At 60.8% G+C, this 115343-nt stretch carries 92 protein-coding genes (2 of these 92 cut by a window edge); 42 read left to right on the forward strand and 50 right to left on the reverse strand.

The features are described from left to right. Window positions 1-769 carry the 3' portion of a glycosyltransferase family 2 protein gene (locus CHU95_RS20660; protein ID WP_094458240.1) on the forward strand. The gene continues 1463 nt to the left of window position 1, outside the view, so only the last 769 of its 2232 coding nucleotides appear in the window; its start codon lies beyond the left edge, outside the window; it ends in the stop codon at window positions 767-769. Further along, window positions 766-1938, forward strand: coding sequence for a glycosyltransferase family 2 protein (locus tag CHU95_RS20665; protein ID WP_094458241.1), 1173 nt, complete (start codon window positions 766-768; stop codon window positions 1936-1938). Before CHU95_RS20660 ends, CHU95_RS20665 begins: the two co-directional genes overlap by 4 nt. Before the next feature lie 145 nt (window positions 1939-2083). Here the strand turns inward: CHU95_RS20665 and CHU95_RS20670 are convergent, their stop codons facing one another. After that, entirely contained in the window at window positions 2084-4012 is a 1929-nt protein-coding gene (locus CHU95_RS20670; protein WP_094458242.1) for a glycosyltransferase, read from the reverse strand. Beyond that, complete coding sequence (locus CHU95_RS20675; RefSeq protein WP_094458243.1) at window positions 4009-5268, reverse strand: HAD-IIIA family hydrolase; 1260 nt, start codon at window positions 5266-5268, stop codon at window positions 4009-4011. Before CHU95_RS20675 ends, CHU95_RS20670 begins: the two co-directional genes overlap by 4 nt. A gap of 179 nt (window positions 5269-5447) precedes the next feature. Here CHU95_RS20675 and CHU95_RS20680 point away from each other — a divergent pair, with 179 nt between their 5' ends. From CHU95_RS20680 to CHU95_RS20715, 8 genes are all read left to right on the forward strand, one after another. Further along, window positions 5448-6389, forward strand: coding sequence for an NAD-dependent epimerase/dehydratase family protein (locus CHU95_RS20680; RefSeq protein WP_094458244.1), 942 nt, complete (start codon window positions 5448-5450; stop codon window positions 6387-6389). Beyond that, the gene (locus CHU95_RS20685) at window positions 6386-7153 is read left to right on the forward strand and encodes an NAD-dependent epimerase/dehydratase family protein (RefSeq protein WP_094458245.1); all 768 of its coding nucleotides are present in this window, start codon (window positions 6386-6388) and stop codon (window positions 7151-7153) included. Before CHU95_RS20680 ends, CHU95_RS20685 begins: the two co-directional genes overlap by 4 nt. Before the next feature lie 33 nt (window positions 7154-7186). Then, a complete protein-coding gene (gene wecB, locus CHU95_RS20690) occupies window positions 7187-8284 on the forward strand; it encodes a non-hydrolyzing UDP-N-acetylglucosamine 2-epimerase (protein ID WP_094458246.1) in 1098 nt (365 codons plus the stop codon). 21 nt (window positions 8285-8305) lie between these two features. After that, window positions 8306-10261 (forward strand): class I SAM-dependent methyltransferase, encoded by a 1956-nt coding sequence (locus CHU95_RS20695; protein WP_094458247.1) that lies wholly within the window; start codon window positions 8306-8308, stop codon window positions 10259-10261. A 37-nt stretch (window positions 10262-10298) separates the two neighbouring features. Then, entirely contained in the window at window positions 10299-10730 is a 432-nt protein-coding gene (locus CHU95_RS20700) for a hypothetical protein (RefSeq protein ID WP_133065608.1), read from the forward strand. Window positions 10731-10734: 4 nt separating this feature from the next. Further along, complete coding sequence (locus CHU95_RS22230) at window positions 10735-11547, forward strand: hypothetical protein (protein WP_094458249.1); 813 nt, start codon at window positions 10735-10737, stop codon at window positions 11545-11547. A gap of 565 nt (window positions 11548-12112) precedes the next feature. Then, complete coding sequence (locus tag CHU95_RS20710) at window positions 12113-12823, forward strand: TylF/MycF/NovP-related O-methyltransferase (RefSeq protein WP_165772290.1); 711 nt, start codon at window positions 12113-12115, stop codon at window positions 12821-12823. An 80-nt stretch (window positions 12824-12903) separates the two neighbouring features. Further along, window positions 12904-14130, forward strand: a complete 1227-nt coding sequence (locus CHU95_RS20715) for a tetratricopeptide repeat protein (protein WP_133065609.1) — start codon at window positions 12904-12906, stop codon at window positions 14128-14130. A 301-nt stretch (window positions 14131-14431) separates the two neighbouring features. On the opposite strand, the gene CHU95_RS20720 is transcribed toward CHU95_RS20715, so the two are convergent. The 7 genes from CHU95_RS20720 to CHU95_RS20750 form a co-directional block, all read right to left on the reverse strand. Continuing rightward, window positions 14432-15577 carry a glycosyltransferase gene (locus CHU95_RS20720; RefSeq protein ID WP_094458252.1) on the reverse strand — a complete coding sequence of 382 codons (1146 nt, stop codon included), beginning with the start codon at window positions 15575-15577 and terminating at the stop codon, window positions 14432-14434. A 5-nt stretch (window positions 15578-15582) separates the two neighbouring features. Further along, a complete protein-coding gene (locus CHU95_RS20725) occupies window positions 15583-18735 on the reverse strand; it encodes a hypothetical protein (RefSeq protein ID WP_094458253.1) in 3153 nt (1050 codons plus the stop codon). A gap of 90 nt (window positions 18736-18825) precedes the next feature. Then, entirely contained in the window at window positions 18826-19764 is a 939-nt protein-coding gene (locus tag CHU95_RS20730) for an NAD-dependent epimerase/dehydratase family protein (protein ID WP_094458254.1), read from the reverse strand. Between the two features lie 44 nt (window positions 19765-19808). Then, window positions 19809-20777 carry a GHMP family kinase ATP-binding protein gene (locus tag CHU95_RS20735; protein ID WP_207762567.1) on the reverse strand — a complete coding sequence of 323 codons (969 nt, stop codon included), beginning with the start codon at window positions 20775-20777 and terminating at the stop codon, window positions 19809-19811. 204 nt (window positions 20778-20981) lie between these two features. Next, window positions 20982-24887 carry a glycosyltransferase gene (locus CHU95_RS20740; protein WP_133065611.1) on the reverse strand — a complete coding sequence of 1302 codons (3906 nt, stop codon included), beginning with the start codon at window positions 24885-24887 and terminating at the stop codon, window positions 20982-20984. A gap of 5 nt (window positions 24888-24892) precedes the next feature. Next, complete coding sequence (locus tag CHU95_RS20745) at window positions 24893-25474, reverse strand: D-sedoheptulose-7-phosphate isomerase (protein WP_094458257.1); 582 nt, start codon at window positions 25472-25474, stop codon at window positions 24893-24895. Between the two features lie 47 nt (window positions 25475-25521). Beyond that, the gene (locus CHU95_RS20750) at window positions 25522-26631 is read right to left on the reverse strand and encodes an NAD(P)/FAD-dependent oxidoreductase (RefSeq protein WP_094458258.1); all 1110 of its coding nucleotides are present in this window, start codon (window positions 26629-26631) and stop codon (window positions 25522-25524) included. Window positions 26632-26913: 282 nt separating this feature from the next. Between CHU95_RS20750 and cysD the strand changes: the two genes are divergently transcribed. The 3 genes from cysD (at window position 26914) to CHU95_RS20765 (ending at window position 30999) form a co-directional block, all read left to right on the forward strand. Next, window positions 26914-27819, forward strand: coding sequence for a sulfate adenylyltransferase subunit CysD (cysD, locus tag CHU95_RS20755; RefSeq protein WP_094458259.1), 906 nt, complete (start codon window positions 26914-26916; stop codon window positions 27817-27819). After that, window positions 27819-29675 carry a sulfate adenylyltransferase subunit CysN gene (cysN, locus tag CHU95_RS20760; RefSeq protein ID WP_094458260.1) on the forward strand — a complete coding sequence of 619 codons (1857 nt, stop codon included), beginning with the start codon at window positions 27819-27821 and terminating at the stop codon, window positions 29673-29675. Before cysD ends, cysN begins: the two co-directional genes overlap by 1 nt. Before the next feature lie 343 nt (window positions 29676-30018). After that, on the forward strand, window positions 30019-30999 hold the full coding sequence (locus CHU95_RS20765) for an NAD-dependent epimerase/dehydratase family protein (protein ID WP_094458261.1): 981 nt from the start codon (window positions 30019-30021) through the stop codon (window positions 30997-30999). 26 nt (window positions 31000-31025) lie between these two features. Here the strand turns inward: CHU95_RS20765 and CHU95_RS20770 are convergent, their stop codons facing one another. The 3 genes from CHU95_RS20770 to CHU95_RS20780 all read right to left on the reverse strand — a co-directional run bounded on the left by CHU95_RS20770 (window position 31026) and on the right by CHU95_RS20780 (window position 36586). Continuing rightward, window positions 31026-32675 carry a hypothetical protein gene (locus tag CHU95_RS20770; protein WP_094458262.1) on the reverse strand — a complete coding sequence of 550 codons (1650 nt, stop codon included), beginning with the start codon at window positions 32673-32675 and terminating at the stop codon, window positions 31026-31028. 63 nt (window positions 32676-32738) lie between these two features. After that, window positions 32739-35342, reverse strand: coding sequence for a TonB-dependent receptor (locus tag CHU95_RS20775; RefSeq protein WP_094458263.1), 2604 nt, complete (start codon window positions 35340-35342; stop codon window positions 32739-32741). A 320-nt stretch (window positions 35343-35662) separates the two neighbouring features. Continuing rightward, window positions 35663-36586, reverse strand: coding sequence for a DUF4861 family protein (locus tag CHU95_RS20780; protein ID WP_094458264.1), 924 nt, complete (start codon window positions 36584-36586; stop codon window positions 35663-35665). 121 nt (window positions 36587-36707) lie between these two features. On the opposite strand from CHU95_RS20780, the gene CHU95_RS20785 reads away from it, so the two are divergent. Then, window positions 36708-37463, forward strand: coding sequence for a FadR/GntR family transcriptional regulator (locus CHU95_RS20785; RefSeq protein WP_094458265.1), 756 nt, complete (start codon window positions 36708-36710; stop codon window positions 37461-37463). A 102-nt stretch (window positions 37464-37565) separates the two neighbouring features. Beyond that, a complete protein-coding gene (locus CHU95_RS20790) occupies window positions 37566-38720 on the forward strand; it encodes a glycoside hydrolase family 88/105 protein (protein ID WP_207762569.1) in 1155 nt (384 codons plus the stop codon). Window positions 38721-38760: 40 nt separating this feature from the next. On the opposite strand, the gene CHU95_RS20795 is transcribed toward CHU95_RS20790, so the two are convergent. From CHU95_RS20795 to CHU95_RS20815, 5 genes are all read right to left on the reverse strand, one after another. Continuing rightward, window positions 38761-39477, reverse strand: a complete 717-nt coding sequence (locus CHU95_RS20795) for a cyclic nucleotide-binding domain-containing protein (protein ID WP_094458266.1) — start codon at window positions 39475-39477, stop codon at window positions 38761-38763. A 218-nt stretch (window positions 39478-39695) separates the two neighbouring features. Further along, complete coding sequence (locus tag CHU95_RS20800) at window positions 39696-40604, reverse strand: polysaccharide deacetylase family protein (RefSeq protein ID WP_094458267.1); 909 nt, start codon at window positions 40602-40604, stop codon at window positions 39696-39698. Between the two features lie 3 nt (window positions 40605-40607). Beyond that, window positions 40608-41366 carry a maleate cis-trans isomerase family protein gene (locus CHU95_RS20805; protein ID WP_094458268.1) on the reverse strand — a complete coding sequence of 253 codons (759 nt, stop codon included), beginning with the start codon at window positions 41364-41366 and terminating at the stop codon, window positions 40608-40610. A gap of 27 nt (window positions 41367-41393) precedes the next feature. Continuing rightward, on the reverse strand, window positions 41394-42587 hold the full coding sequence (locus tag CHU95_RS20810; protein WP_094458269.1) for an FAD-dependent oxidoreductase: 1194 nt from the start codon (window positions 42585-42587) through the stop codon (window positions 41394-41396). Window positions 42588-42621: 34 nt separating this feature from the next. Next, a complete protein-coding gene (locus CHU95_RS20815) occupies window positions 42622-43035 on the reverse strand; it encodes a c-type cytochrome (RefSeq protein ID WP_207762570.1) in 414 nt (137 codons plus the stop codon). 303 nt (window positions 43036-43338) lie between these two features. On the opposite strand from CHU95_RS20815, the gene CHU95_RS20820 reads away from it, so the two are divergent. Then, the gene (locus tag CHU95_RS20820) at window positions 43339-44559 is read left to right on the forward strand and encodes a serine hydrolase domain-containing protein (protein ID WP_094458270.1); all 1221 of its coding nucleotides are present in this window, start codon (window positions 43339-43341) and stop codon (window positions 44557-44559) included. Here the strand turns inward: CHU95_RS20820 and CHU95_RS20825 are convergent, their stop codons facing one another. From CHU95_RS20825 to leuC, 4 genes are all read right to left on the reverse strand, one after another. Beyond that, entirely contained in the window at window positions 44560-45357 is a 798-nt protein-coding gene (locus CHU95_RS20825) for a helix-turn-helix domain-containing protein (protein ID WP_094458271.1), read from the reverse strand. Between the two features lie 102 nt (window positions 45358-45459). Continuing rightward, the gene (locus CHU95_RS20830) at window positions 45460-46320 is read right to left on the reverse strand and encodes an isocitrate lyase/PEP mutase family protein (RefSeq protein ID WP_094458272.1); all 861 of its coding nucleotides are present in this window, start codon (window positions 46318-46320) and stop codon (window positions 45460-45462) included. A 28-nt stretch (window positions 46321-46348) separates the two neighbouring features. Beyond that, window positions 46349-46957 (reverse strand): 3-isopropylmalate dehydratase small subunit, encoded by a 609-nt coding sequence (gene leuD, locus CHU95_RS20835; protein ID WP_094458273.1) that lies wholly within the window; start codon window positions 46955-46957, stop codon window positions 46349-46351. A gap of 3 nt (window positions 46958-46960) precedes the next feature. Next, window positions 46961-48370 carry a 3-isopropylmalate dehydratase large subunit gene (leuC, locus tag CHU95_RS20840; protein ID WP_094458274.1) on the reverse strand — a complete coding sequence of 470 codons (1410 nt, stop codon included), beginning with the start codon at window positions 48368-48370 and terminating at the stop codon, window positions 46961-46963. Between the two features lie 207 nt (window positions 48371-48577). Here leuC and CHU95_RS20845 point away from each other — a divergent pair, with 207 nt between their 5' ends. From CHU95_RS20845 to CHU95_RS20865, 5 genes are all read left to right on the forward strand, one after another. Continuing rightward, a complete protein-coding gene (locus CHU95_RS20845; protein ID WP_207762571.1) occupies window positions 48578-50161 on the forward strand; it encodes an FAD-binding oxidoreductase in 1584 nt (527 codons plus the stop codon). Continuing rightward, window positions 50158-51165: a zinc-binding dehydrogenase gene (locus CHU95_RS20850; RefSeq protein ID WP_094458276.1), complete on the forward strand. Its 1008-nt coding sequence runs from the start codon at window positions 50158-50160 to the stop codon at window positions 51163-51165. Before CHU95_RS20845 ends, CHU95_RS20850 begins: the two co-directional genes overlap by 4 nt. Window positions 51166-51197: 32 nt before the next feature. Then, entirely contained in the window at window positions 51198-51713 is a 516-nt protein-coding gene (locus CHU95_RS20855) for a hypothetical protein (RefSeq protein WP_054166263.1), read from the forward strand. 11 nt (window positions 51714-51724) lie between these two features. Beyond that, a complete protein-coding gene (locus CHU95_RS20860; RefSeq protein ID WP_094458277.1) occupies window positions 51725-53110 on the forward strand; it encodes an FAD-dependent oxidoreductase in 1386 nt (461 codons plus the stop codon). Between the two features lie 91 nt (window positions 53111-53201). Continuing rightward, window positions 53202-54323, forward strand: coding sequence for a zinc-binding dehydrogenase (locus CHU95_RS20865; RefSeq protein ID WP_094458278.1), 1122 nt, complete (start codon window positions 53202-53204; stop codon window positions 54321-54323). Between the two features lie 37 nt (window positions 54324-54360). Here CHU95_RS20865 and CHU95_RS20870 read toward each other — a convergent pair whose 3' ends face one another. From CHU95_RS20870 to CHU95_RS20885, 4 genes are all read right to left on the reverse strand, one after another. Then, entirely contained in the window at window positions 54361-55941 is a 1581-nt protein-coding gene (locus CHU95_RS20870) for an FAD-binding oxidoreductase (protein WP_094458279.1), read from the reverse strand. 105 nt (window positions 55942-56046) lie between these two features. Then, window positions 56047-57261, reverse strand: a complete 1215-nt coding sequence (locus CHU95_RS20875; protein ID WP_165772291.1) for an MFS transporter — start codon at window positions 57259-57261, stop codon at window positions 56047-56049. 25 nt (window positions 57262-57286) lie between these two features. Continuing rightward, window positions 57287-58639: an MFS transporter gene (locus CHU95_RS20880; RefSeq protein ID WP_094458281.1), complete on the reverse strand. Its 1353-nt coding sequence runs from the start codon at window positions 58637-58639 to the stop codon at window positions 57287-57289. 83 nt (window positions 58640-58722) lie between these two features. Further along, entirely contained in the window at window positions 58723-59754 is a 1032-nt protein-coding gene (locus CHU95_RS20885) for a DUF1838 family protein (protein WP_094458282.1), read from the reverse strand. Window positions 59755-59968: 214 nt separating this feature from the next. On the opposite strand from CHU95_RS20885, the gene CHU95_RS20890 reads away from it, so the two are divergent. The 3 genes from CHU95_RS20890 (at window position 59969) to CHU95_RS20900 (ending at window position 61945) form a co-directional block, all read left to right on the forward strand. After that, the gene (locus tag CHU95_RS20890; protein ID WP_094458599.1) at window positions 59969-61207 is read left to right on the forward strand and encodes a class I SAM-dependent methyltransferase; all 1239 of its coding nucleotides are present in this window, start codon (window positions 59969-59971) and stop codon (window positions 61205-61207) included. Continuing rightward, the gene (locus CHU95_RS20895) at window positions 61207-61569 is read left to right on the forward strand and encodes a hypothetical protein (protein ID WP_094458283.1); all 363 of its coding nucleotides are present in this window, start codon (window positions 61207-61209) and stop codon (window positions 61567-61569) included. The genes CHU95_RS20890 and CHU95_RS20895 overlap by 1 nt, the downstream gene beginning before the upstream one ends. Before the next feature lie 94 nt (window positions 61570-61663). Beyond that, window positions 61664-61945, forward strand: coding sequence for a GntR family transcriptional regulator (locus CHU95_RS20900; protein WP_094458284.1), 282 nt, complete (start codon window positions 61664-61666; stop codon window positions 61943-61945). Here the strand turns inward: CHU95_RS20900 and CHU95_RS20905 are convergent. From CHU95_RS20905 to CHU95_RS20950, 10 genes are all read right to left on the reverse strand, one after another. Continuing rightward, the gene (locus CHU95_RS20905) at window positions 61931-62797 is read right to left on the reverse strand and encodes an alpha/beta hydrolase family protein (protein WP_165772292.1); all 867 of its coding nucleotides are present in this window, start codon (window positions 62795-62797) and stop codon (window positions 61931-61933) included. The genes CHU95_RS20900 and CHU95_RS20905 overlap by 15 nt on opposite strands. A 78-nt stretch (window positions 62798-62875) precedes the next feature. After that, window positions 62876-64747, reverse strand: coding sequence for a hydantoinase B/oxoprolinase family protein (locus tag CHU95_RS20910; protein ID WP_094458286.1), 1872 nt, complete (start codon window positions 64745-64747; stop codon window positions 62876-62878). A 15-nt stretch (window positions 64748-64762) separates the two neighbouring features. Continuing rightward, window positions 64763-66811, reverse strand: coding sequence for a hydantoinase/oxoprolinase family protein (locus CHU95_RS20915; RefSeq protein ID WP_094458287.1), 2049 nt, complete (start codon window positions 66809-66811; stop codon window positions 64763-64765). A gap of 177 nt (window positions 66812-66988) precedes the next feature. Further along, complete coding sequence (locus CHU95_RS20920) at window positions 66989-67957, reverse strand: alpha/beta fold hydrolase (protein ID WP_094458601.1); 969 nt, start codon at window positions 67955-67957, stop codon at window positions 66989-66991. A gap of 102 nt (window positions 67958-68059) precedes the next feature. Further along, window positions 68060-69883, reverse strand: a complete 1824-nt coding sequence (locus CHU95_RS20925; protein WP_094458288.1) for an alpha/beta fold hydrolase — start codon at window positions 69881-69883, stop codon at window positions 68060-68062. A gap of 26 nt (window positions 69884-69909) precedes the next feature. Then, window positions 69910-71136 carry a c-type cytochrome gene (locus CHU95_RS20930; RefSeq protein ID WP_094458289.1) on the reverse strand — a complete coding sequence of 409 codons (1227 nt, stop codon included), beginning with the start codon at window positions 71134-71136 and terminating at the stop codon, window positions 69910-69912. Between the two features lie 34 nt (window positions 71137-71170). Next, the gene (locus CHU95_RS20935; protein WP_165772293.1) at window positions 71171-72637 is read right to left on the reverse strand and encodes a flavin monoamine oxidase family protein; all 1467 of its coding nucleotides are present in this window, start codon (window positions 72635-72637) and stop codon (window positions 71171-71173) included. Between the two features lie 70 nt (window positions 72638-72707). Beyond that, on the reverse strand, window positions 72708-75152 hold the full coding sequence (locus CHU95_RS20940; protein WP_094458291.1) for a TonB-dependent receptor: 2445 nt from the start codon (window positions 75150-75152) through the stop codon (window positions 72708-72710). Between the two features lie 425 nt (window positions 75153-75577). Further along, window positions 75578-77092 carry an aldehyde dehydrogenase family protein gene (locus CHU95_RS20945; RefSeq protein WP_094458292.1) on the reverse strand — a complete coding sequence of 505 codons (1515 nt, stop codon included), beginning with the start codon at window positions 77090-77092 and terminating at the stop codon, window positions 75578-75580. Between the two features lie 18 nt (window positions 77093-77110). Then, complete coding sequence (locus CHU95_RS20950) at window positions 77111-78265, reverse strand: FAD-dependent monooxygenase (protein WP_207762572.1); 1155 nt, start codon at window positions 78263-78265, stop codon at window positions 77111-77113. A 351-nt stretch (window positions 78266-78616) separates the two neighbouring features. Here CHU95_RS20950 and CHU95_RS20955 point away from each other — a divergent pair, with 351 nt between their 5' ends. Then, window positions 78617-79462, forward strand: a complete 846-nt coding sequence (locus CHU95_RS20955; protein WP_094458294.1) for a helix-turn-helix domain-containing protein — start codon at window positions 78617-78619, stop codon at window positions 79460-79462. Between the two features lie 256 nt (window positions 79463-79718). Here CHU95_RS20955 and CHU95_RS20960 read toward each other — a convergent pair whose 3' ends face one another. Both CHU95_RS20960 and CHU95_RS20965 read right to left on the reverse strand, forming a co-directional pair. Next, on the reverse strand, window positions 79719-80120 hold the full coding sequence (locus CHU95_RS20960; RefSeq protein ID WP_094458295.1) for a YciI family protein: 402 nt from the start codon (window positions 80118-80120) through the stop codon (window positions 79719-79721). 101 nt (window positions 80121-80221) lie between these two features. Then, the gene (locus tag CHU95_RS20965; protein ID WP_094458296.1) at window positions 80222-81244 is read right to left on the reverse strand and encodes an NADP-dependent oxidoreductase; all 1023 of its coding nucleotides are present in this window, start codon (window positions 81242-81244) and stop codon (window positions 80222-80224) included. Window positions 81245-81353: 109 nt separating this feature from the next. On the opposite strand from CHU95_RS20965, the gene CHU95_RS20970 reads away from it, so the two are divergent. The 3 genes from CHU95_RS20970 to CHU95_RS20980 are packed head-to-tail and all read left to right on the forward strand — an operon-like array spanning window position 81354 to window position 83470. Further along, entirely contained in the window at window positions 81354-81665 is a 312-nt protein-coding gene (locus CHU95_RS20970; RefSeq protein ID WP_094458297.1) for an REDY-like protein HapK, read from the forward strand. 11 nt (window positions 81666-81676) lie between these two features. After that, window positions 81677-82522 carry an SDR family NAD(P)-dependent oxidoreductase gene (locus CHU95_RS20975; protein WP_094458298.1) on the forward strand — a complete coding sequence of 282 codons (846 nt, stop codon included), beginning with the start codon at window positions 81677-81679 and terminating at the stop codon, window positions 82520-82522. 45 nt (window positions 82523-82567) lie between these two features. Beyond that, window positions 82568-83470 carry a polysaccharide deacetylase family protein gene (locus tag CHU95_RS20980; RefSeq protein ID WP_094458603.1) on the forward strand — a complete coding sequence of 301 codons (903 nt, stop codon included), beginning with the start codon at window positions 82568-82570 and terminating at the stop codon, window positions 83468-83470. 72 nt (window positions 83471-83542) lie between these two features. On the opposite strand, the gene CHU95_RS20985 is transcribed toward CHU95_RS20980, so the two are convergent. Genes CHU95_RS20985 through CHU95_RS21000 form a run of 4 tightly spaced genes read right to left on the reverse strand, consistent with a single transcriptional unit; the run spans window position 83543 to window position 89007 of the window. Next, entirely contained in the window at window positions 83543-84847 is a 1305-nt protein-coding gene (locus CHU95_RS20985) for an amidase (RefSeq protein ID WP_094458299.1), read from the reverse strand. Next, on the reverse strand, window positions 84847-86253 hold the full coding sequence (locus tag CHU95_RS20990; RefSeq protein WP_094458300.1) for a phenylacetate--CoA ligase family protein: 1407 nt from the start codon (window positions 86251-86253) through the stop codon (window positions 84847-84849). The genes CHU95_RS20985 and CHU95_RS20990 overlap by 1 nt, the downstream gene beginning before the upstream one ends. 19 nt (window positions 86254-86272) lie before the next feature. Beyond that, the gene (locus CHU95_RS20995) at window positions 86273-87643 is read right to left on the reverse strand and encodes an MmgE/PrpD family protein (RefSeq protein ID WP_207762573.1); all 1371 of its coding nucleotides are present in this window, start codon (window positions 87641-87643) and stop codon (window positions 86273-86275) included. After that, on the reverse strand, window positions 87643-89007 hold the full coding sequence (locus tag CHU95_RS21000) for an MmgE/PrpD family protein (protein WP_094458302.1): 1365 nt from the start codon (window positions 89005-89007) through the stop codon (window positions 87643-87645). Before CHU95_RS21000 ends, CHU95_RS20995 begins: the two co-directional genes overlap by 1 nt. Window positions 89008-89082: 75 nt before the next feature. Here CHU95_RS21000 and CHU95_RS21005 point away from each other — a divergent pair, with 75 nt between their 5' ends. Together CHU95_RS21005 and CHU95_RS21010 are read left to right on the forward strand one after the other, a co-directional pair. Further along, window positions 89083-90342, forward strand: coding sequence for an acetyl-CoA hydrolase/transferase family protein (locus tag CHU95_RS21005; protein WP_094458303.1), 1260 nt, complete (start codon window positions 89083-89085; stop codon window positions 90340-90342). 19 nt (window positions 90343-90361) lie between these two features. After that, a complete protein-coding gene (locus tag CHU95_RS21010) occupies window positions 90362-91078 on the forward strand; it encodes a GntR family transcriptional regulator (protein WP_094458304.1) in 717 nt (238 codons plus the stop codon). A gap of 79 nt (window positions 91079-91157) precedes the next feature. Here the strand turns inward: CHU95_RS21010 and CHU95_RS21015 are convergent, their stop codons facing one another. The 6 genes from CHU95_RS21015 to CHU95_RS21040 all read right to left on the reverse strand — a co-directional run bounded on the left by CHU95_RS21015 (window position 91158) and on the right by CHU95_RS21040 (window position 99534). Further along, window positions 91158-94346 (reverse strand): efflux RND transporter permease subunit, encoded by a 3189-nt coding sequence (locus tag CHU95_RS21015; RefSeq protein WP_094458305.1) that lies wholly within the window; start codon window positions 94344-94346, stop codon window positions 91158-91160. After that, window positions 94343-95422 carry an efflux RND transporter periplasmic adaptor subunit gene (locus CHU95_RS21020; RefSeq protein ID WP_094458306.1) on the reverse strand — a complete coding sequence of 360 codons (1080 nt, stop codon included), beginning with the start codon at window positions 95420-95422 and terminating at the stop codon, window positions 94343-94345. Before CHU95_RS21020 ends, CHU95_RS21015 begins: the two co-directional genes overlap by 4 nt. Before the next feature lie 139 nt (window positions 95423-95561). Further along, window positions 95562-96482 carry a LysR family transcriptional regulator gene (locus CHU95_RS21025; RefSeq protein ID WP_094458307.1) on the reverse strand — a complete coding sequence of 307 codons (921 nt, stop codon included), beginning with the start codon at window positions 96480-96482 and terminating at the stop codon, window positions 95562-95564. A gap of 162 nt (window positions 96483-96644) precedes the next feature. Beyond that, window positions 96645-97412: a hypothetical protein gene (locus CHU95_RS21030; RefSeq protein WP_207762574.1), complete on the reverse strand. Its 768-nt coding sequence runs from the start codon at window positions 97410-97412 to the stop codon at window positions 96645-96647. 112 nt (window positions 97413-97524) lie between these two features. Beyond that, the gene (locus tag CHU95_RS21035) at window positions 97525-98070 is read right to left on the reverse strand and encodes a VOC family protein (protein ID WP_094458308.1); all 546 of its coding nucleotides are present in this window, start codon (window positions 98068-98070) and stop codon (window positions 97525-97527) included. A gap of 45 nt (window positions 98071-98115) precedes the next feature. Beyond that, complete coding sequence (locus CHU95_RS21040) at window positions 98116-99534, reverse strand: aldehyde dehydrogenase family protein (protein ID WP_094458309.1); 1419 nt, start codon at window positions 99532-99534, stop codon at window positions 98116-98118. 100 nt (window positions 99535-99634) lie between these two features. On the opposite strand from CHU95_RS21040, the gene CHU95_RS21045 reads away from it, so the two are divergent. The 5 genes from CHU95_RS21045 to CHU95_RS21065 all read left to right on the forward strand — a co-directional run bounded on the left by CHU95_RS21045 (window position 99635) and on the right by CHU95_RS21065 (window position 107204). Beyond that, on the forward strand, window positions 99635-100681 hold the full coding sequence (locus CHU95_RS21045; protein ID WP_094458310.1) for a nitrilase-related carbon-nitrogen hydrolase: 1047 nt from the start codon (window positions 99635-99637) through the stop codon (window positions 100679-100681). 107 nt (window positions 100682-100788) lie between these two features. Then, a complete protein-coding gene (locus CHU95_RS21050; protein ID WP_094458311.1) occupies window positions 100789-101700 on the forward strand; it encodes a DUF1838 family protein in 912 nt (303 codons plus the stop codon). Between the two features lie 122 nt (window positions 101701-101822). Further along, entirely contained in the window at window positions 101823-104156 is a 2334-nt protein-coding gene (locus tag CHU95_RS21055) for a TonB-dependent receptor (RefSeq protein ID WP_094458312.1), read from the forward strand. A gap of 128 nt (window positions 104157-104284) precedes the next feature. Continuing rightward, window positions 104285-104815: a VOC family protein gene (locus CHU95_RS21060; RefSeq protein WP_094458313.1), complete on the forward strand. Its 531-nt coding sequence runs from the start codon at window positions 104285-104287 to the stop codon at window positions 104813-104815. A gap of 220 nt (window positions 104816-105035) precedes the next feature. Next, on the forward strand, window positions 105036-107204 hold the full coding sequence (locus tag CHU95_RS21065; RefSeq protein WP_094458314.1) for a TonB-dependent receptor family protein: 2169 nt from the start codon (window positions 105036-105038) through the stop codon (window positions 107202-107204). Window positions 107205-107279: 75 nt separating this feature from the next. On the opposite strand, the gene CHU95_RS21070 is transcribed toward CHU95_RS21065, so the two are convergent. The 3 genes from CHU95_RS21070 to CHU95_RS21080 all read right to left on the reverse strand — a co-directional run bounded on the left by CHU95_RS21070 (window position 107280) and on the right by CHU95_RS21080 (window position 109382). Next, window positions 107280-107726 carry a DUF3598 domain-containing protein gene (locus CHU95_RS21070; protein WP_094458315.1) on the reverse strand — a complete coding sequence of 149 codons (447 nt, stop codon included), beginning with the start codon at window positions 107724-107726 and terminating at the stop codon, window positions 107280-107282. Window positions 107727-107841: 115 nt separating this feature from the next. After that, entirely contained in the window at window positions 107842-108147 is a 306-nt protein-coding gene (locus CHU95_RS21075) for a DUF1330 domain-containing protein (protein ID WP_207762575.1), read from the reverse strand. Further along, window positions 108144-109382 (reverse strand): MFS transporter, encoded by a 1239-nt coding sequence (locus tag CHU95_RS21080; protein ID WP_094458316.1) that lies wholly within the window; start codon window positions 109380-109382, stop codon window positions 108144-108146. The genes CHU95_RS21075 and CHU95_RS21080 overlap by 4 nt, the downstream gene beginning before the upstream one ends. A gap of 338 nt (window positions 109383-109720) precedes the next feature. On the opposite strand from CHU95_RS21080, the gene CHU95_RS21085 reads away from it, so the two are divergent. The 7 genes from CHU95_RS21085 to CHU95_RS21110 all read left to right on the forward strand — a co-directional run. Beyond that, window positions 109721-110515 (forward strand): GntR family transcriptional regulator, encoded by a 795-nt coding sequence (locus CHU95_RS21085; protein ID WP_094458317.1) that lies wholly within the window; start codon window positions 109721-109723, stop codon window positions 110513-110515. A gap of 88 nt (window positions 110516-110603) precedes the next feature. Next, window positions 110604-111692: a hypothetical protein gene (locus tag CHU95_RS22235; protein ID WP_133065613.1), complete on the forward strand. Its 1089-nt coding sequence runs from the start codon at window positions 110604-110606 to the stop codon at window positions 111690-111692. Continuing rightward, on the forward strand, window positions 111641-112423 hold the full coding sequence (locus tag CHU95_RS21090; RefSeq protein ID WP_094458318.1) for an enoyl-CoA hydratase-related protein: 783 nt from the start codon (window positions 111641-111643) through the stop codon (window positions 112421-112423). Before CHU95_RS22235 ends, CHU95_RS21090 begins: the two co-directional genes overlap by 52 nt. A gap of 175 nt (window positions 112424-112598) precedes the next feature. Further along, complete coding sequence (locus tag CHU95_RS21095) at window positions 112599-113414, forward strand: HpcH/HpaI aldolase/citrate lyase family protein (RefSeq protein WP_094458319.1); 816 nt, start codon at window positions 112599-112601, stop codon at window positions 113412-113414. A gap of 11 nt (window positions 113415-113425) precedes the next feature. Then, window positions 113426-113947 carry a MaoC family dehydratase gene (locus CHU95_RS21100; RefSeq protein ID WP_094458320.1) on the forward strand — a complete coding sequence of 174 codons (522 nt, stop codon included), beginning with the start codon at window positions 113426-113428 and terminating at the stop codon, window positions 113945-113947. 22 nt (window positions 113948-113969) lie between these two features. Then, entirely contained in the window at window positions 113970-115169 is a 1200-nt protein-coding gene (locus CHU95_RS21105; protein ID WP_094458321.1) for an acyl-CoA dehydrogenase family protein, read from the forward strand. 97 nt (window positions 115170-115266) lie between these two features. Next, a protein-coding gene (locus CHU95_RS21110) for a CaiB/BaiF CoA transferase family protein (RefSeq protein WP_094458322.1) crosses the window boundary here: on the forward strand, window positions 115267-115343 show its 5' portion. 1054 nt of this gene lie beyond the right edge of the window; 77 of the gene's 1131 nt are visible here — the first part of the coding sequence; its start codon is at window positions 115267-115269; its stop codon lies off the right edge, out of view.

Below are 115343 nucleotides of genomic sequence, written 5' to 3' on the forward strand. Positions count from 1 at the left end.
ACGGTACGAAATCATTATCATCGACAATCAAAGCCAGCAGGAAGAGACCTTGGATTGGCTGAACGAAGGACAGCGGCGCGGACGCTTTCGGGTCATTCCTTATGACGCCCCCTTCAATTTTGCCGACATGAACAATCGCGCAGCGGAACAGGCCCGGGGAACGATTCTGGGTTTCATTAACAATGATGTGGAATTGATCAGTGGCAATTGGCTGACCGTTGCCGCCAGCCACTTGGAACGCCCGGAAGTTGGTGCCGTCGGTGCGCGGCTGCGCTTTTCAAATGGCATGATCCAGCATGCCGGTGTTGTGGTCGGCACAGGGGGTCTGGCCGAGAATGCTTTTCAGACCGTACATGTCGATGATACCGGCTATTTCCACCGGACAAGGGTTACCGGCAATTACAGTGCCGTCACCGCCGCCTGCCTGTTCTGCAGGCGGTCTGATTTTACAATCCTGGGGGGGTTCGACGCCGACAACCTGCCTGTCGCTTTCAATGATGTCGATTTCTGCCTGCGCTTGCGAGAGACGGGAGCGCTGATCGTCTGGACACCCGACATCGAACTCTACCATCATGAGAGCGTCAGCCGCGGCCGGGACAACACGCCGGAGAGGGTGGCGCGAGCCATGAAAGAGGAAAATTTTATGCGGCGGCGTTGGAAAAATCTCTCCATGTCTGACCCCCATTATAATCCCAATCTGAATCTTGATGGGGTGCCCTTCACCGGATTGGCACTGCCTCCACGCCACCCCTGGAGGATTGGTCGGTGATCCAAGGCAATTTTGACTGTATCGCCGGGCGCGATGTCTGCGGTTGGGCGTGGTCTCCGGGTAAACCCTTGGAGGCCCAGCCGGTTACCGTCCTTCTGGACGGCATGGTCGTGTGCCAGGGTCTGGCCAACCACCATCGCCCCGACCTTCATGCCGCCGGGATCGGTCTGGGCAACCACGCTTTCTATCTGCCGCTTCCTGAAGCCTTGACCGATGGCCGCACCGGCACCTTGACCGTGATCGCAGGCAATCCTGGCCAGGCGTTGGGCGGGACGCCGGTGCGGATCACGCTGCCGAACAATCGTTTCAAACCCGTGGCTCCGCCACAGGTACCACCTCCGCTGACATTATCCATTTGCGCCATCGTCAAGGATGAAGGCCCCTATCTGCTCGAATGGATCGCCCATCATCGGATGGTCGGTGTTGAACATTTTGTAATCTTCGATAATGCCAGTACGGACAATACAACCAGCCTGCTGTCGGCTTTGGCGCGCGCCGGTATTGTGGATCACGTCCCCTGGCCCGATATTCCCCATGTCGCCGCCCAGCGGCCTGCCTATGTCGCCGGATTGGCCCGGCTTTCGGATCGCTGCCGCTGGGTCGCTTTTATCGATACCGACGAATTCCTCAATCCGATCGACGGCCGCGACGTGCCGGCCATCCTGGCCGATTACGATCTTGCGGCGGGTCTTGTCATCCCCTGGCGGATCTTTGGATCAAATGGCCTGCTGGAGCAACAAGACGATCTGGTCATCCGTCGCTTCACCCGTCGTGCGGCTGCGGACCATCCCTTGAACAGATCCGTCAAAACGATTGTCCAGGCACGGCTGGTGGCAAGGCCTGATATTCATACGCCAAGCATTACCGACGGATCGCTGATCGACGAATTTGGGCGCGTGGCAGGCACGCAAGGCCACCCCTCCCACCACGCGGTTCCCGACGCCCGGAAACTAGTGATCAACCATTACTTCACAAAATCCAAGGCAGAGTGGGCACGCAAACGCAGCCGGGGGCAGGCAACAGAAACCGTCGATAGCAGCGCGCGTCTGCGACCGGACGAGCATTTCGCGACACACGACATCAATGATGTCGAAGATCTGAGCCTTGCCAACCGCGACCAACTGGTGCGGGAGGAGATGGAACGGCTGAAGCACCTCATTTCACTGTAAAGCTGGCTGGCAACAGCCACTGCCAAGCGGCTTCCCAGTGACAACGCCCCACTGAGGATCGGCATTATAGGGCCTCAATTCTGGCTGGAACCGGATCAGGCTGTGACAGACCCTGATCCGATCCAGCCGTCAGCGGCAGCAAGGATCATCGCCGCAGGCCAAGACTGTCGGCATAAATTCTGCCCACAATGTCGGCAGCATAAGTCTGTTGAATCAGTGCCTGCCCTGCCAGTGCCAGCCGGCTACGGTTGCCATGTTCCAACAATACATGTCGCATCCACCACGTTGCATGGGCGATGTCCGGTTCTGCCCATATCATGCCCTCTGCGTAAGGATATTCGCCCGCCTCAACTGGTCGGCAGTCATGGTCGACCAGCGCAGCAGTACCCGGCAAGGTGAAATCCATATTGCCGGAATATCCGGTAACAATGACTGGTTTGCCAAGCAGCATGGCTTCGGCGATGCAGCGACCAAAGCCCTCGGCCCGGTGCAGCGACACAAAACAGTCGGCCGCCAACAGGAGACCCAGCATGTCGGACCGCGACAAAGTCCCGTCGATCAGCCGGATTCGCGGGTCTTGGCGGCAGGCCTGCTCCAATTGCCGATAGGCTTCCTCACCCGCCGCGGCCGCGCGCATCCCCTTGACAACCATGGCCACCGGTTCATCGCCCGCAGGAAAAGCTCCTCGGAACGCCGCAACGGCCGCCTGAGGGTTCTTTCTGGACATGCCAGAAAGCCCGTCAAAGGCGCATGCGAACATGAAAACCCCTTCCCGTATGCCCAACCGGGACCGGATATCACCGGCAGCGCCAGCGACAGTGACGGTCATGGGCATGTGGCGAACCTTCCGCCCAACAACAGATCGGAACGCGCCATAGGTAAAGCGACTGGAGGCCCAAACCTCGTCCACCAGATCAAAGCAATGACGCCACCCGTCCGGCCATTGGGGCAGTTCCCAAGGCCAGAAGCCGATGGTGCGCCGGCCCTGGAAGATCCGGTCACCCCGGTCAGCCTGAAGCCGGGCCGTCTCCATGGCGGTCATGCACAAAAGGCTGGTGTCGAAGGGCAACCGATCACCGATCTGTTGTTCAAGCAGCCGGTCGCCTTGGCCAATAGCGGAACCGGGCGGAATGTCGACAACGGCGAAGGGAATGCCCGCCGCCGTCAGCGCACGCGCCGCTTCCCGTACATCTTCGCCAACACCAAATTCACTCCGGGCATGGCCGATAAGGTTCACCCCATCAGAACGCAGCGGCATCGGCCGCGGAGCCTGAACGGCCGGCGCTTCGATCGCGGCTTCAACGGGGTGCCCTGCCACGCGGTACAGCATCTCGATGATGGGATAACGCTTCAGCCCTTCTCCTTGGAGCCAGGCTTGCACGGCACCGGGTGCTGGTTCCTGGGCCCATCCAGTCTCGTGTTCATACAGGAAACGGGGCGCCTGCGCCGCCAGATGCCGTGCGGTGTCCAGGTCAAGAACGTCGATCAGACCGGTTTCGACCAAACCGTGAACCAGATACCAGCGGATGAATTCGCTGGCACCGGCTGGCTGAGTTATGTCGATCGCCGCTTTGAGGTCCGCCCGCGCCAGCCAGACGACCTCCATCAGCTTTGACAGGGCGATGGCCCCGCCCTGCCGCCCGTCAGCCGGTTGGTGCAGCAGCGCCAAATCTTCCTGGCCAACAAACTCCAACAAGCCTAGTTCACGCAGGCCGCAACCATAGAACCACACCAGCAGTGCCGCTGCCCCCTCCGGCCGGTTCACATCGAATATTCCGGAAAGGTCTGACCGCGACCGCCAGATCAACAACGCCAGTGGCGGTACCGACAGCGATCCGGCAGTGAGGGGCGGGGTAGGATGGGCGGACAACTCCCTGTACAGTTCCCGGATGATCTCCGGCTCAGCAAGGGGCGGGTATTCCTTGGAGCCCTGGGTCAGCATCCAAAGGTCGAAACGGGAACGATCATTAGCGCAAACACTGCGGACATCCGGCCGCAACATCCACAATGTCTGTCGCGTTTGCGCCAGCCGCTGTTTGGTCTGGTGGTCGGTGTCAGCCGGATTGGAAGTCATACCGCAATTTCCGATTTAAGTTTATGCTTGGCAACCAGGGCGCGCACCTGATCTTGAAGATTATTGGCCTCGATGATGTATCCGGGGATACCGGCCGCCAAAGCAGCCTGCACATCACCGTCACGATCACCGATCAGGAAGCTACCTTCCCGCACCACGGGCCAGCTTTCCAGCAGATCCAGAATCATCCCAGGCGCCGGTTTGCGCCAGTGATGGACCTGACGATATGCGTCGATCGACCCTTCAGGGCTATAGGGACAATAGCGCCAATCGTCGATATGGGCGCCGTCACGGCCCAGTTCACCCTGCATCCAGGCATGCAGCGCATGGACTGTGGCCTCATCATAGAAGCCACGGGCCACACCAGCCTGGTTGGTGACCACAAACACAAAATAGCCCTGCTCGTTCAAATAGCGCACAGCCTGACGCGCGCCCGGCAGCCATTCAATCTGATCCGGGCGGTGGGCGTAACCGATATCGGTATTGAGCACCCCATCACGGTCCAGAAAAACCGCGGGTCGACGCCACCAAGCCGGTATCTCCGTCTGTGCCCGCTGGAAATCGTCTGGCACGCCGATATCAATAAAATAGCCCTCGCACAGCTCGCCCCCCAACCGGCCGGTTCGGGCAAGGACCGGCAGGATCTCCTGCTCCAGCGAACAGGGCAGCGCTCCGATCATGTCGAGAACACCGATATCCAGCCAGTAAATGCCACCATTGATCACAGCGGGGCCAGGCCGGCCCGACTTCTCGGCAAAGTGGGTGATGCGGCCATCGGTATGCTCGACCGTTCCATAGCGGCTACCATCCGCTACGGCGCGGAGTGCAACCCTCCCCATATCTGCCTCACGCCAGTCCGCATCAGCGCGCAGCGACAGATAATTCATGTCCAGAAGCGAATCACCGTTCAGCAGCAGGAAGCGTCGGTCGAGGAGGGAACGGGCATACAACAGGGCACCGCCGGTACCAGCCGGTTCCGGCTCGATCACACAGGTGATTTCCACACCCAGTTCAGGTGCCTTGTCGATCACGCTCTGCATCTGATCGCCCAAATAGCCTGCCAGCAGGATGATGCGGCGGAACCCGTGCCGGGCCAGATTGGCAATGAGATGCTCCAGGAAGGGCACGTCCCCGACCGGCAGCAACGGTTTCGGGGTATTATCTGTCAGCCGGCCAAGGCGGGTGCCGCGTCCCCCGACCAGGATAACCGCCTGCGGTCCCGACACAATCTGCGCTTGGACCTGGGCTTTGGACATTTCCCCTGCAATCCTGGCAAACAACACGCACACTCCTCGTCGACCGTCCTGGACATACGAAACAGCGTTCAAGCTAGAAATCAACCTCACCAATTGATCTAGCACGATGGGTTGTTCTTTTGCGACGACGCATGTACCTCTGTGGGCGCTATGCCTTATGGTCGGGACAGGAACTAAGAATGATTCTCGTTACAGGAGCCAGCGGCTTCCTGGGTCGCCACACAATGGCTGTGCTGCGCGCCCGTTATGGGGCCGAGACGGTGGTCGGTGTTTCATCCGCCGATTCAGATTTGATGCAGTTCGATCAGGCCCTGGCCCTTCTGGACCGGGTCAAGCCAGAGGTGGTTCTGCACTTCGCCGCTTATTCCGGTGGGATTGGTGCCAACCGTACCTACCCGGCGGATTTTTATTTTCGGAATACCATCCTTACCGCCAACATGTTCGAGGCCTGTGCCCGCCGTGGGGTTGGAAAGCTGATTTATCCCATGGGGGGCTGCTCCTACCCCGCCAAGGCGACCAGCCCGATCAGCGAAGACCAGCTCTGGTGTGGCTATCCGCAACCGGAGAGCGCCCCCTACTCCACCGCGAAAATGATGGGCACGGTCGCCGCTCGATCCTATCGGTTCCAGCATGGGGTGAAGGCCACCGTCGTCATTCCTGGCAACATGTATGGCGAGTACGACAACTTCCATCCCTTGGACAGCCATGTCGTCCCGGCCATGGTCCGCCGCTATTACGAGGCACAGCTCAACGGCCTGGATGAAGTGGTGATGTGGGGCACCGGCACACCACAACGCGATTTTGTCTATGCCGCCGATGTCGCGGCGCTGATGCCCTTCTTCATCGACAATGATATTGGCGAAGGACCGGTCAATCTGTCGTCGGGGACCCGCACTCCAATTAAGGAACTGGCCGAGACCATTGCTAAGCTGGTGAAATTCGAGGGGCGCATCACCTGGGATACCGAGAAGCCGGACGGGCAGATGGTGAAGATCTTCGCGACCGACCGTATGGCACAGATGGGCCTCTCCTGCCCCACGCCGCTGGAAGCCGGCCTTCGCAATACCATCGACTGGTTCGCTGCGAACTATGCGACCCGTGGTGATGGGCTGCGCCTATGATTTACGTTATTGGTGGCGACGGTTTTGTTGGTTCGGCCTATATTCGGCTGCTGGAACGACTGGGCTTGCCTCACACCAAGGTAACCCGCGCAAATTTTGATGAATTGCGCGGGTCATCATGTGATGTGCTGATCAATGCCAACGGCAACAGCAAAAAATTCATGTCGGTGCGCGATCCGGTCTGGGACTTCGATGCGTCCGTGACCAGTGTTGTGCGCAGTCTGGAATTTTTCAAACCTGGGCGATACGTGTTCCTGTCATCAGGCGATGTCTACCCAGAAACGGACACGCCCTGCAAAAGCCTGGAAAGCCAGACCATCGACCTTTCCCGGATCAGCCGCTACGGTTTGCATAAATATCTGGCGGAACAGGCCGTCCAGGGTGTTCATCGTGACTGGCTGATCATGCGTATGGGCGGATTTGTCGGCCAAGGGCTTCGCAAAAACGCCATCTATGACATGATGCAGGGTGACCCGGTCTGGCTGTCACCCGAAAGCACTTTGCAGTTCATCAATACCGACAGCGCCGCCGCGCTGGTCTGGTCATTGGTTCAGGCAGGTGTAACCAAGGAAATCATCAATCTTGGTGCTACCGGCATGGTTCGGTTGGCCGATGTGCATGCGCATCTGGGATCGACGTCCACGTTCAAACCAGATGCCCCGACCATTCGCTACGAACTGTCTCTGGAAAAGCTGGCGCAGTTGCATGGGCAGGTGCTGCCCGACAGCCAAAGCGAAGTCTTCCAGTTCCTTGATAAACAGTGAGACTGGGGCACGCCTGGAACGGGGTGATCGTCAATGAAGGTAATGTGTGTTGTCGGGACCCGGCCCGAAGCCATCAAGATGGCACCCGTCATCCTGGCACTGCGGGAAAGCCCGTGGTGTGCGTTGACGGTTGTTGCCACCGCCCAGCATCGTCAGATGCTGGATCAGGTTTTTGGCCTGTTCGGCATAACGGCCGATATCGACCTGAACCTGATGCGGGACAACCAGACATTGGCGGACGTGACGGCGCGTGCGCTGACGGGGTTGGATCAGGTACTGGCCGAACTCAAGCCTGACGCCGTGGTCGCACAGGGCGACACGACGACAGTGCTGGCGACAGCCATGGCCTGCTTCTATCGCCGCATCCCGTTCTGTCACGTGGAAGCCGGCCTGCGGACCCATAATCTGGAGCAGCCATTTCCGGAGGAATTCAACCGTATGGTCGCCAGCGTGGTCACGCGGCTGCATTTTGCACCCACGGAGGGCGCGCGTGACCATTTGCTGAATGAACATGTGCCGCCGGCCAACATCCATGTTACCGGCAATACCGTCATTGATGCATTGTTGTGGATGGCGGCGAAACAGCCGACCCTGCCGGTTCAGGTGACGCCTGGTCGGCGCCTTATCCTTCTGACCGTTCACCGGCGGGAGAATTTCGGCGAACCGTTGGCCAACATCTGTCGCGCGGCCCTGTCCCTGGTTCGCAACAACCCGGATGTTGAACTGCTTCTGCCTGTCCACCCCAACCCGCATGTGAAGGAAACCGTGGCGCGCATGTTCGGCGGGCAAGATCGCATTCACCTGACCGCGCCGCTGGAATATGACCAGTTCGTCGCCGCCATGCAGCGCAGCTACCTGATCATGACTGACAGCGGCGGCGTGCAGGAAGAAGCGCCGTCACTGCGCAAGCCCGTGCTGGTGATGCGGGAGGCCACAGAACGGCCCGAGGCCATCACCGCGGGCGTTGCCCTGCTGGTTGGTACCCACGAAAACAATATCCGGGAACAGGCACAGCGTTTGTTGGACGATGACAGGCATTACGCCACCATGGCCTCGGGTGCATCCCCGTATGGCGATGGCGCCGCCACACAACGCATTATCGGATTGCTGCGCGGATTGGCGCCAGCGTAACAGGCCTTGAGAGAGTGGGGCATGACAACAGCGACGCCTCAGAAGATCCGCCAGCTCGTTGACAAACTGGAACTTGAGGCGGCCCTGGCCATCATGGCCACGGTGGAACACCCCACCGCAGAGATTGACTACCTGCATGGTTTCAGCCTGCTTCAGGTGAAACGCGACCTGCCTCGCGCGCTGGAGCTTCTGCGGCGATCCGAAAAGGCGGGCTTCGCCCCTTTCTGGGTGAAGTATATGCAGGCCATGTGCCTGAGCAATCTTGGCAGGCGTCAAGAGGCGTTGGTGGCTCTGTCGTCGGCGTTGGGTATTGATGGTCAGCATGTCGGCGCCCTTAATCTGGCGCGCCTCTGGTCGCTTGAACTTTTGCGCGAACACTTACCGGCGGAAACCACAAACATCCTCAAAACGCTCGAACGCCTGATCCCGATACAGACGGCGACAGCACCAGCAGCAAAGGCCACAGGTGCGGCCGTCCGTGCCGACACAAATTCCGACGCGATAACAACCGACGACGCGTTGATGATGGCCCTGCTCGGCAATCCACGCCTATTCGCAGCACCGTTGGTGCCATCATCCGGCGTTTCGGGGGCGGGGATTGGCGGAACCATAAGTGCCGGTCACGCGCAGCCCGCCCGGCATCCCGGCCTTGTTGCCGTGAGCGAGCGACTGATGGGGCGGCGTCTCACCGTTCTGGATCTGGCATGTGGAAAGGGGGGGGTGGTCCTGGATTTTCTGCTGCGCGGCCATCGCGCGGCCGGCCTGGAGGGAAATCCGACCTATCAGCAGCGTCCGGAGGGCCATTGGCTGGCCCTGGCCGATCATCTGCATCTGGTTGATCTGGGTGCGATGACAACCGGGTTCGGGGAGGATCGCTTCGACCTCGTCATCGCTTGGGACCTCCTCAACAAAGCGCCGGCTGCAACCGCCGACCGCCTGCTTCGGCTGGTCTCTGAGCAACTTCTGGCCCCCGATGGGCTTCTGCTGGCCTGGGCACCGCCTGGCGCCGATGATGATGGGGACCCGGACGGCTGGATCAGGCTGGTGCCACCCACCGGCCTGTGTCGTCGCCGACCGCCGGTCACCCCGGCTGAACTGCCGGTTCTTCCCGGCCTCGTCCCGGTCTTCCACTCCCGACCGGAGGCAATCCCGCTGGTTCAGCATCCCCATAGGCCGGTGCGTGTTGTACGGGGCCGGAACGGCCTGCCCGCGCTGCGGGAGGAGCATCGGGACGATCTGCCTCGGGTGGCCGTCATCTCCGTGCCCAAGGCCGGGACCTATCTGGTGGGGCATCTGCTGAAAACGCTGGGTTATATCGATAGCGGTGCCCATGCCGGCATGGGCGGATTTGATGATTATCGGGACCTGTCGCCGGCCGAGGCCAAGCAAGGTGGCCCACATCTGGCCCGACATATCGGGCTGTCGGAGTTGACAAGGCTGTTGCATGGCGGACAGTTCCTTGTTGGCCATATCCCCTGCACATTTGCCAATCGTCGTGATCTGGACGGGTTCCAGAAGCTGCTGCTGCTGCGTGACCTGCGCGATGCGGTGGTTTCGCATATGCGGTTCATGGCGGATGCCGGACGCGCCGCGGGGCAGGACTGGGTGGACATTCCCCATGGCCCGGATCGGCTGCTACGGTATCTGCAATCAACGGGTCGCATTTATATGCAGATGGTGGCCGGCGTCCGCCCGTGGCTGGACGTACCTGACATGCTCACGGTCCGTTTCGAGACCTTGATGGGCGACCAGGGGGAACGACAGGCAGCGGCGACCATCCGCGCCCTGTCCACGCATATTGGCCTGCAAAAACCGCCAGCATGGAACAGGATCCGTCACCAGGTGCTGGGGCAACCGACCAAAACCTGGTCAGGCCAGCGTAGCCGTCGGGACGGCCTATGGACAGCGGAAGTGGAAAACGCCTTCGCGGCACTGGGCGGTGTGGAGCTGAATGTCGCGATGGGATACTCCGCCTAAATAGGACTTTTTTCTTGCACATTCCGGCCACTGTGTCATGATGGGCTTGCATGGTGCCGATCCAGGTGATCGCCCACCGCACCGCACCCACCTTGAACGGCCCGTCAGCCCTGCTGACGGGCCGTTTGCGTTTGGAAAGGCCGACATCGTGAATGCATTTCAACTTGCCACTGACAATATGGGACGGGCCCTGCCCGTTGCGCCGCCATGCTCGGTGGGTCTTGCTGTCTTCCTGACAGCCGGCACGCCAAGGCTGATCACCGTGCCCGCCAATGCCCGGCTGGTACTGTTCAATGCGACACAGGCTTTCTGGGCCCGCTTTGGCCTGGCCGTGACCCTGCCCACGGTCGACATCCTGGATGGCACGGCACCGGAGTTGAACCCCGCCGGCCGACGATTGGATGGCATTTCCCAGATCGGTCTGGTTGCCGCAACCGACAGCATCGTCAATCTCCTGTTTTATCGGTGATCCCATGCAGGCGCTCTTTCATCTGCCGACCATTCCGGCCGCGATCCCGACCCGCAACCCCGCATTCACCGGACAGGTCACCCTGGCCGGGGGCAGCAGCACAGCCCCGGCGATCGGGTTCAGCAGCGACCCTGACACGGGCGTCTATCAGCCCTCGGCCGGTGTTCTCGGCCTGACTGCCGACGGCACGGAAATCACCCGCGCCACAGCCAGCGCCATCAGTCTTGGCGGTGTCCCCGGCGCCGAGTCCCTGCGCGCCACCCTGGTGCCCAACGCCGTCAATCGTGTCGATATCCGCGGCAGCGTTACCGGCGCCTCCCCCACCATCCAGGCCCAGGGCAATGATGCCGACATCAACCTGACCCTCATGCCCAAGGGCAACGGCGTGGTAACCGGAACGGGTGGGGTGTTGAAGCTCGCCGCCGTCACCGAGGGCCAGGGCATTGCCGGATATGCCGGCGGAATTATGGTGTGGGGTATCACGCGGCTAGTTAACGGACCAAAAATTGCGGCCTTCGGAGATGCCTATGTCGCGACGGGCGCATCCAGTGGTGCCGCGTCCGGGACCGTGCAATTGACCATCGCGCATACCGCGATGGCCAGCCAATCCGTCAGCATAACTGGTGCGGTGACTGGGGCTGCGCCGCGCATTGGAACGACTGGGGGCGCTCTTGCCTTCGCACCCGCCGTTCCCGCCGTCTTGTTTCCAGCCTCGGGCAGCGCCCCCGCCGTAACAACAGACGGCGCCGTTTACTTCGACACCACAATGGCAAAGCTACGCATCCGTGCTGCCGGCACTTGGGTGGATTTGCACTGACCTAAAAAATCAAACAAATTCATAGATCTCGGAGCGGAACCTATGTGAAGGGGAGGTAGGGAGCAATGCAGCCCCCTACCCGCACCGAAACTCCAGGGCCAGCCGGCACTGTGGAGCACTAAACCGTCGTGAACAAACAGCTAAAACTGACAGGCTCAAACCTTAGAAGCTCGCTTGCGTGATAGATACCTGTAAGAAATCTCAGCCTCACCCGAGGCAGGACGCACCCGCCCGTTCTGGAACAGGCGAGGGGGTCTAACCATCGCCGAATGTTGATGAGAAAGTTGGCAACGAACCCCCGCTCTTCCAAAAACTTTTGCTTTGCGATACGCTCCGACCGTCGGAGACGTGGTTGTTGTTAACGTGTGACTGGCCCACTCGTTGGGTCAGAAGTGTTGGGGAAACATTGTGGCTTGATTTCGAAATTATGGGCGGCGGCAAGGGATATCGTCACATCCAACGCAGCTTTTAGGTAACATACCCTTCCAACAAGCTATGCACCTTCTGAAAGGTGCTGTCGCCCAATGCTCTTGCGAAGGCGGCCGATTTTATGGAGAAAGAAAGCATGAATTACGATATGTGGTTTCAGAATACATTTAAAACTTACAGGCCACGGCCAAATACTTTCCCAGCCATGTCATGGACTTTACAAGATCCGTGGGGTCAAATTGTAAATAATGCTATGGTTGATGCTGAAAAGAAGTTCACATCCACACTCCTAAAGGAATTAAATGAAAAGGAAATAATTGGCGATATTATCGAGTTCGGTGTATTCAGCGGTGGCTGGATGGAATTTTTGATTAATGAGAGCGAAGCGCTAAGTTCTAGGAGACTTATTCACGGACTAGACAGCTTCATGGGGCTACCGGAACCAGATGCAGACGTTGACCTAAACTGCTGGAAGAAGGGCGACTATGCTGCGGATTTTGCAACGGTGTCTGCTCGCCTCCGGGTCAGTGAACGGCCGCATGTACGCCTTTATCGTGGATGGTTTAGTGACACTCTACCCACACCACCACTTCAGTCCATTACAAAAATTGCTTTTGCCAGGATTGATTGTGATTTGTATGGCCCTACCGTGGAGTGTCTAGACTATCTTAAATCGCGTCTCGTTGATGGCGCTATTCTCGTATTTGACGATTGGACCTTCGATCTCGCTAAAGGGGAAACAAAGGCCCTTTATGAAGGCCTTCAGAATTGGCCTGGCGTCAGGTTGGAATTTCTTTGCTTCACCTCAATTGGGCACATTTATTTCAGGGTGCATCGGGAGAGCTAATACACAGCCCCATTCGGATTAGCACCACAGCATAAATCGAGAGACAACTTAGCGATTACTCACGCGATTAAAGGCTGATCATGTCAAGGGACAAAAGAATTTTTATTTACGGTACCGCACGGTCTGGAACAACAACGGTATTGTCTGCGCTTAACTCGCACCGGGATTGCCTGATTCTTTCAGAGGCCGATATACATCTGCACTGGGACAGGAAAGGATTCTCAAAGACTTTTAATCTCCGGAAATGGGAAGAGGGTACACTGTTTTCAGGGAAGGGTAATATTTTACTCAGTAATATCGATGAGAGCTTGACAGGCGCAGAGGCACTAACGCGTCTACAAAGGACCTATGGTTATGTTGGCGATAAGTTTGCTGTCGGCCCTGGGCGTGTAGAGAATACACAAATTCTAGGCTTTCTTGCCACGCACTGCTTTGATGCCACCCATATCGTTAGCGTCCGACATCCAGACAGCAATGTCGAATCTCTCAAGAAAATGTTTCCGGAGTTCAGCTACCTCAATCTCTACCAACATTGGATAAACTCCTTCATTATTGGGTACATCATCGCTACATCCTTCCCCTACTCATATGTGGTGTTTCATGACGATTTGAATGAACTGACCATGCAACGCATGGCAAGCCACATTGGCTTGGAACTGGCCCTACCCGTCGGTTGTATAGGGGCAAAATTTTGGAAGACCGCCACTGCTCCGATTAACCTGACTGAAGAGGAAGAAGAGAAGCGCGCGGAAGCCATCTCCTATTTTGATTTGATCCAAGTTAACTATGACCCGGAAACTTTTTCGATCCCCGTCATTAACAGAAACACTACTCCAGGCGGGTTAATATCTGAGCACTTTACGGCTGCGGTAAAGCGAAGCAATACAGACTACGTTATGACATCACTGAATCCAAACTCTAACACAGAAAGCAACTTTGTTACCTCGCTTCACAAGTTAGAACTTGACCAACGTCTCGGGAGTGAAGAGGCTTTTGATTTGGCGCGGGTTGCTGTGGAGCAATTTCCACAAAGTGATCGTTTGAATTATCTTTACGGTGTGATTTTATTGCTCCGTAATTCTACACCCAGCGTCGCCATTACACATTTCAATACATCTTTGGCATTGGGTGGAGATCGTTTCTGGAACCTCATTCACAGAGCCCAAGCGTACTTGCAAATCGGTGACGCTCAGAGTGCTAAGCTAGACATCGATGAAGCAACTTCCATTAATCCGACCAGTCCTCAGGTCAATCGGATCAAAAACCTTATCGAAGAAAGCGTTGACAGCAACACACCGTCGAAGTGACCTGATCGGCCTCTGTAGTTTTATCGCCAACACCGTCATCCGGCGGCTGCGCTGAATCCCATCCCGATGAGTTACAATCACTGGGATGGGATTTATAGGGTCTCAGATAGCCCTACCTTAGACCGGCATAATGCCTCCCTCAGCGGGAAACCGACGATATGATTGATACCTTGTTATGCCTCAGCAGCCTGGGCAACCATTAGGTCTCACAACAACGCGTTCATTATTGGACGCTTCATCAACAGCCCAATACAAGCGCTATCCCATTGCACCTCGTCCCGACTGCACACCTAGACAATACTTACACAAACGCTTCAAGAGCCATTTCAACCTTTTTGAACTGCTCCGGGATATTGAGCTTCTCTTCGACTGCAATTTTGCAGTTGGCTACAAGTTGTTCATATCGAGAAGTGCCAACAATTGAAGATGCTTCTTTCATAGCCTCGATGAAGGCCCCCAACGACCAATCCTCCATGAGCAAACCACAGCCGAACTCGTCAATCACCTCCGCACATTGGGGATGTGGTGCACAAATCGGCGGCACGCCGGAAGCAATCGCCTCGAAGAACTTATTCGGTGAAGCATAGAGTTGATTGATGTCGGTGGGAGCCCACATCACGATACTGTACGCATATTGTTGCCTAACAGCATCAAGCTCCAGCGAGCTTAGAACGCCAAGATAGCGGATATTATTACGCTCTTGAACAGATTTGAGTATCTGGTTGGCATCTTCACTATAGGCTGGCCCGGCCAAGTCTATTCTGTAGCCGGACAAGGCGGAATCCAGCAGATAGTGGCATTGCGTCTGCCTGCCGATGGTGCCAGCATACATGAATGAAGGCTCCGTCTTGACGGCGGGCGGCGTAAATCCCTGGTGCGTCAAGTTCAAGACCTCAACAACACGCGCATCATTCCACCCCAGTGTTGTGAGGTCATGATCGGCGCGGCGCCGTTCGGGCACGATCACCAGATCCACGAGATGTTTTGCCATCTCGTTCAGACGGATAAAGTTCTCCCCGCCCGCCTGCCGCTGATGGTGCAGGCTTTCCAACATGTAATAGATGCAAAGCGGGGGCCGGCGTTTTTGCAGAAGCAGAGCTGGCAGAACAGCCGCATTCACGAACACAACAATGTCCGGTTCAACCTCTTTCAGGAACCGTTCGATCTGGATGTTGTACTCAATATGGAACGTCTCATCATGCGGCGGCATCCGCGAGCCGAAACGGACAATCCGTAGCCCCTCCCGTTCGTGCATCTGTCGCCGGAACTTCATATCCGGTTCAACGATATAGGCCTCTGCAGCCCCATATTTCTGGGCCAGAGCGGTGACCATCAGTTCCAGTTGCTGATAGCCATAACCAAGTGCAACATCGGCCAGCCCGACAACCTTGACGCCGGTGCCACGCATTTTCGGGCGCTCCAGCAGGGGAACCATATCCGTCATCATAGGGATCACCATTCGCGAGCGGAGAAGCGGGAGACAGTGGAACCGTCGATCGTTGCCGGGGCGTTTTCGGGCGCCAGCATTTCTTCGACAAGTCTTCCCGGTGTGAAATAGTCACCCAATTTCCGGTGCAGCCAATCGGCAGAGTGGGCGTAAGCTGTGTAATTGTCCGCCAGCAGGCTCAACCCCTTGGTCAGTTCCTCGCATATCTTTCCGTCCGACCCATCATCGACATACACGATGGCGCCTGGCTGTATGGCGATCGGGTCTTTTCGCATCAGCCAATGGATCTTGACCTTGCTGATATAGAAGTCGATATCACTGTAGGCGTTACAAAAGCCCAGCCAGATGCTGCGCCCTTCGGATGCGACAGGCAGCACGACCGAGAAGACCGTATCTGCGGCGCCATTTACAATCACATCCGTTCGGGAAATCTCGTTGCTGAAACCTTCCTTGTCCTGGAACGCAAAAACGATACGGGCGGTCAGGTCGTTAATGGCCACCTGCATGTGGTTAAAGGTCAACCAGATATGGGTGGCGCCGGCGGGGACCGGAATGTGGGTATAACTGGTGCAGCCCCGGCGTACCTTCACCTGACGGGGAATATGGGTCATTTCCTGGTTGGTCAGCGGCTGACCGTTACTGGCATATTCGGCCCACCGCGCCGGGGGGACGACATTCCAGGCCAGGATCTCTTCCTCCGCGACAGCGGCATTATGGAATTCATGCGCATGTTCATTGATGATCTGCGACATCCAGGTCCCGGCCGGGATGATGGACGGTTTGCGCGCCGCGATGGCCTCTGTGAAGATACCCGAACTGCGCGCGACATAGTTTGTGCGCAGGTAGGGAACGATGACGGCATCGACAGTCTTCAGAATGGCATTATAGGACGGCACATCCAGGGCGCCCTTGGCGATTGAAACCATGCCGGCCGGCAGGCTGCGCAGCCTGCGGTCCAGCAACTGAATGCTTGTCAGCATATTGACGTCGATATGCGCGGATTTTGGCGCATAGACCTGCAGAAGAAACTCGATCTGCGTGGCCTCGGCAGACCGGCTGGCCAGCAGACGTCCCATGACGGCAGGAAGGTGATGGAACCCCTTTTCTTTGCGCGCATCGCCTAAGAACCCGATCTTGATGGCGCTCTTTGGCTGTTCCTGGTCGGCATCCACGGCGCCGGCATCCTGCAGGATCTGTGTGAAACTCTCCAGTTCCCCCTGCAAGCGCATGACCGCGCGCGTTACAACCTCTGTGGTTTCATCCATCCTTTGCCCCGGCAGGAAGCGAATCCCGCCATAGGTCGCCGGCACCCACCGCGCAACAGCCATTTCACGGCAGCTTAACTTGGCAATGTGGAAGCCGTTATGGAACAGACTGCTGAAGCCAAGCCAGACGGCACCAGCCTTGGGCGGGACGGAAATGACCACCGAATGTTTGTCACGCCGCCCGGCCTTCACCGTGAGAAGCTGAACATCCTCAGAATGTTTGGCGCCACCATGATCGGTGAAGCCGGCGACGACACGCACACCCATGCGTTCGCCCGGCAAGCCCATTCCATCCGTCTCAAACGTGATCCACAGATGGGTACAGCCGGGGGACAGCAACAATGATACGTATGCATCCATATGCAGGCGAAGCAACAGGCGATCGTCGCTCAGGCACTCCGGTGCATCACGGTCCACACCAGAATATTCATAGGCGCGCCAAACAATATCCCGGGCATGTTGAATGGACAGTTCACGGCCGCTGGAGAAGCTACGTTGATGGTAGCTGAAATTCTTCAAATCCAGTTCTGCGGCCAATGAATTGCCGGCAGGGACGATGGAGGGCGTGGCTGTTTCCTCCAGCGCTTTCACCCGCCCATTCACCGCACGCTCGTCGCAGGCGCTGTAGCTGTCAGCAAAGACAGCGATTTCGTTCCTGGCGAGGATCGTCTGCAGCGACTTAGGGTCCTGCATGGTCTGTGTGGAGGGCTTCAGCAGGACCTTGCTGCTGACTTGTACCCGTTCCTGAACCACCGACCGATCACCAACGACAGACAACAGCCATGGCAGGTCTGACATCCTGGCGAGGTTGGTTGCGACCTGGTTACCGAAAGCAGCGCTATTCAGTGATCCCGTCTCATGAATGACAGCAACATTAATCCCTTGCTCAGTGGAACGTTCCTGCCACACAGGCGCGGCGGCCAGCGCATCGGGATCAACCGGGACCGGCAAGGTCTTGAACGGCACAGTGCCGAACCGGTTGTACTGATCGGTAAGCGGGTCTGTGTCGGTGTAGAAGTTCAGCCGTGTGGTCCGACGGATATCATCCATCATGGCAAAGGCGGTACGGTGCGAATGGACCGGCCATTCCTGCCCATTGTGAAAAGTCGAATAGCCATCATAGACGTTGCGGCGGAACAAAAGATGATAGCGGGGCCGCCGCAATGCGCGATGTCTGCGAAGCGCCGACGACAAAGCCGTTATCTCGAAAAACGCCATGGTCGGGAAGAAGATGTGATCCTCTTCGCCCAGCGCCAACCCCTCAACGACGCGGATCAACGCCTTTTTGAAGGACTCCGCTGCGATGCCCATGTTGGTCAGGTTGGAGAAATACTGCTGATCCCGCTCAGGCAACTGCTGCGCAGCCGTACCGTTCTGGGCCAGCGCCTGACGGAACAGACGACGCTGGCGACCGATCTCCCAGCGGCGACGCTGCGGCCCCTTTGGCGGCGGGGGATCGAACGTCTCCGCCGCTTCGGACTGTTCCAAGCCCGTCAGCAAACGGCGTGCGATCACCGCCCGTTTAAAACGCAGGGTATCCAGGGCGCTAAGCGGGAATTGGGTATTGTAATGCTGGAAGCTGTTCAGATTGTTTGCGGCAGCAAAGATCAAGCCGCTTTTTGAATAGCGGCGACGCAGCCAACGGCGATCATCAACGGTAAAGCCACTCTCAGCGGGCTTTTGCTCGCTCGGCCGTTGTCCCCAGATGTCATATTCAAATGCCTTGATGATCCTGAATTGACGGTTGCCGTCATCGTTGAAAGCCGAATTTACGACCAGAATACATTCAAACCCATGCTTCTCAGCAGCACGCAGCACTTGCTCTGCGTAGACCAGATAGTGGCCACCAACATCGTGTATCGAAGGATCGCACAGAACAAACCGCTGCCGCATTTTTGGCTCCCCGAAACCTGTAATCGGCACATCACAAATTAGGACACCGGCCCGCCTTCCCCGTGCGGGCCGGTTCGTGCAATTGCATTGTCACACGTTCGAATAAATCTCGTTCCGGATCATCCGGTAGCCCTTGATCAACTCCTGGATTCCCATCTCCAAAGAATGGGCGGGCCGCCAGCCAGTGGCCTCCAGCTTGGCGTTGGAGACGATATAGTCGCGCTTATCCGGGTCCTCGCCCACCGGGGCCTCCAGATAGGCGAAAGCGGGCACCTGTTCCTTGATCTTGGCACAGAGTTCCAGCTTGGAGAGGTTCGCGTCCGACAAGCCCATATTGTAGACTTCGCCATTCATCGCTTCGAACTGGTTCATGCCATGCATGAAACCCTTGGCCACATCGCGGATATGGATGTAGTTGCGTTTGAAATGCCCTTCAAAAATTACCACAGCCCGATCGCGGACCGCACGATAGGTAAAATCATTGACCAGCAGGTCAATACGCATGCGGGGCGCAAAACCGAAAACAGTGGCCAAACGGAACGAGATTGCGTTGCCGCGATCCATGACGGCCTTTTCGGCATCCACCTTTGTCTGGCCATAGATGCTGATCGGGCGCAGCGGCGACTGCTCGTCACAGAAAATACCAGCTTCACCAACACCATACCCACTGTTGGTAACCGGGAAGATAACGCGCTGGTCGGATGACAGCATGCCGAGCAACATGCGCACCGCATCCAGATTGATCGAGGTCGCGGCCAGCGGGTCCTGCGCACAGGCGGGCGCACCAACCACGGCCGCCAGCGGGATCACCCAATCGGCGTCCTTAGCATATCGAGCCACCAACGAGCGGTCACGGCAGTCACCCCGGACGGCATCGAAGGCAGGATGCGCCGCGTGCAGCCCCAGCGAGTTGAAGCCATGCTGGAAGTTGTCGATGACCGTAACGGCATAGCCATCTTCCAGCAACAGCGGAACCAGGATACTGCCGATATAGCCACCGCCGCCGGTGATCAGAACCTTGCCCTTCATTTTTTCCTCACATTTCGCCCGAAAACCAGAACCCAAAGGGGCGACTATCGCATGATGATGGTGGACCCTAGTGTGTCTAGGCCGACAGGAACCACCCGTGCCGGCGACACAGCCTCAATGACAGACTTTTGATAAGCTGGCGGAACAACCATCAACAAGAAGCCGCCACCACCAGCGCCGCACAGTTTACCACCAAGTGCCCCATGGCGCCGTGCAACATCGTAAAGGGTGTTAATGTCGCTGGAGCTGATCTTGCTGGACAAGGACAGTTTGATCTTCCAGCCCTCATGCATCATGGCGCCAAAATCACGCAGCATCGTCTCGGGATCATTCCCCTGGAGAAGATCCATGCCCTGATCCACCAAGGCCAGAAGATCGGACAACTCCCGGTCAACCTTGTTTTCGGTCGTTTTCTGAATCTGTTCGTCCAGGGTTGCCGAGGCATGCCGCGTCTGGCCGGTATAAATCAGCAGCAAGGACGAGCAGAGCGCCTCCAGACAGTCCGAACTCATGGCGACAGGGCGGATGCTGAAACCGTTTGCATCGAAGTCGAAACGATTGATTCCACCAAAGGCCGCATGCAGTTGATCCTGCACGCCCACCCGCTCCTGCAAAAGATCACGCTCGATATGGATGGCCTCCTTGGCCAAGTCCAACTTCGTCCGGGGTCGGTTTTGCAGGGCACTGAGAAGATTGACAAAACCAACGGTGAATGCCGAGGACGACCCAAGCCCCGTAGAGGCCGGCATGTCCGACATAATCGAAATATCGAGATCTTCGTTACAACCATACACAGACAAGCCAACGCGAACCACATTGTGCTGAATGTCCGAAGCCTGCGTGACTGTTTCCAGACGGGAATAACTTAACCGATATCGATAAGGCTGAATACCGCTCAATCGGAGTGCGGATATGTAAATGTATTTATCTATCGCCATCCCAATAACGGCACCGCGGCGACCAGCCCTCTTGAAATACTCGGGGTAATCAGTACCGCCCCCGAAAAAACTCACCCTCAACGGCGTCCTGCACGTTATTATCATAATGAATTCCCCACAACGCACAAAGTACCCATAGAGCCAAGCTCAGCCAGCTCGCAAGAGAAAACTTTACTTTCCTTTTGAACGGTCATTTAGCAAGCGAACGAACATTCGTTTCCAACATAACGCATTCAAGGTAAATTTTCCAATAAATTTATGGGCTTGGCATTTTTTGCTTCAGGGCCAAACAAGGTCTTCCGCAAGGCACACCGGGGCACCGGCGATCTCTACGCGGAACGGCTTCCCACGCGCTGAGACAGGCAGGCTCAGGGAGAAGCCACAATAGCCCTCCCCGAACCCGGCTTTCCGGACATCCGGCCGTTCGCCCCATGCCGAAGTGGAAACCAATAGCCCGTCATCGTTAACGATTTCGACAGTCAGACGGCGCCGCGGTGCCGCAGTGTCATAGGCCCAGCCGGTGACCCGGCCGTCAGCCGAAACCGAATCCACATGGCCGGCGACGACCGGAGCCTGCTCACCAGGAGAGGGGGGGGGCAGCAGCGAGACCGTCTGCGAAAGCGATGCCAGTGCCAATCCCCGTTCCGCACCGACCGACATAAGCCGAACCGTCCCCGTTTCGATAAACTGCGCTTCCATTGGATCGTGAAACCGGACGCGGATACCGCCCGCTACTGGTTCGGCATGTGCGGCTGCCAGGTGCAGGGACTGACCCAGATTTATCTGGATGGAAGGCCAGTCTCGTCCCCCAAGATCCAACAGTGTCATCTCCACACTTGGCCGCCAACCGCATAGCTGGGCGACCGCCAAGCTAGCCGGACCCGTGAGCGGCCCCCGAGCATAAGGAATGCCATTGCTGCTCTTTGCCACCCCTTGCCACCCCTGTCGGGTTTCTAAGAGGATCGCCGTCTGTTCCTGCCCAGGCTGAGGCCACGGGACATGACACATAGAAAGCTGGCAATCTTCTATGGTGATGGGTTGATCGTTGCCCCTGAGTTCAATCCCGACCAGCACCAAAGCCAGTGGCGAAGACTGGGTGCGACATAAAAAGGTCGTGTGGCCGGAATCACTTCCGACTTGGTGTGCATGTTGAATACCGGAGAGATGCAGATTGGGCGCCGACGGCAACGATGCGCTCGCCTGTCCGTTGCTGCACCACAATGTCAGTTGGAAAGGCGCATCGGCCGGCAACACAACCCAGTAGCGGACCACGCTGCCGGCGGACAAAGAGATCCTGCCACCTATGACGGGCACGGGCCGACCATCCGGGAAGCTCCAGACAACGTGACCTGACAACACTTTCAGCATCGCCAGCAGTAACGGCTCCAGTCTGGCGGCATTCTCATTTGTGGACAGCAGGGAAAGCCGCTGTGCAGTATCCATGCCTTCCAGCAGCAGCAGACCCCGACGCAGCAGAGGCAGACTTGTCGGTTCCCCGGCAGTGAGCAAGGAAACACAGGCATTAATGGCGCGCCAGTCGGCACTCCATTCGTGGTAATCGGGGATAGACAACGGCGTCAGGGCCAGCGCGGCGCCCCCCGACAAGCCCAGCACCTGAGCCGCCAACTGCGCAAACCTGCGGTCTCTGCCCTCGCCGGCCTGTTGTGTCCTGGCGATTGCTAAACCGGCCAGTGCCACCTCTCGTCGGGCATCCGGGCTGATAGAAAGTCGGCAGATCTCCTGGCCAAACCGATCCGGTGTATCTGCGATGGGCAAGCGGATGCCGGTGGCATCCATCAACTCCCGCAAAGCGTATGACGTACCCACCACGGCCCGGCCCAGGGACAGCGCCTCCAAGACCTTGATAGGACTGCCGGCACCGCTGAAAATCGGCAGAACCACTATCTGCGCCGCAGCATAGAAAGGTCGAAGATTGGATACACGTCCGACAAGAGCGATATTCGGATGGACTGGCCAATCCTGCTGATCGGCGATATCGCCTACGACGGCCAGGGTCATATCCATCGGCGCCAGCAACGGCAGGTACACTTTTTCGATGAACCAACGGAGCGCGTCAATATTCGGCTTGTGCGCGGAACTGACGAACAGGAGATCAACCTGTCGCCAGCCAGCCAATTGCTGGACCAAAGCCTCAAGACGTTGCTGATCCTCAATCCAGCTTCCCGCCAGAAGCGGCAGGGCATCCAGCCCGGCAATGGCAGCCAAATCGGCGGGACCGATCGGATGGTCGGGGACCGGTGCCGGCAAATGTCGGACCGCGAGCGATGGCAAATGTCGACGCAGCAGATCTGCTTCGAAGGTGGAGAGCGATACCGCCATCGCAGATCGGGCGAGCATGGCCAGTTCCCGCTTCAGATCCTGTTCCGACAGGTCCCGATGCCCATAGATGGCCGTCTGGAAACTTTGGATATCATGAATTTCGCAAAGCACGGGAACCGGCCGGGGTTCGTCCAGCAGCCCCAACTTCTCTATCAAGGGTAGGTTGGTGATATAGTTCAAAACCACAAGTTCAGGGCGCTGCCGTGCGATAGACCGCCACAACGCAGCCGGGATCTGAAGACACGCGCGGTAGTGGATATCCCGCTCTATGGAGTATTCCCCCTTATCCTCGGCTGCCCTGAACAGGTCTTGCGCCGCCTGGGATGTAGCATCCGGTGCATAGGAGCACACATGCACCGCAGCAAACGGGAACGCCGACAATGTCTCGTCCAGCGCGCGGGAGAAGTCGAACAGCGCATCTGCGCTGGCAGGCCGGTTCATCTGAACGAACAGTCCCGTGACTTGGCACCCCAGGTCAAATAGGCCCTGTAACTGCGACCGGGCAACGCTGCTGGCCCCATTACGCAGGACCATCGCATTGCCATCCATCACAAACAGCACTGGCGGCCCCGGGACAGCGGGGGCGGCTGGAACGGTCCAGTCGTGAGCCTGCTCCAACACCGCCATGAAATGGTCGGCCGATGCTTCGGAACGCCACGCTTGTGCAGCCGCCGCCGCTTGCTGCTGAAGACCAGCAAATCCGTCAGCGGCACGGCGAACCGCAGCGACAAAGTTTGCGGGCTCATCAAATGTAACAGTCCCGGTCGCGCCGCGGGTCTCCATCCACGACCCGCTGCTGGTCACCACCACTTTGCCGGCGCATTGGGCCTGAACCATGATACCGGAGCTGCGGGCTTGATACCGCTCACAATCGTAGGGGATCAGAACAATGTCGGCAGCGGCCAGCAGCCCATAGTAAGCCTGCGTATCGAGGGCCGAGGTCAAAAGCTGAACCTCCGGCGACGGGAACTGCCGCAAGCGCTGCCGCGCCTCCGGCACGGACGGCTCACCGCCTGCGACATTGAAGTTCGACTGCGCTAAAAGCCGGACCCGGCCGGTTCTGAAATGGCTGTCCCACATTTGCCGGACCATTTCCGGCAGGAGGGGGTAGCCCTTTTCCTCTCTGGCATCGCCGATATAGGCAAGGGTCAGGGGGGCTTGCGGGCCAAAGCCGTTTGCATCCTTGTTTGCCACCTGCTCCAACGCACGCACCATGGCGGCTTGATCAAATGGAATGGGCAGGGTGGAAGCCACGGCACGCAACAGCCGCCCACACAGTGCGGTCAACCGATCTGTGTCCGTATGGAAGCGAACGCGGCCTGACATCAATTTGTTGGCGGCCAACCGCCCGAACAGCCCTGCCAGTTTCGAGCTGTAAGCCGGGTTCAGGTCACGCGGATCATAACGCAGGACAATGCTGAACCGGGGCAGGCCCGCCGCTCGCCATGGCGGTATTGCCGATAAGGACCATAGCAGTTGGGCCAATTGCGACCAGCCGAGCGTATGGATCAGGACCAGATCGTCCGAACCCGCCCCCGCCGCCGCCAGTTCCTGCAAAACATCATGACCGAAATGTCCCGAAGCCGGACGATGCGGCGGGATGTCGGACCAATGGTTCCAACCATATGAAAAGACGGGCCGGACCGCCTGCACACCCAAAGCCTGCTCCAAAGGGACATCATTATCCAAACGGAGCTGGCAATTAGCCAGAATTTGAACCTGCCATCCGCGCTGGACCGCCCCCTGCGCCACGGCGCGGGAATACTCAAAGTAATGCCCGCCCTGCGACGACAAGGAGTGATCGACAATGACCAACTGGCGCATAGCGTCCAACCCGGCAGTCACGAGACTCACTCCACAGGCGCCATCGCGTTTTCCACTAGCTCGCAAATGGTGTGGCCGACAGCGATATGCATTTCCTGGATACGGGCCGTCATCGTGGACGGAACCGGCAGCCACAGGTCAGCCAGCGGTGTCATTGCGCCCTCCTTCGCCCCAGTCAAACCAATTGTGCGAATACCCATCTGGCGGGCCACATGCATGGCATCGACAACATTGGCGCTGTTGCCGCTTGTGGACAGACCGACCAGCACGTCACCGGCCCGGCCGACACCTCGCAGTTGGCGCGAAAACACATCGCGGAATCCGTAATCATTGCCGATGGCGGTCAGGGCGGACGTATCGACCGTGAGGGCAAGCGCCGCCAGCGGCGCGCGGTCGCGCATGAAACGTCCCATCAACTCTGCCGCCAGATGCTGGCTGTCGGCAGCCGACCCACCATTGCCACAGAACATGACCTTGCCGCCGTTGCGCAGCGACGCGACCATGATGTCGGCAGCTTCGACGACCTCTCCCGACAAATCCTGAAGTTTCTTGAAGTTTTCGGAGATCGTGGCAAAGGTCTCGATGACAGCGTTCAAATTGTTAGACATAGTGCCTCTGTATAATAGCGCCCCGATAGGAGGGGCATTTACACTACTCAAGCCTGATAGCGCAGAGTATCGACCACCCGCTGTGCGATAGCAAGGGAGGAGGTCAAGCCGGGGGACTCTATACCGAATAGATGGACCAAGCCTGGGACATGATGGTCAGCCTCCGTTTGGAGCAAAAAGTCCGCCTGTTTTTCACCCGGCCCCGACAGTTTGGGGCGGATGCCGCAATAGGCCGGCACCAGAGCCCCATCTGGCAATCCAGGCCAATAGAGTCGGATGCGCTGATAGAAGGCGTCAGCGCGCCGTGGGTCCACCTGATAGTTCAGCGGACCTGACGGAAGCCATTCGACATCCGGGCCAAACCGTCCCTGCCCTGCCAGGTCCAGCGTCAGATGAACTCCCAGACCACCATCCTCGGGGATCGGATAAATGAGACGACTGAATGGGGGCGACACGCCCTGCAGGGCATAATAGTTGCCTTTGGCATAATGGCGCGGTGGTATGTGGGCCGGATCATAGCCCAACAGGCTCCGGGCCACACTCCAGGCCTCAAGCCCCGCAGCATTGATCAACTCCCGGCAACAAATGGTCGTCGGCTCCCGACCACCAGTGTGAACCGTGAAGCCGGAACCAGTCCATTCCGCCCCAACAACCGGTGTCTCCCGCACAAGGATCGCACCGTGATCCTCCGCGTCACCCAATAGAGAGACCATCAATGCATGGCTGTCGACAATACCAGTGCTGGGCGACAACAACCCGGCCACACATCGCAACGCCGGTTCCAATTCCTGCACCCCAGCAGCATCCAACAGGCGCAGATCGTCAACGCCATTGGCACGTCCCTGGGCTAGCAGATCGTGAAGCTTTGATACCTGGGCGGTGTCGGTTGCCACCACCAGTTTTCCCAGGCGTCGATGCCCAATGCCGCGTTCCTGACAATACCGATAAAGCCGCTCCCGGCCATCGAGACATAATGCGGCGCGGACCGATCCTGTGGGATAATAGAGCCCGGCATGGATAACTTCAGAGTTGCGCGAACTGATACCCTGGCCGAAATGCCTTTCCGCTTCCAGAATAAGCACCTCACGGCCAGCGATGGCCAACGCCCGGGCAACCGCAAGCCCGACTACCCCGCCACCAATAACCACTGAGCTCATCTGGTCCACGCCTGCCGCTCCGGCCGTTCATCCCCCAGCCTGGAGGCCACAATGTCTTGTTTGGCATACACAAACGGCCAGGGCAACAACAGCAAGGTTACGCCGCGATCCATCCAAAGGTGGCATCTCTTGGTTCGGGCTCTGCCATGGGGTACGGTGGCAGAGCCGTATTGACGGAAGCAACGTCCAACCTTTGGCAAGAACAACACGCGGGAGTTTGTCCTTGGCGACGCGAACGGAGAGGATTTTGGCCGAAGGGCAGCAGTTTCAGGATCATCTGACATGAAAGCCGACCTGACCCATTTGGACCGGCTGGAAGCAGAGGGCATCTACATCATTCGCGAGGTTGCCGCTCAATTCCAGAAACCCGTCATGCTCTATTCCATCGGCAAGGACAGCGCCGTCATGCTGCATCTTGCCATGAAGGCCTTCTATCCCGCAAAGCCCCCCTTCCCCCTGCTTCATGTTGATACGGGATGGAAATTCAAGGAGATGATCACATTCCGGGACGAAACGTCGGCGCGGCTGGGCCTGGACTTGCTGGTGCATACCAATCCAGATGGGTTGGCACGCGGAGTCGGACCGTTCAGCCATGGTTCTGCGGTTCACACCGATGTGATGAAGACACAGGCGTTGAAGCAGGCGCTCGATCAATACGGCTTCGATGCCGCGTTCGGCGGCGCCAGGCGCGATGAAGAACGATCGCGGGCAAAGGAGAGGGTCTTCTCGTTCCGTGACCGCAGCCATGGCTGGGATCCCCGCAACCAACGACCGGAACTCTGGAACCTTTACAATGGCCGTATCGGCCCGGGAGAGAGTATCCGGGCCTTCCCCCTGTCCAACTGGACCGAACAGGATGTGTGGGCCTATATCGCGCGGGAGAATATTCCCATCGTACCGCTTTACTTTGCTAAACCGCGCCCTGTCGTGGAACGGGACGGCACCTTGATCATGGTCGATGATGATCGCTTGCCGCTCCACCCCGGAGAGGTACCGCAGAACCGCTGGGTGCGGTTCCGCACACTGGGCTGCTACCCCCTTACCGGGGCCATCGATAGTCAGGCGGACACTTTGGAGGCGATCCTGGCGGAACTGGCCGCAGCACGGCAATCCGAACGGCTGGGACGGCTGATCGACATCGACGCCGGCGCTTCGATGGAACAGAAAAAGCGCGAGGGCTATTTCTAATGGCCGGACTGCTGCACTTTATCACCTGTGGTTCCGTCGATGATGGCAAATCCAGCCTGATCGGCCGGCTGTTGCATGATTGCGGCGCTCTGGCTGAGGATCAGTTGGAGGCGTTGCGCCGGGACAGCGCACGCCACGGCACAACCGGTGCCGGCAATCTCGACATGGCCCTGCTCGTCGACGGCCTGGCTGCCGAACGGGAGCAAGGCATCACCATCGATGTTGCTTACCGCTATTTTGGCACGACCCGGCGGCGTTTCATCGTCGCTGATACGCCAGGGCATGAGCAATATACCCGTAACATGGCCACCGGGGCCTCAACCGCCGAACTGGCGGTGCTGCTGGTCGATGCGCGCAAGGGATTGCTGGCCCAGACGCGGCGGCACAGCCTGATCTTGTCTTTGATGGGCGTTCGCCATGTCGTGCTGGCCGTCAACAAGATGGACGCTGTTGGATGGGATGAAGCGGTGTTCACCACCCTTGTCGACAGCTACCGGGCCTATGCGGCCCCGTTAGGCTTCAGGACAGTTCAGGCCGTCCCCCTGTCCGCGCTGACCGGCGACAATGTGACAATCGCGTCCGATCACATGCCCTGGTACCAGGGCCCGCCGCTGTTGGAACTGCTGGAAACCGCTGACACGGCGGACGGCATTACCGAAAAGCCCTGGCGTATGCCGGTGCAATGGGTGATCCGGCCTGATGGCGATTTCCGGGGGCTTGCGGGCACGATCACCAGCGGGGTGGTACGCGTTGGTGATCCGGTGCGCGTCTTGCCCACGGGACGCGAAAGCCGGGTGGCCCGGATCGTCACCGCTGACACCGACCTGTCCGAGGCGCAGGTCGGTCAGGCTGTAACCCTGGTTCTGGCCGACGCCGTGGATGTGGCGCGCGGGGATACCCTGTGTGACCCCGCACAGCCACCGGCAGTGACAGACCAGTTCACGGCCCATGTCATCTGGATGCACGAACAGCCTTTGCTGCCCGGGCGGGCCTATTTGCTGCGGCTTGGAACCCGGCAGATCGGTGCCCGGATCACGTCGCTTAAACACCGTATCGATATCTTTACCGGCGATCATCTGGCGGCCGAGACGCTGGGGCTGAACGATATCGGCCTGTGCAATCTGGCATTGGACGGTCCCATGCCGGTGGAGGCCTACCAGGATAATCGGGCCGGCGGGGCCTTCATCCTGATTGATCAGCACAGCAATGCTACGCTGGGCTGTGGTATGGTGGTGCATACATTGCGCCGGGCGGACAATATCCGCTGGCAGCCCTTGAAGGTGGATAAGGCCGCGCGCACCGCCCAGGCGGGCCATCGACCCGTTGTGCTGTGGTTCACAGGCCTGTCAGGGGCTGGCAAGTCGACCATCGCCGACAAGTTAGAACAGAAACTCTATGCGGCCGGTTGTCGAACCATGACGCTGGACGGCGATAACATTCGTCACGGATTATGCCGCGACCTTGGTTTCACGGCGGCGGACCGGGTGGAAAATATCCGCCGTGTTGGTCATGTGGCTCAGTTGATGGTTGATGCCGGACTGGTGGTGCTGGTCAGCATGATCAGCCCTTACCGGGAAGATCGGGACATGGCCCGCGCCATGGTCGGCGACGGCGAATTTGTAGAGATTTTCATCGACACGCCGCTGGCCATTTGTGAAGCCCGTGACCCCAAGGGCCTGTACGCCAAAGCGCGTGCCGGCCGGTTGCCGAATTTCACGGGTCTCGACAGTCCGTATGAGCGGCCCGTTACGCCGGATATCCATCTGACACCGGCAGATGGCGATGAGGAAACGCAGGCCTCGAAAATCATCGAATGGCTGCGGTACCGAGGCTTCTTCACGTTGGATAGCAACTGATCATGATTAGGGGTGCGGCTGGTTTTGGAGAATGGGGACATGAACAGCTCATCTTAACGGAGTGTCGGGTAGATCGCCCCTGCCACCGTTCACCAAAGTCGCCGCCCGTGGCGCGGCGTCCAGGTCACGCATGACGCAACCCTGCGTGTGGTCAATCGCTTCAACAAAACCATGGCAGCAAAAACCAATCAGGAACCATCCGCCCAGTGCTCCCAACGCCAACATCTACGCAGCGCTGGAAATAGAGGCCATGGCCGCGTACCTATTGCAGCCAAGCATTCAGCAAACGCGGCATGGTCACTATCGTTTGCTGCATGGGACACGGTGAGAATGTGGTGCGGTAATGGTCAAACTGGTGACGGGCGTGGCGGGGTTTATCGGCTTTTCGGTTGCCCAGGCTCTGCTGGATGCGGGTGAAACCGTTGTTGGCATTGATAACGTCAATGACTACTACGATGTACGGCTGAAGGAGGCGCGCCTTGCGATCCTCTCCCGGCATCCAGGCTTCATCTTCTATCGCCGGGACATTGCCGACATCGCCCTTGTCGATTTCATCCGGCAACAGCACCCGGATATCACAGAAATCATTCACCTGGCGGCCCAGGCTGGTGTGCGCTATTCGCTGATCAACCCCTACGCCTATGTGCAATCCAACCTGCAAGGACAGGTGGTGATGTTGGAACTGGCACGAGCGCTGCCGGGCTTGCGTAATTTTGTCTATGCCAGTTCATCGTCGGTGTATGGGGCTAACAAAGAGACGCCATTCTCTGTGGATCACGCTGTCAACCGGCCGATTTCGCTCTACGCCGCGACCAAACGTGCCGACGAGCTGATGACCTATACCTATAGCCATCTGTTTAAAATCCCGGCCATCGGCCTTCGCTTCTTCACCGTTTATGGTCCCTGGGGACGCCCGGACATGGCGGTCTATCTGTTTACCGACGCGATCCTGGCGGGTCGAGCCATCGACGTGTTCAATGAAGGACAGATGTGGCGAGATTTCACCTATATCGACGACATTGTCGCGGGTGTCCGCGCTGCGCACCTGAACCCGCCGGCCCCTGACGGCGATGGTGTACCGCATGCAGTCTATAATCTGGGCAACCATCGACCGGAGCGGCTGACCGACATGATCACCCTGATCGAAGCGGCGCTGGGTCAGAAGGCAGCAATCAATTACCGCCCCCTGCAGCCCGGTGATGTCATTCGCACCTGCGCCGACATAACCAGCAGTCAACGCGACCTGGGTTATGAACCAACCGTCAGCCTGGCTGACGGGATACCTCGTTTCGTGGCCTGGTTCCGTGAGTTCTACGATCGCTGATCGGGTGTTTTACCGGCCGCCTGTCGTCACTGGCGTTGGGCCCGCTGGTATTCATAAAGCGATGGAACCGCGTCTAGCGCTTTGCCGGTGCCTTCGATATAGGGCTGCGGGGTGTAGCGCACATCAAGGGGCCGGTTGGCGTGAAGGCCGATGATGCGCTCCCCTGGCCCCTCCAGTCCGCTGGTGATGGTCACCGCCGCATCTGGCGGTACGCTGTCGGGTATGATCAGTCTGGCGTTCCACACCGTGTTGTAAAGACCGTGACCCGGCTTCCAGTAAGAAGCCCCGCCCCCAACCCACAGGCGATAACGCCATTCCCCCTGCTTTTCAGCAGGGTCGATCCACATGCTGATCTGGTCGAACAGGTTCTGATGATTTGACCCGCTATGCTGATCAATCACCGCATCCCGTTTCACCTGCGCGCGCAGGAAAACAGCGCGGGTAGACCGTGTATTGACCGACAACGGATGAATGACCGGATTTTCGACGGTCAGGTTCTCGACCAGAACATTATGCGTTGCCCCGACATGGACCGAATAGTGGGCCCGCCGATCACCGGAGGTCACAATGTCCTTGATTGTGAGGCTGGCAGCATTGTCGGTCAGGATGCCGCTATCCGATTTGTCGATCGTCAGGTTCTGTATCCAACCGTCAAATACGCCGGTCATATAGATGCCGTTATACCCTTGTTCCAGGTGATGCCCGAAAGACGGGCTTTCCGGAAACTGCAGGCGGAGATTCTGGATGCCGACCCGGGTCAGATGGTCCCACCGGCTAAGGACTGCCGGCTGGTCAGCGCGGACATCATGCAGCAGCGGGTCGCCCAGCGTCACCCGCTTGCCGCGGATCGCGACAATTCTTGTCGACTGCGCCACGACGGCACGGTCGGGCGAGGTCCAGTGATGCGAGCCGATGGGCAGGTCTGTATCACCATAAAGTGACTTCAGGATGGGGCTGTCCTTGCCGGCCGTGGCGAACCATTCTACCCGCAGAACACCGCCTACCGTAAGGCGCGAAGTATCATCCACGGTCACTATACGGTCGAATTGCTTGCCAGCGATCCCTTTCGCCAGCGTCTGGTCCCGTCGGTCTAAGGCCGGGTCATACGAGGCGGGACGTGTCCGGTCCGGCCCCACAAAGATCATACCGCCGGCCCAGCTATATTCTGAAAACAGGTAGTTGATATTGTGTTCGGGCTGTACCTCGTACTTTTTCTCACGAACCAGATATTGGCGTAACTCATGGAAATCCTGGCTGTCGTCGATCATCTTCAATGGGCGGGGAAAGTATAGTTCGCTTCCCCCCGGCCCGTCACCCGCACCATCCATCACAAAATCGGACCGCGTGATGCGGAGGACCTCTGTGATCTGGGTGCGCCCTTTAGGAAAACGCAGGGTAACCTTACCGTTGACGGCATTGGCAGCCTGCTGCGCTCGCAGGACCGCCTTGGTATCGTCCAGGCCATCATCGGGCACTGCCCCATAGGTGGTCACGTCAATGATGGTTCCAGGATCCGACGGGATGACCCCCAGACCGAACTCGTAACCGGCATAGGAAAAATCAGGCAGCGGATGGGCCGCCCGCACTGCCTTGTCCGACAGGATCTTCGGCAGGTCTGCGGCCTGGGCGGTCAGGGTCGTCGCTGACAGCACAAGGGATAGCCAGAGGCGCATCATGTCTTGGTTCCCCAAAAGATGAACAATGCGGGCCCGGTCTGACAAAGGCCGGGCCCGCACGGATCAGAATTTCGCCCGAACCCCTGCGGAGAAGCGGCGTTCCGAAAGGGCATAGCTGTTCAGGGCCGTTTCGTTGAAATTGCTGTATTCTGATGTCGCCGACTTCTTGGGCAGCAGGTTCTGCGCCTGCAGGGAAACCGAGATCTCTTTGGTCAACTGGTACCCGACCTGCGCATCCAGTTGCGAGCGCGCGCCGATAAAGCTGGGCCGACCTTCGGAGAACTCAAAGACAGCCTCATCACGGTAATTATACGCAAGCCGGGCGGAGAATTCGCCCTTTTCGTAAAGGCCGATCAGGTTGTAGCTGTTCTTGGAAACCGCGACGAGCGGAAACCCGGCATTATCTTCGCTGTCCGAATAGGTATAGTTGGCGATAAGGCCCAGACCATCGAATGGCGACGGTAGAAAATCCATGAACTGCTGGATACCGATCTCAAACCCTTTGATCTTGGCACTCGCCAGATTCTCTGGGCGAGAGAAGACCAGTTCACGGCCTTGCGGATCAAGGTTGGTATCCACACCGGTGGTCACAAAACTGGCGATAAAATCATCGACATCCTTGTAGAAAACCGCACCGGAAATCAGCGAACTCTTGCCGCGGTAATACTCAAAGCTTACATCCCCCTGCGTGGACACTGGAGGCTTCAACTGTGCATTGCCACCGGTGACCGACAGGTTTGTCGCATTGAAGAAGCTCGATGGCGCCAGATCTGCGATCGATGCACGTTGCATCGTCTGTGACGCGCCAACACGGACCAGGAAGTCATCGGTAACATTAAACGCAATGTTGGCACTGGGAAGAACATTCGTATAGCTGTTTTTGTCAGTGACCAGGGTGCTGGTGGTTCCGACATTCAGGAAGGTATCCATTGACAGTCGCGTTCGCGCTACCCGCACGCCAGCATTGGCCCGGAAGGGAATATCCCCGACTTCTCCCTCACCCGACACCATCAGATAGCCGCCCAGCGTTCTTTCGGAAAAATCGTAATCGCGCTGGCTGTTCGGCAGCAGGGTAGAGCGGTCATTCGGATTTGGGTTTGGCTGTGCCGCCTGCGCGCGGGTGAACACATAATCGAATGTTGGCGCCGTAGAGAGGAAGGTCCGCGGGAAAGATCCCGGAATGTCCGGTAGGAACTTCCTGGCATCGATCACGGTCAGATAAGGTTCGATCTCCGCCCGTGTGGGCGTCACTTGGCTGCGATAGGCATTGGACCGTGCCCCCAGATCAGTATAGCGGAAGCCACCGGCAAGGGTCAGGCCGCTCTCCAATTCGTAGCTGACATCCAGTTTACCGGTCCATTCGTCCAACACACCGAGGAGCCGGTTCGACCGGACACCATTGCCAGCAGGATTGTAGGAGGCATAGTTGGCGGGATTGAAGGTCCCGCCCAAGGTCAGCGATGGCACAGTCTGATCGCGGAAATCAAACGCTCCCGGTACGGCGGCAGTGGCCTGCAAAGTGATGATCTGGATGGTCTGATCTATGGTGCCGCGACTATAATAGCCGTCAGCTTCGACATTCAGGCCGTCATCCGCATATTTTGCGTTCAGCCCGTAGAGGTAGCTTTCCGTCGGTTCGTTGCGGATTTGTCCGGCCGTGGTGACCGTGCCGTTGGCATTCCCAGCCACTACCATGTTGTTTTCCGTCACGCGGTTCGTGACAGGATTACTGCCGGTGGGTAAACGGAAACTGAAAAAGTCCTGATGTCGGCCGGTCACCAGTTTTGAATACAGGGCGTCAGCCGTCAGGGTCAGTTCCGGCGTCGCTTCGAACTGGATGGCGCCATTCACACCCGTGCGTGAACGGTCGACGACAAAACTTTCGTACTGCAGCAATGCCGGTGTTTGATTCACACCAGCATTCGTGCCGGTATAGGTCCTGTTCAGGAAATTGTTGCGCTCAAAAGCCTGGGTGGTGGAGGTACGCTTCTGATACTCCCCAGCCAACATCACACCAATACGGCCGTCGGCGAACTTGGTGGTACCAAAGCCAGTGAAGGCCGGCTCCACCTTGTCCGTGACCTGGGAATAAACACCCTGTGTCTGGAAGGTGAAGGTAGGTTCCTTGAAGCTGAGAGGCTTGGGTGTGGTCAGGTTGACGGTGCCGCCCAGGCCGCCTTCAACCTGTGACGCCAGTGGCGTTTTGTAGACGGCCAGCTTGCCAAACAGGCTGGAGGGCACACTGTCCAGGCCCGACGACCGCCCCAGTTGGTCATTTTCCGGCGGTGACAGGCGGGCAGACCAGCCCAGCAACGTACGTCCATCGACTTCCACGCGTACCTGCTGAAGGCCTCGAACCGAGACAGACTGGCCTTCACCAAAGACACGGGTGATCTGCACCCCCGTAACCCGTTGCAGCGCCTCTGCGACATTGATGTCCGGCAACTTGCCCACGTCACTGGCCGTGATGACATCCATCACCTGCGGGGCATCCCGCTTGATATCGACCGCCTGTTCCAATGACGCGCGCAGACCGGTGACGATGATTTCATCAAGAACCGGTTGTTCCGACGCCTCACTCTGTGCCAATGCCGGTGACATGGTCAGCACGGCTAGCGATACGCCGCCGGCAAAAATGCTTGCACCCCGAACAGCCCAACTGGCCATAACCTATCCCTCCCACATGCGCGGCACCCTCCCGCTTTGGCGTGAAGCGGTGCCGTCTTTTCTTGGCTGATCTTTCCCCCAGGGCCGACGGGTTCGGAATGAACCCGGACAGGACAGGGTCTGACGGTACCGGTCCGGCCAATGGGGAAGCGATGGGGATATGATGCGTCCGGCCAGGCCGGCTGTCAACAAATTCGTATGACAACTTTGGCATGACCAGAAACTTACATCTTCAGGCGATCGGTGGGTTTGTGGGAAGGTAATCTGGGCGCATCGCGCCCACTTGTCTGATAAATACGGCGAGTGGTGATCCTCGGGGCCTATTGCGCTGACACTGTAAAATCCACCGGCTCGGCGGCAGCATGGCTGTCCCATGCGACGCGGTCCGTAAAGCCGCCCCTCCCACGGCTCCACGCGGAACCGGAATAGTAGACAAAGGCCTGGCCCGGTGTGACCCGCAACAGGACGAGGTGATTGTCGGCATCCTGCCGGACATCCACAATCATCGCCGGGTCCACCCGCACCGCCACCGCCATGCGTCCGCGCAGCGGATCATCCGGACCCCACCAGGAGATCAGGCCCTTGTCCCGCATAACCGTCAACTCCCCCCCATTGCCTGTTGTCTTCTTGCCAATGCCGATGCCAACGATCAGCGGTTCTGGACGGTCGGATGACAAGGTCGAAACCATGCGGGTGAAATGGCTGCCCAAAGGCAGGGTGAAACGCCGCGTTTCCCAGACTTTGCGATCGAGATCAACTGGCCAGGGGGCATAGTCCACCTCAAATTCGGCGCGGTCCGGGCCATTTTTTAAGATGCGATGAGCCCGAAAATTCCGCGATGTCCATAGCTTGTTATCCTGCCAAATGCCCAGTCCACCGGCGCCCCGCCCCTGACCAACATTGTAGAAATCCAACCCTTCACCCAGGTCGTTATGATAGTCGCGGGTGCGCAACTGACGATCCATAAAGGGCCAGACCACTTTTTTGCCCCAGCTATCGATCCCGGACCCGGAAGGGGGCTCTGCGGCCTCCAGCGCGTGGCCATAGATACGGTGGGCGGTCCGGTCGTTCTCCCACATCAGGTCGTCATACCGGTAATCCGCCAGGGTCACCCGGGCCTGCGGGCTGCGGTCCGCCTGAACAGGCAATTGCGCCTTCGGCACCGGTTCCTGCGAAACCGCCGGCGCGGTTACGAAACAACAAATGGTCAGGACAGTCAGGGCGATAATGTAGGGATGATACATATGACAACCTCCCGAAAATCGGTTGCGGACTGGTCGACCATTGACATGATTGATGTTACGATAGGGGTAGCGGACAATGATTGATATGACAAGCAGGGGCGCTGTGGCGCATGTGATAACGATGGGCACAAACAGTGACGAACTGGCACGCACAACGTCCCTGACGGATGACCTTTTCATCAAACTGGAGGCCAGGATCCGGTCGGGTGACTGGGCACCGGGTACACGCCTGCCTACACAGAAGGAAATTGCCGAGACTGAAAATGTCAGCCGCACGGTCGTGCGTGAGGCGGTCGCCCGCTTGATGGCCCAGGGCCTTGCCACGTCCCGTCAGGGATCGGGGATGTTTGTAGCGGATACCGCCGAATACCGGGCCTTTCAGATTACCCGGGACGAGGTGAATGAGTTGGCCGACATTGTAAAGTTGCTGGAGATGCGCCTGGGTGTGGAGACAGAAATGGCCGGTCTGGCAGCGGCGCGACGCACCACCGCTGATATCGGCGCCATCCAGGACGCGCTTCAGGCCATGCATGATCTGCAAAACGATCCGGTGGCCGCAGCCAAGGCGGACACCGCCTTTCATATGTGCATCGCCCGCGCCACCCAGAATGATTATTACGCTCGCTTTGTGGAGTTCCTGGGCCTGCGCCTTGTCCCGCCGCGCAATCTTTATCTGCGCGATCAGCCCGCGGAAGCTCACCGCGCCTATGCCGCGAAGGTTCATGGGGAACATGAGGCCATCCTGGAGGCCATTGTGCGTATGGACCCTCAGCGCGCCCGGGACGCTGCCCGCCACCATATGCAGGAAAGCCTGACCCGTCATTCAATGTTGAGCGCCGGTGCGCGCGGCAAGGGACGCGGGGAGGCCAAACCGTGAGTGCCGCAATGACTGGCACCAGCCCCGGATGATGGCGGCGGTGCTGCTGGCGTCCGTTCCATTCACCTTCATCTTGATTGATCGATCGCCCAAGGATCTCGCATGAAGAAGCCGACAGCCCTTGCCATCATGTTGCTGGCCCTGCCCTTGTTGCTCCCGCCTGTCACAGCGGTGGCAGCAGAAGCGGCCCAGGCGCCTGCCGCCAAGGCCGCGATTGATACAGGTGTGGCGCTCGCCCGCTGGCAGTTGGCGCGGATGAACGATACCAGCCTTATACCCCGTGCGACAGCCGGCACCCGTAACCCGCGCGGGTGGGAACAGGCGGTTTTCTGGATCGGGATGACAGAACTGGCGGAGGCGGGGGCACCGGTGGACATCAAGAAAGCCATCCTGGACCTTGGTGCTGCCAATGCCTGGAAACCGGCTGACCGTCCCTATCATGCCGATGATCATGCTATCGCCCAGGCCTATCTCTGGGCCGCAAAGCACGGGGCTGGACCCGGTGCCATCGAACCCACAAGAAGGGTTTTCGATCATGTCCTGGCCAATCCAGCACGGGTGAACTTGGCCTTCTATGTGCCGCCAACAGGATACAATGATGCCGAATGTCTGACCCGCTGGTGCTGGTGTGATGCCCTTTTTATGTCGCCACCGGCTTTCTTGGAAATGGCACGCCAGACCGGGGATGATCGCTATCGCGCATTTGCGCTACGGGAATTCTGGGCGACAACGGACTTCCTTTATGACCCGGCAGAAAGCCTTTACTACCGCGACAGTCGTTTCTTTGAACGCCGTGACGAAAAGCAGCGCAAAATGTTCTGGAGCCGGGGGAATGGTTGGGTCCTGGCTGGTCTCGCCCGAATCATCCCGCTTCTGGAACCGGGCAGTGACGACCGGTTACGTATTGAGGCCCTGTTCAAGGAAATGGCCCGCAAGATCAAGGTCACACAGAAACCGGACGGCTATTGGCCCCCGTCTTTGCTGGCACCGGAAAATTCGCCTCCCGAGTCCAGCGGTACGGCGTTCTACACTTACGCCATTGCCTGGGGGGTGCAGCAGGGGTTGCTGGAACGGCGAGAATATGAACCGGTTGCACGGCGCGGCTGGGCCGCATTGACCCTGTCGCTGCAGCCGGATGGCCGGCTGGGCTGGGTACAGCAGGTCAGCGACCGGCCGGAGCAGGTGGAGCCTCAGGACACGCAATATTATGGTGTAGGGGCATTTCTTCTGGCCGCTGCCGCAATGTCACGGCTCTGACGCGGTCCCGCACTGCCTGACGGAAACAGAAAGGGTCCAATTACTCCCCGGTCAGGGACAAGGGCCCTTCCTGCGCATCAATCAGTGGGTCCGGTCGCGAGAACAGGGTCAGTTTGTCACGATCCAGGATCAGCAGCCGGCTGCCCTGGACCAAAAGACCATGGTCACGCAACGTGGAAAAAGCGCGGGAGAGGTTTTCCGCTGTCATGCCCAACCGTGATGCCAGAGTGCGCTTGTCAAAAGGTAGCTGCACCTCATCAGCAGGCCCCGCCATGCCGAGGACGTAGCATCCTAAACGCTGCACACCCGTACGTAGCTTCAAATCCTTGATCTGCCGGACAAGGCGCCGAAAATACTGGGCCAGTTCCGCCATCACCGGGGCAGACAGGTCAGGATCGGCCGCCACCGTCGCCCGGAATGTTGCAGCATCCAGCAGCAGCACCCGCGACGGCAGCAGCGTCCGCGCTGACATCAGATAGGGCGCACCGGTCAAGGCTGCGGCCAGGATGAAACTGTCGACCGGGAACAGGGTTTCGACCACAGCCTCAGTACCGGCCTGATCGCGCGCAAACAGCTCAACGCCGCCTTCCAGCAGCACCATCAGGAAATCCGCCCGTTCCCCTTCCTGAAATAACAGGGTGCCACGCGGGTAACGCTGCAAGGACCCATGCCGTGTCAGAGAGTCTAATTGTGCCGGCGTCACCCTGGCAAACATGGGCAAACTGCGCACAAGGGTCAGGTCGTCTTGCTTGATCATGGAAGCTGGCCTGCGCACAAACCAAGGATAGCCCCTGTCAACAGGCGACAGCGATAGCTTGGCATATCGCTTGGTAAGTGATCAGGCCGGACCCCGTCAACACCTGCCGCACCCAACGGCAAGATGCAGAGGGTTGCAGACGGTGAAGGCGGGACCGCACTGATGAAAACAGGGCCTTGGCACAAGCCGGTACCAGGGCCGCTCATCGACGAACATGGTCAGGCCGGCATGTGGCCTTCACTGTTGGCCAAGTACCAGCGGGCCAATTCCTCGCGGGTCGGCCACCAGACATCGTCCAGGCTCTTTGCATATTCCAAAAACTCCCGCAGCCCCCGGATGCGATAGGCACGCCCCGTGACATGCGGGTGCAGGCCGACATTCATCAACCGCGCCGTCTTCGCCCCTTCCTGACGAAGGACCGACAATTCCTCAATCAACGTGTCACGGAAGGCATCCGTCGTCAGGTTACGCCGGGTCAACAACGTGAAATCGTTGATTTCGTTGGAATAGGGTACTGACACCAGCGGCCCGTTTTCCGTGCGCAACGGAAAGGGCTGATCATCATTCATGATGTCGCAATAGAACAGGAAACCCTGTTCGGCCAGGATGCCCGCTGTATTCAAGGTGCCGCGCAGGGACGAGGATAGCCAGCCCAGAGGCCGGCGGCCCACATGCCGCTCATACATCTCAATCGAGCGCAGGATGATGTCGCGCTCCTTGGCCGGTTCCTTGGCGAAATTGGTCAGCAGCTCGCCCTGTTCGTAATTATGGGCCAGCAGTTCCCAACCGCGCTCCAGGCAAGCATCAACCATGGCCTTGCGCCGTTCAAAGGTGACGGCGTTGGTGGTGCAGCTTGCCTTGACGCCCATTTCATCGAACAGGTCGTACAGCCGCCAGATGCCCACCCGCTGCCCGTATTCACGCCACGTAAAATTGGGAAAGTCGGGCGTATCGCCAGGCAGAACATCCGGCAGGATAGCCGGGCCGCCGGCATAGTACGGCTTGTCCGTATCCTTGGTCAGGTCCCAGGTTTCCAGGTTGAAGGTCAGGATCAGCGCGACCTTCTTGCCATCGGGCCAGCGCAGGGGACCACGGTGGGGCAGCGGCACGTAATCATAGGAGAGCATGGCTCAGAATTCCTCCAGCAGGCGGCCGAAGCCGTAGACCTTGTCCTGGATGCCGTTGGCGCGCAGCGCGTGCCAGTAGGTGGCGGTATTGATGGCGATCACCGGCTTGCCAAGCCACATTTCGGCGGCCGCCGCAAGCCTGACCATCGACAAGTTGGTGCCGACCTGCAGGATCGCGTCGACATCATCGCCATCCAGTTGCTTGAGAACCTCACGCAAACGGCTGGTACCGACCCGCGCGATAGAAGTCCAGGACGGGCATTGCAGCGGTACGTCGCGCACCGTCTCATACCCGTAATCTGAAAGGAAATTGCGGACCTGCTCATTGGCGACCGGAAAATAGGGCGACACAAAGGCCACCTTTTTCACCCCGCCATAGGCGGCGATGGCGGCGGCCAGCGATTCTGAGCCGGTTGAGAGATAAAGTCCGCTAATCTCCCGGATCTGTCGACGGAACCTGGCCGCTCCTTCTGCACCGCCATAGAAGGTGATGGCTGACATGCCCATCACCAGATAGTCCGGATCGCAGGTCATCACCGCCTTCACGGCATCGACCGTGTTGTCGGCAATGGCTTGCGTTCCCGCCAGAAACGTCTCGTTGCTGATGGCCTGGGCGTTGGAAACAATGATCCGGCTGTAATGGTTGGTCACACCGGCGGGGCGCATATCATCATAGTCGGGCTGAACCGTGGTGTTGGTGCTGGGCCCCAGCACGCCGAACACTTTACGCCAGCCGCGGCTGTCCTTGCCGTCACTCTGCATGGTCTATCCCCTGTCTGCGGATAAGCATCAGTCAATGGCGGCTGCGTCGGCCAGGCTCTGGAACATCGCCTGACGCAGCAGAAACTGCCGTCGCTTCTCCGGATCGTTGCGGATGGCCAGCATCTCGTCACGGCGCTTTTCCTGCGCCGAGACATGGCCTTCCTTCATCATTTCCATGGTCTGGATGGTCTGCGCCTGGACAAAGCTGCGGGCCGCACCCCGGCGCTGACGGCTAAACTGATCCAGCGTGCCCTGATCCTCGCCATCCTTGATGACGGCGGTCAGGCGCTGACACAGGTTGAAGGCATCATGGATACCGCTGTTCATGCCGAACCCCCCCAACGGATTGTTCAAATGGGCGCTGTCACCAACCAGGAAAGCCCGGCCTTTCCGGAAACTGTCCGCCACCCGCTGATGCATGCGATAGATGGTGCGGTGATGGGTTTTGACCCCGGTTTTGCCGATCAGCCGTTGGAACACGCGGTCGCGGTTCTCATCCGACACCAGATCAGCATCCGAACTTTCCGCCGTGGCGGGCAACAGGATGCGCCAAACCGACGGCACACGCAGCAGGACCAGCCACTCTTCGGGGTCGGCGACATAATTCACATGCGCCAGATTCGGAAAATAATCTTCCAGCGGCTCTGCCGTGGACAGGCACAGGAACTTCTCGGGGTAGGTAAATCCCTCGAACCCGATACCCAGCCACTTACGAACTGCGGAATTGGCGCCATCGGCCCCAATCAACCAGTCGGCCCGCACCTTTTCAATGGCAAAGGGCGTCTCATAGGCCAGATCCACGCCCGTCTCGTCCTGATTGACATAGACAAGGCGGCTTCCGAATTTGACGGTAGCCTTGGGATGGCCCTCCAGTTTCTCTGCCAGGGCACGGGCCAGATGATACTGTTCGCATTGCAGACGGTAAGGATAACGCGTCGTGCCAACCAATTCGCCCAGGTCGAATTCGACGATCTGACCCGTGCGGCGGTCACGGTAATGATAGATCGGTGCCTTAAGGCCTTTCTCCAGCAGGAAGGGCGTGATCTCCAAACTGTCCAGCATTTCCAGGGTCGGCGGATGGAAGGTCGAAGCACGCAGGTCCTGGGCACAGTCGGCACCGGCTTCCAGCACCAGAACATCAATACCCTGGCGGGCCAGATAATAGGCCGCAACCGTGCCAACCGGGCCGGCGCCGGCGATCACCACCTGCGTTCGGATCATGGGAAATGCCTTTCTGTTTATGCGGGTGGGGATGTTACTTGGTGGCTTTTTGCAGATAGGCGATCAAAGCATCCCGGTCGGCCTTCTCCGGCAGACCGATAAAGGCCATGGTTGTGCCGCTGATCAGCGTGGTCGGGTGCTTCAGCCAGACATCCAGCGTCTTCTCATCCCAGACGACGCCGCTGTTGCGCAGGGCGTCGGAATACTTAAACCCTTCGATATGACCGGCCGGCTTACCCCAGAACCCATGCAGGTTGGGGCCAACTTTGTGGGGCTTGCCTGCTGCCACCTCATGACAGGTGCGGCACCGCAGGAACAGACGCTCACCCTTATCCGGCGCAGCCTGGGCGAGAGCCGTCGGAGCATGCAACGTCACAACCAGGGCCATGATGGCAGGAATCAGGGTGCGCGCCGAAAGGCGGCTATAGTTCTTTCCGACAAATGCCATGACTGTTCATGCCTCCATACCGCACCATTATTTGGAACCCCACCAATCAAAGCGGGCGATCCGCATGTTGGTATTTGGGCGCATGGCGCATGGCGCGTCGATACGGGCGGACCATTCTGGCCACAGGGTGGATAAAACAACCGCTCATCCTGTCAGGGGCGCGGGGAATACCCCTATGATCAATCTGCGACCGGCGGTTCACCGCATCGCGAGCACTGAGTTCCCGAACACTGACCGCGGCGCCGATCCTTCGACACCGCGGTCTTTTTCGTTGGCGACCGACCGAAAAAGGGAAGGTTTGGCATGCGGCGCGCGTCTTTCTGGTTGACCACCCTTCTGACCCTGGCCACCTCTGGCGTTGTATTGGCGAAGACGGAAGCCGATGCGATCTATGCCCAACGCTTGGCCATCCTGACGGCCGGTGGCCCGATGGAGAACCTGTACCAGCCACGTGAACCGGTCCACGGTGCCGTCATGGCTGCGCTTCCCATGGCGGAACCGGGCAGACAGAGCATCAGGGCCGAAGCACTTTCCGCTGCCCGTTCTTATGCCGCTGCCAGTGGCGCCCAAGCCTTGATTATCTGGCATGACGGTAAGCTGCAGGAAGAGACCTATTTTGGCAGCAGCAATGCTGACACGCCGCTAACATCGAAATCCCTGTCCAAACCGATGACGGCCATGGTGGTGGGGCGCGCCATCGAAATGGGGAAAATCAAATCCCTGGACCAGAGCGTTTCCGATTTCATCACCGAGTGGAAAGGCACGCCAAAGGAAGCGATGCTGATCCGCCACCTGCTGGATATGCGCACCGGCTTTCTGGAACAGGGGTTCAATGCCGACCCCAACCATCCCTGGAACCGGGCCTATTTGTCGGTTGATCACGGCACTTACATCGTAAACGATTATCCTCTGACCGATGCTCCGGGCACACGGTACGGCTATTCCAACGCCACGTCAGAGTTGGTAGCGCTGGTGATTGAGCGCGCGACGGGCCGACGCTATGCGGAGTTTGTCGGCACGGAACTGCTGGTCCCAACCGGGGCACCAGGTGGCGAGGTCTGGGTGAACCGACCGGGCGGGCTTGCCCATTCCGGCTGCTGCATGATGCTCCCAGCCCGCACTTGGTTGCACATGGCCAAGCTGCTGCTGGATGATGGTATGGTTGGCGGCAAACGGCTGCTGCCTCGGGGATACGTGCAGGAAATGGCCACCGCTACGGCGCAGAACCGGCATTATGGCCTGGGGCTTTGGGTCGCCGGTCCTTATGTCGAGCGCCGCGGTTTCGGTGCGCCAGGCGCGCCCGGTCCGAAGGTGCTGCATTCCGAACCCTACCTGGACAAGGACCTGTTCCTGTTCGACGGCAATAGCAACCAGACGGTTTTTGTCTCGCGCAGAACGGGCCTGATCGCGTTGCGCATGGGGCCGACCCCACCGAAAACGATGGACTGGGACAATGCCTACCTGCCGAACACCCTGCTGCGGGGGCTGGTGACCCCGGTGACGCTGGTCGCGCAGGAGAGGTAATCACCCTTTATGATTTTGCACCGCCGCCTGGGTCAGTTCCGCACTGATCATGTCGGCGGTGCCTTTCAGATCGTCCAGATAGCGGTCAAGCGCGGCCTCCGGCTTCATGGCCGAGGCGAAGAAGATCATGGTCATCGCCGCCTTGAAATACTCGCCCAGGAAAATGGGCACGGCGATCGAGGCCGTCTTGCCCGGCGTCAGATTGTGGTGGTTGCGACCCTGGACGGCATAACCTTGTGACCGGATACGCTCCACATTCAGGGCGGCACGGGCGGCTTTCAGATATTCCGGGTCCACCTCCTGCGACACCTTCATCCAGCGCAGCAGGGTCTCGCGCTCTTCATCCGGCGTATAGGCCATGGAGAGTTTGCCCGACGCACTGTCCAGCACGGGCAGGGTGAAGCCCGGATAATAGCGTTCGAAGGTCAGGGCCGTGTTGGCGTGCGTGCTGTCACGCAGCATCATGTTGCGGCCGACGCGCGCTGCGATCGAGATGGGCCAGCCAATGCGCCGGGTCAGCGACACGATATGTGGTCGTGCAATTTCCACCAACCGGTCGTCATCTTGAAACCCATAGGCCAGCGATTGAACCATGGCCGTGGGGCGATAGCGCTTTCGATCCGGTTCCTGCTCCACCAGCCCTTCATAGACCAGGGTCTGAACAAGCCGGCAGGCGGTGGGATAGGGCACCTCCGCCGACCGGGCGATCTCCATCATGGTCAGCGACCCCTGCCGGTTGATCGCCTTCAAGGCCGCAATGGCACGACTGATGGCGCGGATCGGCACCCCCTTTTCCATTCACCCCTCCCCCCGACAAATATGACGGTTGGATGGTGCCAAGCTTAGAGGGTACCGGTCGCACAGGGCGTTATCAACTATCCGCCTGTTGGACAGTGTGGGTCAGCGCGCCCACTTCTTATCAAACGCCCAGACATGCTCGAACCCGATCAGGGAACAGAACTCCTTGAAATTGAACAGCGGTATATCGGGTGACAGGCTGGTGCCCGTCTGCTTCAGGTTCAGCAATGCCGTCTCCATGGCCGCGGCCGCCGCCAGGCTGGTCATGGCCGGGAAGATGGCCATGGAGTAGCCCAGGCTTTCCAGTGTCTTGGCATCGCGAATGGGGGTTAGGCCGCCATCGGCCATATTGGCCATCATCGGCTTATCGATCGAGCCGGTGACGATGCGTGCCTCCTCATCACTGGTCAGGGCTTCGGGGAACAGGATATCGGCTCCGGCTTGGGCATACAGCTTCATGCGGTGCAGAACCCCTTCCAGTCCCTCACTCTGCCGTGCATCGGTGCGGGCGATGATCAAGAAATTCTCATCTCGACGCGCTTCCACCGCGACACGGATCTTGTCGGCCATTTCTTCGGCGGGGACGACGCGCTTGCCCGGCGTATGGCCGCACTTTTTCGGGAATTCCTGGTCTTCGATCTGGATGGCAGTGATGCCGGCCTGTTCATAGGCCTGGACCGTGTGATGTACGTTCAGCAGGCCACCGAAACCCGTATCGGCATCGGCCACGACGGCAGCGTTACAGGTGCGGACCAGGGTCGCCATACGGTCGACCATCTGTGTCACCGACGCGATACCGGCATCGGGCAGACCGTAGGCCGACGCCACGGTCCAGTACCCGCTGCCATAGACAATGTCGAAACCGACCTTGTTGGCGACGACGGCGGCGATCATGTCCTGAATGCCGGGGGCGGTGATGAACTGCCGGGACGCCAGTTTCTGGCGAAGGATGGGATTGGCCATGATGTTCTCTGTGTGAAAATGGAGATAGTCAGCGGGTGAGCCAGGGCAGGCGGCGGCGGCGCTCCTGCTCGTACCGATCGATGGCACCGGCATAAAGGTTGAGGATGCCCATCACCTCGTCCCAGCCATTCAGCAGCGCATCCCGCTTACCGTCATCAATGAGGATGGTAATTTCAGAACCATCGGGCCTTGTGATGGTGCGCGCAGTCAGGTCAACCTGAAGGCTGGCACCAGCGCTGGCATCAGACAGCAGGGCCGCGTGATCCGCCTCCCCCACCGTGACCGGCAGCATGCCGTTGCGATAGCAGTTTCCGCGGAAAATCTCGCCAAAGCTGGGGGCAATGATGCAGCGGATGCCTAAGTCCAGAATGGCCCAGGGTGCCTGTTCACGCGAGGACCCGCAGCCGAAATTGGGGCCGGCGACCAGGATGCCAGCATGGCGCCAGGGATCGCGGTTCAGGATAAAATCCGCCACCTCCCGCCCCTGCCCGTCATAGCGGCGGTCATGAAAGGCGTAACGGCCTAACCCCTTCTTCTCCGTGATGGTCAGAAAGCGGGCGGGATAGATGATGTCCGTATCGATATCGGCTTCGTCCAGCGGCGCAGCGATGGCGGTCAGGGTCGTAAAGGGCTGCATGGATCAAGCCTCCCCTAGAAAATCACGCGGGTCGGTGATTTGGCCGGCGATGGCAGAGGCCGCCGCCATGGCCGGGCCCATCAGGTGGGTGCGCGCCCCTTGACCTTGCCGACCCTCGAAATTCCGGTTCGACGTGCTGGCGCAACGCGCACCGGGCGGCAGCCGGTCGTCATTCATCGCCACACATAACGAACATCCGGGTTCCCGCCAGTCAAAACCGGCCGCACGGAAGATGGCATCCAATCCTTCTCCCTCTGCCTGCTGTTTTACCGCCTTCGATCCCGGAACGACCAAGGCCTGCACCCCGTCAGCCACATGGCGATCTTTGAGGATGCGCGCGGCGATACGCAAATCCTCGATCCTTCCATTGGTGCAGGAGCCAATGAAGACATGGTCGATGGCAATATCGCGGACCGGCATGCCTGGCGTCAGGCCCATGTAGGACAGGGCTTTGACCATCTTGGCTGCCGTCTCGGTGTCGACAGCATGGGCCGGGTCGGGCACGCGGCCCGTGACATCGACCACTTGATCCGGGCTGGTGCCCCAACTGACCTGCGGCACCAGTTTGGTGACATCAATATCGATCTCCCTGTCGAAGACCGCACCATCGTCGCTGGGCAAGGTTCGCCAATAGGTGACGGCAGCGTCCCAATCCGCGTCCTTGGGCGCCAGCGGCCGGCCCTTCAGCCAGGCGAAGGTCGTGTCATCGGGCGCCACCAGGCCGGTGCGGGACCCCGCCTCGATGCTCATGTTGCACAAGGTCATGCGCCCTTCCATGGACAGGGCACGGATGGCGGGACCGCAATATTCGATGGCATGGCCAATGGCGCCGTTGCTGCCCAGCTTTCCCACCACGGCCAGGATGATATCCTTCGCCTCAACCCCAGGCGGAAGGTCGCCATGGACATTCACCCGCAAGGTCTTGGCCTTGGTCAGGCGCAGAACTTGCGTTGCCAGCACACTTTCACATTCACCCGACCCGATGCCGAAAGCCAACGTGCCAAAGGCGCCATGGGTGGCCGTATGACTGTCACCACAAACCAGGGTCAAACCCGGCAAGGTAAAGCCTTGTTCCGGTCCCGTAACATGGACGATCCCCTGCCGCCGATCATCCAGGCCAATCATGTCGATACCGAAATCAGTGGCATTTTTCTGCAATAGTTCGACCTGGGCGCGGGCTTGTGGATCGGCGATGGGACGGTCGCGACCACGGGTCGGCACCGAATGGTCGGCGACGGCCAGAAAGGCTGCGGGATGGCGGACCTGCAACCCTTTTTCTCGTAAAGCGGCGAAGGCCTGCGGACTGCTGACCTCATGCAGCATGGCGCGGTCGATATAGACAAGACTGACCCCACCAGCCTCTTCGACCACCACATGGCTGCGCCAGAGCTTGTCATAAAGGGTTGACGGCATCGTCCGATCCCCGGAACCTGAGTATCATCTGCGCGGAACACACCATGCCGTGCCGTCCGCGCCAAGCCCACACGGACTTGTGACCGCCTTGCGGACAATCTTACGCCCCGACCGCGCTGGGCACCGCGCTGCCAGATAGTCTGCGCCGCGGAATTGTCGAGGATTGGGGACAGGGTTATGCCGGACAGCGTTTCGCACGGGGACAATATGGATAACGGCCTGAAGGCTGCCTTGCTTGCCATCACCGGCCCCGGTGGCGTGACCGATGACGCGACGACCCGCCGCCTGCATAGCGGCGATATCTGGTCAGAAAGTGCCGAACCCGTTGCTCTCGTGGTTGCACCCGACAATCTGGAGCAGTTATCGGCGATCATCACCCTGCTCCACCGTCACAAGGTGCCCCTGGCACCGCGCGGTGGCGGGATGAGCTATACCGGCGGGTACATTCCCACCGTGTCGGGCACCGTTTCGCTGGACATGCGGCGGATGAACCGCGTCATTGATCTGCGCCCCGACGATATGGTGGTGACGGTCGAGGCCGGCTGCACCTGGATAGACCTGAACAAGGCCCTGGCACCGCACGGGCTGCGCACCCCGTTCTTCGGGCCGATGTCCGGCCTGATCAGCACCATCGGCGGGGGCGTGTCACAGCAGAACGCGATGTTGGGGGCCGGCCATTACGGGACGACCAGCGAAAGTGTGGTGGCCTTGACCATGGTACTGGCCGACGGGTCGATCCTGCGGACCGGCGCACGCGGGGAGGATGGCGACACGCCGTTCTACCGGCATTTCGGCCCTGACCTGACGGGCCTGTTCTGCGGTGATTGCGGGGCCTTCGGCACAAAGGCCCATATTACCCTGCGCCTGATCCAGGCCCCAAAACACGAGGACTACGCCAGCTTTGAATTCCCCACCGGCGGCGACCTGATGCGGGCCATGGCGGCCCTGGCACGGGCCGGTGTCGCGGCCGAAATGTGCGCCTTCGACCCCGGCCTGACACGCGTGCGCATGCAGCGCGCGTCGATGACCAGCGACGTCAAGGCGCTGGGTGCCGTCGTCACGCGTCAGAAATCCCTGCTGCGCGGGTTATGGGAAGCGGTGCGGGTCGCCGGGGCTGGCCGCAGTTTCGTCTCCGAGGACAGTTTTCCCCTGCATCTGAACGCTGAGGGCCGGTCGGCGGAAGGCGTGGCACATGATATGGCCACCGCCCGGCGCATCGCGGCGGAACATCATGGCCGTGAAGTGGCGAACACCATCGCCAAAGTCATCCGCGCCATGCCCTTTCCCCCGCTGAACAGCGCGCTGGGACCGGGTGGCGAACGCTGGATTCCCATTCATGGTCAGATCTCCCTGTCCAAGGCCCCTGCCCTGTATGAGGCGCTTGAGCAGGTCTTCGGCGATATGGCCAACGACTTCGCCGAGCACGGCATCAAGACGGGATACCTGTTCACCTCCCTCTCGACCAACGCCCTGATCGTGGAACCCGTGATCTATTGGCCGGAAAAGCGTCTGCCGGTTCATTATCAGGCGCTGGAACCCGCGCATATGGCCCGGCTGCCCGAACATGCGGATAATCCCCAAGCGACGACCGTAGTGGCGGAGGCACGCAAGCGCCTGATCGCCACCTTCCGGCGTTTTGGCTGCGGTCATTTTCAGGTTGGCCGCTCCTACCCCTATCGTGAAAGCCGTGACGAGGCCAGCCGCGCCCTGCTCGACGCCCTCAAGGTTGCGGTGGACCCCGACCGACAGCTTAATCCCGGTGTGCTGGGGTTCGCTAAGGACCCGACATGAGCCAGTCCTATAGAGCCCTGCAACAGGTTCGCTTCGCCCGCAGCTTCCGTGAAGCAGTGGAACTCGTGGATCAGCCACTGCGCGATCCGGGTCCCGGTGAGATCCAAGTGCGTAACCATTGGTGTGGCGTCAACGGCATCTTCGATACCCAGATCGCGCGCAACGCCGTCGATTACATCCGCATCCCCCTGCCTACCTGGACCGGGGTGGAAGCCATCGGCGTGGTGGAGGCGGTGGGCGAAGGGGTCACGGGCTTCAAGCCGGGTGATGCCGCCGCCACCAACCGCTTCACCGGCGGTTACCGTCAAGCGAACATTGCACCGGCGGCACAGTTCATACCAGTACCATCGGCCCATCGCGACTATCTGGCGCTCGCCTCCACCGGTGTGTCGGCCCTATTGGCGCTGGACCATGTCGGCGGGCTACGTGCGGGTGAGACGGTTGCCATTTCGGCAGCGGCGGGCGGTCTTGGCCATCTGCTGGTGCAACTGGCAAAGCTGGCCGGTGCGCGGGTGGTCGCCGTCTGTGGCGGGGAACGGAAATCGGCCTTTGTCCGGTCGCTGGGCGCCGACCGGGTGATCGATTACAAGCGCGAGGATGTGGCTGAGGTCCTGTCCACGGAGTTTTGTGATGCCCTGGATCTGGCCGTCGACACCGTCAGTGGCACGATCTTCGATGCTTTCCTGGACAATGTCGCCCCGCTGGGGCGCGTGGTCGTGGCGGGGGCCGCCCAGGACCTGGACGGCAAGCCGGAAATCGTCACGGCACCACGCGTTGGCAACAAGCTCTACTATAAGGGCGCATCGGTGCGCGGCTTCATGAATGGCCGTTTAACCGACCTGTGGCCAGCCGCGCGCGAAAGACTGTTCAGCCTGCACGCCGCTGGCAAAATTGCCGTCACCTTCGATGACGCGCCATTCACGGGTCTGGCCCAGGTGCCAGACGCCGTGGAGCACCTGCTTTCCGGGCGGTCAATGGGCAAGGTCACCGTCGATCTTCGTTGATCCGACACTCACAAGCATAAGGATTTCTGGATATGAGCAACAATGTCGCCGAACTGCGCCGTGACATGCCCCTGCTGGCCCGCAACGAAGGCGTCTGGGAAGGCTGGTACCGCTATTACAGCGCGGAAACGGGCAAGCTTGTCGATGAACACCGCTCGCGCCTGATCTGCCGCCTGAAGGAAGATGGCGAGTTCCCGTACCATCAGACCAACCATTATTTCTGGGAAGATGGCCGCACCGATGTGCGCGACTTCCCCGCCTCTTATGCCGATGGCCGCATCTGGTGGGACAATGACCTGATCAAGGGTTGGGCCGCCGCCATGAAGCCCGACGATTTCAACCGCTCCACCTGCCTGCACTGGACCCGCAAGGGCGACGACGATCTGTATCTCTACGAGATGATCCAGATTTCCGATTGCGGCAAGTTCCGGTCGCGCACCTGGCATTGGTACAAGGGCGGCAAGTGCTTCCAGCGCACGCTGATCGACGAAGTGTTCGTCACCAGCGACTGGAAGAACTTCACCAACACCAGCGCCCCGAACACCTGATCCGCACGGCCATGCAGTTCGACTATTCCATACCGGTGATCGTCGCGGGTGGTGGGGCGGCAGGTGCTGTCGCCGCCCTTGCCGCCCGTGAAGCCGGGGCGGATGTGCTGCTGATTGAGCAGGATGCCGTGCCGTTTGGCACGACCTCCATGTCCCAGGGCCTGCTCTGTGCTGCCGGCACGGCGGCGCAGAAGCGCCTCGGCATTCATGATGACGCTGACATTCTGTTTGCCGACATCCTGGCCAAGACGCGGGGACAAACCGACCCCGTGCTGGCCCGCGCCATCGCCGACCATGCCGGCCCGACGCTGGACTGGCTGGTGGAACAGCATGGCCTTCCCTATGAACTGGATGTCCGCTTCAAGGCGGCGTTCGGCCATTCGCGGCTGCGCGTCCATGGCTGGCCGGGGCGCAGCGGCAACGATACCCTGATGTATTTCCACCGCCGCCTGGAAGAGATCGGGGTGGACGTGATCCATCAGGCACGGCTGGTTGAAATTGCCGATGACGGTGCGGGCGGGGTTGCAGGCGTCGTAATTGAACGGCCCGACGGCAGCCACGAAGCCATCGGCTGCGACAGCCTGATCCTTGCGACAGGCGGTTTTGCCGGCAACCGCGATATGGTGCGGACCCATATCCCTGATGCCGGTGACGCCCATTATCATGGACATGAAGGCAGTGATGGCCTGGGTATCCGCTTAGGCGCGGCCCTGGGTGCCGATCTGGCCGATATGGGCGCCTATCAGGGGTATGGCATGCTGACCGACCCACAGGGGGTGACATTGCCGCCGGGCTTCATCCTGGAAGGCGGTTTCCTGGTCAATCAACATGGCGACCGTTTCGTTGATGAAACCGACGATATTTCAGCGGTCGTGCATCCGGTATTGGCGCAACCCGATGGCCGAGCCTGGGTCATCTTCGACCAGCGGATCGAGCAGGCCTGCGCTCATATCCCCGAAAGCATCCAGTTGCACGACCTGAACGCCGCCCGCACCGCCGACAGCCTTGACGAGCTTGCCCAACGCATTGGCGCCGACCCGGTGCGTCTGACCGCCAGCCTGCAGGATATCCGCAACGCAAAGGCGGCCGGCCACCCCGACAGCCAGGGCCGTCATTGGGGTGAGCCGCCACCGGCGGCACCGTTCAGGGCGCTGCGGCTGCGCGGTGCCATCTACCATACCCAAGGCGGGCTCAGGACCGACGGCACGGGCCGCGTCCTGGATAAGAACGGCCAGCCGCTGCGCAACCTTTTCGCCTGTGGCGGGGCCGCGCGCTCGGTTTCCGGGCCTTCCTGTTGGGGTTATCTGCCGGCGATGGGCATCTGTGCGGCGGTCACGCTGGGCCGTCTGGCCGGGGCCGAAGCCGCCCGGCTGGTCGTTGCCAAGCAACCGACGTGACTTACCATCAGGCTACGATCCGGGGCATGATCGGCACTGTCCGCCATGCCCCAGTGTGAGGGCCACCGTCCAAGCAACAAGGATTCGCCAAATGCGCATCACCGCCGCCATCCTGGACCAGATCGGCCTGCCCGGCCCCTATGCCGACAGCCGGCCGCTGCGCCTGGCCGAGGTGGAACTGGCCCCGCCGCGCGCCGGTGAATTGCTGGTCCGCATCGATGCCGCCGGCCTGTGCCATTCTGATCTGTCGGTGATCAATGGCGACCGACCGCGGCCCATGCCCATGGCCCTGGGGCACGAAGCAGCGGCGACGGTGATGGAGACGGGTGATCCCGACAGCCCCTTCACGCCGGGCGACCGTGTGGTTCTGGCCTTTCTGCCGGCCTGCGGACACTGCGCCTGCTGCGGGGCTGGCGAAGGCTATCTCTGCCAACCGGGGGCGACGGCCAATGGCGAAGGACGGCTGTTGCGCGGCGGACGGCGGATCATGGAACTGCCGGGCAAAGAGGTGAACCACCATCTGGGCGTCTCGGCGTTTGCCACGCATGCCGTGGTGGATCAGCGTTCCGCCGTGAAAGTCCCGTCGGACATCGCGCCGGAGATTGCGGCCTTGTTCGGCTGTGCCGTGCTGACCGGTGTTGGCGCTGTGATGAATACCGCCGCCGTAAAACCGGGCGAAAGCGTTGTGGTCTATGGGCTGGGCGGGGTCGGCCTTTCGTCGCTGCTGGGGGCCGTGGCCGCCGGCGCCAACCCGGTCATCGCCGTCGATCCCATCGAGGATAAGCGCAAGCTGGCACTGGAGCTGGGCGCTGCTGCCGCCGTGGCGCCTGCCGATGCGGCCCAGGCCATCGCCGACCTGACGGGCGGGGGAGCCGATGTGGCAATTGAGACAGCGGGCAAGGCCGCCGTGCTGGCCGCCGCCTATAAATCCACCCGCCGGGGCGGGCGCACCGTCACGGTCGGCCTGCCCAATCCGGCGGAAATGTTGAGCTTCCCGGCCGTGTCGTTGGTGGCGGAAGGCAAGACATTGATGGGCAGCTATATGGGCTCCTCCATCCCGTCGCGCGACGTGCCGCGCTATATCGGCCTGTGGCGGGCGGGGCGGCTGCCCGTGCATCGGCTGTTGAGCGGGACAGCCCCCTTGTCGGAGATCAACCGGCTGATGGATGAGCTGGCGGCAGGCCGCGTCATCCGGCAGGTGGTTCTGCCTTAAATCAATCGGGGCAGGGTGTTCCCCGCCCCATGGTTGATTACAGCCCCAACGCACCCGGATTCATCAAACCGGTGCCGTCCACCTTTGCCTTCACGGCGCCCAGAACCTCGCGCGTCATCGGGTTCATGGCGTCGGTCACCGGGTACAGCCGCCCGACCTGCAGATGGGCGGCACCATGCTTGGCGTAAAGCGCCACGCATTCCTGCTTCAATTGCCGCATCAGGGCCGCGCCATCGGGATTGGCAGGATAGCGCGGCAGGTTCTTGGCCGCATCCGGTTCCAGGATGCGGTCATGCAGCGCCGCGCGCTCATCCTCCCAATAAAATGCCAGTTCATAGAGGAAGCCATTGGTTGCGATCGTGGAGAACATGGCGGCGGCAAGGATCTTGTGCCGCGTCATCTCTGCCGCGTGGCGCGCGTAGAGCGCATCCAGATCGGCGCGGAAGGCGGCCACGCGGCTGAAAGGCAGGATGCCATGCACAGGGACCCAGCGCTCCCCCTTGGGGCCCAGAATATGGTTCAACGGTGGGAACGGATAGGCGCGGACCAGCGTCGGCATGGAGTTCTCGATCTCCCTGCCGAACGGCTCTGCCGCTGCACGGATACGGCGCAGCATGGACCGTTCCTCATCCCGATCCGACGCATCAACCGTGTAATGGGCAGAATAGTTGATCCCGTCCAGGAAACCACGACCGGCAATGACGATCTTCGCCATCTGCCAAAGCGATTCAATCGGACCGCGCCCCGCCCGCCCGACGGCAAGCAGCATCTTCAAATCGGACTTCAGATCGCCCATGCCCAGGCGCTGCTTTTGCAGGAACGGGTCCAGGCCGAACGCCTCCGACGCCACGCCCTCGCGCGCGACGGCAGCCATGGCGCCCAACAACTGATCAAAGGTCTGAAAACCGAAGGAGATGCCGGTATTGATGGGCCGACGGCGGATCAGGCGCAGGGCGACAGCCATCTTGATGCCCATCGCACCGGCATCGCCACTGAACAGCCCTGTCAGGTCAGGCCCGTAATGCCGGAAGAAAGGTACGCTGTTGGCCTGTGCCCAGGACCCGGTGCGCAGAACCGACCCGTCGGCCAACGCCACCTCCAGCCCCAGCAAACTGTCCACCGCCGTACCGAAGGTGCCGGTGCCATAGGTGACGGCGTTTTGCGACATGGTGCCGCCCAGTGTGGCGCGGATGCCGGAGAACGGACCCCAGAAGGGGGTGCGCAGACCCAACGGGGCCAGGGCCGCATCCAATGCCGCCCAGGTCGTGCCAGCTTCCGCGACCACATACATGTCGTCGGCATTGATTTCGATGATCCGGTCCAGACCGCCCGTATCCACCAGGACAGCACCGGGGCTATCCGCCAGATAGCCGTTTGAGTAAGACATGCCGCCACCACGCGGCACCACAGCGACACCCAGTTGATGCAGCAGTTTCAGCGCGCCAACTAATGTCTCCCGCGAAACCGGGCGAATGACGGCCAGCAGGGGCGCACCGATGGAATGCACGTCCTGCCCAAAAAATGTCAGGCTGTCAGGATCACTCAGGACGGCGCCTTCCCCCAGCACGGCGCGCAGACGCGGCAGAAGGTCCGAAGTGGGGGTAACGGTATCCGGCATGGTACTGGCTTCCCTGGGAAATGCGTCTGTGGACGACACAGTGCCAGGAACCGGCCAGGTTGGTTGCAGCGGCGATACGCGTTGTCCGGACAGCGGACAAGCGTGTCAGTCTTCAAACCGGTCTGGGTAGCGGCCCAGCAAACCGATCAGCACCGCCCCCACAGCGAAGCCGATGGCACAGGCGATCAGGCCAACTGTGTAAGAACCCGTCGCATCATAAAGGCGCCCCACGCCCATTGGTCCCAGCCCCGCACCCAGTGCGAAGAAGCCCAACTGCCAACCGTAAATCTCGCCATAGGCGCGCAGCCCGAAATAGCGGCTGGCCAGATAGGCAACCAGATCGACCTCCGCCCCGGCCGCCAAACCGATCAGCACGACCGCCGCCAGCGCCAGTGGCAGGCTGCCCCCCGCGAGCATCAGCAGGAAACAGGCACCCGCCGCGATGGCCAGGATACCGAAGGCCACGGCAGGTGCATAGAAACGGTCAACCAGCACCCCGACGCCCAGCCGGCCCGCAATGATGGCAAAACCCAACAGGCTGGCCGCCCAGACCGCACTGGCCCGCTCCATTCCACCGCCTGACAGAATGGACACAAGATGGACAATCAGCGCTGAGACGGCGAAGGAAGCGAACAGAAAACCCACACCCAGCATCCAGAACTGCCGCGACCGGCGGGCGACGGCGGCACTCATGCCTGAACGGACGACCGGGATGGCGGTGGCCTGTTTCACCCCACCCACCTCATGAAACAGCAGCCAGACCAGGGGCAGGCCGATGACCAGCACCAGGGCCGCCTGCCCCAGATAGGCAATGCGCCAACCATGGTCGGCAATCAGCCATTGCGTATAGGGCGGCGCCAGGATGGCGACCACACCAGTTCCCGTCAGAGTCAGGCCCAGTGCCAAACCACGTGCATTGTCAAACCCGGCATTGACAGCGCGGGTCCAGACAATGGGCAAGGTGCCAGCCCCCAGAACCATGGCGACACCGAACGCCAGATAAAAGCTCCATAGGTCGGCACCAATCAGGCTCAACCCGCCCAGGCCGGCGGCCAGACCGACCAGTGACACCAACCCGACTGTCCGCCCGCCGAACCGGTCGGCCAACCGGCCCACAACGGGCCCCAGGAACAGGGTAGTCAGCGTGGTCAGGATGGTGGCAGAGGCCAGCGAGGTGCGGGACCAGCCGAATTCCTGGGTCAGCGGACCGATGAAAATGCCAAGCGTATAGAAGGTCAGGCCCGTGATGCCCAAACCGACACCCGTCGCCGCCGCCAGGATCAGCGACCAGCCGCGCCGGAATTCCTCTGTCTTGCTCATGGATTTCCGCTTTCCCGCGTTGCTGTCAGTGGCGACCATAGCGGCCATAAAGCGCCGCCGCAGCCAGATTGAATAGACCGGGAAGCACACCAAATGCCAGCATGACACCGGTCAGGGCGCGCGGGTCCTGCGGCAGGCCGGCCATGGACCGCGCAGCATCAAAGCCGAAGCCCGACAGAACAAGCCCCACCAGCAAGGTGCCGCCCAGCGCGAAGCCGATCTTATCCACCGCCACCCAGGCCGCAGAATAAAGTCCGGCATTGGCCCGGTCCTCTCCCGCAATGTCGGACATCATGGAGAAACTGAGCAAGGCCCAGCCGGAATTGAACAGGGCGGCCAAGACGCAAAACATGTAAGCAATCGGAACGCCAGAGCCAGCATTCTGCGACCAGGCGATATAGGTGACGCCGTAGCCGATGGCCGAGAACACATAGACCGGCTTTTTGCCTACCCGTTTGGCCGCTGCCACCCACAGGGGTTGGGCTACGATGATGCCCGCGCACACAGCCACGATCAGCCCGCCGATGAGTTGCAAGGCCGCTGCGCCCTGCCCCATATTGTAGGTCAGGAAATAAAGCATCGACGCATAGGCCATGCCCGATCCGGTCAGTTGCAGCAGGTTGGAGGCCAACAGAACTGAGAAACGCGGGGCTGCCAGCACGGCGATGGCCGCGACAACGGTCATGTGTTCCCCGGTCGCCAGGGTTGGCGCCCGGCCCGCCTGGCGCGCGGCGCGCCCTGCACCAAAAAAGGCGATCAGCAGAGACAGGGGGCAAATCACGGCCAGGATACGGGCCATACCCTCATATCCCGGTTGTCCGCCACCCAGATACTGCACCACACCCGGCGCCACCGCCCCGCCGATCAAGACACCAGCGGCGGTGAAGACCAGACGCCAGGCCATCAGCACAGTGCGCTGATGCGGGTCGTCAGACAGCTCGCCGGCAATCGCCAGATAGGGAACCGAAAAGCTGGCGAAGACCGCCATGTAGAGGCTGAAGGCGCCTGCCACATAGACGACACGCCCCATCTCCGACAGGCCAGCCGGAACATGGAACAGCAGCAGGAAGGCCATGGGCGAGCCCACAACCCCGGCCAACAACCACCAGCGGCGATGAAACCGGTGTTTCCAGCGGTCGGACAGCACACCGACCAGCAGGTCGCAGCCCACACCCCAGACTAGTTTCGGCACAAAGATCGCCACACCGGCCAGGGCCGGCTCGATGCCGAGAACCGTGGTCATGAAGAACAGCAGCAACAATGACGGTACGTCGCGAAACACCTGTCCGGCCACCTGCCCTGCACCATAGCCAACCTGGGATAGAAGGCCCAGACGACCGGCGGCGGGTGGGGGCGCATCGCTAAGGGCGGCGGTCATTATTGATCCTTAAGTCGGTCGCTCTGCTGATGAAACGAAAAGGGCGGGCGGGCACCCAAGCGCCCGCCCGCCCCGATATCCGCTTACTTTGGCGGCATCGGTGGCAGCGTCCGGGGCGGTGGCGGCTGCGGTGGGGTCCATCCGGCCGGCACCGGGGCCGGGGTCTGGAACCGGGCATAGTTCTCGATACTGGACAAGGACGGGCCATAATCCTCCATCGGCGCCGCCAGCCATTTCGGGTCCATGGCGCGGGCCGCTTCCCGAATATCAGCCGGGATGTCGTTCACGCTGTCATAGGCGCCAAAGGAGCAGAAGTACGAGATATGACCCGGCGCCTGACCCATCAGCATCCAGGGCAGCCAGGGCGTGATACGCGACCAGGAGCCGACCGACTTCACATGGGTGAGCTTCGGGTTTTCCAAATCCTTGCGCTTAATCACATAGGTGAACAGCTCTGAAACCCGGTTGAAAGCACCCGCGGACTCACGTACCCATTTTTCGGGTTGCAGGGCGTTGGGATAGAACAGGTGGATATCCGTGGTCAGGATCACGGTGTCATCCGGGCCATAACGCCAATCCAGAAGGAACGGCTCCGGCGGCGGCTTATCCTTGTTCAACCCGCCGTAAGAAGGTGGCTGCGGTCGGAACTCCCCAATCGTGTAGTTATAGGGATCATTCGCGATGGGAACGACGCGCACATCTTCATTTGTGTACGGGTTGCGCCAAGTCTTCAGGATTTCGCCGGTCTTGGCATCGCGATAGAAGCCGATTTCGCGCAGCATGCGGCGATAGGAACCGTCTTCCAGCCGCTTGGTCCGCACAAAACTGAACCCGTCCAACACGAACAACGTGCGTACCGGCTCGTTATCGCGCACGCCATAGACATTGCCCCGGAACCAGCCGATTTTCTCCTTGCTTGGATCAATATCGGCATCCAGGCGTACATAGCTGTCCCGGTTCCATTTCGGGTCTTTGAAATCAATTTTCGTCAGGAAGGACGGCGTGGCAGAGGACGCTGCCGAAGCCGCCGACGCGCCGGCACCGACCGCACCAGCGGCGGCAGCCATGGCCGCCAGGCCCAGGCTTTGACGGCGCGTCAATTCAGGTCCGCTCATGATCCCGGAACTCCCTTGTTCTGGATGGCGGACATGGGGCCGCCGTCCTTGTCAGGGACAAATCTGACGCGGAAGAGTTCAGCCTGGAAACGATCATACCCGGCCATATCCACCTGATGGACATTGATGGGCTGCGCTCTTTGCCTTGCCGCCTATCAGACCGTTCAATGCTGGCAGCGTTTTCCAGGCAACCATCACCGATCCGGGAGCGGTCATGCTTAACACATTCCAGCAACAGGCACACCCCGCGCTGCCCACTGCCACGCATGACGAAGCGTCGCGCCAGGAATTCACCAAAAGCTTCAAGAACTTCATTCAACAGAAGCTTCTGCCGGGCCTCACACCGATCTACAAGAACCGCGTCGCCCCCGCCTTTGAGGCGCAGCACGGTCGGGCGCCTGCCGACCGGCGTGACATCCGCGCAGGCATGGTCCGCGACCTGTATTTCCAGCATTACGCCGCTGCCAACCGCATCGGCCAGGAACTCCTGTGGGAAGCCACTAATATCAGCATCGACCGGCAGTTGCCGGAACTGATCGACAAGGCGGTGGAACTGTCGGCCAAGTCGGGAGCGGTACTGGACATTCCAGAAGGATTTGTCGTGCCGCGCTATATTACGGCGCTGGATATCCACTGTATGCCCGGCGGCTATGCCACGGAGGTGGCCAAGAACGACATCTCCGTCGGCGCGCTGTACGACCGTGGGGTCTATCTTTACGCCATGGGCTATATGGGCCCGCTGAACGACGATATGGGCCGGTCGGTCTGCAACTACCTGAAGCGTCGGATGCCCGGCTTCAAGCCCAAGCGTATCCTGGACATGGGCTGCACCGTGGGGCACGCGACCCTTCCCTACAAAGAGCTGTTTCCGGATGCCGAGGTCTGGGGCATCGATGTTGGCGGTCCTTGCGTGCGTTATGCCCACGCCCGTGCTGCGGGCCTGGGCCTAGAGGTCAATTTCGCGCAGATGAACGCCGAAGAAACCCGCTTCCCCGACGGTCATTTCGACCTAGTGGTCAGCCATATCCTGCTGCATGAGACATCAGCCAAGGCCATGCCGCGCATTTTTAAGGAATGTTACCGGCTGCTGTCGCCGGGCGGACTGATGATCCATGCCGATCTGCCGCCCTTTGACCTGATGGACCCATTCACCCAGTTCATCCTGGATAACGAGACCTGGTACAATAACGAACCATTCTGGGGGGCAATGCGCGAGATGGACCAGTTCGATCTCGCGGAGAAGGCCGGGTTTGACCGTGCGGACTCCCGGTTCGATACCGCCCCCATGGCCGTGATGGAGTTCGCCGCCAGCGAGGCCGCTGGCTATAGCCAGGATGCTGCCAGCGCCGTGGCCGAACGGGAGTTCACCGCCGGTGAATATGCGCCAGGTGGTGGTTGGGAAGTGTTCATCGCCCAGAAACAGACGACCATTGCCGTCAAGGATGCCGCCTGATGACCAGCACAGCCAACCGCCCGCACGTCGTCAAGGACGCCAAAGGCAAACGCCCCCAATTCTATGAAGCGCCTGGCATGGATCAGGCCATGTCCATGATCCTGGTGCTTGCAAACGAGATTTCCGTTCTGCATGACCGCCTGGATAGCGTTGAGCGCTATGCCAAGATCAAGGGCCTGGACCTCGCCGCCGGGGTCGAGACCCTGGTTCTGGATCAGGAGGCGCTGGAGGCCCGCGAAGCCTGGCGTCAGGATTTCCTTGATCGGATTTTCTATCTGATGCGTAAGGAAGCCCGCGAGGCCGCCGAAGCCGATACGAAGGAACGCTATAACCGCACCATCGCTGAGATCGCGGAGGCGTAAGCCACGCGGTCCGCGCTTTCTGTTCTCTCCCCAAACTGCCGCCACCCACGGCTTCTGCGTGGGTGGCGGCCTTGTCTTTGAAGCAGAGCCACACATGCAGCTCTCCCTCGACAGCCAGCTTCTGCGCCGCAGTCTGGACGCCACCACCGGCATACCGGAGGTTGTGTTGATGATCCCGGCCTATTACCGGCTCTATATGCTGCTACGGGCAGAGTTGCTGGCCAATCTGGCATCCAGCGTGCCCACCACACAGAAGGGGCTGGCTGCCCATTACGGCGTCTGTCGCGGCACGGCAAGCGCCGCCCTGGCACTGCTCAGCCGGGACGGGCTGATCAAGCCCGCCCGGCGCGGACGTCCGCGTCTACTTGCGCGTTAAACGGGCCGGCCCCGTCTCCGTCAGCCGGGCATTCAGGCTCACAAGCGCCGCTTTGTCTGCTCCGGCATGGGCACGCATGAACAGCACCGACAGATCGGCCGCGATGGCCAACTGTGTCGCCTGAACCGGCCCCGGCAGTTCCGGTCGACAGATGCCGCCGCCGAAATAATGATCGACCCCCTCCAGCACCAGGGCATAACGGTTGCCGCCGGGAGTCGCCTCGTCATACGGTAGCAGATGGCTTCGCCAGTCGCCGCCGGGACCGGGGGGAACGTCCTTGTCGCCGGTCTGGATGAAGGCGGGCACCGCCAAAGGTGCATAATCCCCTGGATTGATGAAGCCCATACCGGCACCGGGCGGGGAGAAGGCCAGCGCGACGACCGCCCGTGGATCGCGTAGTGGCGTCTTCACCTCTGCCGGCACGGCGATGGCTGCCCCTCCCAGGCATAGTGCTACAAGCGCGCCGTAGGAATGGCCCGCAGCGATATAGGGGCTGTTGAGATGATCTGCCAGCGCCCGAACATCCTCAATCCGTGCAGGCCAACTGGCCATGCCCTTGAAATCTGCGTGGTCGGGGTGGTCGGTGCTGTCGACATGAAGCGGGGCATAGACACTGTAGCCGGCCTTCGTCCAGGCATCGACCAGCGGTTGATACTTCCACGGCGCCGACAGGGCCCCATGGGAAAACAGGATGCGTCCCCGCTCCCTGCCCAGCGCGTTCCAGACATGCACCGCTACCGCCCGACCAGAAGCGGATTTGACCGTGAGCGCCGGTGGCGTCACCGCCAAAACCGGTAAGGCGGTCAGCGCGGTCGCCGACAACAGGAAAAGACGACGGGACAGCACGCTCATGAGACACATCCTCTACTGCCCTGAAAGGGGGGCTAGAGCAGGTGAAGCCCCCTCATCACACCCTTACGCTGCAAAATGCTACGCTGCAAAATGGGCCAGTGCCACCGGGGCCTTTGGGGCGGGAAGGCCGGTTTCTGCGACGCTGTTGGCGCGCAGCGTTTCGATGTCAGGGCCATAGTTGAAAACAGAAGTGATGGGGCCACGTTCGGCGCGCATCGCATCGCGTAATGACGTCGTTGCAGCCACATCAACCTTGCCATCCACCAGCACGACGCCGTAGCGCTTTGCACCTGTAACCGTGACCAGTCCGCGCTCCAGCTCCAACTCGAGCAGTGACGGATCGCGTAACAGCGGATCGCCCCAGCCACCACCGCCCCAGGTGATGAAGTGCAACTGGTCACCCGCCTCGATCGCCAGGTTCTCCAGCTTGTTGCCAACAACGATCTGGGTGCCATCCGGCTTCTCCAGGATCTTGCGGGCGCGGGCACCGGGTTCGCCACCATTCACCCCCCAAGGCATGGTGAACCAGCGGTCATCATGGATGGCGATGGTACCGGGTGCCAGGAAGCGGTAGGTCATGATGATGCCATTACCGCCGCGATGCAGGCCCGCCCCACCACTGTCGGCCACCGTCTCATACCGTTCAATAACCAGCGGGAAATAGCGTTCCAGAAACTCGTTGGGCACATTGGTGAAGCCGGGCCACAGCGAATGGCCGTCCGGCCCGTCGCCCAGCGGACGACCGGGAATGCCACCAAACCCGATCTGGAAAAGCTGGAACCAGCGTCCCTTGGCGTCATAGCCCGAATAGAACAGGTGCGGGGAGGAGGAGAAGCCGGCAGCGTTCAGGAATTCCGGCGTCTTCTGTCCCAGCAGCCCGCCCATGATGTCGAACAGACGCCCCAGCGCATGGGTGCGGCCCGAGAGGGCTGCCGGAAATTTTGGCTTTAGCAGGGAGCCTTCGGGGATCTTCACCCGGATCAGGTCGTAATAGCCGTCATTGAACAGCACCTGCGGGTCGAAAACCATGATCATGTAGATACCGAAGAACATCTTCAGCATGTTTTCGTTCAGGAAGAAATTGATCGAGGCCTGGCTTTGCGGGTCGGTCCCGTCAAAATCCAGCACCACGATATCGCCCTCGCGGTGCATGGTGCAGCGGATCTTGTAGGGGCCATAGCCCATACCGTCATCGCAGACATAATCCTCGAAACTGACCTTCTCCTCGCTGATGGAGCTGGCGATCAGCTTCTTCATGGCGCGATAGTTGCGGGCCAGCAGTTCATCGGTGGCAGCAGCAAACACGTCATCGCCAAAACGCTCGCACATCTCCACCACGCGCCGGGCCGCGACACGGCAGGACGCGATCAGGGCGTTCAGGTCGGCAGTGCACCAATCGGGCTTGCGGGTCTGGGCCATGATCAGCTTGATCAGGTCCGCGTTATAGACGCCCTTGCTATAGATCTTGATCGGGGGAATGCGCACACCTTCTTCAAAGATTGAGGTGGCGTCGATGGGCATGGAGCCGACCACCTTGCCGCCAATATCGGACTGATGCCCGAACATGGAGGTATAGGCGATTAGGCGGCCATCCTTGAACACCGGCAACAGCACCAGCCAGTCATTCAGGTGGCTGATGGCCCCGCCTACGGAATAGGGATCGGACAACATGATCATGTCGCCTTCCTCTACCGTGCCATCAAACCCGTCCAGGAACGGGCCGATATAGGAGCCGAACTGTCCAACGATCATTTGACCGGTACGATCGGCGATCAGGGGGAAGGCGTCGCCCTGTTCGCGGATGCCGGGCGACATGGCCGTGCGGACCAGCGTGGCGTCCATCTCGATACGGGCATTGCGCAGGGCATTCTCGATGACTTCCAGGGTCACCGGGTCGATGCTGACCTTGTTGAAGGGGGTGTTGTTGGTCTGGATGATAGTCGCGGCCATGGATCAAACTCCCCTTCAGCGCGGGTTGATCAGGATATTGCCGACGCGGTCAACCAGGCCGTCACAACCGGCCTCGATCAGCGTCGTGCTGTCCATTTCGATAACAATGGCGGGGCCTTGGATCAGGTCGCCAGCCTTCAACCGTGACCGGTCATAAATGACGGCCGGCACCATCTTTCCATCCATCCACAGCTCATGATCGCGGATCTTCGCCGCAATCGGGTCGCCATTGCCCTTGGGCAGTTCAGCGGCGGGCAGGTCCAGCACCGGGCCCAGGGCCACCGCGCGCAGATTTACCAACTCATGCGGGGTGGGCATGTTGAAGGTGAACAGGCGGTGATGCTCCTCGTCAAACCGCTTGACCACAGCGACCAATCCGTCCCGGCGCAGGGTTTCCGGGTCGATGGACAGCGGCACTTCAAAGGCTTGCCCCTCGTAACGGACATCAATTTCGAACAGGCTGGTAATATCGGCATCCAGGATGCCTTCGGCCTTCAGTTCGTCGCGCGTCTGGGTGGCCATCGCCTCCAGCAGGGCGATCACTTCCGCCTCGTCCGTCTCATCAAACCGGCGGGAGAAGGAACGCGCGGTTTCCGTGCGCATACGAGTGGTCGCATCACCGAGCGCGCACAGCACGCCGGGAGACACGGGCGACACCGCCGGCCATGATCCCATCAGACGGGCCACAGCATTGACATGCAGAGGGCCAGCGCCACCAAAGCCCATCAGGGCAAAATCGCGCGGATCATAGCCCTGCTGGACCGAGATCATGCGCAGCGCACCGAACATGTTCTCGTTCACGATATCAATGATACCGCGCGCCGCTGCGTACAGGTCAATGCCGAGTGTGTCGGCGATACTCTGCACCGCCTTCTTGGCCCCTTCGCGGTCCAGCTTGAACGTACCGCCCAAGAGGGCTTCGGGCAGATAGCCCAGAACCACATTGGCGTCGGTCACGGTGGGCAGCGTGCCGCCCTTGCCATAGGCGACAGGCCCTGGCACGGCACCGGCTGATTGCGGGCCAACGCGCAGCGCCTTGGTCAGTTCGGGCACATAGGCGATGGAACCACCACCGGCACCAACCGTCTTCACATCCAGGGACGAGGCGCGGACGGCCAGATGGCCGACCTCTGTCGTGCGCACCCGGCGCGGGTCGAGATTTTCGATCAGGGCAACGTCGGTGGAGGTGCCGCCCACATCCAGCGTCAGGATGTTGCGGATACCGGAATTGGCCCCCACCCACAGAGCACCGGTCACGCCGCCAGCCGGACCCGACATCAGCAAGGACACCGGATGTTCTTCGGACTTTTCCGAGGACATCAGACCGCCATCGGACCGCAGCAGCGACAGCGAGCCGACAAAGCCCGCCGATTTCAGCTTTTCACGCAGATTGCGGACATAGCGCCCGACAATGGGCCGGACCGAGGCATTAGCCACCGTGGTCAACGTGCGCTCATACTCCTGCATCTCGGGAAGGACCTCGTGAGACAGAGACACCGGCACGCCGGGCAGGATTTCGGCCGCCAGTTCACCCACGCGCTTCTCATGCGCGCCATTCAGATAAGCGTTGATCAGGGAAACGGTGACCGCCTCCACGCCCTTTTCCTTCAGCCGCAGCAGCGCCTCGCGGATATTGGCCTCGTCAATGGGGCGCAGTTCGTTGCCGTGGGCGTCCATGCGGCCTTTGATCTCGACCGTGTTTTCCAACCGGGCCAGCGGTTCCGGCTTGGGCCAGACGATCCAGCCGGCCAGACCGCCCGGCACGAAGGAACGCGCGATCTGCATAATCTGACGGTACCCTTCGGTCACGATCAGCCCGACCTTGGCGCCCTTGCCTTCCAGCACGGCATTGGTGGCGACGGTCGTGCCGTGCAGGAAGAACTCAACGTCGGCTGGGGTGATCCCAGCCTTCTCACAGATGGCCGTGACGCCGTTCAAGATACCCACCGAACTGTCGGCCGGGGTGGAGGGGGTCTTGTGACGCCAGAAGGCGCCGGTCTTATCATTGAACAGCAGTAGGTCGGTGAAGGTGCCCCCCACATCGACGCCCAAGCGGAAACCCATCGCATCCCCCTGTTTTGGAAGCGTGAAACTTGTTGCTTTGCTGATAGCGGAATACTGGACCCGCATCCTGGAGGGGGCGATGGATTGACCGCTGTGCGGATGTTCGCTCCGCTTCCAGCACCGCGGCGTCTCACCCGGCTTGCAATGATAAATTGAGGGATACCATTCGCACCCCGATCAATTTGCAGCCTGCAGAACGCGATCAATAAAGGGCATGGCCTTCGCCAGCGCATCACCGGCGCAATCCGGCGGCATCATGTGCCCACAACCTGGCATTACAATCAGTTGCTTGTCGGGTCCTGGCAGCAGCGCCATGGCGGCCTCGGCATGCTCCAGCCCCATCTCATGATCTTCCGCCCCCCAAAGCACCAGCGTCGGTACGCGGATGGATTTCAGATCCTCTGCGGTGCGGGTCAAGGAGGGTTTGGTCGCCTTGGTCGGCATGCGCAGTGCCCGGTTGTTCAAATCCGTCCATTCCTGCGCCAGTTCCGGGGTGACCTTGGTCTTGTCCTCCATATTGGCCAGCAGGATCTGCCGCCAGAACTCGGGCTTATGATAGCCTGGATGCGTGGCGGCCTCTGCCAGGGCCTTTTTCAAATCCTCGGACAGCTTGGAAGGGTCATATTTGAAGGGGCCGACCACGGCATTGCCGAAAACCTGCGCGATCACTTTGTTGGGATGCAGAGACGCATAGGCGACGCCGGTGATGGCACCTGTTGAGGTGGAGATCACCATGAAGCGGTTGACACCCAACCGCTGGGTGAGCGTGTCAATCAGTTGGAAATTGTCTTCAGTCGTGTAATTGCCGTGGGCTGAAGGCCCGGAAAGACCGGCGGGCGGCATATCGAATCGGATGACGCGATACTTCTTTTTCAGTTCTGCCGCCCAGACATTCCATTGCCGCAGACTGGAATAAGAGCCGTGGAGCAGGAGAATGGCGGGGCCCGATCCTTCATCAACATAGTGAACAGGGGTGCCATCAATATTCATGAAGCGCGAATTGGGCAGTGTGTATTGCGCCCGCAACGCATCATCCCCTGCCAGCACCGCCCCTGCCGGCGCGGTCGGTTGAGCAAGGGTTGCACAAGACACAAACAGCACAAGCCCGGTGCCAACCAGAGCCTTTCGCAGCACGCTCAGTTTCATGTCACGCTCCCTGCGTTGGTTGACGGCATTGGTATCCAACAGCCGACACTGATCTGTCGGGCACCGACCCGATCCGTCTTTGGTGGCCGTACCCTGTGGCCATCACAAGCGGACCACCACCTTGCCAAAGGCGCCGGCATCCGCTGCTGCAAAGGCTTCTGCCATCTCGTCGGCGTCAAATGTCCGCTCGATGACCGGTGTGATGGCATGTTTGGCGAGGAATGCAGTGACCGCCAGGTGATCAGCGCGGCTGCCCACAGCGACGGCGGACACGGTCTTGACGCCCATCACCAGATCGGCGGCAGAAATGTCACCACCGAACCCATCCAGCCCCCCCACCAGGGCGATACGCCCGCCCGCCGCAGTGGCGCGGATGGACTTGGCCAATGTCCCGGCCCCGCCCAATTCCAGCACATGTTGCACACCGCCGCCTGTCAGGCGCTGAACCTCCCCATCCCAGTCCGGGTAGGTCTGGTAATTAACTGTGGCCTTAGCTCCCATGGCCCGAACCTTCTCCAGCTTGGCATCGCTGGAACTGATGACCAGGACCCTGGCCCCCGCCGCCACCGCGATCTGTAAGCCATAGAGCGCCACCCCGCCCGTCCCCTGGATCAGCACCCAATCATCCTGGGACACTGAGGACAGGGCCGACCAAGCCGTGACGGCGGCGCAAGGGATGGTGGCCGCCTGCTCAAAGCTCCAACCCTCTGGGGCCAACACCACACCGGTTTCCGACAAAAGCACGTGATCGGCAAAAACACCGACACCGCCAGCACCCAGCGCAGAGGCAAAGGCCGCAAAATTGATACGCCCCCCCGGCCAGTTTTGAAAAAATGTGGAGCAAACCCGGTCGCCTGGCTTTACCGACTCCACACCGTCACCGACGGCCACAACCTCGCCCGCTGCATCCGAACCGGGAACGAAATGATTGGCCCCATTGACCGGATAGAAGCCCTTTTTGATCATGATGTCGCGCCGGTTGATCGACACGGCCCGCACCCGCACCAGCACCTCCCCCGGCCCCGGGGTCGGTACCGGGGCGTCTTCAGTGCGAAGGCGGAACGACTGTCCGTCGGCGGACAACAGAAAGCGGCGACTGGTCATGGTATTTTCCTTGGGGTCGGATAGGGTCTCTGCGGCCACGGCATGGGCCAGCAGAGCAGAAACAAAGGCTGGTGCCTGACGTTCAGGTGCAGCGATGCCCGCCGGACCAATCAGGCTTACCGGGATATCGGGATGGTTGGCCGCAACGCGCGGCAGCATGAATGACAATGGATCATCAAACGCCTGAACCACCCGCACCGGACAGGTGACGCGCGCCAAAGTCGCGGCGAAATCCTGGGCGAAGATGGCATCGAAGGCCTGATTGCGGCCCTTTGGGCTGCCCAACGCACCCAGGAATTCCTGGTGAACCAAGGCGGGATCGTAATCCCAATAGAAGGAGCGGATGATCTTCCAGGTGTCGGCGGCATAGAGGCCGTCGCTGTCCACCGGCGGGGCCAGGCCGATATCCGCCCGACTTTTCGTGCGTTCGGCAGCATCGGCATGCAGCACGCCCGACAGGGTCAATGACCGCACCCGTGCGTCGGCCAGCAAGGCCAACTCCACGGCAAAATGCGTTCCGGTGTGATGGGCAACCAGATGGAAATCGTCAATGCCCAAGGCATTGATGGCCTCCAAGAACCAGCGCGCATAATCTGTGGTTGATGGATTGCCGTCGGGCTGAAAACTCTGCCCGAAACCGGGAGTGTCAATGGCAATCGCTGTGCGCCCCCGTTTTGACAGCTTGGTCATCACGGGGGTAAAGCTGCTGCTATCGACGGGGGTTCGATGCAGCAGAATAAAGGGGATACCCGTTCCCTTTACCCGACGCAGATGCATCTGCCCTGCCGGAATATCGACATAGGCTTTCCAGACCGGGACCATGGGACATCCTTTGATGAATGATCGGATTAATCGGGCGCCGCCGACCCCGTTTCGCGCTTCAGAATGGTGATCAGCGCCCTTTGAGTTTCCGGATCGGTGATGTTACCGGACGACACCACCATGGACGTACCAGGGGCAAAAGCATCCGGATTGGCCAGGAACATCGCCAGATTCTCATCCGTCCAGACCTCCCCCGCCTTGCCACGGGCGGCCAGACTGTCGCCATAGGGGAAGTTGGGCACGGTGGCCATCCTTTGCCCCATGATGCCGTAAAGGTTGGGGCCGACCATGTGCGCCCCGCCCTTGTTCATCGTGTGACAGAAGGTGCACCACTTGAAGGTTTCCGCCCGCACTTTGCGCTCGAAGTCGGTTTCCGGCGGCAACTGCTCAATGATCAAGGGCGCTTCATGCGAGGTGACATGGGCCGCCGCCGCCACCCGCTGCCCCTGTGCGAAGGGAGAGACGCGGAACAGCATATGCGGACCGTACATGCCCAGAACCACGATCGCCACCGCCGCCAGAACCGCCGGTACGACACCACGCACCGCGCCGGGATCAGACACCGCCGTCACCCGACCACGCCGCATCAGCCAAGACAGGCCCCAGATGGCAGCGCAGATACACAGGAAAATGGCGACCGCGCCCGGCCCCCGCTCATACGACTTGAAAGTCGACAGCGCAAAAACGGAGGAAGAAAAGCTGAGCAGCACGAACAGACCGAAACCCGGCGGAAAGGCGCCGAACAGGCCGCGACCATGCCGGAACAGGAACCAAACCGCTGTGAGCAGGGCGGCCAGCTTCAACACCAGCAGGCTGGTACTGACACCGGAATGGAAATAGCCGGTGAACAGCCAGACCTCCCGGTTCTCCCCCAACAGGGCCGGGATGGGGATGGGCCCCAAATGCAGGTCCATCCCGTGGCTCCAGACCACCAGCACGCCCAGCAGCGGGGCCGCAAAGAACATCAGGTAGGTGGCGTTGACCAGGGCCATGACCCAGGCTTTGGCGCGCGGCGGCAGCGGCACCTGTGGACCCGGTGCCCGTCCCTTCAGCCACTGCCAGAGACGCATCACGGCATACAGGAACAAGGCCGTGCCCAGGAAATAATGCCAGCCGCGCAGCTCTTCGCGGATCGGGGACGCTTTGTCTGACCGCAACAGGATCATGGTGAGCAGGTCATGCACCAGGACAAGCAGCGGCAAGCCATAGGCCAGGATCTTGTCCAGCGGCCGGTTCACGTCACGATGTTCCATCGACGATATCCCTCTGCGGCCTCGATGCGGCCGGTCAGATCTTTTCCATGATTTCCAGTGCGGCAGCCTCGCCCGTCTCCATGGCGCTTTCCATGCCATGTTCCAGGCGGCGCAGATGTTCACCGGCGAAATGGATGCGACCCGCAGGCTTGCCCATATCGGCGGCAAACCGTTTCACCTGACCCGGCGCGTAGAAATGTTTGTTACCGCCGACGAACGGGTTACGACCCCAACTGTACCCAACCTTATACTCCAAAGCGCCGGCCATGGAGGGACGGATACGGGTCAGTTCGGCCAGCACCAGTTCCACCTGCCGGGCGGTATCACGGTCGTCCCAGCGCGTGGCCCCGTCGCCATTAACCCAAACGATCATGCTGTCAATCGCACCCGTTTCCGGGTGTTTCAATGCGAAGGCACGTTCAAAGGACGTGTTGCTCCAGATCGAGGGAGGCAGACCGTCCTTTTCCCAATAGGGCTTGTTGATCTTGAAATGGAACTGCGTGGTTGCCGAATAGCGCGCACCAGCGATGGCGTCCGCCTGTGCATCGGGCAGGCCCGGCGTAAACCGGATGCGGCTGACAGCGCTGAACGGCGCTGCCATGACCATGAACCGGCTGGTCAGTACGTCCCCATTGCCCAACAGGGTCTTGACCTGATCCCCCGTCTGATCGACGGCGATGACCGGGCTGTTCAGGCGCACAGGCAGCTTCAGCGCAGCAGCCATGGCGCGCGGCAGCATGTCAGCCCCGCCGACGATATAGCTGCGATCGGAGGCAAGGGACGCACCGCCATATTGTGGCTTGTTGGGGTCCTTGAACCCTTCCACCTGGGCGCGGGCCATGTCACGGAAGATGGAAAGGGCCGACACCCCCTCCAGGCTGGCGCCATTGAGATCGATATCGGCCAGCCGGATCGCCGCCTCCGACACACCCTTGGACCGCATCAACTCGGCCGCGGAAATGTCGAACTGCAAGTTTTCGGGCAACAACCAGGCATTGGTCTGTTTGAAGGGCAGCCAATCATGCATCAGGCGGTTTTGCAGGATATAGGGCAGGAAATCGCGTTCCTTGCCGCGCGTCTGGTTGACGGCTGATTTGGACCAATCAGCCGGCAGCACGCTGGTGCCATCCACATGGATCAGGAAATCGGTGCCCTTGGCCCCTTTGGTGGTTAACCCGACATTCAGCCGGGCGCAAGCGTCACGGACACGGCCATACAGCGCGCCCACCTCACTGCCACCCAGTTCAGCCTGATAGCCTTCGGCACGGCCGGTTCGCAGACGGCCACCGACCCGGTCGGACGCTTCCACCACCTGCACCACCAGCCCCTGTTCCTCCAGCATAGCGGCGGCGTTCAGGCCGGCAAGACCGGCACCGACCACCACGACGTCAACGGTCTGGGGCCCGTTGGCCCAACCGCGCGGGGCCGCCAGCAAAGGAACAGCGGCCAACATACCGCCCACAATGGAACGGCGGGACAGGATTGGCTGACGGAGGGTCATAAGCGCGTTCTCCACCTGTTTAAACAACAATCCCCCGGCCTTGCGGACCGGGGGAAATGTCAGTGCACCATCAGAACTTGGCAGAAGCCGTGACGCCGAAACGACGGCCTTCGCCATGGTAGACTTCCAAGATGCGTTGGGTGCCGACATTGTAGTTACGCGGCTGCTGAATGATGTTGGCGTTGTACTCCTCATCAGTCAGGTTGGTGACCCAAGCCGCAATGGAGTAGGTGTCGCTTTCCAGAGCCAGCCGCAGGTTGGTCAATGTCCGCTCACCAAAGGTGGTGAGGTTCAGGCTGTTGACATAAGTGGGGCCGGTATAATTGACGTCTACACGACCGGCGAGTGTCCAGTCGGCGGAAACCGGCACGTCGGCGGTGGCGTGCAGGTTATACTGCAACTTCACCGACCGGGCTGGACGGTTGCCCGCGATGGAGGCGAAAACACCACGGCCCGTAATGGTGACCAGATCACAGACAGTGGACGGGTTGCCGCACTGCGAGGAATAGGCCGGATCATAGGTGCCCTTGGCAAATTTCGGATCGGAGTAGGTTACCGAACCGCCAACCGAGACGATGTCCGTCGCCTTGACTTCAGTCTGCACCTCGAACCCGTTTGTCTCCATCTTACCGGCGTTCATAATGATGGCCTGTGCGACGGACGCGGTGGGGGAGAAGGTGGAAAGCTGCAGGTTGGTCCAGTTCACACGGAAGGCCGAGGCATTCAGCATAACGCGGCGATCGAACAGCCACGACTTGATGCCGGCCTCATAAGTCCAGTTGGTTTCTTCGTCGAAGGTCTTTTCGTTATCGGACAAACCGGCCAGCGAATTGAAACCGCCCGAGCGTACACCCTTGGCGGCCGACGCAAACAGGAAGACATCTTCCGTGGCCTTGTAGTCGATGGTGAAGCGCGGCGTGAAACTGGTGAATTCGCCCCGGAACGGCTGACCAGCCACGCAGGGACCAAAGGCGTTGAAGAAGGTCAGGGTGCAACGGTCGGTCTTGCGGTCGATATTGTAACGGCCTTCGGCGGCGACGCGCAGACCATCCGTAACTTCATACCCGACGGAACCGAACACGGAGCGGGTGATGTTCTGCTTGTAATTCTGGCTGGCCAGCCGGGCAACGACGGTTGGGTCCAGGATCAGACCGGGATTGGCCAATGCGGCCATCGGGCCGGTGCCGACCGGCAAACCGGGCAGGACCTGCACCAGCCGCTCATTGGCGCCAAGACCCGGCGCGGTGGTGCCGGCCCAGGACTTGCTGTCGACGTTTGACTGGAAGAAGAAGGCCCCGGCCAGCCATTGGAACCGGTTGCTATCGGGCGACTGAATCCGGATCTCCTGGCTCTTCGTCACCACCTCATCATTGCTGACCAGCATGGAGTTGGCACGAACCGTGCGGGTGTAGCTGCCGGTGGCAGCACCGCAGGTGGTCCCCACCGTGCAGACCCCATAGAGCGCGCCATTGCCAAAGACATCGGAATCGTTGGCAGCATAGACCTCCGATGCCGTAACACCCGTGACACTGACAACGGAGAAATTTTCGAATTCATATTCCAGTTCCAGCGCACCCTGGCGGGACTTGGAAACGCTTTCCGGGATCGTGGCGGTGACATCAATCGGCAGGTTGGTGGGGATCTTGCCGCAATAGAGCAGGAAAGCCTGCGACTGGGTGTTGAAGCCACCGCAATTATGGGTCGTCACCGGGTTCAGCGACAGGCCCGGCAATTCCGAAGTAGACTTGGTCGCAAATCCCGTGAAAGTCGCCGTGAAATTTTCGGTCGGCGTGAAGACCAAGGCGCCGGAGACGCCGCGCTTCTCGTAGCCGCCAAGCTTGTCATTCAAATCGAAATTGTTCTTGAACTCACCGGCATAGGTGGACCAGGTCGCCGTGATGGACCCGGCCAGCTTGTCCTCGATGATCGGGCGGGACAAGGACACCTTGCCGCGATAATCGCCATTGTTACCAATCGTGACAGTGGCCTTGCCTTCCGGGCTGCTGCCGGGACGGGCTGTGGTGATGCCAACGGCACCGGCGAAGGTGGAGCGGCCATAAAGTGCGCTCTGCGGACCCTTCACCACATCCAATTGGGCGATATCGACGGTGCCCAGGACATCGGCCGTATTGCGGCTGGTCTGGTAGATGCCGTCGATGAATACACCGACATTAGCCTCGACATTCAGATCGATGGAGGAATTAGCGGGGGCCAAGCCACGCACAAAGACATTGGTGAAGGTGCCACCAGTGATGTTGGTGACAGAGATACCCGGCGTATTGTTGGCCAGTTCCGTCAGGCTGGTGATGTTGCGCTCCGCCAGATCGTCCGCCGTCAAGGCCTGGATAGCGATAGGGACAGTCTGGATGTCCTCCTTGCGCTTACGGGCGGTAACGATGATCTCTTCCAGTACCAGATCGCCTTCTGCCGCCAGTACAGCCGGGACCATAGAAGACGCAGCGAATGCACTGACCAATGCCGAGGTGGCCAACGCAGTGATTTTGGAACGGTACATGAAGCCCCCTTGATTTTTACGGTCATTTCGAGCGGCATTATTTTCGGCGCCAGGTTCCCGTTTTCTGGCGGCTGCTCATCATTTGGGGTCTGCGCGAGCTTATGAGCTTTACCTGCGCTGTGATGACCCGATCAGCCTGTTAGCCGGATATCTGCCTGCCGGTTCAGCTAATTCCTTTGCTGAGCGTTTCACAACAATGCAGCCCGCAGTGTCCACCTGACGGATAGCGTCAAGGGGTCGCTCATTCTCCTGGGATCTGTTGAAAGAGCGGCTGGCCAGCCCGTCCATCGCTACGGGGGTCCCGGTACCTTTGACCAAGCACAATGGCACCGGTGAAGGGTGCGTTTAGGGCCATCCGGCAAAAAACGACCGGCGACGGGGCGGAAGCGAAACCCAACCGATCGGGGCGAGGGAGCAGCGCGCCGTCACAGCCGCGCCGTGACCGCCTTTGTTTCCAGATAGGCGTCAAGCCCCTCTCGTCCGAATTCCCGGCCCCAGCCGGATTGTTTGTATCCACCAAACGGAATGTTGGTCGCAATCGCGCCGTGGCAGTTGATGGACACCTGCCCTGACCGGATGCGCGACACCAGTTTATGCGCGGTGGACAGGCTGCGGGTCCAAACAGACCCCGACAGGCCGTAGACACTGTCATTGGCCAGTGTGGCGATTTCTTCCACATCCGCCGTCTCAAACCGGTGGACCGCCATGACGGGGCCGAACACTTCGTCGCGGAAGATATCCATGTCAGGCCGGACATCGGTCAGGATGGTGGGCGGCACAAAATGGCCGGGCCGGTCCAGCGCCGAGCCACCGGTTACCAGCGTCGCCCCCTGCGCCAACGCCCTGTCCACATGGGCCAGCACGCGCGACGCATGCGGTCCGCTGATCAGGGGACCGAAATTATGACCGGCATCCAGCCCGTGGCCCAGCGTGAGAAAACCCGCAAAGGCCTTCATCCGCGCCACCAGTTCATCATGGATCGACGCATGGGCGAAGATCCGGGTGCCGGCCATGCAGTTCTGGCCCTGCAAGAAGAAGGTTGCCATGGAGACGCCAGGACCAGCCAATTCCAGGTCAGCATCCGGCATCACCACCACAGGTGACTTGCCACCCAGTTCCAGGCTGACTTTTTTCAGGTTGCCGGCAGCAGCCTGCACAATCTTGCGCCCCACCTCCGTGGAGCCCGTGAAGCTGATCTTATCGATCAACGGATGGGTCGAAAGCGCCGCGCCTGCTGTTTCGCCTGGACCATTGACGATATTGACCACCCCATCGGGGAACCCCGCCTCCTGGAGCAAGCGCGCTAGCGCCAGGGCTGACAAAGGTGTTTCCTCCGCCGGCTTGACCACGACGGTACAGCCTGCCGCCAGCGCCGGGGCCAGCTTCAAGGTCAGGGTGGAGACGGGCACATTCCAGGGCACGATCAGGCCGACCACGCCCACGGGTTCGCGCAGAGTGTAGGTCAGCGCTTCTGCATCCGCGGTCACGTGCGGCGGCGGGGTGGTGGTCACCCCCTCGATGCGCAGAATGGCGCTGGCGTAATAATCGAACATCTCCACACAGTTCGACACGGTCAGGCCGGCGATGAAGCGCGGCATGCCATTGTCCAGAATTTCCAGTTCGGTGAAGAAATCGGCGTTCCGCTCCAGCAGTCGGGCCAGCCGGACCAGCAGGCCCGCCCGTTCCCGCGCCTTCAACCGCGACCAAGGACCGTTAAAGGCGCGTGCCGCGGCCTGTACGGCTGCGTCAATATCGCCTGCGCCGCCCGATGCCACGGTGGCGAGATGCAGTCCGGTCGCGGGATCATCAGTATTGAGAGTGGCACCCGACAGCGATGGGCGCCACTGCCCGTCGATGAACAGCCCATGGTGTTCAGCCAGAAAGGCCCGGGTCATGGCGGAAACAGCAAGGCCGTCGAACGGCAGGGTTTGCAGCGTCATCGGTTGGCTTCCCTGCGATTAGACGGGAACGGTACAGCAATCATAATCCAGCAGGCCCAGCGTATCCTCGTTACGCAGGCCTTCGATACCGAACAGTTCGGTATTGGCAGCCTGCATCCGATCGGCATTGGCATTGGACTCCAACTGGATGAAGGTCGCGCGTTCATGGCGGGCCGCCACATAGCGGCGCAACGCCTCACCCGTGCTGGCGCTGTCACCCAGGGCGCGCGACAGGATGATGGCATCCTCAATGGCGCAGGCAGCACCCTGGCCCATGAACGGCGTCATGGCATGGGCGGCGTCGCCCAGCAGAACCACCTTGTCATCCAGGACCCAGGTATCCAGCGGTCGACGGGCGTTGATGGCCCACTTATAGACCTTGCCCTCCGGTACGGCGGCGATCATCGTCTGAACCTCCGGTGCCCAACCGGCAAAGGTCGTCTCCAGGTCGGACCGTTCGGCCGGAATGGTCCAGCCATCCTGAGTCCAGCCATCCTGGCGGGCAAAGAACACCATGTTGATGATCTTGGCCCCGCGCACCGGATAGCGAACCACCATACGGTTCGGACCGATATGCATACCGGGCCAATCCACCAGCTCCTTTAATGCGCCTTCCACGGGCGCCAATGCCCGCCAGGCGACATGCCCGGTGAAATGCGCAGATACCGGTTCAAACAGGCGGCGGACCACCGACTTCAGACCATCGGCGCCGACGACAAGGTCGCCGTCGATGCGGCGCCCGTCATGCAGCACGGCGGAGGTACCTTCCACCGCAACAACACCAGCATTGGTCAGCAGGCGGCACCCCGCTGTTTGCGCTGCCGCCACCAGAATGGCGTGCAGATCGGCGCGGTGAATATAGACATAGGGCGCCCCAAATCGCGCCCGCATGTCACAACGGTCTATGGCGCGGAGCAGGCGCCCATCCTGCCAGTGCTGGATACGCTGCCGGGCTGGCTCCACCCCCGCAGCGGCAATCTGCTCCGCCAACCCCAGATAGACATATCCTTTCATGGCATTGGGAGACAGGGTTACACCGGCGCCAATTTCGGCAAAAACGGGGGCAGCTTCCAACAGCGTGACAGCAAAACCCTGGCGTGACAGCGCAATGGCTGCCGTCAACCCGCCAATGCCACCACCGACGATCGTTATTCTCGCTTTTGTCATGGGCATTTTCAGCCTTCGATTCGTTGACAGCCGACCCATCATCGGCGTCACGACGGATTAGGCGGGCTGTCCGTGCCACCTGGATAGGCACCTGCGGTCCGCTGTCCACACGGCGGACGTGCCCACAGGCCTGAAAAATGTAAGCCTAGCGGGCATTTGCCGCTTCTTTGTCCGGCAGGCGATTATGCAAGGTGCAAAGCGCACCGGCAAAAACCTGGGAATACCCCCGGAACAGCATTGTCTGTCGCCGGGCTTATCCGACAGGTGGACAAACAAGCATATTGTTCGGTTACAGTTCTAATTCGCCGTCATGATCGGTGCGGTCGGTAGATAGTTGGCGCGTCAGGAGGTTCGGGAATGGACAAGATCAAACCTGTTCGGGCGATGCTTCGGGTACTGGATGTTCTGCAAGTGCTGAACAGCCGCAACGGCGTGACGGTTACGGATGTGGCCAACGCAATCGACCTGCCGCGGACCACCGCATACCGCGTTCTGGAAACGCTCTGTTCAGCCGGCTATGCGGTGCGTGACGGGTCGGACGACCGGTACCGCCTGACCGTGCTGGTCCGCGGTCTGTCCGATGGTTATGACGACGAAGCCTGGATCGGTGATGTGGCCCAGCCGCTGCTGGGCGAACTGGGCCGCAAACTCGTCTGGCCGGTGTCGATCAGCACGAACCAGGGCAATGTCATGCTGGTCCGCCACACCACCGACAAACACAGCCCCCTGGCCCTGGAACGGTACAGTGCCGGGGTGCGGCTGCCGCTGCTGAACAGCGCATCCGGTCGCACCTATCTGGCCTTCAGCCCTGCCCCACAGCGCGCCGCCCTGCTGGATATCGCCCTGGGTTCCGGCGGAGAGATGGAGGGGGCTGGTCGGCAGCGCGACGTTATCGAAAGGCTGCTGGCGGGCATCCGCAAATCCGGCTACGCCGTCAGCATCCGGCAATATCGCGGGGAATCCACTGCCGCTGTCCCGGTTTACGCCGGCTCGGCCCTGCTCGGGGTGGTCGGCATGCGTTTCATGGATAAGGCGGTAACGGAGACGGTGTTTGCCAACCGCTATCTTCCTGATCTGAAGGAAGCAGCCCGTGAGATTGGCGAGACCTATCTGGACTGGAAAGCCAGCAGCCAGCCACAAGGCCTGGACCAGATGCCCACGTCCCGCTGGGATTGGACCCTGGAACGGCGCGTTGAGCATTGATCGGTCCAGGAACAGGGTAAGTGCAATGGCACATGCACGCATTCGGAGTGGCTGAGTGCCTCACTCCGAATGCGTGGGCAAATGCAACAGTGTGAAACAGAAAAACGGGGTCTGTTTCAGCAAGCGCAGGGATCGGGCTCCGAAAGCCGATGGCTCCGAATTGCGGTGGGCATAAAACGGAAGAGCAAGGGCAACAGGATAGCAGAGTTCAGGCGGGAAGTCAGCAATGCTGCCATCGACGTCCCGCCCGCCCGCATCAGCCCTTTGACACCGCTGTGGCCGGCGCCCCCTTCAACTGATCTGCGCTGGCCCAGATGCGGCCGCCGATGGCAGTGCCGATGGCGACCACAGCCGGTACCACCTCCACCCTGTCATAAAGCCCACAGCGAAAATACGGATCGCCGATCATCAGGGCGCCCACATCGGCGCGGTCAGCGGCTTTCAGCAAGAACATGGACCCGAGAAAGCCCTTGCCATCGTCGGTCCGCATCGGGCCGGCGCTGACATAGCGGGTCCAATTGGCCTCCATATGGCCCAGATGACCCTCCATATGTGCATCACGCAGGGCCAGGGCCTTGGCGCTGTCGGCAATGTCATAGGCCAGAACCAGGAAGGTCGGGCTGTCGATACGCGGAACGGTGGGGGGAGCGCTGCTCATCCTCGAAGCCTCATGCTATGATTTATTGATCAGAACCGACCCGTGACCATCGTCGCCGGCGGTTCCATGCCCGGTGCGCGGGGGCGCACCGGCGCGTGATTTCAGAGATCCAGAACCATCTTGCCGAAGTTACCGCCATCCATCAGGCGGATCAGGGCGTCGGGGGCCGCTTCCAGACCAGCGACCCGTTCTTCGCGCACAATCACCTTGCCATCACGGACCAGCGGCGCGACACGGCGGCGGAAATTGGCCATATCGGACCAGTGGTCATAGACGACCAGCCCGTCAACAGTGGCGCGATACTTGATAATGGGGACCAGATTGGGGCCGGGCAGCGGGGCCGGGGCCTTGTACTGTTCCATCATGCCAACCAGGACAATGCGGGCGCCCATGGCCAGGTGGCCCAGCACCCCTTCCAGGATACGGCCACCCACCCCGTCATAATAACAGTCGATCCCATCCGGACAGGCGGCGGCAAGTGCTGCCACCCAATCTGGATCACGATGGTCAACACAGGCGTCAAAGCCCAGTGTTTCCACCGCGAAGGCGCATTTTTCCGGCCCACCGGCAATCCCGACAACCCGTGCGCCCATGCGTTTGGCCAGTTGGCCGGCGGTGGCGCCGACAGGGCCGGTCGCAGCGGACACGACAAAAGTATCGCCGGGTATGGGCTTCAGAATTTTGATCGTGCCGGCCCAGGCCGTGAGACCCGGCATGCCCAGCACCCCCAGCAGTGCCGTGTAGGAGACGCCATCAGGCACCGTGATCTTCTGTGCCGCCAGACTGAGCGGGCCCTGCGCCACCCCCGGCGGGGCAATGTCGGCGACAGTGAAGTGCTGCCAGCCAGCACGGCAGATCACCCGGTCACCGGCCACCAGACCCTCACCCCGGCTGTCAATGACGGTGCCCACCGCCTCTCCCGGAATGACGCCCCCTACCGGCACGCCACCGGACATGTGACGGCCGCGCAGGGAACTGGCGATATAGGGGTCCAGCGACACATGATCGACCCGGATCAGCACCTGACCGGGGCCGGGTGATGGCATCGCAGCTTCCTCCACGCGGAAATCTCCGGTCACCGGTGAAGGGCCGGTGGGCCGGGCCAGGACGATACGTTTGTTCATCGGAGGGTCCTTGAAAGAGAGGCGGCAACAAGGCGCTTGTATTTGGTATAATGTTATATCAATAATTCCTGCAAGCCCATCCTAACCCGTTTCGAGGCAGAGGAAACCCATGGCCACGCGCATCATCGCCCTGTTCAACCTTAAACCCGGCATCGACCGCGCCGCCTATGAGGAATGGGCTCGCACGACGGACCTTCCCACCGTCAACGGCCTGCCGTCGATCACAGAGTTCACCGTGTTCCGCTCTGCGGTCACGCTGGGCAGTGAGGCGCCGCCGCCCTACCAATATATTGAGATTATTGACGTGGCCGACATGGAGCAGTTCGGTCGCGATATCGCCACTGAAACCATGCAGAAGATCGCGGCGCAGTTTCAGGAGATGGCCGATGTTACCTTTATCCTGACCGACAAGCTGGGCTGACGGGGGCGGATATGGCGGATACCAAGCGTTTTGCAGGCAAGGTTGCCGTCGTCACCGGATCGGGTCGGCGCAAAGGGTTGGGCGAGGCGATTGCCCGTCGCCTGGCGGCCGAAGGGGCCTCGGTGGTACTGTCGGATATTGGCAAGTCCGCCGATGCCGCCACGCCAGACAGCATGATCGGCGGGTTATCGGAAATGCAGGCCCTGGCAGCGGAGATTGCCGCCAGCACAGGATCGCGGGTGGAAACCTTCCCCTGCGACGTGCGCAATCTGGCCCAGATGCGGGCTTTGGCGGCCTTTGCGGCAGGGGAACTGGGTGGACTGGATTTCTGGGTCAATAATGCCGGGATCGGCTATATCATGAAGCCGCTTCTGGACCTGGAAGCATCCGAGTGGCAGGCCGTGATTGATGTCAACCTGACCGGCTGCTTCAACGGTATCAAAGCGGCAGCAGAAGTGATGGTGCCCGCCGCAAAAGGTGGGCGCATCATCAATATCGCCAGCCAGGCGGCCAAGTCGGGTTTCCCCTTCGCTGCCGGCTATTGTGCCTCCAAACATGGGCTGGTCGGTCTGGTTCGGTCCACCGCCATCGAATTGGGCGCGCACGGCATCACCGTCAATAATGTCTGCCCCAACCATGTGACCACGGGTTTGGGCGCGTGGCAGAATGAGTATTTCAGCCAGAAACTGGGCTTGTCGCTGGAAGACTATCTCCAGGCGATGAAGAACCGGATTCCGCTGGGCCGCCCCGGCCTGCCCGATGATACAGCGGGCGCCGTCGCCTTCCTCTGTTCCGATGATGCCGGCTATATCACGGCCGAAAGCATGAATGTGTCGGGCGGCGAGGAACCGCACTGACGGTCCCCACCGTCAACCTTTTCTGTTCAGATGCGTGAGGATGAAATGCCCGCACCCGCCGATTTCACTTGGCCCAACGGGTCGAAGCTGGCCCTGTCCATCGTCGTTAATGTCGAGGAGGGGGCCGAGCAGAATATCCGCGACGGCGACAAGGGGCCGGAACCGGTGGACGAACTGTCCGTGCATGTGGCCAAACCCATCCGCATGCATGGCAATGAAAGCAATTACCAGTACGGTATCAAGGCCGGCGCCCCGCGCGTGATGCGCCTGCTGAAAGACTATGGCGTGGAGGCGACCTTCACCGCCGCTGCCGTGGCCCTGGAACGCGCACCCGCCCTGGCGGCAGAGATTGTGGCCCAGGGCCATGAAGTCTGTTGCCATGGCCATCGCTGGACACATCAGTTCTGGATGAAGGAAGACCGGGAGCGGCAGTTTATCCGCGACGGCTGGCAGTCGATTGAGAAAACCACCGGCAAGCGGCCGGTTGGCTGGCTGTCGCGCTATCTGCACACGGAAGCCACACGCCGTCTGCTGGCCGAAGAAGGTTATTCTTATCACATGGATGATTATTCGGACGATTTCCCGTTCTGGGATCAGGTGGCCTTGTCCGACGGAACGACCAAACCGCTGGTCATTCTGCCCTATGCCATCGACAGCAATGATATGAAGTTCTGGCTGTCACCGTCGCTGACACCGCGCGATTGGCAACAATATGCCATCGACAGTTTCGACTGGCTGTACCGCGAAGCGCAGACGGAAGGGGCGCGGATGATGAGTCTGGGCCTGCATCTGCGCATTATCGGGCGGCCGGGGCGCATCGGGGCATTTCAGGGTTTTCTGGATCATGTGAAGCGCCATCCCGATGTCTGGGTGACCAGCCGGGCCAACATCGCGGCGGCCTTTGCCGCCGCCATACCGGCGCAAACGATCCAATCCGATGCTGGATGATCCAGGATCAATATCTGATCAAGCGGAACTAAACGGGGCAGTCGGGCCGGGGGCCAGCCCCGGCCCACACCCTTATTCAAGAGCCGACGCAACGGCCAGAACGGTGGCGGCGTCGCGGCCCATGACCTGCACCGACAGCGGCAAGCCATCAGGCGACAGCCCGGCGGGTACCGCCACAGCAGGGCAACCGATAAAATCGGCCAACGCGGTAAAATCCGCCTGATTGGCCGGTACAGGATCGGCGAAGGAGAAGGCCGTTTGCGGGGCCGTGGGCAACAGCACGGCATCCACAATGTCCAGCCAGGCAAGGCCCGTCAGCCTTATGGCATCCAACCCCTGATAGGCCGCCGCCACCTTGGTCGCCGGCTGTTGACCGCCCCACCGCAGCAGCCCAAGGAATTCGGCGGAAAAACCGTCATCGCCAGTGGCCAACTGTGCCGCATGCGCGTTCAGCCCTTCCACCTCTGATACCAGCAGGCCCAGGCGGCGGGCCTGTCCCGGCTGATAGTCGGGCAGGTCTGCGTCAACAAGGGTCATGCCGCCGGCCAGCAACCGCGCCGCCGCGTTGTCGCGGGCTGCCCAGATGTTATCGGGTGCATCGACGCGCGCCCGCCAGTCGGGCGCGGTCAGGCGCAGGCCAGACAGGCTGGCCGGGCCACGCGGGGAAACCGCACCGGCATGGGCGGCGACCAGGGCACAATCGGCAACGGTCCGCCCATGCACCCCAACATGGTCCAGGGTGGTGGACAGGGGAATGACGCCATCCAGGCTGATGGCGCGCCGCGCCGGTTTGTATCCGGCAAGCCCGCAATAAGCGCTGGGTATCCGTACCGATCCCATCGTATCGGACCCCAGGGCCGCCGCCGCCATGCCCGCCGCAACACAGGCCGCCGATCCGCCACTGGACCCGCCGGGGGTGAAGCCAGCGCGCAGCGGGTTCTGGGTGCGTCCGAACCAGACATTGTCGGTGGTCGCCCCAAGCGCCCCTTCATGCATGTTAACGGTGCCCAGGATAAGGGCGCCGGCCGCACGCAGGCGCGCCACACAATCGGCATCCTTCGCCGCCACCCGGTCCCGGTAGGCCCCGATGCCGGCATGCCAAAAGGCACCGGCGACCGCGATATTGGCCTTGACCGCGATGGGCACCCCATCCAGCGCCGACAGGGGCCGCCCTGCTGCCCAGCGGTGGGCCGATGCCGCTGCCGCCTCCAGCGCCGCCGGCCCCAATACCTGATTGTAGGCCCGGACCTGCCCATCCAGATCAGCGATCCGATCCAGATAGGCACGGGTGACGGCGACCGGGTCGGTGTCGCCCTGCCGGTAGAGCGATGCCAGATCGGCAGCACCGGTGCTGCTGGGATTGAACGGGGCCGTCATCACTGTTTGAACCGTTCATCGATCAGGCGCACCGGCTTCTGCCGCACGTCGATCTGGGTCAAGGCCGCGGTGGCACGATGGTCCACCAGTTCCACCGCCACCTCAATCCCGATCTTCTGCTTCAGCACCGCGCGGCACTGTTCGGCCACACCCTGGCGGTCATCGCCAATGGCACTGGTTTCGGCGATAACGATGAAGTCATCCCGGCCGCCAGCATCACGAACCGCCTTGCAGATGAACTCGCCGGTGATGCCGGGCACCCCATCCAGCATCGGCCCAACGGCCTGTGGGAAGATGTTGATGCCCCGGATTTTCACCATATTGTCGGACCGGCCCATGAAACCTTCAATACGCTTGTAAACCACGCCGATGGAAGAGGCATCGGTGCGGACTTGCGTGACGTCATGGGTGTTGAAGCGAATGATGGGGTGAATATCATCCTTGTAGAGGCAGGTAACAATCATGTCGCCCAGGGCGCCATCGGCAACCGGCTTGCCGCTGTCAATATCGCAGACCTCCAGATATTGGGCGTCTTCCATGACATAAAGACCATCGCGATCCGGCCCCTCGCCGGCGATGCAGCCAGTGTCACCAACCCCATACCAGTCGAAGCACGTGGCCCCACCCCAGGCACGGGAAAGGCTTTCCTTATCCTCCCGGCCCAGATGACCGGAGATCATGCGGATATTCAGATCGCGCACCGGGTCCAGCCCCTGCTCCCGCGCCACCTCTGCCAGCTTTTTGATGTAATCGGCAAAACCCACGATGACGGTGGCGCCGAATTCCTTCATCAATTGGATTTGCTGTACCGAACGGGTTTCAACCCCGGTCCCCGCTGACATGAAAATGGCGGAAGTCCAGTGGACCACGCTTTCGCGCACATAATGGCCGCCATTGATCATGCCGTGACCATAGACGGAATGGATCACATCATCGGGCCGCAATCCCTGGAACCGGTAAAGCCGGCCCAGCAACAGGTTCTGCGCCTCCCGCCCCTTGGCCCCGAACAGAAGCACCTGTGGCTTGCCCGTCGTGCCGCTGGTGGTGTGGAAAATCACCGGCGGGCGGTGGCCATCCGGGTAGGTGTTGAAACCGGAAAAATCGCCAAAGGGCGGCGCGATATCCAGGCTGGCCATGATGTCGGACTTGTCGAAGCTGGGCAGCCGGGGCAGATCTTCGATGGAGCGGATATCCCCCTTTTCGATGCCAGCCTTTCCCCATAGACGCTGATAAAACGGCGTGGCCCAGGCACGCGCGACGCAACGCAGAAACAGCCGGTTCTGATGGGCCGTCAGCGCATCCCGGCTGGTCTGTGTGGCAAAACGCACAAAATCATCGCCAATGGGATGGTCCTTCTGCAAGGCGTCCCAATCCACGGCGTTGAAATAGGTCCTGTGCCCATCCATGGGTTTCGTCTCCTGTGGTTTATCCGGCAAGGCCGGCGGCCCGGCGCAGCAGCGCGGCCATGTCTTCCTGTTCATGCAGCCGGTCGATCGCGTCGATCAGCGGGTCGGCAAGCGCGGTGGCCCCGGCAAAGTCCAGACAGGCGCGGAACTTGCGCAGGTGCTGCTCCCGGCTCAGCGGTGTCGCGGGGCTCCCCAGTTGACTGTCGATCTGCACCTGGACCATGCGCCCGTCGGTCAACTTCGCCTGCGCGACTGCCGGCACAAAGGCCGCCGGGTCGGGATTATGATTAACCAGCACCTGAATGCGGCTCCCCAGGCTGTGCAGCGCCGGATCGGTCAGGCGACCCGGCGTGAAATCGGCCAACCCGACGGTGCCGCGCGTCAGGACCACCGCACCCAGCCAAGCAAAGCACAGCCGGGCATAATTAGCGGTCATCGCCCCCGGATAGGCGGGCAGCGGCCGCCCCACCAGCCGGTGGATCAGAGGCGGTGCCGTGTAGGTCAGGCTTTCCAGCGTGGCCGGCGTCACCCCATGATCCCGCATCAGAGCCTGGGTGGCGACAATGGCACCATGGGCCGCGCGGCCGGTGGGAAAGGGCTTATGGCTGACCTCTGCGATGCGCCAGACACGGCCCAGATCGGCCAGCAGCGGCGGCAGGTCGGTCGCCTTTTCAAACAGGCTGAGATAGCCGAACGGGCCATCAATGCTGCCCGTGGTGCCGGGCAGCCCGGCCAGGGCCAGGTCGATGGCCATCAGGCTGGCCTGCGCCGCGTGCGCCACCTGCAGGGGAAGGCCGGGCTTGCCTTCCACATGCGCCTGCATGGTGCCCGATGCAAAGGCCAGGGCATGGCCAAAGGCGCTGACGGTGGTGGCAAGATCCAGGCGGCGCAGCCGCGCCAGGGCGGCCACACAGCCGAAGATGCCTGCCGTGGCAGGACGGAAAAATTGCAGCGGGGCTTTGGCGGCCAGCCCCAGTGTGGCGGCAATATCGACACCGGCGACCAGAGCAGCGCCGAATTCCGTGCCCGCCATGGCCACCTTCAGCCGTGCCGTGTCGGCCATCACTGCCGACAGGATGGTCGCCAAAGGATGCACCACCGCCCCTTCATGCACACAGTCAAACTCCTGCGCATGGATCTGATAGGCATTGATGAACGCGGCCTGCGGCGCGCCGACCAATGCCCCCCGCCCCAGCACTGCGGCGGTACCAGCACTCGTCCAACCCTGCGCCGCAGCAGCAACTTCATCGGCAAAGCCCGCGCGGGAACCGGCGATGCCGACGCCCAGCGTATCCAGCAGGAAGATACGGGTCGTGTCCTGTGCCGGTGCCGGCAGGGTGGCCCAGTCAACCGACAGCGCATGCCGGGCCAGGATCTGCGAAGCGTTCATCAGGTCCCCCGCGTCAGAACATCCGGCCAGGAAAGGCGGACAGGAGCACCGCCGATCAGGCTGAGACAGTCACCGATCAATTGGTCTACCACACCCTGGTCCATGCCGGCCGCCTGCATCAGGGTCCGGGCCTTGGCCACGGTACGGTCGCGTGGCAGCGGGTTTTCCGGATCGCCAAGGGCATCGGCCTGTTCACGCACCAACAGGGTGCCATCGGCCAGGGTCAAGCATAGCCGCGCCCCGAAGCGGCCCGGATATCTTTCTTCATAGGGCTGGCCTACCGCCACCGTCACTTTTGACCGCAGCGCGGCAACAGCCTGATCGGCGATGGCCGGCAGGTCAAAAGCCGACAGGGAGGGCGGCCCTTCCAGCAGGGTCACAGCCACCGAATGTTGAAGGGAGAACTTCGCCTCGATCACTGAGCCAGGGTGGGGGCGGTCACAAAAGCGCAGGGCGTCGCCATAGGTCTGGATGGCGATGCCCGTCACCTCTTCCCCCCGCAAACAGGGGCGGCCCTGCTGTTCAAGCAGGGCCAAGGCCGCATCAATCACCGGATGGGCATGGCGGCAGGCGGGCCAGGGTTTCAGGCTGATCTCGGTCAGGCACCAGGCGTCGGCGCTGGCATCGGTGAGGATGGTGGTGGGATCGGCAGCGCCAGCGGTCGCTGCGAACAGCCCTTCCCGCCCGTCCAGAATCCCAGACGGCCCGCGCAGCCCCACCGCCGCCATCGACGCCGCCAGCCAGCCATCGCCCGCCGCCTGCGCATTGTGGATTTGCTTGGCGTGGGAACGCGGATCGTTGCGTGTTTCCCAAAGGCCACCCGTACGGGTGACGGCCAAGGCCATCGCCTGGGCCGTGGCGTCGCGGTCAAGGCCCAGGATGGAGGCTACCGCCACCGCCGCCCCCACCGTGCCGCAACTGGCCGTGCTGTGCCAATAGCGGTAATGCGCATCGCCCAGGGACCGGCCCAGCCGCACCATGGCTTCATAGCCACGCACAACCGCCTCCAGCAGGGTGCCGGCGTCGGCCCCCGTCGCTTGCGCCGCCGCCAGGGCCGCCGGAATGACAACCGGACCCGGATGCAGCCGCGCCCGCTTGTCGACATCATCCATTTCATAGATGTTGCCAAGGGCGCCCAGATAGCGGGCCGCCGCCTCCGGACCCACCGTGCCGGCCTGGCCGATGACCGCGCAGGGCCCTTGCTGGTCACGCAGGAAGATATCGGCCAAAAGTCCGGCCACAGGCGTGGTGGCGCCGATCACGGCACAGCCTGCCCAATCCAGGACATGCAGGGCAGCCTGCTGGCGCAGGGCTGCGGGAACGGGACGGTGCAGATGATCGGCAAACCGTGCAATCAGTGACATGATGCCTCTATTTGTCCGGACATATTTTCATTATCATGAGTTCCCGCCTGCTGGGAAGATTGGAAAGACGATCAGATGCAGAAAATCGGCCTGATGGATGCACCCGCCTGGATCGCCGCCCGCGCGGTGGACAATGCCCGTGTCTATGTGGCCGGCTGTTCCGGGCAGCCTACCGCCCTGTTCGAGGCCTTTCGCCACATGCCGGAAAAGGCGCGCCACCTGACATTCCATGGCATCTGGATTCCCGGCGTCAACCGCCTGGACTGGTCCGGCCTGCACCCCAATGCCCGCGGCGAGGCGACATTCGCCAGCCCGGACTGGCAGCACAGCCAGCAGACAGGTCGGTTTCGTGTTGTGCCTGAAACCTACAGCGCAAGCTGGCAACGTCTGGCCACGACATCGACCGATGTCGCGGTCGCGCTGGTTGCCCCGCCGGATGCCGATGGATTCTGTTCGCTGGGCGTAGCGGCCGATTTCACGCCCGCCGCCTGGGCCCGCGCCCGCCACCGTCTGCTGCTGATCACCCCGCACATGCCGGTGCCTGCCGATGGTATCCGCCTGCCCCTGGCCGAGGCGGACGCCATTGTGGAGGTGGATCAGCCGGTGCTGACCGTACCGCCGGTGGCGCTGGACAGCGCCTTCACCGCCATCGCCGGGCACATCAAACCGCTGTTGCGTGACGGTGACACGCTGCAATTCGGCCTGGGCAAGGTGCAGTTGGCCATGCTGGCCAATCTGGGCGGGTTGCGCCATCTCCGTCTGCATGCGGGCATGGTGTCCGATCCGCTGCTGCCCCTGCTGTCCCAGGATGTTTTGTGTCCAGCACCGGGATCGATCACGGCGGGCGTGGCCCTGGGGTCGGGAACGCTGTACGGGGCCGTGGCCGGTGACCCCCGCTTGCGGTTCCGGCCGGTCGGCTTCACCCATGATATCCGCACCCTGGCTGCCATTCCCCGGCTGATCGCAATCAATTCGGTGATTGAGATCGACCTGTTCGGACAGGCCAATGCCGAGTTTATGGGCGACCGGGCCGTCTCGGGCGGGGGCGGGCTGCTGGACTTTCTGCGTGGGGCACGGTTGTCGCCGGGCGGGATGCCCATCCTGGCCCTGGTCGCCAGCGCCCGCAACGGCACAGTGTCGCGCATCGTGCCAAAACTGGCGACGCCGAGTGTGACCGTTGCCCGTTGCGATGTCGGGCTGGTGGTGACCAACCATGGCGTGGCGGACCTGCGCGGACTTGACGAACAGGCCCGCGCCATGGCCTTGATCTCCATCGCAGACCCCGCGCACCGGGACGACCTTACCGCTGCCTGGGAGCAGATGTGCTGCCGTTGAGGAACCACAGGATTTGGCAATGACCGCGACGCCCCGGTACCAGCAGATCGCCCAGATGCTGCGTGCCGCCATCGCCAATGGCACCTATAAGGTGGGCGACCTGCTGCCGACCGAACAGGAACTCTGCGCCACCCACGAGATTTCCCGTCACACGGCCCGCGATGCGCTGCGCCTGCTGACGGAAGCGGGGCTGGTGACCCGCAAAAGGCGGGCGGGTACGGTGGTTGCCGCCGCCACCCCGCCAACCGTCTTTGTCCAACCGCTGGGCGGTTTTCAGGATCTGCTGCAATATGCCCGCGACGCCCGCCTGAAGATTCTGGCCTATGGCCCGGCTCCCGCCGACGGTTTTGCCCGTGAACTGGGCCTGGACCCAGGAGGCTGGCGGGAGTTGCGGGGGCAGCGGGGCACAGGAACCGCCACTGTTGGCCTGACCCGTGTGCTGGTCCGGACCGACTGCGCCCCCACCCAGGCGGAAATTGAGGAACGCCCCACCATCGCCGATGCCATTGAGGCCCGGTATGGCATCGCAGCCGCCCGCATTGATCAGCAGATCAGCGCCATGGTCCTGGATGGACAGGTGGCGTCACTGCTGGGCAGCGAGCCGGGGTCGGCGGCCCTGCTGACCCGGCGGTTCTACCATGACGGCCATGGCGCCCTGTTCCTGGCCAGCGAAAGCGCCCACCCGGCCGACCGCTTTGTCTATTCGATGAGCTTCAACCGCGAGCGCAGCGAATAGGCATGAACACGACAAGGGCGCCGGGCCGTCGGTTGCCGGGGGCCCCTCTGCCAAGGCACATACCCCCGGCAGAGGCAGCTCACTCCGCCGCCCGGTCCAGCATGGGGGGCACAACCGGGGTCGCCGGCGGTTGCCGCCGGGCCTGTCGCCACTCATGCAGGCGGGCGCGCAGCATCAGGGCGCAGGGGGTAACCACCAGGGTCAGCAGCGTGGCGAAGGTCAGGCCAAAGACAATGGCGTTGGCAATGGCCGTCCACCATTGGGTGGCCGGCGCATCCACCGTCACGGCGCGTTCCAACACGTCGATATTGACGCCCAGGCACAGGGGCAGCAGGCCCAGGACAGTGTTGAGCGCCGTGAGCAGCACGGGCCGTAACCGTTCCGCACCTGTGCGCAGGATGGCGTCATAGGCGCTGGCCTCCGTTTTGCGATACTGATCATAGGTGTCGATCAGCACGATATTGTTCTGCACCACGATGCCGGCCAGGGAAATGATGCCCAGGCCTGTCATCACGATGCTGAAGGGCTGGCCGGTGATGATCAGGCCCAAGGTCACGCCGATGGTCGACATGATCACCGAGGACAAGATCAAGAAGGCGCTGTACAGGCTGTTGAACTGGGTCACCAGGATGATGGCCATAATGACCATACCGGCCAGGAAAGCCTGGGTCAGGAAGGTCTGGCTTTCCTGCTGTTCTTCGTCCTGACCCTTGAAATTGACGTCGACGCGCGGATCAACGGGGTTCTTGACCAACCAGGTCTTCAGCTCCGTCAGTTTGGTGTCTGGCAGGGTACCGGAGGTGACAGCGGCCTTCACCCGCATCACCCGCTCCCCATCCACACGGTCGACCTGACTGACTTTCTGTGCCGGGGTGACAGTGACGAAGTTGCTGATGGGCACGGACCCGGCGGAGGTGACGACGCGCACGGCATCAATCCGGTCGATGGAGCGGTATTCCTCCGGATAGCGGACGACCACGTCAATCTCGTCATCCGTGTCGTCCGGGCGATAAGTGGACAAGATCAGGCCATTGGTCACCATACGGACGGCATCCCCCACCGCCGAGGTATCCAGTCCGAATTTGGCCGCCTGCGCCCGGTCCACATCCACCTGCCATTCGATACCCGGCAGGGGGCGGCTATCCTCGATATCAATGACACCGCCCAGCGATTCCAGACCGCGCCGGACATGGGCAGCGGCATCGGGCAGAAGGTCAGGGAAACGGGAGGACAGTTCCACCTGCAGCGCCTTCCCGGTCGGCGGGCCGCTTTCCTGCTTACGCACCTCGATCTGGACACCGGGCAGGTCGGCGGTCAGTCTGCGCACATCCTCCAGGATCACTTCGGCCTTGCGGCGCTGCTGCCAGTCCTTGAAGTCCAGTTGGATCTGGCCGATGACATCCAGGGCCGCATCATCGCCGCCCCCGCCGCCATTGCCATCCCCGCTGGTGCGGGCATAGACACTGTCAAACTCATTCAGTTGCAGGATGCGGGATTCGACCTGACGCACCAGGACGTCACGTTCGTCAATGGACATGTTGCCACGCGCATGGACCAGAATAGCGGCATTGTCCGGTTCGACATCGGCGAAGAATTCCACGCCGTTGCCATGGGTGGCGTACCAGGTCTGCACCCCGATCAACAGACCAATGGTGGCCAGGATGACCATCGCTGGCCGGGCCAGCGCCCAGCGCAGCAGGGCAACATAGGGTCCGTTCAGCTTGGCCGGCGGGTCCACCGGGTCGGATTCATCCTCATTGGCCAGTTGGTTGGCCGGCGCATAGGGCAGTACCGGTCCATGTGCCCGCCCAAAGCGTGCGCCCAGAACGGGGATAAAGATCAGCGCCATGGCGAGCGCCGCCATCAGGGTGGCGAACTGGCTGATGGGCAGGAACTTCATGAACTCGCCCACCACCCCTGGCCAGAACAGCAGGGGAGCGAACACGGCAAGCTGGGTGGCGGTACTGGCGATGATGGGCCAGGCCATGCGGCGCGCCGCCAAGCCATAGGCGCGGCGGGGCGACATACCGTCGGCCATCTTACGGTCGGCATATTCGGTGACGACGATGGACCCGTCCACGACATTGCCCGCCGCCAGAATCAGGCCGAACAGCACGACAATGTTGATGGAAAAGCCCATCCCATGCAGGACCAGGATCGCCGTCAGGAACGATCCTGGCACCGCAATGCCGACCAGAACGGAGGTCCGCACCCCCAGCGAGGCAACCACAATCACCATGACCAACAGGACGGTGATGGCCAGATTATTGCCCAGGTCGTTCAACATCATCTTGATGTCGCCCGACTGGTCACCGGTGTAGCTGACCACAACATTGGCGGGCCAATAGGCCTGTTCGGCGGCCACAACGGCGCGCACCCGCTCAATCGTATCGATGATGTTTTCGCCCGAGCGTTTGGACACGTCCAACGCCACGGCGCGGTCGCCATCCAGGCGGGCATAGCTTTCGGCATCCTTGAAGGTGCGGCGGATTTCCGCGATATCGCGGAAGCGGACGACGGCGTCGCCCTGCACCTTCACGGGCATGTTCCAGATATCTTCCACCGTCTCGAACAGGCCGGGCACCTTGACCGCGAACCGGCCCTGGCCCGTATCCATGCTGCCAGCAGCAACCAGCCGGTTGGAACGGGAGAAAAGCTGCGCGATCTGGGTGGCGTCCAGGCCATAGCTTTCCACCTTCACCGGATCGACGATGATCTCGACCAGCTCTTCCCGGTTACCGCGGATGGTGGCGGACAGCACGCTGTCGATCCCTTCGATCCGATCGCGCAGTTCGCGCGCCAGATGCAACAGCGTGCGTTCCGGTACATCCCCTGACAGAACGACAGAGACAACGGGGAACAGCGAGAAGTTGACTTCCTGGATGCGCGGTTCATCCACCCCATCGGGCAGTTCGGCACGGGCGATATCGACCTTTTCCCGCACATCCGCCAGGGCCTGGTCGGCATCGAACCCGGCAGAGAATTCAAGCACGATGTTGCCGCCGCCCTGAAAGGCGGTGGACCGCATCTCCTTGATGCCTTCAATGGTCCGCACCTCCAGTTCGACCGGCCGCAGTAACAGCCGCTCGCTGTCTTCCGGGCTGATGCCGGTATAGTACATGGAGACATAGATCAGCGGGATGTTGATGTCGGGCGAGCTTTCCTTGGGAATACTGACAAAGCTGACCGTGCCGGCCACCAGCAGGAAGCAGAGCGACAGCATCACCGTGCGGGCATGGGCCAATGCCCAGTTGATGATCCCATTCATGGCGCGGCCTCCATCACGGCCGTGACCTTCTGCCCCTGGGTGATGAAGTCCTGGCCGACCGTGACCAGATTGATGGTGTCGGGCAGCCCCCCCAACCACATTGAGCCATCCGGTGCATTGCCCAGCAGTTGCACCGGCGCAAACCGGGCGGTGCCATCCGCCTCCACCAGCTTGACCCCAACTGTGCCGTTATCGGCCAGGGTAAGGATGCCGGGTGACACGCGATGCGCCTTCGTCTGCGCCACCGGCAGCGTGACCGAGGCGGTCAGGCCGTCGCGGATGCGATTTCCGGGGTTGGCAACCTCCAGCTCGATGCGGAAGGTGCGGGTATTGGGTTCGGCCGCCGCGGCGACATACACAATCGTGCCCTGCAATTCGGTGCCGTCCAGCAGACGCGCACTGCCCTTCATGCCCGCCGACAAGCGGGTGACGTCGCGTTCGGTGGCATTGGCGACGATCCGGATCGGGTCCAGATCGACAATGGTGCCCACCACGCCATTCACTTCCATGAAGCTGCCGACTTCGGCGTCACGGGTCTCCAGCACGCCATCAATGGGGGACTTCACATCCAGATTGTCGACGTCAAGGGCCGCCTGTCGCTTTTCCGCCTGCGCGGCTTCAAACTGAGCCCGGGTTTCGGCCAATCGGATCTGCGACTGGAAACCCTTGGCCTGCAAGGTCTTGGCCGCTTCATATTCGATGCGGCGCTGCTCAAGCCGGGCGGTGGCTTCATCCAGCCTTTCACGCCGCGCCTTGGCCGCGATGCGCAGGACCGGCTGCCCGGCCCGCAGATTGGCGCCGCGTTCGGCCAGGATGGCTTCCACCGGTCCCGCCACCTCCGCGCGCAGGGAAATCTTACGCTGTGCTTCCGTGCGGCCTGGAATGGCGAGTGCCGCCTGCATGAGTTCGGCTTCCTGGCGACGCACCTGTACCCGCGGCGCCGGCGGCGGTGCACCGGCTGCCTTTGCTTCGGCCGCCGGCGGTGGGTCATCCCCACCGAACAGGACGCCGGACAGAATCCACAATACGGAAAACGCCAAAATGACGGCCGCAATGATGACGGACCGGCGATTCATTCCCTACCCCCAGATGCACGCAGACATGGACCAAACGCATCACTTCGCAAAATTGTGCGGCGCAATATGGTTCATATCCCACCGCGCACAAGTTCCGGGGTACAAAATGACGTTTCCAGCGCCCGCACAGTGCGGGCCATCACGCATTGGTGATTTTTTCTTTACCATCCATCGGGTCCGAGCGGCGTGCTTCGTCCGACAGAATATCGATCAGGGCGGTTTCAAAGGCGGATGGTGAGGCGCGTCGGCGGCGCAGAATGGTCAGCGGCGTGGTCCAGGCCCCATCGGCCAAGTCGCGACCGATCAGCCCGTTGCTGCCCGTCACCATGGATCGCGGCAGAATGGCCAGCAGATCGCTGCTGGTCAGCACTGACAAGCCGAACAGAATGGATGATGACGTGATCCGCGGGCGGATCGGGTCTGCCCCCTGCTGAAGGAAAAACCGGTCGATGCGACCGTCCAGCCCATCCGGCATGGGGCCATAGATCCAGTCGCAGCCCGCCAAGTCGGCCAGGGATCGTGCCGACGACAGGACCGGGTGATGCAACCGCCCGGCGACGACCCAGCGTTCGTGGTCAAGCGTGCTGACCACAATCTGCGGATCGGCGGCCGAGGCGCTGGTGCTGATCGCCAGGTCAATCTCCCCAGCCAGCAGCATCCGCACAAACAGAGGTTCCACCCCCGCCTCCACCCGCAGATGCAGACGGGGGAAAAGACGTTGCAGTCGGGGAATGGCGTGCCGCCCGATGCCGGCGGCGGCCGCCGGACTGATACCCAGGGCCAGTTGGGTGCTGCTGCGGCCCAAGGCCACATCCAGATCGCGCCGGAACTGCCCCATCTCCCCCAGGACCGACCGGGCACGCGACAAAAGCGCCTCGCCCATGCGGGTGACGCGCACACCCTTGGGGGTCCGTTCCAGCAGCAGCACCCCCAACTCACCTTCCAGACGTGCCAAGCTTTTTGACAGGGCCTGCTGGCTGAGCCCCTTCTGGCGCGCGGCCAGGGTCAGGCTGCCGGTATCAACGACGGCCAGGAAATATTCCAGGTCCCGTAATTCCATGGTGCCGGTCCATCATGCAGGTCCCGGCGCGCGGGACGTTGGTCATATCATTCCGGAACCCACCGGCGATTGCCAGCCTGGAACAGAAGGCGCCACCCAAATGACCCGAACCAGAGTGTGCAACCTTGTCATAGAGGCGAGAGATATCGCCCTTTATGCAGATCAAAAAGGTTTGACGGTTCCCAGAAACGCCATGGTGATGATGCCGGCCCAATAGACATAAGCCAGTTTGCGCCCCACGGCCAAGGCGCCATCCAGTTTGGCTTCCAGGGCAGCGGACGGGCCGCCCGCGTCCAACTGCCGGAAGATCACGATCCAGTCACGCATGATATAGCGCAGCAGCAACCCGATGATCAGAAGCCCTGAAAACAACGTTGCTTTGGCGGCATACCAACCCGCCGACAACGGACCGCCAGTCAGCAGACTGTAGACACCGACACAGAACAGGGCCGGGATCACGACATAGCGAATGGCCTCGTCCGTCTTGGTCAGGACCATGTAGGCCGGTGACTTGCGCTGGAAAAAGGCGAAGATCACCAATGACAGCCACGCAGCCACAAAAATCCACATACCGATCAGCCAGGGGCCGCCCAGCGGTTGCACCCCCATATTGTAGCCCAGATGCAGACCCAAGGGCAGCAACAGCACGATACCGCTGCGTGGCAGGATGTCGATGCGGTACGCCGTTTCCATGTGCCGACGGCGTTCGTCCAGCGACAAAGCCGTGTTCGTCAAGGGCCGCGCTGCGTTGAACACGCCCCATTCCCCGCCCAGCCAATAGGCCATGGCCACGATATGCATCCAGCGCAGCACCAGATGCTCATCCAGATACATCCCCAGGATTTCCATGACGCTTCCCTGCTTGTTGATTGCCGGGCCGAACCATTCAGGCCCCTGGGGCAGAGTGCCCGGCGCAGGGAGGACACTCATTGATCCAGATCAATATGTCCGGACAATTAAAAGGCACCGGCCCCGACCTGCCTGCCGTCGCTGGGGGCGCCGGGAGCGGCAGTGGCATGATTGCCGATCATGCAATCACCCGTCAGGGTCCTGTCAGTTCGTAGAGGACGATCAAATGGCCGTCGGGATCAATAAAAGCGGTCTCTGTGCCCGTCCGCCCTTCTGGCGTGCGCAACGGGCGCGGCGCGATGGTGGTCAACCCCAGGGCCTTGATCTTCTCCATCACCGCCGGCAGGGCAACCGCATTGATCACCATGGCCACGGGCCGGGGCGATTGCGGGGTGGTGATGGCCTGACCCTTGATTTCAAACAGGGCGAGGGTGCGCACCTGCTGCGGTCCAGCCGACAGCATGGCAGTGCGCAACGTGGCCTTGGGGTCCAGGTTGAACACTTCATAAGAATAGGAGGTGGGAAGCGACTGCCGCACTTCCCCGCCCTGAAAACCCAGGATGTCACGGTAGATGGCAAGGGACCGGTCGATATCGGACACCAGCAGCGTGGCGCGCTTGAACAGTGGGCCCTGATACGCCGCCGGTCCGGCAGGATCGGCCGCCACAGCAGCCGGAGAGAGCAGCAGCGACGAGTAGAACAGGGCCGCCGCCAGGGCCCGCCGATGCAAATTGATCACGCTAACCTCCCGAATGTCGATCTTCTCTCACAAGCGGCCGAAGGGTCAGCCACCCGCATCTTCGGCAAAGGCCGACAGGGGAGCCGGACGCCCGGTCTGGGCGATCAGTGCCTGGCGGCGGAAAAACCGGGTATAGCCGTCCAGCCCCATGCGCGATGGACCCAGGCCGCTGTCGCGAAAACTCTGTTTGGGGGCTTCATGGAACAGGGCGGTCAAGGCGGCATCGTTCAGACTGACCGCACCGGCCACCAATTGCCGACCGACGGCCGCGGCCTGGTCCAGGTCGGCGGCAAACACCGCGGCCGACAGGCCATACTGGCTGTCATTGGCCAGGGTCACAGCCTGTTCCACACTGTCGAACGGCATGACAGGCAGAATCGGGCCAAAGGTTTCCTCCCGCATGACCGCCATTTCATGGTGGACATGGGTCATGACGGTGGGGCGTAACCAGAAGCCGCCATGATCCTCCACCGCCCCCCCGGTCAGGATGCGAGCCCCCTTGGCACGGGCGTCGGCAATCTGCTGGCGCAGAATGTCGGCCTGCTTGTCAAAAATAATCGGACCGAGCTCTCCCCGGCTGATATCAGGGGTATTGAGGCGCACCTGCGATGCAGCGGCAACCAACCGGTCGACAAAGGCATCATGGATCGGGGCCGCGACATAGATGCGCTCGATCGACTGGCATGCCTGACCAGTCGCCAACACCGATCCGCGCAGGGCCGCCGTCACGGCATTGTCCAGATCAGCCCCCTCCAGGATGATCATCGGGTCCTTGCCGCCCAGTTCCAGGAAGGCCGGGATCAGACGCTGGGCCGCCTGTACCGCCACCTTACGGCCGGTTGGCACCGAACCGGTGAAACAGACACAATCAACGGCATCGACCAGCGCCTGTCCTGTGGTTGCGTCCCCGCGCACCAGGGCCAGGACATGGGCGAGGCCGGCTTCCATGATGGCGGCAGCCAGCGGGTCGGCGAAGCGTGGCGTTACCTCCGACGGTTTGATCATCACCGAACAGCCCGCCAGCAGGGCCGGGACCGCATCAATCAAAGACAGGGTCAGGGGGAAGTTCCAGGGGCTGATCACGCCCACCAACCCATAGGGCACCCAATGCGCAGCATGGCGGATGGCCGGGTTGGACCTTCCCTGTATCCAGGCGCCGGGCAAGGTCTCCGGCACCGTTGCACACCAGCCGGCGATGGCGCCGCGCACCCCCTCCACTTCCATTCGGGCAATGCGGGCCCGACCGGTATCGACAGCCAGCGCCGCCGCCAGTCCATCTTGATGCTGGCCCAGCGCCTCGGCGAACCGGCGCAGGGCAACCACCCGGCCCGCCAGACCCAGCGCCTGCCAGCCCTTCTGGGCCAGCCGCAACCGGGACGCCGTGGCCAGCACGGTTGCGGCGCCGACCACCGCGACGCGGCCATCCTGCTCTCCGGTGCGGGGATTGCGGACCGGAATCTCCATGACGCCCCTCCTTGTTAATGATATAAAGGTATATCATTAAGGAATTGTCGGCGACAAACATTTTGACAGACGCCCGATGTGGTGTGGAAAGGGGACAAGGATGTCACGGGATGCGACCTATATGGCCTTGGCGCTGCAGGTGACCTGCCACGCCGTCAACCGGTGTGCCGACCGGGCGGCCGCCCGGTCACGGATGGCGGACAGCATCGCCCGCATCCAGGACCAGATCATCGCTTCCAAACGCTTCATCGGGCCGGATGTACGTCTGGTGGTGCTGCCGGAATATTTTTTGACCGGCTTTCCCATGGGCGAAGGCCCGGCGCTGTGGGCAGAAAAGGTCGCGCTGGCGATGGATGGACCGGAATACAAGGCCTTGGGTCAGGCAGCGCGGTCAGCAGACTGTTTCATCGCCGGCAATGCCTATGAACGTGACCCGCATTTTCCGCGGCTCTATTTCCAGACGAGCTTTGTGGTGGCGCCGCAGGGCAATGTGATCCTGCGCTATCGCCGCCTGATCTCCATGTTCGCCCCCAGCCCCTATGATGTCTGGGATCACTACCTGTCGGTCTATGGCAAGGACGCGATCTTCCCTGTTGTAGAGACAGAGATCGGACGGCTGGCTGCCATAGCGTCGGAGGAAATCCTGTATCCGGAAATCGCGCGCGCCCACGCCCTGCGCGGGGCGGAGATTTTCGTCCATTCTTCGTCCGAAGTGGCCAGCCCTTTGGCCACGCCGAAAAACATCGCCAAACAGGCCCGCGCCATTGAGAACCTGGCTTATGTCGTTTCCGCCAATTCGGCGGGCGTGGCCGATATATCCATTCCGATGGCGTCCACCGATGCCAGCTCCAAGATCGTTGATTATCGCGGACAGGTACTGGCCGAAGCAGGCTATGGCGAAAGCATGGCCGCCTTTGCCCCCATTGATCTGGGCGCCTTGCACGCCTGGCGCCGCCGTCCTGGTATGGGCAACATACCAAGCCGCCTGCCGCTTGCCCTGTTCGCAGAGGCCTATGCCGGACATGAAGCGCAGGTGCGCAACGGCTTATTGGACCCTGACGGCGCGCCGCACGCGCCCGATCCGGCTTTCTACCGCGAGCGGCAGTTACAGGTGATCGCGCGCCTGGACCAGTCCGGCGTTATTTGACCGGTCAAATGACATTTTTCCTTTGCACCCCGAACACAATGATATACTTTTATACCAAATAACCGGACAGAAAGTCCTTTGGTGCGGGAACTGGGAGACTGAACACGATGAAGCTGTTGACCTTACGCACAATTCTGATCGCCACGGCGGTTTCGCTCTGTTCCGGACTGGCCGCACAGGCCGCCACCAAAACACTGGATCTGAACAATCCGGCCGATGCCCTGATCGCGATGCGCAAATTGCAGTGCCACCTGGATGATGGCAAACCCGCCTTCTATGCCTGGTCGGGGGAAGTGTTTGCCCGCCGCCGGGGCGAGCCGGACAAAAAACTGTTCAAGGTCGAGGGCATGAATGTCCGGGCCTGCAAAACAGTGGATGATCCCAAGCTGGGCAAGGGTTTTCGGTTGGTCAGCCGCGAGGTGCTGGTCTATCTCGATCCCGTGACGGGTCAAATCCTGCGCCGCTGGGCCAATCCCTGGACCGGCAAGGAGGTCGAGGTGCTGCATGTCGCCAACGACCCGGTGAATAACAGTTTCGGTAGCATCGGCCGCGACGGCAAACCAACGCCATCGGCCTTTACCAGCATGGGCAATGCTGCCTTTGTGTCCTTCACCGTACCGCTGTTCTATCCCAACCCGCTGGCGGGGGAGTATCAGGTCCAGGTCGGCGGCACCTACCATGCCACGGAGATGTTCAATTTCTCCATGCCTAAGGACAAGCTGGTCAGCCCGAAGACCAAGTCGGTCGATGATGCTGTCATTTCCTGGACCCGGCTTTCGCAATGGCTGCCCTGGATGGATATGGGGGATCGTGAAGGCATCCTCTATTTCAGCACAGTCGGTGCGCGCGTCCCGGACTTTGACGCCTTACCTGAAACGCTGAAGGCGGAAATCCGCGCCAATTATCCGATCTACACGGACGCGCCGCCGCTGGACGATCCGCGGCGCAATGAGACGAGTTGGACCTACTACAAAAAAGTGATGGAAGAACGCCGGGCATCCGCGCCAAAGGCCAACTGACACGGCGGCCATCGTTGCCGCCCCAAGAAAAGACAGTCAATCAGCGGCGTGCAGGCGGCCTTGGGCCCCGCCCGATAAACGATCTGACGCGCCCGCACAGAAAATCGGGAGTTGCTCACGTCATGAAGAACCAACTGCTGCGATCCTCCTTCCTGGTGGCCGGTTTCGCCCTGGCGTCGGGCAGTGCCCTGGCCCAGACAGCCGAACCTTTGCTGTTGGAAGAAATCATCGTCACCGCGCGCAAACGGGCCGAAAGCCTGCAGGAAGCCCCGCAGGCGATCACTGCCTTCAGCGCTGCGGAGATCACCGAAGCCCGCATCACCAGCATTGATGATGTGGCGAAACTGACACCCGGCCTGAACTATGCCCCGCTGTTCGGCCCGGCTGCGGCGACGCCCATCATCCGCGGATCGACCCAGACGTTCGGCGCGCCCAATGTCGGTGTCTTCATCGACGGCATTTATCTGACCGGCAAGGCCGCGATGGATATCGCCCTGTCGGATCTGGAACGGATCGAGGTGATCAAGGGTCCTCAGAGCGCTCTGTATGGCCGCAACACCTTTGCCGGCGCCATCAACTACATCACCAAGGCCCCGCAGATGACCCTGGGGGGTGAAGCGGAACTGACTGTGGGGTCGCACGGCATGCTGGAAGGCCGCGCCAGCATCACCGGCCCCGTCATTGCCGACAAGCTGGCCCTGCGCCTGGGGGTCAGCCATAAGGAATTTGACGGCTATTACCGCAGTTCCATCGACAATGGCCGCATTGATTTCGAGAAGACGCAAGGGGTCGCCGCCGACGCGTTGTTCACCCCGACGGACGCACTCTCGGCGCGTCTGCGCTTCTCCTACGCCAAGGATGATAGCGGTCAGCCGGCGAGTGCGGTGGTGCGTGCCAATGGCATTGCGCGCACGGTACCGGTGGCGCTGAATGGTGGCATCCCGGTGGGCAGCCCGCAGACCTATGTCGGGCAACTGCCAGAGATGGGCAAGTACCTGCCGGTCAATACCCAGCGCCGGATCGCCGCCGAACTGGCGGATTACGGCAACCGCCAGGAAACCTATCGCACCAGCCTGGCACTGGATTACGATCTGGAGGCAATGACCCTGACCAGCGTCACTGCCTATAACAAGCGCGACAATGAATATCAGATCGACGGAGACAATACTGTCTGCGAAGACACGCTGGGGTGCCGTAACTTCGGGCCGCCGCTGCCAACCTTCCGGCCGATCGCCTTCCGCCAGTCGCAGTTCGCCACCTCCTCCGAAGTCAATACGACCAAGGATTTCAGCCAGGAACTGCGGATGAGTTCACCCGACGAGGGGCAAATCCGCTGGATTGTCGGCGGATTCTATTACTGGTCGAAGGTCAGTGCGGTTCAACGTTCCCTGTCACCGATGCTGCCCAACCCACCGGCCTTTGGCTATCCGCTGGCCAGGCTGGGAACGGAAGCCAAAAGCCTGTTCGCCTCTGTTGCTTATGACGTGACCGATGACCTGACGGTGACGGCGGAGGCGCGGCAGGAATGGGAAGATCAGACCTACAAGCAGCGTCCCACGGTAACGGCAGGTGTCGCCGCCACGGATGCATCGCTGCGCAACATCAACCTGAAACAGGACTTCAAGTTTTTCACCCCGCGCTTCATCGTTGATTACACGATCAGCGATGACATCATGGCCTATGCCAATGTCGCCAAGGGCACAAAGACGGGCGGCTTCAATACCGGTCTGCGTGTTCTGGAAAGCCAGTTCACCTATCAGGAAGAAAGCTCCTGGAACTATGAGGCCGGTATAAAAGCCACCTGGCTGGGTGGCCGTGCCACCACCAATCTCGCCTATTTCCACACGGACTGGAAAGACCAGCAAGTGGCCTGCCAGAACCCGGTTTCGGTGGGCGGCACCTCCACCCAGCGCACCTATACCTGCAATGTCGGCCAGGCCGTCATTGACGGTATCGAGGTGGATGCCCAGATGCGCCTGACCGATGTCCTGACGGCCAGCCTGGGCTATTCCTGGACAGATGCCGCTTATGAAAAGTTTGTGGATGACAGCCTGACAGCAACCCTGGCCGCCGGGGGCCTGCCACCGATGAATTTTGTCGGCAAATCCCTGCCTTATGTGCCGAAGAACAAACTGTTCGCCAGCCTGAGGGCCGATTTTAACCTGTCGGCCGACATTGAAATGTTCATGCGGGCGGATGTGAATTATCAGAGCAAGTCCTACATCCGCGCCGACAATCTGGCCTATATCGGCGACAAGACCGTGGCGGATTTCCGTGCCGGCCTGCGCTTTGAAAATGGTGTCAGCGTCACCGCCTTTGTCGAGAATGCCTTTGATGACCGCACACCGCTGACAGCGGTGCGCTTCTTCGACAGCGTCAATTTCTCGATCCCCACCCCGCTGGTGACTGGTGCGGTTGGCCGGAAGGCAGGCGTGACGCTGAACTACAGCTTCTGACGGCGCGGGGGCTGACGGCGTTCCTCCTCCCCTGTTCGCGCCAATGCCCTGCTGCCGGTGTGGCCGGCCCGTTTCCTTCCCTGACCGGATGGCGCGGCGCCGGCCTTTCTTTTGAAAGGTCCTGGATCATGAAAAAACTGACCTTCACCCTGCTGGCGGCTGTGTTCCTGTCTGGCCCTGTCGGGGCCGAGGTGAAACCAGCCGGGGCAGACAGCGCCAGCTATGACGGCGTCCATTACAAGCGGGCCACGATCCTGACGACCGACCTGGACCGGTCCTTGACCTTCTATCGCGACCTGATGGGGTTGAAGGTGGAGGTGGAGATGCCGCTGAAACCCACCTCCTACGCCTATGTCATGTTCAATATCGACAGCAAGGCACAGATGCGGATGGCCATGCTGTCATCCGATACCCAGCAGCGGACCCTGGCCATCATCGAGGTAAAGGGTGCGCCCATCCACATGCCCACCGCCCCCCGACCCCATGCTATGGTGCTGCAAAGCCCGGACCTGCCCGGCATGGCCGCCCGCGCCCGCGAACGCGGTTTGACCGTCTTCAAGGAACTGGACCTCACCACTGTGGATGGTCGCCAGGGCAAGGAACAGGGCCTGTTGGACCCCGACGGGCATCTGGTGATCCTGTACCAGTTGAACCCGTAAGCTGTTGTCTGAACAATTTTTGGGCCAGCACGATACAACGGCGACCCTGTCGCCCGCCAAGGCGGCCCAGGGCATCGGCGGCAGATGCTGTCCTGCATCTGTTGCCGAAGCGACACAGGTGCAATTGAATATGAGAGTGATTCTTATGTCTGCTTGATAGTAACTCTCACTCTAATTATCTGCTGCCGGCATAAAGTTAATAAATGGAGCTGGCAGTTCGATGTCCCGTTATCCCTTTGGCCTGATCGGCTTTTTCATGTCCAGTGTGGCGGCTCTGCCCGCCCTGGCGCAGTCCGCTCCCTCGGAGAGGGCCGCAGGTACCGTCAGTGAAGTGGCGGAAATCGTGGTTGTGGGCGGCCGCCAAGGGTTGAACCGGATACCGGGGTCGGCCAGCGTGGTGGATGGCGAGGATCTGCGCCGCAGCCAGATTTTCACAGTGAATGATGCGCTGCGCAAAGTGCCGGGCCTGTTCCCGCGTGAGGAGGAAGGCGGCGGGCTGCGGCCGAATGTCGGTGTTCGCGGCCTGAATCCGACGCGGTCGACCAAGACCCTGTTCCTGGAAGATGGGCTGCCGCTGGCCTTCGCCCCCTATGGCGACAACGCCACCTATTTCCATCCGTCGGTAACGCAGTATCAGCGGATTGAGGTGCTGAAAGGGTCTGGGCAGATTGCCTTTGGCCCCAATACGGTGGGCGGCATCATCAATTACATCACCCCGACCCCACCGACCCAGCCCGGCGGCACGGTCATGTTGCGGGCCGGCAACCGTGATTTCTATGAGGCCGAGGCCAGCGTTGGTGGCACGGTTGGCGACACCGGCCTGCTGTTCACGGGTCAGCGGCGGGAGACGGATGGCACACGGCGCAACATCCATCTGCGCACCAACGATGCCAGCATCAAGATCGTCCGGTCCCTGACAGAGGGGCAAAGCCTGACTGCGAAACTATCCTGGCATGACGAAGACAGCGACGTTCCATATTCCGGGCTGACACGGGCGGAATATGCGGCTGATCCGCGGGCCAATCCCTTTACCAATGACGAATTCCGCACCCGCCGGGCCGGCGCATCGTTGGTGCACAAAGCCGCACTGAACGATAATGATGATGTGACGACGGCGCTGTACGGGACATGGTTCGACCGCGACTGGTGGCGGCAATCCAGCAATTCTGCCCAGCGGCCCAATGACAGCAGTGATCCGCGCTGTGCGGGTATGGCGAACCTGAACACCACCTGCGGCAACGAGGGACGGCTGCGCACCTATTACACCTATGGCGTGGACAGCCGACTGACGCTTCGCCGCGATCTAGGGTCGCTGGACAGTGAAACCACCATCGGTGTGCGTGCCCATGGGGAAGAGCAGGAGCGTCGGCAGGTCCATGGTGACACGCCCAACGCCCGCACCGCCGGCACCAGCGTCAATGGTGGTCTGCGAGAGGATAACCGCCGCGAGGTGGCGGCCTATTCCGGGTTTATCCAGAACCGGTTTGGGATGGGAACCTTTGCCGTCACTCCGGGCCTGCGGGTCGAGAATATCAATTACGACCGCTTTAACCGTTTGAATAACACCAAAGGCGAGAGTGACCTGACCGCCTGGATCCCCGGCATCGGTGTGTCCTACACAGGCATTGCTGATACGACCCTGTTTGCCGGCCTGCATCGCGGGTTCGCACCGCCGCGTGTCGAAGACATCATCAATGCCACCGGCGGCAGTGTCGATCTGGGCCCGGAGAAGAGCTGGAGTTACGAACTGGGCCTGCGGGGTCAGATACAGCCCGGTGTGACGCTGGAAGCCAGCCTGTTCCGGATGGATTTCGACAACCAGATCGTGCCGTCCAGCGTGGCTGGCGGGGCGGGTGCCACCCTGACCAGTGCAGGCAAGACGCTGCATCAGGGACTTGAAGCTTCCGTGCAGGTGAACAGCCGCGATCTGCTGTCCAGCCAGCAACCCTACGCGGTTACCCTGTCGGCGGCCTGGACCTGGGTGGCCGATGCGGAATATCGCGGCACACGGTTCAGCAACCTCAGCGGCTTTACTGCTGTGTCGGTCCGTGGCAACCGCCTGCCCTATGCGCCGGAAAACATTGCGACGCTGGGTCTGGGCTTTACCCATGATGCCGGGTTCGACGCCCTGGTCGAATGGGTGCATACGGGGTCCATGTTCACCGACGACATCAACTCCGTCCCGGTCAGCGCCAATGGCCAGCAAGGGCGCATCGGGCAGGCCAATATCTTCAACCTGTCGCTCAGCCAGACGGTCGGCGATAGCGGCGTGACGGCCCTGTTCACGGTGAAGAACCTGTTCGACCGCACCTATGTCGTCGATCGGTCGCGCGGCACCATTCCCGGCGCGCCGCGCCTGATCCAGGCCGGCGTGCGTTACAGCTTCTAACAGGCCTCTCACAGGTCAGTAGCGTTGGGGGTGCCTGCGCCGTTAACATCGACGGCGCAGGCACCCCGATCGGTTTTATTTTAGCCGCGTCTCCTTGATACAGGTGCGGCGGACCAGTTGGTCATTCTCAAACCAGTGCCAGGTGCGGCCCCGGTGGTTGCCGCAATCGGAAAGCTGGATCATCTCATACAGATACCAGCCGGGCATGTTCAGGCGTTCCCAGTAGAGACAGACGGTCCGCGGATCGACCTCCCAGGCGTGGCCCTGGATGCGGTCGGTATCCCAAAAAATGCGGCCCGCGCGATAGGTGGCGGGAAACAGATGCGTCTCCTGGCGGCCATCGTCCCAGGTATAAACATTGGTCTGGTGATAGGCATGGGGACCTTCCGTCGGGAAGGTACAGGTCAGGTGTGAGCGATGCCGGTCGATCAGGTTGTTATCGGCGTCGACATGCGTGTAAACACCGACCCATTCCCCGGCATGGCGGGCCAGAACCGGCATGCCCGTGCGAATATCCTCCATGACTTCCCTTCCCTGTTGCGGCATGACCGCGGCCGGCGATCCGGCCGCTTTTAAGTTGGTCCATTCTTATACCATTTCATGCCGCCAGAAAAAAGCCATTTGTCCGGACAATTATCTATTCCTGCCATACCCCTTCCACGGCGATAACCTGCACATCGGCCATGCCATCGCGCAGGCGTTTGATTTCGGCATAGTCGGGACTGTCCCAGAACCGGCGCAATGTCTGCATATCCGGCCAGCGACTGACCAGGATGGCGGCACCGTCGCCGAAATCGCCTTCCAGCAATTGGGCATCGCGTCCGCGAAAAACATATCGCCCGCCGTGACGGGCAACCAGCTCAGCGGCTTGCCGGCCATAACCCGCGATGAACGCATCCCGGTCATGGATACGGGCGGTGATGATCATGTACGCCGTCATCATTTGGCCTCCGCCGCCGGGAAGGTGGCGGTGTCGGGATACCGGCCCAGCAGCAGCAACGAGGCCGCCCCCACCAACAGCATGACCCCGCCATAAAGCAACCCGGCATCATAGCTGCCCGTCTGCACGAAGATGCGGCCGAACGTATACGGCCCAAACCCCGCACCCAGGGCGAAAAAGCCATAGACCAGGCCATAAATGGCACCATAGCAGCGCATGCCGTAATAGCGGCTGACCAGGAAGGCCAGCATGTCATATTCCACACCGGCGGCAAAACCGATCAGGATGACGGCAAAGGTGGCCATCAGCGGGGTGGTGGCATCGCCGGTCAACAGCCAGCAGGCGATGGCCGGCAGGGACAGCAGCACAAAGGCAACACCAGGCGCCCAGATCCTGTCGATCAACCAGCCTCCGATAATGCGACCGGCAATAACCGATGGGCCGATGATGCTGGCAATCTGCACCGCCTGCTGCACATCAATGCCTTTGGACGTGAAAATCTTCTCCAGATTGGGGATCGGGCCACCGACTGCGAAAGAAATGGGGATAAAGGCAATGGCCAGAAGCCAGAAACGGTAGCCTTTCATTGCCTGGCGCAGGGAGAAACCCCGATGGGCCTGCCGCACGGGCGCGCCCTTGGCCTTGGCATCCGTCGTATCCCGGAACAGGAAATAGGCCGTTGGCAAGGCAATCAGCAGCGGCAACAGCGCCAGGCCGATATAGGCCGTGCGCCAGCCGAACTCCCCGATCAGGTAATTGGCATAAAGCTTCGCTCCGGCCCCGAACAGGCCAGTGCCCAGCAATGACAGGCCCAGCGCCAGACCGCGATGGGTGTTGAACCAGTTGCTGACAGCGCGGGTCCAGGTGACGGGCAACGTCCCCGCCCCCAGCGACGAAAGCAGCAGCCAATTGATGTAGAACAGGGTCAGCGATCCGTTGGAGAGGGCGAAACCGGCCAACGTCAACCCGAACAGCGTCACGGAGGCCAGAACGACCGGCCGCACCCCGAACCGGTCAGCCAACATCCCGGCAATCGGCCCCATCACAACCGCACCCAGGGTCATGATCATCAAGGAGAACATGATCTGATCGACGGCCCAGCCGAACTCCGCGCTCAACGGGGCCACAAACACCCCGATCGTATAGAAGGGAATGGGCGACAGGCCCGTGCCAATGCCCAGGGCCGAGGCGACAACCACCTTCCAGCCCTGGCTGAATTCCGAGCGCGCGTCCGACATGTGCTCTCCCGATGTTAAATGATATATTTATAGATTATTATGGGGGTGGTCTTGGCCTCCGGCAATCGGAAAGCAATCGTACCCAGAAGATTTCGGTATGTTCGGGCGACGGCACCAGCAGCGGCGCCCGGTTCGGGTTGTCAGGCTTCACGTTGGCCGGTTTATGGTATAATGTTATACCAATAAAATAGAGCCTATGACAGCCGGGATATGTGTCCGCCCCTGGGCGGCGATTGTGGTGCCGGCGAGGGGGACAGCAACGGCGATCTTGTGCGAAAGCCCGAAGACGCTGATAAAGCGGTAACAGTTCCCTGCCCGTTCAACCTGGATGGAGTTCCATGGACCAGCCGACCCTGCCCTTGGGCCTGAGCCCCGAACAGCTGGACCATAATGCCCCGACCCCGCTGTACCACCAGATCTATCTGGTGCTGCGTGAAAAGATCCGCAGTGGCGAATTTCCCGCCAACTCGGTGATGCCGGGCGAACAGGAACTGTCAAAGCTGTTCGATGTCTCCCGCATCACGGTGAAGCGCGCCCTGAATGAACTGGCAGCCCATGACCTGGTCAGCCGGCATCGCGGGCGCGGCACCGTCGTGACCCCGTCCGCCACCTTGCCGCAGGTCCATGGCAGCTTTGACAATCTGATCGACAGTTTGAAAACCCTGGGCCTGGAAACGCAGGTGGAGGTGCTGGAACTGTCCGACCTGCCGGCCCCGGTAGCCGTCGCCAATCTGCTGGATCTGGAACCGGGCATGGAGGTGCAGCGGGGGGTCCGTCTGCGCAAACTGTCGGGCGAACCGTTCAGTTATCTGATCCAATATATGCCGGCCGACATCGCCGCCCGCATCAGCCGGGCTGATATGGAGACGGTACCCATGCTGGTGCTGCTGGAACGGGCCGGTGTCCCGCCTTATGAGGCCGAACAATGGATTACGGCGGTCGCCGCCGAACCGCACATCGCCGCCGCCCTGGACATGGCCACCGGCGCCCCGCTGCTGCGGGTGGAACGGGTGATGCGGGACAAGGCCGGACGGGCCGTCCAACTGATCTATGCCCATTACCGCCCTGACCGGTTTAAATATCACATGCGATCAAACCGCAAAGGCGGCAGCAACTGGCGGACAGAGGGCTGATTGCTTTTAAGGGCAAAACTGCTACCATCACTATAAAGAGTAATAACTTTAGCTCAAACTTAAGCCATAACACAATGGGGCGACGGCAATGGATCATCGGAATGATAAAGTTGAAGTAATACCTCCAGGGAAAGGAGGAGCCGAGATGCAGAATCGAGGCATAACTTTGGCAGAAGCCCCAAATGAAGAAATAAAAAATGTAATTATGTCCGTGATGACTGGCCAAAGTGCAATTTCAGCTGTAAAAAACAAAGTTTTTATATTAGAGGTCGATGATGTTTGCCAGGTATATGAAAAAATAAAGCAAGAGGTAGAAAAATATAAAATAGTAGCAGAAACGATCAGCATCGAAGTTCATCTCAATAATGGCAAGACTTTCAAAATTTTTTCCATAGACGCATTCAAAAAACTCGATTCATCTCAAAAAGAAAGCGTGAAAGAAATTAACATAGAATGTAGCATTACGATTAAAGTTAGTTCAGATGCTCCTCCGGAAATGTATGTCATTGAAATAGGGCTCCGCTGCGAAAGTCCAGAAAAAGAAAATATTATGTCTATATTGTTCGGAGCAGAACAAGGGAACATTTTTACCAGAGTAAGGTATGTTGACTATATAGTAGGCAAAAATATATTTAACTGTGTCAGCGGGTGGGCGGATTCCTTGCCAACCGTTACTATAAAAAAGTTCCCGGAGTACCTTAGGAAGAACTCCCAGCATTCTGGGTCTATCGCAAAAGTTCTTGCTGTCGCAACAACATCTATTTGCTTTTTCATTGTATCACGTGACTCAGAGATATCTATTCAAGAATTTTCTCAATATCTGTCCCTAAGCGGACTGGTCTTTTGCTTCAATATTGTGGTTCTCTGGTTTCTTTTTGATTCGTTCAAGGCATCAATTCAAAAAACTGGGCCGGTGGCATTCATAAAGTTTACGAAGGGCGATCAAGAACGAATAAAAAGAGTCACCTCTAGAGAGGAAGACTTCACCTCAAAATCACGAAAATTTCTTATGTATGCCGTCATCACAGTTCTGCTGAATATTGTGTCCTCAATCGTTTATGATTCATTTAAAAACGACACCACCAAAAGAAATACGTTAAGCACTAAGAACATAGAGGAAACTGAATGTCCGACAAAGTCATTCTGCGCCGTGAGGATCACGGTATCGGCCGCCTGATCCTGAACCAGCCGGCCAAGCGCAATGCCCTGTCACAGGAAATGTGGCAGTTGGTGCCCGCACGGCTGGCCGAGGCGGCTGCCGATCCCGCCATCCGCGTCTTGGTGGTCCAGGGTGCCGGCGGCACCTTCGCCGCCGGGGCCGACATCTCCGAATTTGAAGCCGCCTATGCGACGCGGGAGAGTACCGCCGTCTATGCCGGCGATATTGCACGGGCCATGGATGGGCTGGCCGATTTTATCAAACCGACCATCGCCCTGATCCAGGGCGCCTGTGTGGGGGGTGGGCTGGGTCTGGCCCTGGCCTGCGATCTGCGGTTTGCGGCATCCGACGCCCGCATGGGCATCACGCCGGGCAAGCTGGGCCTGGTCTATCCGCTGGGCGATACCAAGCGGCTGGTGCAGGCCGTGGGGCCCAGCCATGCCAAGGACCTTTTGTACACGGGCCGCCTGCTGGAGGCCGGTGAGGCCCTGTCCATGGGGCTGGTCAACCGGGTGGCCGCACCGGACCGGGTGGAGGCTGCCGTTCTGGACCATGCCGCTCAGATCACCGCCGCCAGCCAATATTCGGCCCGCGCGACCAAGCGCATGATCAATCGCGTGCTGGCCGGACAGGTCGTAGACACGGCCGAGACGGTTGCGGAATTCCTGGACGCGATCGAAGGTGCGGATTTCATCGAAGGCCGTAACGCCTTCCGCGACAAGCGCAAGCCCTCCTTCACCTTCGGGTGAGTTCTCATCCATCGGTGACGTGATGACGCCGCCCCGGCGACAGGGGCGGTGGTCGGGGCATTGCGCCCTCCCCCCCCTTTGGACTGCCGAAATTACGCTGTGGCGGCACCAATCCGCCTTGACGGGTCTCACTTTTGCCCTAATATGTCCGGACAAATAGAAATCGAGGATCGCGATGGCGGAACGCTCCCTGTTGTTCGTGCCCGGTTCCCGTCCGGAACGGTTTGGCAAGGCCTTGGCCGCGGGCGCCGACATCACCTGCATTGACCTTGAGGATTCGGTGGCCCCGGCCGGCAAGGAGGGGGCGCGGGTGGCTGCGCTGGCCTTCATTGCCGAAAAGGGTGCGCCCGATCACCTGTGGCTGCGGATCAATCCGGTGCGCAGCAAGGCGGGACTGGCTGATCTTCTGGCCGTGTTGGACAGCGCCGCCGGCCCCCGCACATTGATGCTGCCGAAACTGTCAGACCCATCCGACCTGGATTTCCTGGCCGAGTTGCTGGGCGACCGGTCCCTTTCGCTGGTACCGCTGATTGAGACGGCGGCAGGGCTACGGCAGGCGGCGTCCATTGCCCGTGGCCTGCATGTCACGGCACTGCTGTTTGGGGCGGTGGATTTCGCGGCCGAACTGGGCTGCACACTTGACTGGGAACCGCTTCTTTTCGCCCGCTCCAGCCTGGTGGCGGCAGCGGCGGAGGGTGGGATCGGCCTGTTCGACGTCCCCTCCATTGACGTTGCGGATATGGAGGGGCTGCGGTCCTCCACCCAGCGCGCCAAGGCGCTGGGCTTCACGGGCCGCGCCTGTATCCACCCGTCACAGGTTGCGGTGGTGAATGAGGTGTTCACACCAAGCCAGGCGGACATCGACCGGGCCCACCGCGTGGTGGACAGCTTTGCACAGGCCGGCGGCGGTGTGGCGCTGCTGGATGGAAAACTGATCGAAATGCCCGTGGTGCGGGCGGCGCGGCGGGTGCTGGCCGCGGCCGGACGATAAAGGAACAGACCATGGTACAGAACTGGAAAGAAGTCGGCCCCAACCGCTACCGCGAGACCTTTGGGCGCTATTTCGAGGATTTCCATGTCGGCGATATCTATGAGCATCGCCCCGGCAAGACGGTCACCGAATATGACAACCACCTGTTCACGCTGCTGACGCTGAACACCCATCCCATGCATTTCGATGCCGAATTCGCCAAGGCCAGCGAGTTCAAGCAGAACCTGGTGGTCAGTCCCTATACGCTGGCCCTGCTGATCGGCATGAGCGTGACGGATGTCAGTCAGAAAGCCATCGCCAATCTGGGCATGGACGAGGTGAAGTTCAGCGCCCCCGTCTTTCATGGCGACACGCTGTATGGCGAAAGCGAAGTGCTGGCCAAGCGCGTCTCGGAAAAGCGGCCCAACCAGGGCATCGTCACCATTCGCACACAGGGTAAGAATCAGAACGGCGTCACCGTCTGTTCGTTCAAGCGCAACATGCTGATCCCCTTCCGTGGCCATGCCGTGGAAGACCGGGTCGAACATTACTGATCGCATGCGGGAGCCAACAGATATGAGCAGCACGCCCCACCCCGGTATCCATCCCGATGATGAAGCCGCCATCCTGGACAGTATCGAACGCTGGCTGGCCCGCGAGGTTCGCCCCGTGGCGGACAAGCTGGAACATGATGATATCTATCCGATCCAGTTGGTCGAACAGATGAAGGACCTGGGCCTGTTCGGCGCCACCATCAGCCCCGAATATGGCGGTCTGGGCCTGCCGGCCAAAACCTATACCCGCATCGTCAGCCTGATCGCTGAAACCTGGATGTCGCTGACCGGCATCTTCAACAGCCATATCATGATGGCGACGGTGGTGGAAAAGTTCGGGACCGAAGCCCAGAAGCATTATTGGCTGCCCAAATTCTGTTCCGGCGAGATCCGTGGCGGTCTGGGCCTGACGGAGGCCGATGCCGGCACTGACCTGCAGGCCATTCGCACCCGCGCCACCCGCACGGATCGGGGCACCTATATCGTCAATGGTACCAAGACCTGGATCTCCAACGGGATCGAGGGCGGGGCCGTGGCGCTGCTGGTCAAGACCGACCCCGACGCACAGCCACGCCACAAGGGCATGACCATGCTGATCGCGCCCAAGGTCGATCCCGACACGGGCAGGCGCTACGAAGGTTTCCGCACCGGCAAGAAGCTGGAGAAGATGGGCTATAAGGGCATCGACAGTGCCGAGCTGATCTTTGAGGATTATGAGCTGGATGCTGAACGCCATCTGGTGGGTGGTATCGAGGGCAAGGGGTTCCATATGGCTGTGGGGGGTCTGGAACTGGGCCGGATCAACATTGCCGCCCGTGCCGTCGGCATTGCGCGCCGGGCACTGAAGGAAAGCGTGGCCTATGCCCAGACCCGCAAAACCTTTGGCAAGCCCATCGGGGAACATCAGGCCATCCAGTTGAAGCTGGGCGAAATGGCCACCAAGGTGCGGGCCGCCGAGCTGCTGGTCCAGGATGCGGCAGGCGCCTATGATCGAGGTGAGCGCTGCGACATGGAAGCCGGTATGGCCAAATATTTCGCCTCCGAAACGGGGGTCGAGGTCACACTGGAGGCCATGCGTATCTTTGGCGGTTACGGCTATTCCAAGGAATACCCGATTGAGCGCCTTTATCGCGACGCGCCCCTGATGTGCATTGGTGAAGGCACCAATGAGATGCAGCGCATCATCATCGCCAAGCAGATGATCGCCCGCCATCCGGTGTGATTGATCCTGATCATTCATTCCTACCCGCCTTCCCGGCGAAAGCCGGGAAGGCGATAAAAGGCGGCAATTCCAGCCCCTTCCCCAACGGAGCCCCCCCATGACCCGCCCCTTGTCCGGCGTCCGCGTGATCGCGGTGGAACAATATGGTGCTGGCCCCTATGGCAGCATGCTGCT

This window comes from Niveispirillum lacus (assembly GCF_002251795.1).
GTDB lineage: Bacteria > Pseudomonadota > Alphaproteobacteria > Azospirillales > Azospirillaceae > Niveispirillum > Niveispirillum lacus.

Excerpts from the sequence above, each read along its gene's own strand:
- CHU95_RS20730 (WP_094458254.1), bottom strand. The coding sequence starts at position 19,764 with ATGAAGGGCAAGGTTCTGATCACCGGCGGCGGTGGCTATATCGGCAGT.
- CHU95_RS21000 (WP_094458302.1), bottom strand. The coding sequence starts at position 89,007 with ATGTCACTGATTGCACGGTTTGCCGATCATCTGCACCGTCCCGTTCCC.
- CHU95_RS20990 (WP_094458300.1), bottom strand. The coding sequence starts at position 86,253 with ATGGATGGGCACAGGACCTATTTCAACGCCGTGGATTGGGACGCCTTG.
- CHU95_RS20695 (WP_094458247.1), top strand. The coding sequence starts at position 8,306 with ATGACAACAGCGACGCCTCAGAAGATCCGCCAGCTCGTTGACAAACTG.
- CHU95_RS20805 (WP_094458268.1), bottom strand. The coding sequence starts at position 41,366 with ATGCAGAGTGACGGCAAGGACAGCCGCGGCTGGCGTAAAGTGTTCGGC.
- CHU95_RS20770 (WP_094458262.1), bottom strand. The coding sequence starts at position 32,675 with ATGATGCGCCTCTGGCTATCCCTTGTGCTGTCAGCGACGACCCTGACC.
- CHU95_RS20905 (WP_165772292.1), bottom strand. The coding sequence starts at position 62,797 with ATGAGCGTGCTGTCCCGTCGTCTTTTCCTGTTGTCGGCGACCGCGCTG.
- CHU95_RS20945 (WP_094458292.1), bottom strand. The coding sequence starts at position 77,092 with ATGACGCTGCAAACCCTGCCGTTCGACGGCCTTGCTGTTTCCGCCATG.
- CHU95_RS21085 (WP_094458317.1), top strand. The coding sequence starts at position 109,721 with ATGGACCAGCCGACCCTGCCCTTGGGCCTGAGCCCCGAACAGCTGGAC.
- CHU95_RS21040 (WP_094458309.1), bottom strand. The coding sequence starts at position 99,534 with ATGGAGATTCCGGTCCGCAATCCCCGCACCGGAGAGCAGGATGGCCGC.
- CHU95_RS20680 (WP_094458244.1), top strand. The coding sequence starts at position 5,448 with ATGATTCTCGTTACAGGAGCCAGCGGCTTCCTGGGTCGCCACACAATG.
- CHU95_RS20845 (WP_207762571.1), top strand. The coding sequence starts at position 48,578 with ATGGATAACGGCCTGAAGGCTGCCTTGCTTGCCATCACCGGCCCCGGT.
- CHU95_RS20765 (WP_094458261.1), top strand. The coding sequence starts at position 30,019 with ATGGTCAAACTGGTGACGGGCGTGGCGGGGTTTATCGGCTTTTCGGTT.
- CHU95_RS20675 (WP_094458243.1), bottom strand. The coding sequence starts at position 5,268 with ATGTCCAAAGCCCAGGTCCAAGCGCAGATTGTGTCGGGACCGCAGGCG.
- CHU95_RS21060 (WP_094458313.1), top strand. The coding sequence starts at position 104,285 with ATGAAAAAACTGACCTTCACCCTGCTGGCGGCTGTGTTCCTGTCTGGC.
- cysN (WP_094458260.1), top strand. The coding sequence starts at position 27,819 with ATGGCCGGACTGCTGCACTTTATCACCTGTGGTTCCGTCGATGATGGC.
- CHU95_RS21015 (WP_094458305.1), bottom strand. The coding sequence starts at position 94,346 with ATGAATGGGATCATCAACTGGGCATTGGCCCATGCCCGCACGGTGATG.
- CHU95_RS20950 (WP_207762572.1), bottom strand. The coding sequence starts at position 78,265 with ATGCCCATGACAAAAGCGAGAATAACGATCGTCGGTGGTGGCATTGGC.
- CHU95_RS20850 (WP_094458276.1), top strand. The coding sequence starts at position 50,158 with ATGAGCCAGTCCTATAGAGCCCTGCAACAGGTTCGCTTCGCCCGCAGC.
- CHU95_RS20865 (WP_094458278.1), top strand. The coding sequence starts at position 53,202 with ATGCGCATCACCGCCGCCATCCTGGACCAGATCGGCCTGCCCGGCCCC.
- CHU95_RS20855 (WP_054166263.1), top strand. The coding sequence starts at position 51,198 with ATGAGCAACAATGTCGCCGAACTGCGCCGTGACATGCCCCTGCTGGCC.
- CHU95_RS20715 (WP_133065609.1), top strand. The coding sequence starts at position 12,904 with ATGTCAAGGGACAAAAGAATTTTTATTTACGGTACCGCACGGTCTGGA.
- CHU95_RS22230 (WP_094458249.1), top strand. The coding sequence starts at position 10,735 with ATGCAGGCGCTCTTTCATCTGCCGACCATTCCGGCCGCGATCCCGACC.
- CHU95_RS20700 (WP_133065608.1), top strand. The coding sequence starts at position 10,299 with ATGATGGGCTTGCATGGTGCCGATCCAGGTGATCGCCCACCGCACCGC.
- CHU95_RS21025 (WP_094458307.1), bottom strand. The coding sequence starts at position 96,482 with ATGGAATTACGGGACCTGGAATATTTCCTGGCCGTCGTTGATACCGGC.
- CHU95_RS20985 (WP_094458299.1), bottom strand. The coding sequence starts at position 84,847 with ATGACGGCCCCGTTCAATCCCAGCAGCACCGGTGCTGCCGATCTGGCA.
- leuD (WP_094458273.1), bottom strand. The coding sequence starts at position 46,957 with ATGCAGCCCTTTACGACCCTGACCGCCATCGCTGCGCCGCTGGACGAA.
- CHU95_RS20800 (WP_094458267.1), bottom strand. The coding sequence starts at position 40,604 with ATGCTCTCCTATGATTACGTGCCGCTGCCCCACCGTGGTCCCCTGCGC.
- CHU95_RS21050 (WP_094458311.1), top strand. The coding sequence starts at position 100,789 with ATGAAGCTGTTGACCTTACGCACAATTCTGATCGCCACGGCGGTTTCG.
- CHU95_RS20875 (WP_165772291.1), bottom strand. The coding sequence starts at position 57,261 with ATGAGCAAGACAGAGGAATTCCGGCGCGGCTGGTCGCTGATCCTGGCG.
- CHU95_RS20745 (WP_094458257.1), bottom strand. The coding sequence starts at position 25,474 with ATGTCTAACAATTTGAACGCTGTCATCGAGACCTTTGCCACGATCTCC.
- CHU95_RS20965 (WP_094458296.1), bottom strand. The coding sequence starts at position 81,244 with ATGAACAAACGTATCGTCCTGGCCCGGCCCACCGGCCCTTCACCGGTG.
- CHU95_RS20980 (WP_094458603.1), top strand. The coding sequence starts at position 82,568 with ATGCCCGCACCCGCCGATTTCACTTGGCCCAACGGGTCGAAGCTGGCC.
- CHU95_RS21045 (WP_094458310.1), top strand. The coding sequence starts at position 99,635 with ATGTCACGGGATGCGACCTATATGGCCTTGGCGCTGCAGGTGACCTGC.
- CHU95_RS20890 (WP_094458599.1), top strand. The coding sequence starts at position 59,969 with ATGCTTAACACATTCCAGCAACAGGCACACCCCGCGCTGCCCACTGCC.
- CHU95_RS20830 (WP_094458272.1), bottom strand. The coding sequence starts at position 46,320 with ATGGCCAATCCCATCCTTCGCCAGAAACTGGCGTCCCGGCAGTTCATC.
- CHU95_RS20710 (WP_165772290.1), top strand. The coding sequence starts at position 12,113 with ATGAATTACGATATGTGGTTTCAGAATACATTTAAAACTTACAGGCCA.
- CHU95_RS20920 (WP_094458601.1), bottom strand. The coding sequence starts at position 67,957 with ATGAAACTGAGCGTGCTGCGAAAGGCTCTGGTTGGCACCGGGCTTGTG.
- CHU95_RS21055 (WP_094458312.1), top strand. The coding sequence starts at position 101,823 with ATGAAGAACCAACTGCTGCGATCCTCCTTCCTGGTGGCCGGTTTCGCC.
- CHU95_RS20860 (WP_094458277.1), top strand. The coding sequence starts at position 51,725 with ATGCAGTTCGACTATTCCATACCGGTGATCGTCGCGGGTGGTGGGGCG.
- CHU95_RS22235 (WP_133065613.1), top strand. The coding sequence starts at position 110,604 with ATGGATCATCGGAATGATAAAGTTGAAGTAATACCTCCAGGGAAAGGA.
- cysD (WP_094458259.1), top strand. The coding sequence starts at position 26,914 with ATGAAAGCCGACCTGACCCATTTGGACCGGCTGGAAGCAGAGGGCATC.
- CHU95_RS20895 (WP_094458283.1), top strand. The coding sequence starts at position 61,207 with ATGACCAGCACAGCCAACCGCCCGCACGTCGTCAAGGACGCCAAAGGC.
- CHU95_RS20780 (WP_094458264.1), bottom strand. The coding sequence starts at position 36,586 with ATGTATCATCCCTACATTATCGCCCTGACTGTCCTGACCATTTGTTGT.
- CHU95_RS20925 (WP_094458288.1), bottom strand. The coding sequence starts at position 69,883 with ATGGTCCCGGTCTGGAAAGCCTATGTCGATATTCCGGCAGGGCAGATG.
- CHU95_RS20910 (WP_094458286.1), bottom strand. The coding sequence starts at position 64,747 with ATGGCCGCGACTATCATCCAGACCAACAACACCCCCTTCAACAAGGTC.
- CHU95_RS21030 (WP_207762574.1), bottom strand. The coding sequence starts at position 97,412 with ATGAGTGTCCTCCCTGCGCCGGGCACTCTGCCCCAGGGGCCTGAATGG.
- CHU95_RS21020 (WP_094458306.1), bottom strand. The coding sequence starts at position 95,422 with ATGAATCGCCGGTCCGTCATCATTGCGGCCGTCATTTTGGCGTTTTCC.
- CHU95_RS20815 (WP_207762570.1), bottom strand. The coding sequence starts at position 43,035 with ATGGCATTTGTCGGAAAGAACTATAGCCGCCTTTCGGCGCGCACCCTG.
- CHU95_RS21065 (WP_094458314.1), top strand. The coding sequence starts at position 105,036 with ATGTCCCGTTATCCCTTTGGCCTGATCGGCTTTTTCATGTCCAGTGTG.
- leuC (WP_094458274.1), bottom strand. The coding sequence starts at position 48,370 with ATGCCGTCAACCCTTTATGACAAGCTCTGGCGCAGCCATGTGGTGGTC.
- CHU95_RS20915 (WP_094458287.1), bottom strand. The coding sequence starts at position 66,811 with ATGGGTTTCCGCTTGGGCGTCGATGTGGGGGGCACCTTCACCGACCTA.
- CHU95_RS20725 (WP_094458253.1), bottom strand. The coding sequence starts at position 18,735 with ATGCGGCAGCGGTTTGTTCTGTGCGATCCTTCGATACACGATGTTGGT.
- CHU95_RS20790 (WP_207762569.1), top strand. The coding sequence starts at position 37,566 with ATGAAGAAGCCGACAGCCCTTGCCATCATGTTGCTGGCCCTGCCCTTG.
- CHU95_RS21080 (WP_094458316.1), bottom strand. The coding sequence starts at position 109,382 with ATGTCGGACGCGCGCTCGGAATTCAGCCAGGGCTGGAAGGTGGTTGTC.
- CHU95_RS21075 (WP_207762575.1), bottom strand. The coding sequence starts at position 108,147 with ATGATGACGGCGTACATGATCATCACCGCCCGTATCCATGACCGGGAT.
- CHU95_RS20930 (WP_094458289.1), bottom strand. The coding sequence starts at position 71,136 with ATGGAACATCGTGACGTGAACCGGCCGCTGGACAAGATCCTGGCCTAT.
- CHU95_RS21095 (WP_094458319.1), top strand. The coding sequence starts at position 112,599 with ATGGCGGAACGCTCCCTGTTGTTCGTGCCCGGTTCCCGTCCGGAACGG.
- wecB (WP_094458246.1), top strand. The coding sequence starts at position 7,187 with ATGAAGGTAATGTGTGTTGTCGGGACCCGGCCCGAAGCCATCAAGATG.
- CHU95_RS20720 (WP_094458252.1), bottom strand. The coding sequence starts at position 15,577 with ATGATGACGGATATGGTTCCCCTGCTGGAGCGCCCGAAAATGCGTGGC.
- CHU95_RS20870 (WP_094458279.1), bottom strand. The coding sequence starts at position 55,941 with ATGCCGGATACCGTTACCCCCACTTCGGACCTTCTGCCGCGTCTGCGC.
- CHU95_RS20820 (WP_094458270.1), top strand. The coding sequence starts at position 43,339 with ATGCGGCGCGCGTCTTTCTGGTTGACCACCCTTCTGACCCTGGCCACC.
- CHU95_RS21105 (WP_094458321.1), top strand. The coding sequence starts at position 113,970 with ATGAGCAGCACGCCCCACCCCGGTATCCATCCCGATGATGAAGCCGCC.
- CHU95_RS20750 (WP_094458258.1), bottom strand. The coding sequence starts at position 26,631 with ATGAGCTCAGTGGTTATTGGTGGCGGGGTAGTCGGGCTTGCGGTTGCC.
- CHU95_RS20995 (WP_207762573.1), bottom strand. The coding sequence starts at position 87,643 with ATGAACGCTTCGCAGATCCTGGCCCGGCATGCGCTGTCGGTTGACTGG.
- CHU95_RS21100 (WP_094458320.1), top strand. The coding sequence starts at position 113,426 with ATGGTACAGAACTGGAAAGAAGTCGGCCCCAACCGCTACCGCGAGACC.
- CHU95_RS20825 (WP_094458271.1), bottom strand. The coding sequence starts at position 45,357 with ATGGAAAAGGGGGTGCCGATCCGCGCCATCAGTCGTGCCATTGCGGCC.
- CHU95_RS20970 (WP_094458297.1), top strand. The coding sequence starts at position 81,354 with ATGGCCACGCGCATCATCGCCCTGTTCAACCTTAAACCCGGCATCGAC.
- CHU95_RS20885 (WP_094458282.1), bottom strand. The coding sequence starts at position 59,754 with ATGAGCGGACCTGAATTGACGCGCCGTCAAAGCCTGGGCCTGGCGGCC.
- CHU95_RS20880 (WP_094458281.1), bottom strand. The coding sequence starts at position 58,639 with ATGACCGCCGCCCTTAGCGATGCGCCCCCACCCGCCGCCGGTCGTCTG.
- CHU95_RS20940 (WP_094458291.1), bottom strand. The coding sequence starts at position 75,152 with ATGTACCGTTCCAAAATCACTGCGTTGGCCACCTCGGCATTGGTCAGT.
- CHU95_RS20960 (WP_094458295.1), bottom strand. The coding sequence starts at position 80,120 with ATGAGCAGCGCTCCCCCCACCGTTCCGCGTATCGACAGCCCGACCTTC.
- CHU95_RS20785 (WP_094458265.1), top strand. The coding sequence starts at position 36,708 with ATGGGCACAAACAGTGACGAACTGGCACGCACAACGTCCCTGACGGAT.
- CHU95_RS20955 (WP_094458294.1), top strand. The coding sequence starts at position 78,617 with ATGGACAAGATCAAACCTGTTCGGGCGATGCTTCGGGTACTGGATGTT.
- CHU95_RS20810 (WP_094458269.1), bottom strand. The coding sequence starts at position 42,587 with ATGATCCGAACGCAGGTGGTGATCGCCGGCGCCGGCCCGGTTGGCACG.
- CHU95_RS20685 (WP_094458245.1), top strand. The coding sequence starts at position 6,386 with ATGATTTACGTTATTGGTGGCGACGGTTTTGTTGGTTCGGCCTATATT.
- CHU95_RS20670 (WP_094458242.1), bottom strand. The coding sequence starts at position 4,012 with ATGACTTCCAATCCGGCTGACACCGACCACCAGACCAAACAGCGGCTG.
- CHU95_RS20775 (WP_094458263.1), bottom strand. The coding sequence starts at position 35,342 with ATGGCCAGTTGGGCTGTTCGGGGTGCAAGCATTTTTGCCGGCGGCGTA.
- CHU95_RS21090 (WP_094458318.1), top strand. The coding sequence starts at position 111,641 with ATGTCCGACAAAGTCATTCTGCGCCGTGAGGATCACGGTATCGGCCGC.
- CHU95_RS20975 (WP_094458298.1), top strand. The coding sequence starts at position 81,677 with ATGGCGGATACCAAGCGTTTTGCAGGCAAGGTTGCCGTCGTCACCGGA.
- CHU95_RS21070 (WP_094458315.1), bottom strand. The coding sequence starts at position 107,726 with ATGGAGGATATTCGCACGGGCATGCCGGTTCTGGCCCGCCATGCCGGG.
- CHU95_RS21010 (WP_094458304.1), top strand. The coding sequence starts at position 90,362 with ATGACCGCGACGCCCCGGTACCAGCAGATCGCCCAGATGCTGCGTGCC.
- CHU95_RS20900 (WP_094458284.1), top strand. The coding sequence starts at position 61,664 with ATGCAGCTCTCCCTCGACAGCCAGCTTCTGCGCCGCAGTCTGGACGCC.
- CHU95_RS20795 (WP_094458266.1), bottom strand. The coding sequence starts at position 39,477 with ATGATCAAGCAAGACGACCTGACCCTTGTGCGCAGTTTGCCCATGTTT.
- CHU95_RS20935 (WP_165772293.1), bottom strand. The coding sequence starts at position 72,637 with ATGACCCTCCGTCAGCCAATCCTGTCCCGCCGTTCCATTGTGGGCGGT.
- CHU95_RS21005 (WP_094458303.1), top strand. The coding sequence starts at position 89,083 with ATGCAGAAAATCGGCCTGATGGATGCACCCGCCTGGATCGCCGCCCGC.